98 protein-coding genes (1 of these 98 running past the window's edge) are annotated in these 114,686 nt (G+C 70.6%); 52 read left to right on the top strand and 46 right to left on the bottom strand.

All coding sequences use genetic code 11. The annotated features are described in order from the left end of the window. From AB0J69_RS27655 to AB0J69_RS27640, 4 genes are all read left to right on the top strand, one after another. On the top strand, positions 1–617 hold the 3' portion of the coding sequence (locus AB0J69_RS27655) for a sugar ABC transporter substrate-binding protein (protein WP_364122832.1). 451 nt of this gene lie to the left of the window's left edge; the window shows 617 of its 1,068 coding nt (coding positions 452–1,068); the start codon falls outside the window, past its left edge; its stop codon occupies positions 615–617. Beyond that, positions 607–2,124 carry a sugar ABC transporter ATP-binding protein gene (locus tag AB0J69_RS27650; RefSeq protein WP_364122830.1) on the top strand — a complete coding sequence of 506 codons (1,518 nt, stop codon included), beginning with the start codon at positions 607–609 and terminating at the stop codon, positions 2,122–2,124. The genes AB0J69_RS27655 and AB0J69_RS27650 overlap by 11 nt, the downstream gene beginning before the upstream one ends. Next, complete coding sequence (locus tag AB0J69_RS27645; protein WP_364122828.1) at positions 2,117–3,139, top strand: ABC transporter permease; 1,023 nt, start codon at positions 2,117–2,119, stop codon at positions 3,137–3,139. The genes AB0J69_RS27650 and AB0J69_RS27645 overlap by 8 nt, the downstream gene beginning before the upstream one ends. A gap of 83 nt (positions 3,140–3,222) precedes the next feature. Next, the gene (locus AB0J69_RS27640; RefSeq protein WP_364122826.1) at positions 3,223–6,003 is read left to right on the top strand and encodes a glycoside hydrolase N-terminal domain-containing protein; all 2,781 of its coding nucleotides are present in this window, start codon (positions 3,223–3,225) and stop codon (positions 6,001–6,003) included. Between the two features lie 121 nt (positions 6,004–6,124). Here AB0J69_RS27640 and AB0J69_RS27635 read toward each other — a convergent pair whose 3' ends face one another. After that, the gene (locus AB0J69_RS27635; RefSeq protein ID WP_364122824.1) at positions 6,125–7,408 is read right to left on the bottom strand and encodes a PHB depolymerase family esterase; all 1,284 of its coding nucleotides are present in this window, start codon (positions 7,406–7,408) and stop codon (positions 6,125–6,127) included. 238 nt (positions 7,409–7,646) lie between these two features. On the opposite strand from AB0J69_RS27635, the gene AB0J69_RS27630 reads away from it, so the two are divergent. After that, on the top strand, positions 7,647–8,105 hold the full coding sequence (locus AB0J69_RS27630) for a MarR family transcriptional regulator (RefSeq protein WP_364122822.1): 459 nt from the start codon (positions 7,647–7,649) through the stop codon (positions 8,103–8,105). A gap of 75 nt (positions 8,106–8,180) precedes the next feature. Here the strand turns inward: AB0J69_RS27630 and AB0J69_RS27625 are convergent, their stop codons facing one another. The 4 genes from AB0J69_RS27625 to AB0J69_RS27610 all read right to left on the bottom strand — a co-directional run bounded on the left by AB0J69_RS27625 (position 8,181) and on the right by AB0J69_RS27610 (position 13,167). After that, the gene (locus tag AB0J69_RS27625; protein WP_364122820.1) at positions 8,181–9,818 is read right to left on the bottom strand and encodes a beta-xylosidase; all 1,638 of its coding nucleotides are present in this window, start codon (positions 9,816–9,818) and stop codon (positions 8,181–8,183) included. Positions 9,819–9,890: 72 nt separating this feature from the next. Continuing rightward, entirely contained in the window at positions 9,891–10,811 is a 921-nt protein-coding gene (locus tag AB0J69_RS27620) for a carbohydrate ABC transporter permease (RefSeq protein WP_364122818.1), read from the bottom strand. Next, the gene (locus tag AB0J69_RS27615; RefSeq protein WP_364122816.1) at positions 10,795–11,748 is read right to left on the bottom strand and encodes a sugar ABC transporter permease; all 954 of its coding nucleotides are present in this window, start codon (positions 11,746–11,748) and stop codon (positions 10,795–10,797) included. Before AB0J69_RS27615 ends, AB0J69_RS27620 begins: the two co-directional genes overlap by 17 nt. Positions 11,749–11,856: 108 nt before the next feature. After that, entirely contained in the window at positions 11,857–13,167 is a 1,311-nt protein-coding gene (locus AB0J69_RS27610) for a sugar ABC transporter substrate-binding protein (protein WP_364122814.1), read from the bottom strand. A gap of 177 nt (positions 13,168–13,344) precedes the next feature. On the opposite strand from AB0J69_RS27610, the gene AB0J69_RS27605 reads away from it, so the two are divergent. The 6 genes from AB0J69_RS27605 to AB0J69_RS27580 all read left to right on the top strand — a co-directional run bounded on the left by AB0J69_RS27605 (position 13,345) and on the right by AB0J69_RS27580 (position 21,425). Then, complete coding sequence (locus AB0J69_RS27605) at positions 13,345–14,388, top strand: LacI family DNA-binding transcriptional regulator (protein ID WP_364122812.1); 1,044 nt, start codon at positions 13,345–13,347, stop codon at positions 14,386–14,388. Positions 14,389–14,618: 230 nt separating this feature from the next. Next, positions 14,619–15,632, top strand: a complete 1,014-nt coding sequence (locus AB0J69_RS27600; protein WP_364122810.1) for a LacI family DNA-binding transcriptional regulator — start codon at positions 14,619–14,621, stop codon at positions 15,630–15,632. A 278-nt stretch (positions 15,633–15,910) separates the two neighbouring features. Then, entirely contained in the window at positions 15,911–17,986 is a 2,076-nt protein-coding gene (locus tag AB0J69_RS27595; RefSeq protein ID WP_364122808.1) for an alpha/beta hydrolase-fold protein, read from the top strand. A gap of 173 nt (positions 17,987–18,159) precedes the next feature. Beyond that, complete coding sequence (locus tag AB0J69_RS27590) at positions 18,160–19,530, top strand: extracellular solute-binding protein (RefSeq protein ID WP_364122806.1); 1,371 nt, start codon at positions 18,160–18,162, stop codon at positions 19,528–19,530. An 81-nt stretch (positions 19,531–19,611) separates the two neighbouring features. Beyond that, the gene (locus AB0J69_RS27585; protein WP_364122804.1) at positions 19,612–20,544 is read left to right on the top strand and encodes a sugar ABC transporter permease; all 933 of its coding nucleotides are present in this window, start codon (positions 19,612–19,614) and stop codon (positions 20,542–20,544) included. Continuing rightward, positions 20,541–21,425, top strand: coding sequence for a carbohydrate ABC transporter permease (locus AB0J69_RS27580; protein ID WP_364122802.1), 885 nt, complete (start codon positions 20,541–20,543; stop codon positions 21,423–21,425). The genes AB0J69_RS27585 and AB0J69_RS27580 overlap by 4 nt, the downstream gene beginning before the upstream one ends. A gap of 234 nt (positions 21,426–21,659) precedes the next feature. On the opposite strand, the gene AB0J69_RS27575 is transcribed toward AB0J69_RS27580, so the two are convergent. Then, positions 21,660–23,261, bottom strand: a complete 1,602-nt coding sequence (locus AB0J69_RS27575; protein WP_364122800.1) for an FAD-binding protein — start codon at positions 23,259–23,261, stop codon at positions 21,660–21,662. Positions 23,262–23,646: 385 nt separating this feature from the next. On the opposite strand from AB0J69_RS27575, the gene AB0J69_RS27570 reads away from it, so the two are divergent. Both AB0J69_RS27570 and AB0J69_RS27565 read left to right on the top strand, forming a co-directional pair. Then, a complete protein-coding gene (locus AB0J69_RS27570; protein ID WP_364122798.1) occupies positions 23,647–23,988 on the top strand; it encodes a VOC family protein in 342 nt (113 codons plus the stop codon). Positions 23,989–24,242: 254 nt separating this feature from the next. Continuing rightward, a complete protein-coding gene (locus tag AB0J69_RS27565; protein WP_364122796.1) occupies positions 24,243–24,902 on the top strand; it encodes a DUF1707 domain-containing protein in 660 nt (219 codons plus the stop codon). A 356-nt stretch (positions 24,903–25,258) separates the two neighbouring features. Here AB0J69_RS27565 and AB0J69_RS27560 read toward each other — a convergent pair whose 3' ends face one another. After that, entirely contained in the window at positions 25,259–25,954 is a 696-nt protein-coding gene (locus AB0J69_RS27560) for an NAD(P)-dependent oxidoreductase (protein ID WP_364122872.1), read from the bottom strand. Positions 25,955–26,316: 362 nt separating this feature from the next. Between AB0J69_RS27560 and AB0J69_RS27555 the strand changes: the two genes are divergently transcribed. Continuing rightward, positions 26,317–26,925: a dihydrofolate reductase family protein gene (locus tag AB0J69_RS27555; RefSeq protein WP_364122794.1), complete on the top strand. Its 609-nt coding sequence runs from the start codon at positions 26,317–26,319 to the stop codon at positions 26,923–26,925. 75 nt (positions 26,926–27,000) lie between these two features. Here the strand turns inward: AB0J69_RS27555 and AB0J69_RS27550 are convergent, their stop codons facing one another. Both AB0J69_RS27550 and AB0J69_RS27545 read right to left on the bottom strand, forming a co-directional pair. Continuing rightward, positions 27,001–28,215, bottom strand: a complete 1,215-nt coding sequence (locus tag AB0J69_RS27550) for a cytochrome P450 (protein ID WP_364122792.1) — start codon at positions 28,213–28,215, stop codon at positions 27,001–27,003. Positions 28,216–28,393: 178 nt separating this feature from the next. Then, entirely contained in the window at positions 28,394–29,233 is an 840-nt protein-coding gene (locus tag AB0J69_RS27545) for a helix-turn-helix transcriptional regulator (RefSeq protein ID WP_364122790.1), read from the bottom strand. Positions 29,234–29,530: 297 nt separating this feature from the next. Here AB0J69_RS27545 and AB0J69_RS27540 point away from each other — a divergent pair, with 297 nt between their 5' ends. Then, positions 29,531–30,151, top strand: coding sequence for an NAD(P)H-dependent oxidoreductase (locus AB0J69_RS27540; RefSeq protein WP_364122788.1), 621 nt, complete (start codon positions 29,531–29,533; stop codon positions 30,149–30,151). Positions 30,152–30,185: 34 nt separating this feature from the next. Continuing rightward, entirely contained in the window at positions 30,186–30,818 is a 633-nt protein-coding gene (locus AB0J69_RS27535) for a DsbA family oxidoreductase (protein WP_364122786.1), read from the top strand. A 105-nt stretch (positions 30,819–30,923) separates the two neighbouring features. Here AB0J69_RS27535 and AB0J69_RS27530 read toward each other — a convergent pair whose 3' ends face one another. Further along, positions 30,924–31,859: a LysR family transcriptional regulator gene (locus AB0J69_RS27530; protein ID WP_364122784.1), complete on the bottom strand. Its 936-nt coding sequence runs from the start codon at positions 31,857–31,859 to the stop codon at positions 30,924–30,926. 132 nt (positions 31,860–31,991) lie between these two features. Between AB0J69_RS27530 and AB0J69_RS27525 the strand changes: the two genes are divergently transcribed. From AB0J69_RS27525 to AB0J69_RS27515, 3 genes are read left to right on the top strand one after another with little or no spacing between them, the layout of a single operon-like run. Then, positions 31,992–33,248, top strand: coding sequence for an MFS transporter (locus AB0J69_RS27525; protein WP_364122782.1), 1,257 nt, complete (start codon positions 31,992–31,994; stop codon positions 33,246–33,248). After that, positions 33,245–34,000: a cysteine hydrolase gene (locus AB0J69_RS27520; RefSeq protein WP_364122780.1), complete on the top strand. Its 756-nt coding sequence runs from the start codon at positions 33,245–33,247 to the stop codon at positions 33,998–34,000. Before AB0J69_RS27525 ends, AB0J69_RS27520 begins: the two co-directional genes overlap by 4 nt. 35 nt (positions 34,001–34,035) lie before the next feature. Then, the gene (locus AB0J69_RS27515; protein WP_364122778.1) at positions 34,036–35,115 is read left to right on the top strand and encodes a serine hydrolase domain-containing protein; all 1,080 of its coding nucleotides are present in this window, start codon (positions 34,036–34,038) and stop codon (positions 35,113–35,115) included. Positions 35,116–35,203: 88 nt separating this feature from the next. Here the strand turns inward: AB0J69_RS27515 and AB0J69_RS27510 are convergent, their stop codons facing one another. The 3 genes from AB0J69_RS27510 to AB0J69_RS27500 form a co-directional block, all read right to left on the bottom strand. After that, entirely contained in the window at positions 35,204–35,821 is a 618-nt protein-coding gene (locus AB0J69_RS27510) for a hypothetical protein (protein WP_364122777.1), read from the bottom strand. Positions 35,822–35,903: 82 nt separating this feature from the next. Further along, a complete protein-coding gene (locus tag AB0J69_RS27505) occupies positions 35,904–37,112 on the bottom strand; it encodes an RNA polymerase sigma factor (RefSeq protein ID WP_364122776.1) in 1,209 nt (402 codons plus the stop codon). Then, positions 37,103–37,459: a YciI family protein gene (locus AB0J69_RS27500; protein ID WP_364122774.1), complete on the bottom strand. Its 357-nt coding sequence runs from the start codon at positions 37,457–37,459 to the stop codon at positions 37,103–37,105. The genes AB0J69_RS27505 and AB0J69_RS27500 overlap by 10 nt, the downstream gene beginning before the upstream one ends. 525 nt (positions 37,460–37,984) lie before the next feature. Between AB0J69_RS27500 and AB0J69_RS27495 the strand changes: the two genes are divergently transcribed. Together AB0J69_RS27495 and AB0J69_RS27490 are read left to right on the top strand one after the other, a co-directional pair. Further along, positions 37,985–38,575: a hypothetical protein gene (locus AB0J69_RS27495; protein WP_364122772.1), complete on the top strand. Its 591-nt coding sequence runs from the start codon at positions 37,985–37,987 to the stop codon at positions 38,573–38,575. A gap of 21 nt (positions 38,576–38,596) precedes the next feature. Then, a complete protein-coding gene (locus AB0J69_RS27490) occupies positions 38,597–38,821 on the top strand; it encodes a hypothetical protein (protein WP_364122770.1) in 225 nt (74 codons plus the stop codon). A gap of 191 nt (positions 38,822–39,012) precedes the next feature. On the opposite strand, the gene AB0J69_RS27485 is transcribed toward AB0J69_RS27490, so the two are convergent. From AB0J69_RS27485 to AB0J69_RS27475, 3 genes are all read right to left on the bottom strand, one after another. Further along, complete coding sequence (locus AB0J69_RS27485) at positions 39,013–39,645, bottom strand: hypothetical protein (RefSeq protein WP_364122768.1); 633 nt, start codon at positions 39,643–39,645, stop codon at positions 39,013–39,015. 319 nt (positions 39,646–39,964) lie between these two features. Beyond that, positions 39,965–40,327, bottom strand: a complete 363-nt coding sequence (locus AB0J69_RS27480; RefSeq protein WP_364122766.1) for an STAS domain-containing protein — start codon at positions 40,325–40,327, stop codon at positions 39,965–39,967. Beyond that, entirely contained in the window at positions 40,324–40,695 is a 372-nt protein-coding gene (locus tag AB0J69_RS27475) for an STAS domain-containing protein (protein ID WP_364122764.1), read from the bottom strand. The genes AB0J69_RS27480 and AB0J69_RS27475 overlap by 4 nt, the downstream gene beginning before the upstream one ends. A gap of 249 nt (positions 40,696–40,944) precedes the next feature. Here AB0J69_RS27475 and AB0J69_RS27470 point away from each other — a divergent pair, with 249 nt between their 5' ends. Both AB0J69_RS27470 and AB0J69_RS27465 read left to right on the top strand, forming a co-directional pair. Continuing rightward, positions 40,945–41,754 (top strand): class I SAM-dependent methyltransferase, encoded by an 810-nt coding sequence (locus AB0J69_RS27470; RefSeq protein ID WP_364122762.1) that lies wholly within the window; start codon positions 40,945–40,947, stop codon positions 41,752–41,754. Between the two features lie 91 nt (positions 41,755–41,845). Then, complete coding sequence (locus AB0J69_RS27465) at positions 41,846–42,028, top strand: hypothetical protein (RefSeq protein ID WP_364122760.1); 183 nt, start codon at positions 41,846–41,848, stop codon at positions 42,026–42,028. 7 nt (positions 42,029–42,035) lie between these two features. On the opposite strand, the gene AB0J69_RS27460 is transcribed toward AB0J69_RS27465, so the two are convergent. The 4 genes from AB0J69_RS27460 to AB0J69_RS27445 all read right to left on the bottom strand — a co-directional run bounded on the left by AB0J69_RS27460 (position 42,036) and on the right by AB0J69_RS27445 (position 49,464). Further along, complete coding sequence (locus AB0J69_RS27460) at positions 42,036–44,210, bottom strand: tetratricopeptide repeat protein (RefSeq protein ID WP_364122758.1); 2,175 nt, start codon at positions 44,208–44,210, stop codon at positions 42,036–42,038. 296 nt (positions 44,211–44,506) lie between these two features. Beyond that, complete coding sequence (locus tag AB0J69_RS27455) at positions 44,507–45,493, bottom strand: hypothetical protein (protein WP_364122756.1); 987 nt, start codon at positions 45,491–45,493, stop codon at positions 44,507–44,509. Positions 45,494–45,771: 278 nt separating this feature from the next. Next, on the bottom strand, positions 45,772–48,447 hold the full coding sequence (locus tag AB0J69_RS27450; protein ID WP_364122754.1) for a hypothetical protein: 2,676 nt from the start codon (positions 48,445–48,447) through the stop codon (positions 45,772–45,774). Between the two features lie 177 nt (positions 48,448–48,624). Beyond that, entirely contained in the window at positions 48,625–49,464 is an 840-nt protein-coding gene (locus AB0J69_RS27445) for a prephenate dehydratase (RefSeq protein ID WP_364122752.1), read from the bottom strand. A 345-nt stretch (positions 49,465–49,809) separates the two neighbouring features. On the opposite strand from AB0J69_RS27445, the gene AB0J69_RS27440 reads away from it, so the two are divergent. The 4 genes from AB0J69_RS27440 (at position 49,810) to AB0J69_RS27425 (ending at position 55,437) form a co-directional block, all read left to right on the top strand. Beyond that, complete coding sequence (locus tag AB0J69_RS27440; protein ID WP_364122750.1) at positions 49,810–50,022, top strand: hypothetical protein; 213 nt, start codon at positions 49,810–49,812, stop codon at positions 50,020–50,022. 508 nt (positions 50,023–50,530) lie between these two features. After that, a complete protein-coding gene (locus AB0J69_RS27435) occupies positions 50,531–52,114 on the top strand; it encodes a right-handed parallel beta-helix repeat-containing protein (protein ID WP_364122748.1) in 1,584 nt (527 codons plus the stop codon). A 113-nt stretch (positions 52,115–52,227) separates the two neighbouring features. Further along, positions 52,228–53,778: a pectate lyase gene (locus AB0J69_RS27430; RefSeq protein WP_364122746.1), complete on the top strand. Its 1,551-nt coding sequence runs from the start codon at positions 52,228–52,230 to the stop codon at positions 53,776–53,778. Between the two features lie 144 nt (positions 53,779–53,922). Continuing rightward, positions 53,923–55,437 (top strand): beta-N-acetylhexosaminidase, encoded by a 1,515-nt coding sequence (locus AB0J69_RS27425; protein WP_364122744.1) that lies wholly within the window; start codon positions 53,923–53,925, stop codon positions 55,435–55,437. Between the two features lie 55 nt (positions 55,438–55,492). On the opposite strand, the gene AB0J69_RS27420 is transcribed toward AB0J69_RS27425, so the two are convergent. Both AB0J69_RS27420 and AB0J69_RS27415 read right to left on the bottom strand, forming a co-directional pair. Beyond that, positions 55,493–56,473, bottom strand: a complete 981-nt coding sequence (locus AB0J69_RS27420; RefSeq protein ID WP_364122742.1) for an MBL fold metallo-hydrolase — start codon at positions 56,471–56,473, stop codon at positions 55,493–55,495. A gap of 185 nt (positions 56,474–56,658) precedes the next feature. Further along, entirely contained in the window at positions 56,659–57,789 is a 1,131-nt protein-coding gene (locus AB0J69_RS27415) for a hypothetical protein (RefSeq protein ID WP_364122740.1), read from the bottom strand. Between the two features lie 267 nt (positions 57,790–58,056). Here AB0J69_RS27415 and AB0J69_RS27410 point away from each other — a divergent pair, with 267 nt between their 5' ends. Both AB0J69_RS27410 and AB0J69_RS27405 read left to right on the top strand, forming a co-directional pair. After that, the gene (locus AB0J69_RS27410; RefSeq protein ID WP_364122738.1) at positions 58,057–60,306 is read left to right on the top strand and encodes a BTAD domain-containing putative transcriptional regulator; all 2,250 of its coding nucleotides are present in this window, start codon (positions 58,057–58,059) and stop codon (positions 60,304–60,306) included. 95 nt (positions 60,307–60,401) lie between these two features. Next, positions 60,402–60,938 (top strand): GNAT family protein, encoded by a 537-nt coding sequence (locus AB0J69_RS27405; RefSeq protein ID WP_364122736.1) that lies wholly within the window; start codon positions 60,402–60,404, stop codon positions 60,936–60,938. 47 nt (positions 60,939–60,985) lie between these two features. Here AB0J69_RS27405 and AB0J69_RS27400 read toward each other — a convergent pair whose 3' ends face one another. After that, the gene (locus AB0J69_RS27400; RefSeq protein WP_364122734.1) at positions 60,986–61,759 is read right to left on the bottom strand and encodes an SDR family oxidoreductase; all 774 of its coding nucleotides are present in this window, start codon (positions 61,757–61,759) and stop codon (positions 60,986–60,988) included. 85 nt (positions 61,760–61,844) lie between these two features. On the opposite strand from AB0J69_RS27400, the gene AB0J69_RS27395 reads away from it, so the two are divergent. From AB0J69_RS27395 to AB0J69_RS27385, 3 genes are all read left to right on the top strand, one after another. Next, positions 61,845–62,474, top strand: a complete 630-nt coding sequence (locus AB0J69_RS27395) for a TetR/AcrR family transcriptional regulator (protein ID WP_364122732.1) — start codon at positions 61,845–61,847, stop codon at positions 62,472–62,474. A gap of 141 nt (positions 62,475–62,615) precedes the next feature. Continuing rightward, on the top strand, positions 62,616–62,759 hold the full coding sequence (locus tag AB0J69_RS27390) for a hypothetical protein (protein WP_364122730.1): 144 nt from the start codon (positions 62,616–62,618) through the stop codon (positions 62,757–62,759). A gap of 205 nt (positions 62,760–62,964) precedes the next feature. Beyond that, positions 62,965–63,939, top strand: a complete 975-nt coding sequence (locus AB0J69_RS27385; RefSeq protein WP_364122728.1) for an AAA family ATPase — start codon at positions 62,965–62,967, stop codon at positions 63,937–63,939. Between the two features lie 528 nt (positions 63,940–64,467). Here AB0J69_RS27385 and AB0J69_RS27380 read toward each other — a convergent pair. Then, on the bottom strand, positions 64,468–64,983 hold the full coding sequence (locus AB0J69_RS27380; protein ID WP_364122726.1) for a S26 family signal peptidase: 516 nt from the start codon (positions 64,981–64,983) through the stop codon (positions 64,468–64,470). Positions 64,984–65,189: 206 nt separating this feature from the next. Here AB0J69_RS27380 and AB0J69_RS27375 point away from each other — a divergent pair, with 206 nt between their 5' ends. Further along, complete coding sequence (locus AB0J69_RS27375; RefSeq protein WP_364122724.1) at positions 65,190–65,408, top strand: hypothetical protein; 219 nt, start codon at positions 65,190–65,192, stop codon at positions 65,406–65,408. Between the two features lie 524 nt (positions 65,409–65,932). Here AB0J69_RS27375 and AB0J69_RS27370 read toward each other — a convergent pair. Next, on the bottom strand, positions 65,933–66,130 hold the full coding sequence (locus tag AB0J69_RS27370; protein ID WP_364122722.1) for a hypothetical protein: 198 nt from the start codon (positions 66,128–66,130) through the stop codon (positions 65,933–65,935). 339 nt (positions 66,131–66,469) lie between these two features. Here AB0J69_RS27370 and AB0J69_RS27365 point away from each other — a divergent pair, with 339 nt between their 5' ends. Then, entirely contained in the window at positions 66,470–67,462 is a 993-nt protein-coding gene (locus AB0J69_RS27365; RefSeq protein WP_364122720.1) for an LLM class flavin-dependent oxidoreductase, read from the top strand. A gap of 206 nt (positions 67,463–67,668) precedes the next feature. Here AB0J69_RS27365 and AB0J69_RS27360 read toward each other — a convergent pair whose 3' ends face one another. From AB0J69_RS27360 to AB0J69_RS27335, 6 genes are all read right to left on the bottom strand, one after another. Further along, complete coding sequence (locus AB0J69_RS27360; protein WP_364122718.1) at positions 67,669–69,096, bottom strand: MFS transporter; 1,428 nt, start codon at positions 69,094–69,096, stop codon at positions 67,669–67,671. Between the two features lie 214 nt (positions 69,097–69,310). Next, positions 69,311–70,345, bottom strand: coding sequence for an aldehyde reductase (locus AB0J69_RS27355; protein ID WP_364122716.1), 1,035 nt, complete (start codon positions 70,343–70,345; stop codon positions 69,311–69,313). A gap of 14 nt (positions 70,346–70,359) precedes the next feature. Continuing rightward, positions 70,360–70,773: a MerR family transcriptional regulator gene (locus AB0J69_RS27350; RefSeq protein WP_364122714.1), complete on the bottom strand. Its 414-nt coding sequence runs from the start codon at positions 70,771–70,773 to the stop codon at positions 70,360–70,362. Between the two features lie 170 nt (positions 70,774–70,943). Next, complete coding sequence (locus tag AB0J69_RS27345; RefSeq protein WP_364122712.1) at positions 70,944–71,852, bottom strand: CAP domain-containing protein; 909 nt, start codon at positions 71,850–71,852, stop codon at positions 70,944–70,946. A 228-nt stretch (positions 71,853–72,080) separates the two neighbouring features. Then, positions 72,081–73,913: an ABC transporter ATP-binding protein gene (locus AB0J69_RS27340; protein WP_364122710.1), complete on the bottom strand. Its 1,833-nt coding sequence runs from the start codon at positions 73,911–73,913 to the stop codon at positions 72,081–72,083. Continuing rightward, complete coding sequence (locus AB0J69_RS27335) at positions 73,910–74,449, bottom strand: MauE/DoxX family redox-associated membrane protein (protein ID WP_364122709.1); 540 nt, start codon at positions 74,447–74,449, stop codon at positions 73,910–73,912. The genes AB0J69_RS27340 and AB0J69_RS27335 overlap by 4 nt, the downstream gene beginning before the upstream one ends. A 251-nt stretch (positions 74,450–74,700) precedes the next feature. Between AB0J69_RS27335 and AB0J69_RS27330 the strand changes: the two genes are divergently transcribed. From AB0J69_RS27330 to AB0J69_RS27275, 12 genes are all read left to right on the top strand, one after another. Beyond that, a complete protein-coding gene (locus AB0J69_RS27330; protein WP_364122707.1) occupies positions 74,701–75,324 on the top strand; it encodes a hypothetical protein in 624 nt (207 codons plus the stop codon). A gap of 151 nt (positions 75,325–75,475) precedes the next feature. Beyond that, the gene (locus tag AB0J69_RS27325; RefSeq protein WP_364122705.1) at positions 75,476–76,303 is read left to right on the top strand and encodes a class I SAM-dependent methyltransferase; all 828 of its coding nucleotides are present in this window, start codon (positions 75,476–75,478) and stop codon (positions 76,301–76,303) included. A gap of 19 nt (positions 76,304–76,322) precedes the next feature. Next, positions 76,323–76,451 carry a hypothetical protein gene (locus AB0J69_RS27320; RefSeq protein WP_364122703.1) on the top strand — a complete coding sequence of 43 codons (129 nt, stop codon included), beginning with the start codon at positions 76,323–76,325 and terminating at the stop codon, positions 76,449–76,451. Positions 76,452–76,495: 44 nt separating this feature from the next. Next, complete coding sequence (locus AB0J69_RS27315) at positions 76,496–77,071, top strand: TetR/AcrR family transcriptional regulator (RefSeq protein WP_364122701.1); 576 nt, start codon at positions 76,496–76,498, stop codon at positions 77,069–77,071. Then, complete coding sequence (locus AB0J69_RS27310; RefSeq protein WP_364122699.1) at positions 77,068–77,211, top strand: hypothetical protein; 144 nt, start codon at positions 77,068–77,070, stop codon at positions 77,209–77,211. The genes AB0J69_RS27315 and AB0J69_RS27310 overlap by 4 nt, the downstream gene beginning before the upstream one ends. A 46-nt stretch (positions 77,212–77,257) precedes the next feature. Next, the gene (locus AB0J69_RS27305; RefSeq protein WP_364122697.1) at positions 77,258–78,103 is read left to right on the top strand and encodes an NTP transferase domain-containing protein; all 846 of its coding nucleotides are present in this window, start codon (positions 77,258–77,260) and stop codon (positions 78,101–78,103) included. Between the two features lie 62 nt (positions 78,104–78,165). Continuing rightward, positions 78,166–79,968 (top strand): aldehyde ferredoxin oxidoreductase C-terminal domain-containing protein, encoded by a 1,803-nt coding sequence (locus AB0J69_RS27300; RefSeq protein ID WP_364122695.1) that lies wholly within the window; start codon positions 78,166–78,168, stop codon positions 79,966–79,968. A gap of 108 nt (positions 79,969–80,076) precedes the next feature. Next, positions 80,077–83,055 (top strand): formate dehydrogenase subunit alpha, encoded by a 2,979-nt coding sequence (gene fdhF / locus AB0J69_RS27295; protein ID WP_364122693.1) that lies wholly within the window; start codon positions 80,077–80,079, stop codon positions 83,053–83,055. Next, positions 83,052–84,797 (top strand): NAD(P)H-dependent oxidoreductase subunit E, encoded by a 1,746-nt coding sequence (locus AB0J69_RS27290; protein WP_364122691.1) that lies wholly within the window; start codon positions 83,052–83,054, stop codon positions 84,795–84,797. The genes fdhF and AB0J69_RS27290 overlap by 4 nt, the downstream gene beginning before the upstream one ends. Beyond that, entirely contained in the window at positions 84,794–86,014 is a 1,221-nt protein-coding gene (glp, locus tag AB0J69_RS27285) for a gephyrin-like molybdotransferase Glp (RefSeq protein WP_364122689.1), read from the top strand. Before AB0J69_RS27290 ends, glp begins: the two co-directional genes overlap by 4 nt. Next, positions 86,011–87,930 carry a molybdopterin biosynthesis protein gene (locus tag AB0J69_RS27280; RefSeq protein ID WP_364122687.1) on the top strand — a complete coding sequence of 640 codons (1,920 nt, stop codon included), beginning with the start codon at positions 86,011–86,013 and terminating at the stop codon, positions 87,928–87,930. Before glp ends, AB0J69_RS27280 begins: the two co-directional genes overlap by 4 nt. 49 nt (positions 87,931–87,979) lie before the next feature. Further along, complete coding sequence (locus tag AB0J69_RS27275; protein ID WP_364122685.1) at positions 87,980–88,207, top strand: hypothetical protein; 228 nt, start codon at positions 87,980–87,982, stop codon at positions 88,205–88,207. A 113-nt stretch (positions 88,208–88,320) separates the two neighbouring features. Here the strand turns inward: AB0J69_RS27275 and AB0J69_RS27270 are convergent, their stop codons facing one another. From AB0J69_RS27270 to AB0J69_RS27230, 9 genes are all read right to left on the bottom strand, one after another. Beyond that, positions 88,321–89,859 carry a long-chain fatty acid--CoA ligase gene (locus tag AB0J69_RS27270; RefSeq protein ID WP_364122683.1) on the bottom strand — a complete coding sequence of 513 codons (1,539 nt, stop codon included), beginning with the start codon at positions 89,857–89,859 and terminating at the stop codon, positions 88,321–88,323. A gap of 87 nt (positions 89,860–89,946) precedes the next feature. After that, positions 89,947–90,756 carry a helix-turn-helix transcriptional regulator gene (locus AB0J69_RS27265; protein ID WP_364122681.1) on the bottom strand — a complete coding sequence of 270 codons (810 nt, stop codon included), beginning with the start codon at positions 90,754–90,756 and terminating at the stop codon, positions 89,947–89,949. Positions 90,757–90,854: 98 nt separating this feature from the next. Continuing rightward, positions 90,855–91,703 (bottom strand): NAD(P)-dependent oxidoreductase, encoded by an 849-nt coding sequence (locus AB0J69_RS27260; RefSeq protein ID WP_364122679.1) that lies wholly within the window; start codon positions 91,701–91,703, stop codon positions 90,855–90,857. Beyond that, positions 91,700–93,937, bottom strand: coding sequence for an FAD-dependent oxidoreductase (locus AB0J69_RS27255; protein ID WP_364122677.1), 2,238 nt, complete (start codon positions 93,935–93,937; stop codon positions 91,700–91,702). The genes AB0J69_RS27260 and AB0J69_RS27255 overlap by 4 nt, the downstream gene beginning before the upstream one ends. After that, positions 93,934–96,189, bottom strand: coding sequence for a hypothetical protein (locus AB0J69_RS27250; protein WP_364122675.1), 2,256 nt, complete (start codon positions 96,187–96,189; stop codon positions 93,934–93,936). The genes AB0J69_RS27255 and AB0J69_RS27250 overlap by 4 nt, the downstream gene beginning before the upstream one ends. Before the next feature lie 22 nt (positions 96,190–96,211). Next, on the bottom strand, positions 96,212–97,063 hold the full coding sequence (locus AB0J69_RS27245) for a carbohydrate ABC transporter permease (protein WP_364122673.1): 852 nt from the start codon (positions 97,061–97,063) through the stop codon (positions 96,212–96,214). Next, positions 97,060–97,980, bottom strand: coding sequence for a sugar ABC transporter permease (locus AB0J69_RS27240; protein ID WP_364122671.1), 921 nt, complete (start codon positions 97,978–97,980; stop codon positions 97,060–97,062). Before AB0J69_RS27240 ends, AB0J69_RS27245 begins: the two co-directional genes overlap by 4 nt. Before the next feature lie 26 nt (positions 97,981–98,006). Then, a complete protein-coding gene (locus AB0J69_RS27235) occupies positions 98,007–99,368 on the bottom strand; it encodes an extracellular solute-binding protein (protein WP_364122669.1) in 1,362 nt (453 codons plus the stop codon). A gap of 93 nt (positions 99,369–99,461) precedes the next feature. Continuing rightward, the gene (locus tag AB0J69_RS27230) at positions 99,462–100,433 is read right to left on the bottom strand and encodes a LacI family DNA-binding transcriptional regulator (RefSeq protein ID WP_364122667.1); all 972 of its coding nucleotides are present in this window, start codon (positions 100,431–100,433) and stop codon (positions 99,462–99,464) included. Between the two features lie 162 nt (positions 100,434–100,595). On the opposite strand from AB0J69_RS27230, the gene AB0J69_RS27225 reads away from it, so the two are divergent. Together AB0J69_RS27225 and AB0J69_RS27220 are read left to right on the top strand one after the other, a co-directional pair. Continuing rightward, entirely contained in the window at positions 100,596–101,738 is a 1,143-nt protein-coding gene (locus AB0J69_RS27225; protein WP_364122665.1) for a mandelate racemase/muconate lactonizing enzyme family protein, read from the top strand. 83 nt (positions 101,739–101,821) lie between these two features. Further along, positions 101,822–102,001, top strand: a complete 180-nt coding sequence (locus tag AB0J69_RS27220) for a hypothetical protein (protein ID WP_364122664.1) — start codon at positions 101,822–101,824, stop codon at positions 101,999–102,001. Here the strand turns inward: AB0J69_RS27220 and AB0J69_RS27215 are convergent. Beyond that, positions 101,998–102,789: a phytanoyl-CoA dioxygenase family protein gene (locus AB0J69_RS27215; RefSeq protein ID WP_364122662.1), complete on the bottom strand. Its 792-nt coding sequence runs from the start codon at positions 102,787–102,789 to the stop codon at positions 101,998–102,000. The two genes, AB0J69_RS27220 and AB0J69_RS27215, sit on opposite strands and share 4 nt — an antisense overlap. A 101-nt stretch (positions 102,790–102,890) precedes the next feature. Here AB0J69_RS27215 and AB0J69_RS27210 point away from each other — a divergent pair, with 101 nt between their 5' ends. Beyond that, positions 102,891–103,772, top strand: a complete 882-nt coding sequence (locus AB0J69_RS27210) for an AraC family transcriptional regulator (protein ID WP_364122660.1) — start codon at positions 102,891–102,893, stop codon at positions 103,770–103,772. 62 nt (positions 103,773–103,834) lie between these two features. Here the strand turns inward: AB0J69_RS27210 and AB0J69_RS27205 are convergent, their stop codons facing one another. Continuing rightward, positions 103,835–104,383 carry a YciI family protein gene (locus AB0J69_RS27205; protein WP_364122658.1) on the bottom strand — a complete coding sequence of 183 codons (549 nt, stop codon included), beginning with the start codon at positions 104,381–104,383 and terminating at the stop codon, positions 103,835–103,837. A 96-nt stretch (positions 104,384–104,479) separates the two neighbouring features. Between AB0J69_RS27205 and AB0J69_RS27200 the strand changes: the two genes are divergently transcribed. Beyond that, positions 104,480–105,535, top strand: a complete 1,056-nt coding sequence (locus AB0J69_RS27200) for a LacI family DNA-binding transcriptional regulator (protein WP_364122656.1) — start codon at positions 104,480–104,482, stop codon at positions 105,533–105,535. 40 nt (positions 105,536–105,575) lie between these two features. Here AB0J69_RS27200 and AB0J69_RS27195 read toward each other — a convergent pair whose 3' ends face one another. From AB0J69_RS27195 to AB0J69_RS27180, 4 genes are all read right to left on the bottom strand, one after another. After that, positions 105,576–107,555, bottom strand: a complete 1,980-nt coding sequence (locus AB0J69_RS27195; protein WP_364122654.1) for a hypothetical protein — start codon at positions 107,553–107,555, stop codon at positions 105,576–105,578. 123 nt (positions 107,556–107,678) lie between these two features. Beyond that, positions 107,679–108,827 carry a BadF/BadG/BcrA/BcrD ATPase family protein gene (locus AB0J69_RS27190; protein ID WP_364122652.1) on the bottom strand — a complete coding sequence of 383 codons (1,149 nt, stop codon included), beginning with the start codon at positions 108,825–108,827 and terminating at the stop codon, positions 107,679–107,681. Next, positions 108,824–109,726: an N-acetylmuramic acid 6-phosphate etherase gene (locus AB0J69_RS27185; protein ID WP_364122871.1), complete on the bottom strand. Its 903-nt coding sequence runs from the start codon at positions 109,724–109,726 to the stop codon at positions 108,824–108,826. The genes AB0J69_RS27190 and AB0J69_RS27185 overlap by 4 nt, the downstream gene beginning before the upstream one ends. A gap of 8 nt (positions 109,727–109,734) precedes the next feature. Then, positions 109,735–111,918, bottom strand: a complete 2,184-nt coding sequence (locus AB0J69_RS27180; protein ID WP_364122650.1) for an alpha-N-acetylglucosaminidase TIM-barrel domain-containing protein — start codon at positions 111,916–111,918, stop codon at positions 109,735–109,737. A gap of 86 nt (positions 111,919–112,004) precedes the next feature. Here AB0J69_RS27180 and AB0J69_RS27175 point away from each other — a divergent pair, with 86 nt between their 5' ends. After that, positions 112,005–113,246 carry an ROK family transcriptional regulator gene (locus tag AB0J69_RS27175; RefSeq protein WP_364122648.1) on the top strand — a complete coding sequence of 414 codons (1,242 nt, stop codon included), beginning with the start codon at positions 112,005–112,007 and terminating at the stop codon, positions 113,244–113,246. An 80-nt stretch (positions 113,247–113,326) separates the two neighbouring features. Next, positions 113,327–114,640, top strand: coding sequence for an extracellular solute-binding protein (locus AB0J69_RS27170; RefSeq protein ID WP_364122646.1), 1,314 nt, complete (start codon positions 113,327–113,329; stop codon positions 114,638–114,640). Positions 114,641–114,686: the final 46 nt, after the last annotated feature.

Here is a 114,686-nt window from a genome sequence, read left to right as displayed (position 1 = left end):
TCGGCGAGAAGCTGTCCGGCAAGGGCAAGGTCGTGATGCTCCAGGGCGACCTGGCCTCCATCAACGGCCGCGACCGCACCGAGGCGTTCAACACCTGCATGAAGGCCAGTTACCCCGGTATCACGGTGTTCGGCGAGGCCACCAACTGGGACGGCGCGGTCGCCTCGCAGAAGCTGCAGACCCAGCTCACCGCCAATCCGGACATCAAGGGTGTCTACATGCAGTCGAGCTTCGCCCTGTCGGGCACCCTCCAGGTGCTGCAGCAGCGCGGCCTCCTGGTTCCGCCGGACGATCCCAAGCACGTCTTCGTCATCTCCAACGACGGCATCCCCCAGGAGCTCAAGGAGATCGCCGCCGGCAACATCGACGCCACCGTCTCCCAGCCGGCCGACCAGTACGCCAAGTACGCGCTGCAGTACACCAAGGCCGCCATCGACGGCAAGACGTTCAAGCCGGGACCGACCGACCACGACAGCACCATCATCCAGGTGCGCCCCGGCCTGATGGAGGACCAGCTCTCCGCGCCCCTGGTCACCGCCGACGGCGCCACCTACGCGGGCGTGGCGAGCGTCAAGCCGGGCGACTCCTCGCTGTGGGGCAACAACCTTGGCGGATGACCAGGCGGTGACACCCCTCGTCGAGGCGGTGGGTGTCACCAAGAGATACGGGGAGACCGTCGCGCTGGACCGTGCCGGGATCCGCGTCATGCCCGGCCAGACCCACGCGCTCGTCGGCCGCAACGGAGCCGGGAAGTCCACCCTTGTGTCGATCCTCACCGGGCTCCAGGCGCCCGACGAGGGCGAGGTGCGCTTCGGCGGCGAGCCCGCCCCGCGCCTGGCCGACCGCGATGCCTGGCGGCAGCGGGTGGCCTGCGTCTACCAGAAGTCCACGATCATCCCCGAGCTGACCGTGGCGGAGAACCTCTACCTGCACCGCCACGACCTGAACCGGCTCGGGCTGGTCCGCTGGGCGGCCCTGCGGCGCAAGGCGGCCGAGTTGCTCGCCACCTGGTCGGTGGACGTCGACGTGCGCCTGCCGGCCGGCGAACTGGACGTCGAGCAGCGGCAGTTCGTGGAGATCGCCCGTGCGCTGTCGTTCGGCGCCCGGTTCATCATCCTCGACGAGCCGACCGCCCAGCTCGACGCGGCCGCCATCGCCCGGCTGTTCACCCGTATCCGCACCCTGCAGGAGCAGGGGGTGACCTTCCTGTTCATCAGCCACCACCTGCAGGAGATCTACGAGATCTGCGACACGGTCACGGTCTTCCGCGACGCCCGGCACATCCTGACCACCACGGTGGCCGATCTGCCGCACGCGGAGCTGGTGGCGGCGATGGCGGGAGAGGCCGCCGGCCTGGCGGAGGCGTCCTCCCGGCCGGCCGTGCCGGGCGGCGCCGGTGTGGTGCTCGGCGTGCGCGGCCTGACGTACGGCGACGCCTACCGGGAGATCGACTTCGAGATCCGGTCCGGCGAGATCGTCGGCCTGGCCGGCGCGGCCGGCAGCGGCAGGACCGAGCTGGCCGAGACCGTCGTCGGGTTGCGCGCGGCCGACTCGGGCGCGATCGAGGTCGCCGGGCGCGCGCCCCGTCCCGGGAGCGTGCCCGACGCGCTCGCCGCAGGTGTCGGCTTCGTCCCCCGCGACCGGCACCACCAGGGGTTCGTCCCGATGATGTCGATCGCCGACAACGCCACCATGACCATTCCCGACCAGCTCGGCGAGGCCGGCCTGATCAGCAACCGGCGGCGCGACCGGCTGGCCAGGACGCTGATCGCCAACCTGGCGATCAAGACCCCCGGTCCCGGCCTGCCCGTGATGGGCCTGTCCGGCGGCAACCAGCAGAAGGTCGTCATGGCCAGGGCGCTGGCCTCCGATCCCCGGCTGCTCGTGCTGATCACTCCCACGGCCGGGGTGGACGTCAAGTCCAAGGAGTTCCTGCTCGGCAAGGTCGAGGAAACGGCCGCCAGGGGAACCGGCGTGCTGATCGCCTCCGACGAACTCGACGACCTGCGGCTGTGCGACCGGCTGCTGGTGATGTTCCAGGGCCGTGTCGTCGCCGAGATGGCCGCCGGATGGCACGACCACGACGTGGTGGCGGCCATGGAAGGAGTCCGGCTCGATGCCTGAGAGAACTCTCACGCCCGCCACCGAGAACGCCGCCCCCGAGCGGGAACGCCCGCGGATACGGCTGGCCCGGCTGCGCGACTTCGCCCTGATCCCCGCGATCATCGCGATCGCCGTCGTCGGCCAGATCGTCAACCCGATCTTCCTGCAGGGCGACAACCTGATCAACATCCTGCAGACCATGTCGGAGATCTCCCTGCTGGTCCTGGCCCAGACCATCGTGCTGGTCGCCGGCAAGATGGACCTGTCACTGGAGTCGACGTTCGGCCTCGCGCCGGGCGTGGCGGCGTGGCTGACCGTGGCCGCCGGTTCGGGTGCCGGGCTGGGCCTGCTGCCGGGCGCCTGGTCGATCCCCGTCACCCTGGCCGTCGGCGTGCTCATCGGCGTGATCAACGCGCTGCTGATCGTACGGTTCGGGCTCAACGGCTTCATCGTCACCCTCGGCATGCTCATCGTGCTGCGCGGCCTGCTCACCGGCATCTCCGGCGGCCAGACCTTCTTCAACCTGCCGGCGTCGATGCTCTATCTCGGCTCGGCCCTGTGGCTCGGCGTGCCCGCCTCGATCTGGCTCTGCCTGCTGCTGTTCGCCGCCGGAATCGTGCTGCTGGGCTTCACCAAGTACGGCCGGGCCCTGTACGCCATCGGCGGAAACGTGGACGCGGCCAAGGCGGCCGGCATCCGTACCGACCGGGTGTTGTGGACCGCCCTGGTGGGCGCCGGCGTGCTGGCCGCGCTCGGCGGCCTGCTGATGTCGGGGCACCTCGCCTCCGTGGCGGCCGCGCAGGGTGACGGCGCCATCTTCACCGTGTTCGCCGCGGCCGTCATCGGCGGCGTCGGCCTCAACGGCGGCAAGGGCACGGTGTTCGGCGCGTTCACCGGCATCCTCCTCCTCTACATGATCCAGAACGTCCTCACCCTGGCCGGCGTGCCCGCCCAGTGGATCCAGGCCCTCAACGGCGCGATCATCATCGTCGCCCTCGTCCTGTCCCGCCTCACCGGAGGCAAGGTCCAGGAATAGCCCGCCGCGCCGTCCCCGAGCACCGCACCCCCTACCGATTGGGAACAGCCATGTCCGAACACCACCTGACACGAAGGCAGCTGATGAGGATCGGTACAGCCGGGGCCGGCGCGCTCCTGCTGCCGATGCAATGGACGGCGGTCGCCCGGGCCGCTTCGACGCCGCCCCCCGAGGTGCGCGCCGCCAACGACCTGGCGCTCTGGTACGACGAGGCCGCCGGCACCGACTGGCTGCGAGCGCTCCCGATCGGCAACGGCCGCCTGGGCGCCATGGTGTTCGGCAACGTCGACACCGAGCGGTTGCAGCTCAACGAGGACACCGTCTGGGCGGGCGGACCGTACGACCAGAGCAACCCGAAGGGTGCGCAGGCGCTGCCGGAGATCCGGCGGCTGGTCTTCGAGAACCAGTGGACGCAGGCCCAGGACCTGATCAACCAGACGATGCTCGGCAAGCCCGCAGGCCAGCTGGCCTACCAGCCCGTCGGCAACCTACGGCTCGACTTCGGCGGCGCCGCCGGGGCGTCGGAGTACAACCGCCAACTGGATCTCACCACCGCCACGACCTCCGTGACCTACGTCCTGAACGGCGTGCGGTACCGGCGCGAGGTGTTCGCGAGCGCGCCGGACCAGGTGATCGCCATTCGCCTGACCGCCGACCGGCCCGGCTCGATCACGTTCTCCGCGACGTTCGACAGCCCGCAGCGGACGACCCGCTCCAGCCCGGACGCGACCACCGTGGCACTCGACGGCGTCTCGGGCGACATGGATGGAGTGGCCGGTTCGGTGCGCTTCCTGGCGCTGGCCCGGGCCGTCGCCGACGGCGGCAGCGTCACCAGCTCCGGCGGCACCCTGCAGGTGTCCGGCGCCGACAGCGTGACACTGCTGATCTCCATCGGCTCCAGCTACGTGAACTACCAGGATGTCGGCGGCGACTACCAGGGCATCGCGCGGAAGCACCTCGACGCCGCCCTCAAGCGGCCCTACGACAAGCTGCGCGGCCGGCACGTGGCCGACTACCAGCGGCTGTTCGGGCGTACGACGCTCGACCTCGGCCGTACCGCGGCGGCCGACCAGCCGACCGACGTTCGCATCGCGCAGCATGCGGGCACCGACGACCCGCAGTTCGCCGCGCTGCTGTTCCAGTTCGGCCGATACCTGCTGATCTCCTCCTCACGGCCCGGCACCCAGCCGGCCAACCTGCAGGGCATCTGGAACGACCAGATGCGCCCGCCGTGGGACTCGAAGTACACCATCAACGCCAACCTGCCGATGAACTACTGGCCCGCCGACTCGACGAACCTGTCCGAGTGTTACGCGCCGGTGTTCGACATGATCAAGGACCTCACCGTGACCGGCGCCCGCACCGCCGAGGCACAGTACGGGGCGGGCGGCTGGGTCACCCACCACAACACCGACGCGTGGCGGGCCACCTCGGTCGTCGACGGCGCGTTCTGGGGCATGTGGCAGACCGGCGGCGCCTGGCTGGCCGCCTTGATCTGGGACCACTACCTGTTCACCGGCGACGCCGGCTTCCTGCGCGCGAACTACCCGGCCATGAAGGGCGCCGCGCAGTTCTTCCTCGACACCCTGGTGCCGGAGCCGGAACTCGGCTGGCTGGTCACGAACCCGTCCAACTCACCCGAGCTCAGTCACCACCCGGATGCCAGCGTGGCCGCCGGCCCCACCATGGACATGCAGATCCTGCGGGACCTGTTCGACGGCTGCGCCGGGGCGAGCAAGGTGCTCGGCGTGGACGCGGACTTCCGGGCCGAGGTCGAGGCCGCCCGCGCGCGGCTGGCGCCGATGAAGATCGGCTCCCGCGGCAACATCCAGGAATGGCTCTACGACTGGGTGGAGACCGAGCGCACCCACCGGCACGTCTCACACCTGTACGGCCTGCATCCCAGCAACCAGATCACCAGGCGCGACACGCCCGAGCTGTTCGAGGCCGCGCGCCGGACGCTGGAGTTGCGCGGCGACGACGGGACGGGCTGGTCGCTGGCCTGGAAGATCAACTACTGGGCCAGGCTGGAGCAGGGTACGCGGGCGCACGACCTGGTCCGCGCCCTCGTCTCACCGGCCCGGCTCGCGCCGAACATGTTCGACCTGCACCCTCCGTTCCAGATCGACGGCAACTTCGGCGCCACGTCCGGCATCGCGGAGATGCTGCTGCACAGCCACAACAGTGAGCTGCACCTGCTGCCGGCCCTGCCGGCGGCCTGGCCGAAGGGACGGGTGACGGGCCTCCGGGGCCGCGGCGGTCACACCGTCGGCGCGGCGTGGAGCGAAGGGCAGGCCGACGAGTTCCTGATCACGCCCGATCGCGACGGCACCGTGAGAGTCCGCGCCGAGATGTTCACCGGGCGCTACAAGGTGGTCGACGCCATGCGCGGCGGCCAGGCCCGCACCAGGAAGGTCGGCCCCGACCTGATCGAGCTCACCGGGAAGGCCGGCCACACCTATCGCGCGTACAGCTTGCAGAAGGTCCGGCTCGGCGCACCGGCCGAGGTGATCCCGGGGCAGGAGGCCAAGGTCACCGTCACCGTCCGGGCGATCGAGATGCCGCTGGCCCCTTCGGCCACGGTGTCCGTCGAGGCTCCGGAGGGGTGGAGCGTGACGCCCGCCCAGGTCGTGCTGGGGCCCCTGAGGCCCGGCTCGGAGCGCACCGCCGAGTTCAAGGTCACCCCGGGCGCGGACGAGCCCCTGGGCACCGCGGTCCTGACCGGCAAGGCGGCCGGCCGTGACTGGACCTCGTCGGTGAAGGCAACGGTCCGGACCTCCGCCGGCCTCCCCGCCCAGGCGCCGGCCGGTTCCGCGGCCACCGCTGGCCCTGCCGTCAGCCAGGGCGGGGCGGACCTCCCGTAGCCCGAGCTCGAATCTGCTGATCGGTGCCAGGACCAGGCCCGCCGGGCCCGTTTCCTGCGCTGGGGTCGATCTCCGCCGCAGGGAACGGGCCCGGACGCGAAGGGCCGGCATGTGCCGCTAATTAGGCAGCGGGGGAACAGGCCGTGCCGTTGAGGGCGAACTGCGCGGGTGCCGTGTTCGTCCCGCTGTAGGTGGCCTGGAAGCCGAAAGTGACGGCGGCTCCGGCGGCGACGGTGGCGTTGTAGGGGGCGTTGCGCGCGGTCACCTGGGCGCCTTGCTGGGTGGCGGCGGCGTTCCAGGCGTTGGTGATCTGCTGGTTGCCCGGCCAGGCCCAGGTCAGCGTCCAGCCGTTGACGTCGGCCGGGCCGGTGTTGGCGATGGTGACGGCGGCGGTGAACCCGTTGTTCCAGGTGCTGGGTGTGTAGGTGACCCGGCAGGCGCCGGTCGGGGGAGTGGGCGTGCTGGTGGGACCGCTGTCGGTGAGGCCGAAGAACTGGATGGCGGCCGCGGCCATGCCGCTCGCGGGGAGGCTGTGCCCGGCACCCTGGATGCCGTACGCCTCGACCTTCACCGTCCCGGTGGAGTCGGCGTACCGGCGGCGGTTCCAGTTGGCCTGCGGCGTGTCGGTGCTGGTGGGCGTCTGGCTGAGGCCGAAGACGTTGGTCCACTGGTCGATCTGCTGCTGCAGCGTGGCGTAGTAGACGAGGGTGTCGTTCGTGCCGTGCCAGAGCTGCACGCGCGGCCGCGCACCGGTGTACCCGGGGTAGGCGGCGCGGACCAGGTCCCCCCACTGCTGCGGCGTCTTGCTGATGCGTCCGGAGGCGCAGTCGCTGGCGCCCGGTGAGGGGATGTAGTCGGCCTCGTTCGCGAAGCAGCTGTGCGGCACGCCCATGAACGCGGCGCCGGCCCTGAAGACGTCCGGGTAGTTGCCGAGCATGATGTTGGTCTCCATGCCGCCGGCCGAAGTGCCGGTGACGAACACGCGGCCGGCGTCGCCGCCGAAGCGCTCCAGCGTGTACGTGATCATGGACATGAGCGAGACCGGATCGCTGCCGCCCCCGCGCACATGCGACTCGGACGACCAGGAGTCGAAGCAGTTGCCCTTCTTGGAGGCCGACGGGTAGACGACGACGAAGCCGTACCGGTCGGCGAGGGAGGCGAACTCCGAGCCGGAGTAGAGACCGGGTCCGGAACCGCCGCAACCGTGCATGGCCAGCACGATCGCGGGGCGTGCCGGGCGGTTGTCCGGCGCGTACACGTGCATGCGGAGATTGCCCGGGTTGGCGCCGAACCCGGTCACCTCGGTCAAGGTGGCCGCGGCGGCCTGGTGGGGGAGTGCCGCGGTCAATGCGGCGCACAACACCGCGGCGCAGACACCGGCCACCCACGCGGTCAGTCGTTCCATTCGCCCTCCTCTGCTCGGTGCCCGAGGTGCGGCGGCGTCGGCACGCGGCCGCATCGACGTCGGTTGCTGGACCATAGGAGCGCCCCGATCGGCCGTCAACGTTGGGCCTTCGCGGGGTCATGGCGAGAAGATCGCGCGAAAGCGCATTTCCGCTGTGTATCAAGCAACTTGTTATCAAGCAGCTTGATATATGAGGCGAGAAACTTTCATCGCACTGGGCGAGCGATATCGTCTCCCCGTGACCGACCGCGAGATCTCCCCGGCCGCCTCGCCCGACTCCACGGCGCCGCGGGTGAGCTATCTGGTGTTCCGGCTGGAGCGCTACATCCGAGGCCGCCTGGACGAGGCCCTCGCCCGGCACGGCGTCACGACCACCGAGTACATGGCGCTGAGCGAGCTGCGACTGCGCGACGGGCCGTCCTCGGCAGATCTGGCCCGCATCGCCTTCGTCACCCCGCAGGCGATGAGCCTTGTCATCCGCGACCTCGAACGACGCGGTCTGATCCGTCGAGACCCGCAGCCCGGCGCGGGCCGCGTGCTGCGTGCCCGCCTCACCCGTGAGGGCCTGTCCACCTTGCGGCGCTGCGACCGGTCCGTGGACGAGATCGAGGCGCTCATGTTCGCCGAGGTCGACGACACCGCGCGCAAGACGCTGGCGGAGAGCCTTTCGGCCTGCGCGCGCAGCCTGCACCCCTGATTCGCCGAGGAACGACGCTGGTCGTCGACTCTGGCGCATGCCTTCGGCGCCAGGACCCGCGATACCGTGGCGCGGCTATGCCGACTGACGCAACGACATCACCGCCCAGGGCGCCAGCTCGACATCGAGCTCCAGCACGCCGTCGTCGGGCACGGTCAGCGTGAACCTGAGGAGCGAGTCGGCGACCTTGCTCAGGTGCACGCTCTCGGCCCGGGACGGGTTGACAGGCGACCCGAGCTGGTACCAGGCCTCGGCGACGTTCCCGTGCTCCCAGTCCAGGACCTCGACCAGGAACGTGGTGCCGGGCTCCAGGCCGCCGATCGAGTGGTGGATCCTCCGGCTCGGCCCCACCTCCGCCAGCGCGCGTGTCGCCGGGTACGCGTTCTCCGAGCCGAGGCCCCTCATGGCCATGTCGTCGGGGTAGTTGAAGAACACCGCGGACACGGCCGACGTCCGGCTGTCACGCGTCACGACCCCGTCGGACGTCGCGAGGAGCAGCCGGTCGCCGAGCCGTTCCAGCATCGCGAACGCGTGGAACGTGGGCTTGCGGATGCCCGCCTCGTTCACCAGCCCGAACCCGCCGTGGAACGGTCCGATCCCGGCGCCGCCCTCCTCGAACACGTCCGTGAAGGCCCAGTAGGCGATCGAGTCGGCGAGGGTGGCGCACTTGAGGTACGACCGGGTGATGTACGTCGCCGCGAACAGCGTGTCGTGGATGAAGTCGCGGGCCGACGGCGACGTCGACCACTCGGTGATGTGGATCTCCGCATCGGGATACGCGCTGTTCTGCACGAGCTTGCGAAGCAGGGTCAGGTCGTCGAACGTCGCGTCGGCGTACCGGGTGATCTGCACCGCCTCGCCGTCGGCGCCGAACGCGAAGTCGGTGGGGTACAGGTGGGTCGAGATGAAGTCGATCGGGAGCCCGCGCTCCGCGCACCAGGTGATGAAGTCCTCGATCCACACCGGGCGCCAGTCGAGCGCGTCCACGTCGGCCGCGGCGGCCGTCTCGCGCATCGCGGAGCGGTCCTCGACCTCGCCCTTGTAGCGGTCGTCGGGCACGAAGACGCTCGTCGCGGGCCCGCCCACCTTCAACGCGGGATCGATTTCCTTGATCGCTCGCACGGTCTGCTCGTAGAGCTCGAAGTACTCGGTTTTCGTGCCGGTCCAGAAGTGGGGGACCAGGTTCGGCTCGTTCCACACCTCGAAGCGCCACTCCCGCACCTCGGCGAGGCCGTACCGGTCGATCCAGTGCTCGACCGACCTCGTGACCAGCTCGACCCAGCGCGCCATGTCCTTGGGCGGGCTGCAGTGAGCGCCCCACCAGAACACCGTCTCGGTCTCCGTCGCCAGCTCGCGCGGCATGAAGCCCAGCTCGACGAAGGGACGGACACCGCTGTCCACAAGGAAGTCGAACACCTTGTCCACATAGCTGAAGGTGTACACGGGCGCGGCAAGGGGCGCGTTCGGCCCGAAACCGCCGCCGTAACTCTCCCTGTACACGAACATGTCGTCGTGAAAGACGCCGTGAAAGCGGATGTACTGGATTCCCGATGCGGCGACGACCTCGGCGAACTGCTGTCGCCAGTCCGCGCGCAGCGCCTCGTTCGCCCGTCCGGCGCCGACACACCTGCTCCAGACGTGCGGGAGCGCACTCTCGTCGCACCGCTTACCGTCGATCCGGAACCGAGCTCCGGGCACACTGTCGCTCGTCATGCTCTCACTTCTCCGCACAGAATCGTTTACGGGTGGGAAATGGCCGGCGGCAGTCGCGCCGGCATGTCGCCGCTAGCCCTTGACTGCGCCCAGCGACAAGCCTGACTGCCAATACCGCTGCAGGCTGAGGAACGCGATGATCAACGGGACGATCGTCAGCAGCGCGGACGTGATCACGAGATTCTGGATGAGGGCGCCGTTCCCGGCCGTCGAGCCCAGCTTGTTCCACTGATTGATGCCGACGGTCAGCGGATACCAGTCCGGGTTCTTGAGCATGATCAACGGCAGGAAATAGTTGTTCCAGATCGATACGAACGAGAAGAGCAGGACCGTCACGCTGGCCGGCGTGAGCAGCGGGAGCGCGATCTGCAGAAAGGTCCTGAACTCCCCGGCGCCGTCGATCTTGGCGGCCTCGAGCAGGCCTGTGGGCACGGCTTCGGCCGTGAACACCCACATCAGGTACAGCCCGAACGGGTTGATGAAGGACGGGATGAGGATCGCCCAGGGGGTGTCGGTCATGCCGAGCTGCGCGAACAGCAGGAACTGCGGGATCGCCAGGGCGATGCCGGGGACGGAGATCGACCCCAGGACGACGAGGAGGAACACCCGCTTGCCGGTGAAGTCGAGTTTCGCCAGGGCGTACCCGCCGAGAGCGGCCAGGAAGGTCGACACGGTCGCGCCCACGACCACGTAGAGAACGGTGTTGAGCAGCCACCGGGAGAAGATCCCGTCCTGATAGCTGAACACCTGCACGATGTTGTCCCACAGGGCGAACTCGCTACCGGGTGCGAGCCCGAACGACGACACGAAATCGGCCTGCGACTTGGTCGCGTTGATGACCAGCCACACGAGCGGCAGCAGGCAGTACAGGGTGAACAGGCCCGTCATCACGGTGAGAGTCGTGCTCTTCCTGGGATTGGCCACCGTGTGGAGCCGGCCCCCGCGGCCGGCGGACTTCCCGGCCTCGGCCGGCCGGCTAGTGGTCCGACGCATTGCGCAACCCCCTGATCTGGACGGCGTAGGCGACGGCGATCGTGATCGCTGCCATGACGAGTGCGAGTGCTGCCGCGTAGCCCTGCTGGGACCCGGTGAACGCCAGGTTGTAGGCGTACAGGTTGGGCGTGTAGAAGGTGGTGACGCCGCTGTTGGCCACCATCGAGGGCAGGATCTGCGGCTCGTTGAACATCTGGAACGTGCCGATGATCGAGAAGATGACCGTGACCACGAGGGATCCGCGCAGTGCCGGCAGCTTGATCGCGCGGACGACCTGGAACTCGTTCGCCCCGTCGATCGCCGCCGCCTCGTACAGCTCGCGCGGGACGGCCTTGAGCGAGGCGTAGAAGATGAGCATGTTGAAGCCGGTGAACGCCCACGTCACCATCACCCCGATGGAGATGAGCGTGGTGTCGGGGGAGAAGGGGTTGAAGTCCGTGCCCAGGGCCTCGTTGAGGCTGCCGAACAGGCCGTACTTGATGCCCAGCAGGAATCCCCACATGAGCGTCGACACGATCGCCGGCACCGCGTAGGGCAGGAAGATCGTCACCCGCAGGAACTTGGTGCCGTGCAGGCGCATGGAGTCCAGCGCGAGCGCCAGCGCCATGGCGAGGATCAGCATGATCGGCACCTGGACGAGCGTGAACCAGAAGACGCGTCCCACCCCGTCCCAGAACTGCGGATCCCGGAACAGCTTGCCGTAGTTGGCGAATCCGACGAACGTGTTGCCCCCGACGAGCTTGTCCTGGAAGAAGCTGAGGTAGGCGGCGTACCCGATGGGCACGATGAACACGAGCGCGAACAGCGCCGCGAACGGCGCGATGAACGCCAGTCCGATCTGTGGCTTGCGCCGCTTGCGCGCCGGCGCCGGATGCCGTGCCGCCTGCGGCGGTGCCATGGCCGAAGCGGTGACGTCAAGGTGACGTGCCTGGTCCATGTCTGTTCCTTCCGATCCATTGCGTTGCCCGGCTCGCTTCCGCACCGGTGGTGATGCGGCGGGGGCCGGTGCCGCAGGAGGGACGGCCCCCGCCCGGATGAGGAGCCGCTAGCTCACCTCGAAGCCCTGCTCGTTGCCGTACTGGATGCAGCGCTGCCGCCACTGTTCGAGGATCTCGGCGAGCGAGCCCTTGCCCGTGGTGTAGAACGGCGAGGCGAGGTCGCCGTAGATCGAGCGCGCCCATTCGAAGAACGGCGGGTACTGCCAGCCGCTGCCGACGATCTCCGAGGCCTCGGCCAGCACGGCGCCGACCTTCTGGTCGCCGAAGTACTTGTTGGCCTTGCTCTGGAACGCCTCGTTCTCCAGCACCGACATGTTCGGCACGAAGGCGCCCGCCTCGACGCGGGACGAGAGACCGCCGCCGTGCGTGAAGTACTCGAGGAACTTGAAGGCCGCTTCCTTGTGCTCGGCCGCGGCCGGGATGCCGAAGGAGCTTCCGCCGTTGGCCGCCCCGACCTTGGCTCCCTGCTGCCACTGCGGCATCAGGGCCACCCTGAAGTCACCGCCGGCCTGCGGCGCGCGCTCGGGCAGAGTCGAGGTCAGCCAGCCTCCCATGGTCTGGGTGGCGAGGGTCCCGTCGTTGAGGGTGCGGTTCCAGTCGTCGGACCACCCCGTGATCTTGGTGTTGATCAGGCCCTCGTCGAGCATCTTCTGCCAGAAGGCCACGGCCTTGGTCGTGCCCGCGTCGGTGAAGTCGATGTGCACCTTGTTGCCGTCCACCTTGAACGGGCGACCGCCGGCCTGCCAGATGAGCGAGAGCAGGAAGAAGATGTCTCCCGTGTCCTGGGCGATGTAGTAGTCGTCGCCGAGCGCGCGAACCTTTTTGGCGGCCTCGTAGTATTCGTCCCACGTGGCCGGTGGCTCGTCGATGCCCGCCTTCTTGAGCGTGGCCGCGTTGTAGAACAGCGCGGACGGCCCGTAGTCGGACGGCAGGGCGTAGACCTTGCCGTTGACCGTCACATCGCTCCACGCGGCCGGGACGTAGTCCTGCTTGAGCTTCTCGGCGCCGAGCTCCCCGAGATCGGCGAGCTTGCCAGGAACGGCGAAGTAGGGCACGGCGAAGTACTCGAACATCACCAGGTCAGGGACACCGGACCCGGCCTGGATGGCGTTGTCGAGCGCCTTGTACTCGTCCTGGGACGAGCCCGCGTTGACCACCTCGACCTTGATGTTCGGGTTCGCGGCCTGGAATCCGGGGACGGCCCGCTCGACGGTGCCGTCCCAGCTCCAGACCGTGAGCTTCACCTGCTCGGCACCGCCGCCGGTGCCGGATGCGCTGCCGCCGCCGGAGCATGCGGTCAGCGCGAGCATCGGCACGAGCACCGCGGAAAGGAGCCTGACCTTCTGGGAGAGCCGCATGGGCCTCTCCTCTCGTCCTGAGCTGGTTACGAAAATATTTCGCAACTTGTTCGTTGTTGCGAGGACATTAGGTGCCGCGTTCGTGCCGTGTCAACGGGTGCACACCCGTCGGCAACCCGGGGAACAGGGTTCGTGGTAGGTTCGAAACAGTTTCGTAGCGCCCGGAGAGGAGCCCTGATGCGACGGCAAGGTCGTTCCGAGCGAGCCACCTTGGCGGATGTCGCCCGGCTGGCCGGTGTCTCGCCGACGACCGCATCGAAGGTCCTCAACGGGCGCAGCGATGTGGGGGCGAAGACGCGCGAGCTGGTCCTCGGAGTCATGGCCGAGATCGGCTACAAGCCGACGGCGGCGCGATACGAGCAGACACGAGACCGCACCCTGGTCACCGTGCTCGACATCGTCGAGTCCCGCTATGCCGGGACGGTGCTGCAGGGGATCCTCGTGGCCGCGACCTCGGCGCAGGCCGAGCTCCTCCTTCGCCTGCCGCCCGACGAGCCGGTCAGCACGAGCCGCACGGCGGCCCGTGCCTGGCTGGAGGAGGAGAAGGTGTCCGGCGTGGTCGGCATCATCGCGCTCGCCGTCGCCGTGCCCGACCCGCTGCTCCTCGCCGCGGAGGACGTCGAGATGCCCGTCGTGACGATCGACCCGATCGACACGACCGAGTCACGCCTCGTCAGCATCGGCTCCACCAACTGGGCGGGCGGCCGCTCGGCGACCGAGCACGTCATCAGGTTCGGCCACCGCCGGATCGCCTGGATCGGCGGGCCGCTGGGCTCCGCCCCCTCGCTGGAACGCTTCCACGGCTACCAGGCCGCGCTCGACTCGGCCGGCATCGCGCCGGACCGCGCGCTGGTCCGCCACGAGGCGTTCTCCGTCGAGGCGGGGCAGCGCCACGGCCATGCCCTCCTCTCGCTCGACGAGCGGCCGACCGCGATCGTCGCGGGCAACGACGAGATCGCCGTCGGAGTCCTCGCGGCGGCCAAGGAGCTCGGCATCTCCGTCCCCGGCGAGCTGTCGGTCACCGGGTTCGACGACACGCCGCAGGCCCAGTGGACGACGCCCCGGCTCACGTCCGTCCGGCAGCCTCTCGTCGGCATGGGCAGGATGGCCGTCGAGACCGTCCTCGGCATGGCGGACGGCGTGCAGCCCGCCTCCCGGCACCTCCAGCTCGCGACGACCCTGAGCGTCCGCGACTCGACGGGTCCCGCGCCGTCGTCCTGAGCACACAGCAGCTCGACCGCCCTGCGAACCCGCAGCTCAGCAGTGATGCACGCCGTTCCGGCGCCGTACGGGCACCGCAGGCCGCCGGCGGGTCGGCTCCGGTCCGCGCAATCCGGTCACTGTTCTACCGGATGTACGGGCCGACCGAAAAGGTCTTGTTTCTGCCATCGTGATCGCTTACCTTGGCGCTGCAAACGTAACCGATAACGATTGCAACTTGTGAGGACGGCATGGCCAATGGCGGCGCGCCGGTGACGATGAGTGATGTCGCGCGATTAGCGGGCGTCTCGACCGCGACCGTGTCGCGAGTGGTCAACGGGCGTTACGGCGTCAGTGCGAGCACCATCGAGCAGGTCCGTTCGGCCATCGAGCAGCTCGGCTACGAGTCGAGCCTGGTGGCGACGAGCCTGCGGCGCAGCCGCACCAACGTGCTGGGTCTGGTCACCCACAGTTTCCAGTCCTATACGGCTGAGGTGCTCAAGGGGGTGATGGACGCGCTGAGCCAGTCGGGCTTCGACCTGATCATCTACGCCAACAGCGATCTCTACGGGACCTATTCCGAGGGCTGGGAGCAGCGGCATCTGGCCCGCCTGGCGGGCACGCTCACGGACGGGTGCATCGTCGTCACCCCCTCGGGCGAGGTGCGGAGCGGCACTCCGGTCGTGGTCATCGATCCGGCGAGGGGCTCGACGGTGCCGTCGGTGACGGCGGACAACCTCACGGGTGCCACCACAGTGGTCGAGCACCTGCTCGGCCTGGGACATCGGCGCATCGGATTCATCGCGGGCCGGTCCAGCCTGGCGGCCGCATGGTCGCGCGAGGAGGGTTACTGGAAGGCCCTGGCCGAAGCCGGTGTTCCCGTCGATCCGGAGTTGATCGCACGAGGGGACTTCAACCCCGAGTCCGCGGCACCGCTCGCGCGTGCGCTGCTGGACAGGGCGGACCGACCGACGGCGATCTTCGCGGCGAGCGACGGAATGGCCCTGAAGACGCTGGAGGTCGCGAAGGACCTGGGGCTCAGCGTCCCCGGCGACCTGTCGGTGGTCGGCTTCGACAACATTCCGGAATCAGCGCTGGCCGAGCCGGGGCTGACCACGGTGGACCAGTCGATGTACTGGCTCGGATATGAGGCCGCGCGCATGCTGAAGTCGCTGGTGCGCGGCAATTGGGAGGGCCCGAGCCAGATCGTGCTCCCGACCCGCTTGGTGGTGCGCGGCTCCACCGCGGCACCGAGAACTCCCTGAGACCAGGACACCACCCACGGGTACGGCGTCTCGACGCACCTGACGTTCGCGGCAACGAACATCAGGTGGGCACGCGAACCCATGACGGAAGGAGGTGCGGATACCAAACCCACAACAGATCCACCGCTGAATCAGGCCTGCCACTCGGGCATCAGACCGTGGTCAGGCCATTAAGGGAGTTTTGCATGCCTTCATTACTTTATCATGGCAGCTCACGCCCCCAGGGCGTGCGGCGACTCTCGGCGGCGCTCGCCGCCGGAGTCATGATGATCGCGGCAATGTTGCTCGCGCCGCGGCCGGCGGCGGCGGACACGCCGTGGCTGACCGTCTCCGAGGACGGTTACGCGTCGTTCAGCGTCCCGGCGAGCTACATCGAGGCCAATGCGGGCCAGGTGTCGCAGGTCGTCATCGAGGGGAACTTCGGCCCTTCTGCCACCTGGGCGGAGTTCGGGCTGACCCGCCGGGGCGACGTCTACTCGGGCGTCCTCGGCCCGCTCAGGGCGGGGCTGTACTACTACCAGGTCACGGGCGATGAGACCAAGGGTCTCAAGGACCCGACGAACAGCACCGGCGTGGCGTCCAAGCCTCTCTGGAGCACCTTCTTCGTGCCGGGCGACCCGGCGCGCCTGCTGGCGGACGCGCCTGAGGGGCAGGGCGGCAAGGTCGAGACCCTGACCTACCGGACCAGGAACGGGGAGCGGTCGGCTCAGGTCTGGACGCCGCCCGGGTACCCGGCCAAGGGCCCCCAGGCATACCCGGTGCTGTTCCTGCAGCCCGGCGCCGGCGGGAGTGCCACCGACTGGCTCGACCTCGGCCGGGCCAAGCAGATCCTCGACAATCTGTCGCTCCGGAAGGCCATGGAGCCGATGGTGGTCGTGATCAGCGACGGCAACGGGACGAACGACGACCTTCGGAAGGCGGTCGCGGGCCGCTACCGCGTCCATCGCGACCCGGCGCACCAGGCCATCGCCGGTGCGGCCGAGGGTGGGACGCGGGCGCTGCGGGCCGCTTTGACCCGCCCGGGTCAGTTCGCCTACGCCGGCTCGTTCTCGGGTCTCCAGGCCGACGGCGTCGGCCGGGCGGACGCGAACGCGATCAACCGCCACGTCAAGCTGCTGCGTCTGTACACGGGGAACGTGACGGATCCCGCGTACAACGCGACCTACCACCTGACGAAGGCGCTGGACCGCGCCCGGATCGCGTACGAGTTCGACGGGGTCAACCCCGACGCCGGAGCGAACTGGAACGCCTGGCAGGAGAACCTGATCGATTTCGTGCCGAGGCTGTTCCGCAGGGTGCCGGACCACGGTCCGAGCGCCGGTCACGGGCGGTTGACGGGCGAGTTCACCCCGCCCGCGCCCGGCACCACCCCGACGCCGTTCGTGACCGAGGACGGCTTCGTCACCTTCGAGACCACGACGGACTTCCAGAACGCCCAAGCCGTCAAGGTGTGGGCGAACTGGGCTCCCAACGGGAGCTGGCTGCGCATCCCGCTGACTCGTGCGGGCGACCGGTGGCGGGCGACCGTGGGCCCGCTCGACCCGTGGTTCTACTACTACCGGGTGATGGTGGACCGGGTCCCGGTCAAGGACGTGTCGAACCCGACGAAGGTGACCACCGAGCCGACCTGGAGCACCTTCCTCATCCGTGGGGAGAAGGCGCGCCTGCTCACTGACGTTCCCGCCGGCCAGGGCGGAAAGGTCGAGAGCATGACGTACCGGAGCGCCGTCGCGAACCAGGACCGGACCGCGCTGGTCTGGACCCCGCCCGGATACGACCCGGACCGCGCGCAGCCGTATCCCGTCTTCTACCTCCAGCACGGCGGCGGCCAGAGCTACACGGACTGGGTCGAGATGGGACGCGCCAAGCAGATCCTCGACCACCAGTTCCTCGACGGCGACCTGGTGCCGATGGTGGTCGTGATGGGCAACGGCAACGTGCCCGACTTCAACAAGGAACTGCTGGAGAACCTCGCTCCGGCGGCCCGAACCCGCTACAACATCTCCAGCGACCCGTCGCAGCAGGCCCTCGCCGGCCTGTCGATGGGAGGCGGACAGACGTTCGGCGTGCTCAAGGCCTTCCCGGGGCAGTTCGCCTACGTCGCGGCGTTCTCGGCCGGGTTCGGCAGCGCCGCCGGCGTCGACGCGGGGGCGATCAACAGCGGCACGAAGCTGTTGCGCCTGTACGTCGGCGACCAGACGGACTTCGTCTACCCGTCCTTCATGACGTCCCTGACCACCATGACCAACCTCGGTATCCGCTACGAGTTCGACGGGGTCACCCCCGGGCCGCACGGCTGGGACGTGTGGCAGAAGAACCTCATCGACCTGGCACCACGCCTGTTCAAGCGCTAGGCAGGCCCGTCCGGCCTTCGCCGCCGGACGCCGGGTTTGTTAGCGCTCACATGAGGATCGGCGCCAAGGACGGAGCACGGGTCGCGTCACCCGTGCTCCGTCCCGGCCGATCGCTCGTCTCGACGGCGACGCATGAACCCTCGTGCGCCGCGATCCCCAAGGGAAACATGCCAATGAACAAGAAATGGCTCTCCGCGGCGGCCAAGCTCGCCGCCGCGACCGTGCTCGCAAGCGTGCTCGCGGCCTGCTCCTCCGGCGGGGGAGGGGGCGCGAACACCGCGAGCGGCAGCGGCGCGAGCAACTGCACGAACACGATCCCCAAGAAGAACCTGCCGGTCGTGACGATGTGGGGCTGGTACCCCAACATGCAGTCCGTCGTCGACAACTTCAACAAGCAGAACGGCGAGGTGCAGGTCTGCTGGACCAACGTCGGCCAGGGCAGCGACGAGTACGACAAGTTCCAGACGGCCATCTCGGCGGGCACCGGCGCACCCGACGTGATCATGATCGAGATGGACCGGATCCCGACCTTCCAGATCCAGAAAGCGCTCGTCGACATCAAGAAGTACGGCTTCGACGCGGTCAAGGCCGACTACAGCGAGGGCGCGTGGAAGGACGTCTCGGTCGGTGACGCGGTCTACGGCGTGCCGGTCGACGGCGGCCCGATGGCGATGATCTACCGGAAGGACATCTTCAAGAAGTACGACATCACGCCGCCGAAGACGTGGGCCGAGTACGAGCAGGCGGCCCAGAAGATGAAGGACGCGGGCGGCCCGGTGTTCGGCGACTTCGCCGCGAACGTGTCGGCCCTCACCATGGCACTGCAGATCCAGAAGGGCGCGGCCCCGTTCACCTACGACCCGGCGCAGCAGAGCTCGATCGGCGTCAAGCTGAACGACCAGGCATCCAAGGACGTGCTCGACTACTGGGGGCGCCTCGCGCAGAAGGGGCTGGTCGGGACGCAGGACCAGTTCACCCCGGAGTACATCTCCGGTGTGATCAACGGTAAGTACGCGACGTACATCTCGGCGGCCTGGGCGCCCGGCTACCTCACCGGTGCCGGCGTCGGCAAGGGCGAGGACACCGGCAAGTTCGCGGTGGCGCCGCTGCCGCAGTGGGATGCCGACAACCCGGTGCAGGTCAACTGGGGCGGGTCAGCCTTCTCCGTGACGAGCCAGGCGAAGAACCCCGAACTCGCGGCGAAGGTGGCCTACGGCCTCTACGCCGACAAGGACTCGCTCACCCAAGGCTGGACCGACCAGATCATCTTCCCGCTGAACCTCAAGGCGCTCAACGACCCCGCATTCGTGAACCTGAAGGTCGCGTTCTTCGACGGCCAGCAGGCGAACAAGGAGGTCTACGTCCCCGCCGCGAACGCCTACCAGGGCGTCACCTACAGCCCGTTCGGCCAGTACTACTTCGACGCCATGACGAAGCAGGTCAGTGCGCTCATCGATGGCTCCGTCACCGGAGCGCAGGCCGCCGACCGGCTTCAGGAGGACGTGGCGAAGTACGCCAAAGAGCAAGGCTTCACCGTTCAGTGACGTCAAGGGTGGGCCGTCCTCGACCGGGGCGGCCCACCTGCAATCCCCGGCATAGAGAGCTCGGAGTCCAGGTTGACCATCATGATCGAGAAGAGTGCACGACGCACCCAGGAGAAAACGCACAAGATCCGCGGCAAGGTGCGCCTTCGTGAGCATCTGATGGGGTGGCTCTTCGTCGGGCCATTCGGGATCGTCTTCCTGGCGTTGCTCATCGCGCCGCTCGCGTACGCGCTGTATCTCAGCCTCTTCCAGAAGAAGCTGATCGGCGGCACCAGCTTCGTCTTCCTCGACAATTACGTGAAGGCGTTCACCGACCCGAGCTTTCTCTCCGGGTCGTGGTTCGTCATCCGCTTCTCGCTGGTCTCCATCCCGCTGCAGATCATCGTCGCCCTCGCGCTGGCCCTGATCCTGGATGCCGTGACCTCCATGTTCACCCGCTTCTCCCGCCTCATGATCTTTCTTCCCTACGCGATTCCCACGGTCATCGGGGCCGTCATGTGGGGGTTTCTCTACAGCAAGAGCTTCGGGCCGCTCTCCGACATCTTCGGCTGGCTCGGCACCACCCCGCCCGACTTCCTCAGCAGCAATCTCATCTTCTATGGCCTGGTCAACGTCGTCACCTGGCAGTGGGCCGGTTACTACATGATCATCCTGTACGCGGCGCTCCAGGGCATTGATCCGGCCCTTTACGAGGCCGCCCGCATGGACGGCGCCGGCAAATGGCAGATCGCGCTTCGGATCAAAATCCCGTTGATCGCCCCCGCGCTGCTCCTGATCCTGGTCTTCTCGCTCATCGGCACCCTGCAGTTCTTCAACGAACCGCAAATCCTGCGATCCCTCGCGGCCGGCACGATCGGACCGGACTTCACCCCCAACATGTACGCGTATCAGCAGGCATTCGCACTCGCGAACTTCAACTACGGATCGGCGATCTCCTTCGCGCTCGGCGGGATCGTCTTCGTCGGCGTCTACGCCTTCCTGTTCTTCACCCGCAAGCGGAGGAGCTTCCTGTGACAAACGACCGCGCCAAATCCGGCGCCCGCCGCCGGCCGCAACGCCACCTCCCCCTGCAGGTGCTCGTCGGCTTCCTGGTCGTGTACTTCCTCGTGCCGTTCTGGTGGGTCATCGTCAACAGCTCCAAGGACGCCCCCGGCCTGTTCGGCGGCGGCAACACCCTGTGGTTCGCCGAGCGGATCGACTACCTCGGCAACCTCCAGCAACTGTTCACCTATGACAATGGCATCTACGGCAGGTGGATCCTCAACTCCACGCTGTACGCATTCGCGGGCGGCGTCGGCGCCACGGTCCTGGCCGTGATGGCCGGCTACGGATTCGCCAAATACCGATTCGCCGCCAGGCGCTTCAGCTTCTCACTCGTGCTCGGCGCGTTGATGGTGCCGGCGACCGCCCTGGTGATCCCCACCTTCATGATGTTCTCCGAGTTCGGCCTGACCAACACGATCTGGGCGGTGATCCTCCCATCGCTGCTCAACCCGTTCGGCGTCTACCTGATGCACGTATACGCGCGGGACGCGGTGCCCGACGAGATCCTGGACGCGGCGCGGGCCGACGGCGCGGGTGAGATACGGACGTTCCTCCAGGTCGCGTTCCCCCTGATGCGACCGGCGGTGGTCACGGTGCTGCTGCTGTCCGCCGTGGCGTCCTGGAACAACTACTTCCTGCCTCTCGCCATGCTCTCCGACAACCGCCTCTTCCCCGTCACCGTCGGACTCGGCCTCTGGCAGGGCATCGCCTCGGCGAACAACGCGGGCAGCACCTCCCTCTGGAGCCTCATCATCATGGGCGCGCTCGTGTCGGTCATTCCCCTCGTCATCGCCTTCTTCACGCTGCAGCGGCACTGGCGCGGCGGGTTGTCCGTCGGTGGCCTGAGGTAGGCCGGGGCCGGTCTAGAGCCGTCAGCGCATCCTGGCCGATGCGGCTCTTCCATTTGCAGTACCGAGACTGCGGACACCCCGAGCGCTCGGGCAGGAAGTGGCACGGTCGATGCCGTGCTCGGTCTGCTGGGAGCTGATGAAGGCCGCCACGCTTACCGGCCCATCGCCTCTTTGACCCACAAGACCACAGAGCGCTTGAGCACTGTGAGACGGTCATCGGCGCGGTGCTGGTGGTCAGGCGGGCGGTTCGATCCCCAGGGCGTGCCGGAAGACGCCGCGCGGATCCCAGCGGGCCTTGGCCTGCTGGAGGCGGGGGTAGTTGTCCTTGTAGTACAGCGTGCGCCCCGGTACGCCGGAGGTGTTCCATTCCGGGTCGACCAGGTCGACGTCGGGATAGTTGATGTAGGAGCCGTCGTTCACCTCGTCGGGCACCGGCACGCCTCCGGTGCGGGCGTACACGTCGCGGTAGAAGGCGCGGACCCAGGTGAGGTTGGCCGCGTCGTCGGCCGCGTCGCTCCAGGTCGTGTAGTAGACCGCCTTCATGAGCACGTCGCGCTGCGCGACCGCGGTGGCCTCCGGCGCCACCGCGCGCACCTGGCCGCCATAGCCGATGAGCAGCATGCCGGAGCTCGCGTGACCGGTGGAGTCGGTCAGGTTGCGGTGGACGGTGGCGAGCTGCTCATCGGTCAGCGACCGGCGCAGGTACGCGGCCTTGTTCTTGTACCGGCGGGCGGTCGCGTCGCCGGCCTCGCCCGTGCCCGGCCAGGTCATCCTGTGCAGCCATGGCATGGTCCGCCGGGTGTTGACCAACGGTTCGACGCCGGTGTCGGCGGTCACCGCGGACACGAACTCGGTCACGAGGTCGTCCGCGCCGGGCAGGCCCGCGTCGATCTGCACGGCCAGCGAGAAGTACCCGGCGCCGCGGTGCGACAGGAGGAAGATCGCATACAGGCCGGCGGACCGCGAGCCGGGTGCGCTGTTGTGCTCGTGCCAGGTGCCGAAGTTGCGTACCAGCTTGGTGAAGGCCTGCTCGGTCATGCCGTCCCAGGACCAGGCGAGCACGCACTCGAGCATCTGCGCCGGCGAGGCCGGCAGCAGCTTGGCCGGGTCAGTGCCGGTGGCGCCGGGCGAGCGCAGCCAGTACTTGGTGACCACCCCGAAATTGCCGCCGCCACCGCCGGTGTGCGCCCACCACAGGTCGCGGTGCGGGTCGTCCTGCTCGCGGGTGGCGACCACCGCGCGGGCGGTGCCGTCCCGGTCGACCACCACGACCTCCACGCCGTACAGGTGGTCCACCACCGAGCCATACCGGCGCGACAGCGCCCCGTACCCGCCGCCCGCGAAGTGCCCGCCGGCGCCCACCGCCGGGCAGCTGCCCCCGGGGATGGTCACTCCCCAGCCTTTGAACAGCGTCCGGTACACCTGCCCGAGCGTGGCTCCCGGCTGCACCGCGAACGCCCTCCTGCCGGCGTCGTAGCCGACCGCGTCCATGGCGGACAGGTCGAGCAGCGTGCGCACCGCCGGGTCGGCGGTGAAGTTCTCGAAGCAGTGGCCGCCGCTGCGCACCGCGACCCGCCGCCCCGAGCGCGCCGCCTCCGTCACGGTACGCACCACCTGATCGGTCGAGCCGACCACGCGGATCTCGTCCGGCCGCCCCGCGAAGCGGAAGTTGTTGCCGCGCAGCAGGCTGTCGTAGCGCGGGTCGCCCGGACGGATCCGCACCGGCCCGAACACCTCCGGTCCGGCGTCCGCGCCCGCCGTGCCGGTTATCCCTGTCCCCAGCGTGCCGCCCGCCACGGCGGCCTCCGCACCGGCGAGCAGCCGCCGACGACTCACCTGGTTGCTCCCTGACTGACCCATCCGCCATCCTTCCTGCGCCGGTTCACTGCCTGACCGGGTGTCCTCACCGTCCCAGCGCCGCGACCGGGTGCACATCAGCCGATCTCCTGGTACGCCGGCTGAACCGCGGCCCCACCGGACGGCTGACCCGGACCCACCGATCGGCTGACCGTCCGGCGATCAGGGGCTGCGGTCGGAGGCCGTGAGGCGTTGCGGTTGTTCGAGGCCCGCGAACTCCCGGTGCGGGAAGATCGGTCGTCACCTTGTACGGTCGGTGGTGGCGATTCTCTCGGTGATGCGCCGGCGTGAGGCGGGCACCGATAAGTTTCCGGCACCACCGGAGTCAGTACCAGCGACACATCGACTACGAGTGGAGAACGACATGGCGCTGGATCTCTTCGCCGGTATCCCCGTCACCGACTACGCAGCAGCGTTGCCATGGTACGAGCGACTCCTCGGCAGGCAGCCCTCGTTCCTGCCGAACGACGTCGAGGCGGTGTGGGAGGTGGCCGAGAGCCGGTACGTCTACATCGTGCAGGAGCCGGAACGGGCAGGGAACGCCCTGGTGCTGTGGTTCGTCGACGACCTGGACGACTGGGTCACCGAGATCGCCCGGCGGGGCATCGAGCCTGACAAGCGCGAGACGTACGAAGGCGGCGTGACCAAGGTGACCTACCGGGACCCGGAAGGCAACGAGATCAGCTTCGGCGGTGGCAGCATGTGACGCCGCTTCGAGCGTCGACCAGTGCGCCTGGCGATTACCGCATCCGCTCAGGACAGTGCGAACTCGCCCCTGGGATGCGGTCGTTTTCGCGACCGGGCCTCGGCATGATGGCTGCCGCATGCCGCGAATCGACGCTGACCGTCGCCGCTCCGTGATGGGCCCAGCCGGGGTCCATGTCGCGATATGGCGTTAGTCTTCTACTCGCGCCGCTGCCTGCGTCGCGCGGAGAGGTTCGACAGGAGCGGGACGGAAGCATGTCGGGAGAGATTTCGCCCACCGGGAAGCGCTCCGGCTCCAGTCCGTCGCCCGAGCTGAGAGCTTCTCATGTGGACCGGGACCGGGTGGTGGATGTGCTGCGTATCGCGGCAGGGGACGGCCTGCTGACCGCGGAGGAGCTGGACGAGCGCCTGGAAGCCGCCCTGTCGGCACGGACCTTGAGCGAACTGACCGCGCTCACCGCTGACCTGCCGCCCGGACCGGCTACGGTCGGCGCGACTGGAGCAGAGGTCAAGGACATCGTTCGGATCGAACGAGTCCACAGCGGCCCGGTCGAGCGCGTGGGGCGCTGGGTGGTGCCGCGGAGGATGGAGCTCGCGGTGACGTTCTGCGAGGTGACGCTTGACTTCACTGACGCAGTGATCACGCACGACACCTTGCGGATCGACGTGGGCATGACGGGCAAGACGCTGACCCTGGTCACGAGGCCGGGCATCGTGGTCGATACCGATGGTCTGCAGATGGTGCACAGCAGGGTCAAGTACCGACAGAGTTCAACGGATCCTGATGCGCCGGTCATTCTGCGCGTGGAGCTGGCCGGTCAGAAGGTCCACGGCCGCGTGGTGGTGCGGCCTCCGCGTCGTACGTTCGGGCAGTGGCTGCTGCGCAGGCCCGCGTCCCGTTCCGCAGGCGATTGACTCCATCGTTGTGAACGGTCGGCGGGGTCGTCGCCGAGGTTTTCCATCCCGGCCCCGCCCGGTCAGGCGCACGCCGGCGCCGGCGCCGGCGTCGCGGCCGGGTTCGGCATCGGCGTGGCGGCCCGGCCTTCAAGCGGCTGACCAGCGGCGGTGCGGCTTGTAGACCGTGATCCACGGACCGAACCGCTCGGGCAGCGCGTACCGGGGCTGGTGAAGAAGACGGTTCGGTCGTCCTGGGTGCCGACGTGGACGGGAGTGGTCTGAGGCGAGCCGTCCGGGGGGACGGTGGCCGGGTGACCCGATCGAAGTGCCGTCGAGTACGCGGCGCACGCCGGTTCGAGCATGGGTGCGCTCCTTCAGCGGGGATTGTCGGCACGCCAGGCGACGTGGTCGGCGACGGCGCCGGCGATGTCGAAGGCTGGCGTGTAACGGGTGTCGTCAGTGAGCCGGGTGATGTCGAGGCAGGGGTCGTCGCCGGGGCAGTGCCGGCGTCCGGGCAACAGGTCGAGCCGAAGACCGGGGATGATCGCCTGCACGGCGTCGGCGAGCTCGCGGTCGGTGAACGGCCGGCCGCTGGAGACGTTGTAGGTGTCGTGCCGCAGCGTCTGCGCGGTCATCAGCAGGGCGATCGCGCGCCCGGCGTCTTGTGCGTAGCAGCTGTCGCCGCCGTCGTCGGCGTACAGCGGCTGCGGCTGCCGGTCGCGCAGTGCGGCACTGATGCACGGCGGGATGGGGTTGAACGGCGACTGCGGATCCATCAGCGGCCCCCAGATGCTCCCGATCCGCAGCACCACCGGCTGGACCCCGCTGCCCTGCAGACCGTGCGTGGTCAGCGGCTCGACGGTCTTCTTGAAGGCGACGATCAGGTGCGGCAGTCGCGCGGCGGGGAGCGCGAGCTCCTCATGCCAGACGGCCTCGCTGCGGCCGATGTAGACGCCGAGGCTGCTCGCGACGGCGAACCGGCGCATCCCCCAGGTACGGGCGGCCTCCAGCGCGTTGAGCAGCCCGGTCGTCTCGGTGCGGAAGAAGGGCGACCGGGTCCGGCCGGGAATGCTGCCGGCCAGGAACGAGGGGACACCTCGCTGCGGCGGTGGGCCGTGACGACCACCTGGTGTCCCTGGTCGAGGAGCGCGCGGGCGGTGTGGGCGCCGATCATGCCGAGCCCGCCGGTGACGAGGATCATCGGGCCACCTCGTAGCGGGGATGGGTGAAGAAAGACCACCCGCCTGATCTGCGGGAGGATGCCAATAGCCCCAGATGACGATGGGTTCGCCGATGCCGTCGGCTTGGACGCGGTCGAGACGAGTACGTCTTCTGATTTCTTTCTGCGGTGGTGTCGAAGGGCGGCGACCGCGTTCGTAGCCAGGATGAGAGGCCGGCAACGGGCCGGTCGCCACTCGAAGGAGCCACGATCATGAAGCTCACCACCATCACGATGGTCACCGTCGACGGAGTGATGCAGGGACTCGGCGCGCCGGACGAGGACCGCAGGGGCGGATTCGAGCGCGGCGGATGGGTCGCGCCGCTGTTCGACAACGAGGCCATGACGTCTCTCAACCAGGTCTACCAGCGCGCCGACGCGTTCCTGTTCGGCCGGCGGACGTACGAGATCTTCGCCGGCTCCTGGGGCGTCATGCCCGACCCGAGCGCCGACCCCATCGCAGAGGCGTTGAACACGCGGCCCAAGTACGTGGCATCGACCACACTCACCGACCCGCGCTGGGCGAACACGACCGTTCTCTCCGGTGACGTCGCGGCGGCCATCGGCGAGCTGAAAGCCGAGCAGGAAGGGGAGCTGCAGGTGCACGGGAGCGGCGCCCTGATCCGGTGGCTGCTCGAGAACCGGCTTGTGGACGAGATCACGCTGTTCGTCTGCCCCGTGGTCGTCGGCCAGGGCACGCGGCTGTTCCCCGACGCCGGCCCGGACACCGCGCTCGACCTGGTCGAATCCCGGACCACCCCGCGAGGCGTGATGATCCAGGTCTACCGGCCCACCGGCCGCCCGGAGGCGGTCGGGCTCTGACCGCCTTGATCGGCCTTGGCGAACCACCGACACCAAGCATCCTGACGATCACCACCGGGGGATCAGGGACACCCTCTAACGGCCGTCCGCAGTGACGCGGACGGGCAGCGAGGTCAGGCCGTGCATGAGCATGCCGGGACGCCATTCGAGCCGGTCCGCGGGCACCGCGAGCTCGATCGCGGGGAACCGCCGCAGCAGGTGGCTGAAGGCGACCTCGCCTTCCACGCGGGCCAGCGGCGCGCCCAGGCAGTAGTGGATGCCGTGGCCGAAGGCCAGATGCGGGCTCGGCGCCCTGCCGATGTCGAGCCGGTCCGGCTGCTCGTACTGGGCGGAGTCGCGGTTGGCGGACAGCAGGGAGACCAGGATCAGCTCCCCGGCGGGGATGTCCGTGCCGCCGATGGTCACGGGCCCGGTGGTGAAGCGGAGGGTGGAGGTGCTCAGCGGCCCGTCATAGCGCAGGAACTCCTCGACCGCGCCGGGGATCAGCGCGGGGTCGGCGCGCAGCAGGGCGAGCTGGTCGGGATGGGTGAGCAGCGCACGCATGCCGTTGCCGATCAGGTGGACCGTGGTCTCGTGGCCGGCCACGAGCAGCAGCCAGGCGGTGTCGACGAGCTCGGCCGCGCTCATCCTGCCACCTTCGTCGTGCACCCGCACCATGGCGCTGATGAGGTCGTCAGCCGCCGGGTCCGCCCGCTTGGCCGCGCACAGGTCACCCAGGTACGCCAGCGTCTCCTCGGCGGCCGCGACCACCTCGCGCGGATCGCCGGCGGAGCCTTCGATCGTGGTGCTGGACAGGCGGATCATCTTCGGCCAGTCGGCCTCCGGCACGCCGAGCAGCTCGCCGACCACCATGGCGGGCAGCGCCACGGCGTAGTCCTTGAGCAGATTGAACTCGGGCTCCAGCAGGTCGAGAAGCCCGGAGCTGATCTCCTCGATACGCGGGCGCAGGGCCCGGATCCGCCCCGCGGTGAAGGCCTTGACGACGATGCGGCGCAGTCGTTCGTGATCAGGTGGGTCGGAGAACAGCATGTTGTCGGGGGTGACCGCCGCGGCCCCGCTGCTGTCGCCGCCCGCCAGCTCGTTCGCCTTGATCACCTCCGGGTGGGAGGTGAAGTCCTTGCTGATGCGCGGGTCGGTCATCGCGGCCTTGACGTCCTCGTAGCGAGTGACCAGCCACACCTTGACCCCCTGGGGCGTGGCCGTCCGCGTGACCGGAGCCTCGCGGCGCAGCCTGGCGTAGACCTCGTGCGGGTCGCGCAGGTAGTCCTGATCGAACACGGTGTTGATCACAGCGCCTCCTCGGTCGGGCTCCCCGTACGAGTCAACCGGGTGGTCGCCGTTCTGTCACCAGCCCGAGCCGGCGTCAGACCGGGACCTGGAAGGCGTGCATGGGTCCGTGCCCGACGCCATGGGTGAGATGACCGCGGACGGAAGCGGACCGAGGGTGGGCGGCACGCCCGTCAACCTGTCAGGAGGCGGCGGGGTGATGGTCGGTGAGGCGGTCGAGGGCGGCCGTGGTGGCCTCGTCGGAGGCGAGGTAGACGACCAGCCGCTGCTCGTCGGGGTCGGGCAGCTCCAGGCTCTCGTACGCCAGCCGCAGCTCTCCCACCTCCGGGTGCGCCCACCGCTCGACGCCGGAGCGTGTGGGCAGCGCGGCCGAGCCCTCGAACCGGTCGCGGAAGCGGGCGGCGGCGGTGATCGTCAGCTCCTCGGCCAGCAGCGCCGCGTGCGGGTCGCCGAGCGCGGCCGCGGCCCGCAGCGCGGCGGCCCGCTCGCCGGCGACCGCGTCCCAGTCCGGGTGGGTATCGTGCGCCCGCGGGTCGGTGAACACGTACCGGACCAGGTTCGGCGGGTCGGCCTCCAGCAGCCCCGTCGGGCCGGCGAGCCGCGCGAACCCGGCCGTCCACGCGAGCAGGTCGCCGGGCGGGTTGGCGACCAGCGCCGGGGCGGGCTCGAGCCGGTCCAGCAGCGCCTGCACGGTCGCACGTACGGTCCGGACCCGCGTCGCGGCGGACCCGTCGCACGCGCCGCCGCCGGCGGTCTTCGCCAGGCGGTACAGGTGGATCCGCTCGTCTCGGGACAGACCCAACGTATCCGAGAGCGCGGCGAGCACCTGGGTGGACGGGCTGCGATCGCGCCCTTGCTCCAGCCGGGTGAGGTAGTCCACGCTGACGCCGGCGAGCGTGGCCAGCTCGGCCCGGCGCAGCCCGGGTGTGCGGCGCCGGTTCCCGTTCGGGAGCCCGACCGCGGCGGGCGGGACCGCCTCCCGGTGCGCGCGTAGGAACGCGCCCAGCTCTGTCTCCGTCATCAACCGCGATTGTATTCGCGGCGAGCCTGGCCCTGCCAGGGCTAGGAAAACCGCAGCCTGGCCCGGACACGTCCGGTGCCGGGATGCTCGCAGCATGAGCGCATTCCTGAAGCGGGGCCGCTGCGCGGGCTGCTCGGGCGGCCGTCGGCCCGGACGGTGCGCCGTACGTCGCTCCGGTCGGAGGGTGCTGCACGGCCCCGGTCACGAGGCGCTCGTCATCGGCGGCCACGCCGGCACCAACCGGGCGGCGAGCACACGTTCAGGCCCCGACCGAGACAGAACCCAAGGAGGAGGCCCATGATCCAGATCGCGATCATCCTGGGCAGCACCCGGCCCGGCCGCCGCGTGGAGGACGTGGCCCGATGGGTCGCCGAGGCCGCCGGCCGGCACCCCGCCGTCAAGGCGGGGGAGGCCGGCCTCGAACTCGTCGACATAGCCGACTACGGGCTGCCGTTGCTGGACGAGCCCGCGCCCGCAGTCATCGGCGCCTACCAGAAGGCGCACACCAAGCGGTGGGCGGCCACGATCGGCAGGTTCGACGGGTTCGTGTTCGTCACCCCGGAGTACAACAGCGCCGTCCCCGCCGCGCTGAAGAACGCCATCGACTACCTGTACGCGGAATGGAACGACAAGGCAGCCGGGATCGTCAGCTACGGGGTCTACGGCGGCACCCGCGCCGCCGAACAACTACGGCAGACCATGGGCGAGATCAAAGTCGCCGACGTGCACGCCCAGGTCGCGATCAACCCGTACTTCGACTTCGACTTCACCGACTCCCAGGCCGGCGTCTGCGCCCCCGGCGAACGCCAGGAAACCGCCCTGCTCTCCATGCTGGACGAGGTCCTCGCATGGTCCCGTGCCCTCCGAGTGCTGCGGGCACCCACCGCGAGCGCAGATCCCCGGCCCGGACCGGCATGATCCACCCGCTACCCCACACAGGAAGGGACCCAGGATGAAAGTAGAGGTGTACGGCGACATCGCGTGCCCGTGGTGCCGGCTCGGCACGCACCAGTTCCACCGCGCGGTGGCCGCGGCCGGTGCGGAGCCGGACGTCGAACTCGTCCATCGTCCGTACCAGCTCCTTCCCGACGCGTCCGAGGAGCCCCGGCCACTGATGGACACGGTGGTCGAGATGTTCGGTCCGGACCAGGCTGAGGCGATGGTCACGGAGATGGCACGGGTCGGTGCCGGCGAAGGGGTCGAGTACCGGTTCGACCGTGCGATGGCGGTCAACACCTTGACCGCGCACCGGCTGCTGTGGCTCGCCCTGAACGAGCGCGGTGCCGCGGTGCAGGCCGTGCTGGCGACCGCCCTCTTCGACGCGTACTTCCGCGACGGCGTGAACGTCGCCGACCACACGCGACTCACCGAGCTGGCCGAGCGGGCCGGCCTGGATGGCGATCGGGTGCGGGACTTTCTCGCCTCCGAGGAGGGGGTCGCCGAGGTGCGTGAGCAGGTGGCGGCAGCGCGGCGGGACGGCGTCACCACGGTGCCGAGGTTCGTCTTCGAGAACGGCCCGCTGATCGTCGGTGTGACCAGCACCGAGGCGCTCGGCGACGCGCTCCGCCAGGCTCGCGGCCGGTAACGCGCACACCGCCCCGGACGCCACCGGTGCCACGTCGCGCCGTCCCCCGGCGGCCAGGCCTGCGTGCCCGCGGAGAGCGACAAACCAGGACGGGCCCAGCAAGTTTCAGCGCGGAAGCACCCAGCTCGGCGTCCACGTCCCGGCGGCGTCGTGGCCGGCCGCGGCGGCGGCGAGGTGGGCGCGGAGGGTGGCCAGCGCTGGGTGGGGGTTGTCGCGGCGCCACAGGAGGGAGTGCGGGTAGACGGGCGTCGGGTCGGTCACCGGGATGCGGCGCAGGCCGTGGCCGGCGGGCCAGACCAGGCGGGTCTCCCTGCCCATGAACGTGGCCAGGGCCGGGGTGTCGGCGATGGTGTCGAGGAGCGCGTCGGAGCCGAAGTTGGGGCCCGTCGCCTCGATGGTGAGGCCGAACTCGGCGACCAGATCGTCGTAGTACGCGGCCCACTCGGTGCCGGGGACGATGCCGGGCATCCAGATCCGGTGCCCGGCGAGCTGAGCGACGCTCACCGACCGGGCGCCGGCCAGCGCGTGGGCGGGCCCGGTGAGGAGCTGGAGCGCCTCGTCGAGCACCCGGACGGACTCGATGTCCTCGGGAAGGGGCCGGCCGGGCACGCCGACGGCGCGGAAGGACACGTCGATCGCACCGGACCGGATGGCGGCGACGGCCGTCTCGACATCGAACAGCATCACCACGTCGAGCTCGATCTCGGGGTGCGCGCGGTGGAAGGCGCGCATCAGGCCGGAGGCCGCGCTGCGCGAGGCGATCACGTCGACGCGCAGCGGACGGCTGCCGGGGAGCACGGACGCGACCGCGCGCTCGGCGACGCGCAGCAGCTCGCGCGCGTGGGGCAGGAACGCCTGCCCGTCGATGGTGAGCCGGGCCCCGCGCGCCGTTCGGGTGAACAGCCGCACGGCGAGGTCCTTCTCCAGCCCGGCGATGCGCTTGGAGACGGCCTGCTGGGTGATCGACAGATCTGCGGCGGCGTCCTGGAACCGGCCGGTGTCCACGACGGCGACGAACGTACGCACAGCATCGAGATCCACACCGACCGACCTTAGGGCACAACTCACAGATGTGCACCGTCGGCCGATCGGTTGTTTGACCGGCGTATCGGTTGCGCGCTTTGATCTCCCAAATCAACGGATGGTTGTTTCGTGGAGATGGCGGGGTGTGCGTTGGGAAGGTCGCTGGGGCGGCAGTTCAGGTGGCTCTGGGCCGCATACGCGGTCAGCACGTTCGGCACGTGGCTCGCGTTCGACGCGTTCGCCCTGATCGCGATTCTGGCGCTGGACGCGGGGCCCGCCGAGGTGTCGGTTCTGGCCGCCGCGGGGCTCGCGGTCGGGGCGGTGGTCGCGGTGCCGCTCGGGCCGTGGGTGGAGTTCCGGCGCAAACGGCCGGTGATGATCGCGATGGACCTGATCCGGTTCGCGGCGCTGATGAGCGTTCCCGCCGCATACGTGCTCGGCCGGCTGAGCTTCGCCCAGCTCCTGGTCGTGGCGGTCGTGGTCGGCGCGGCCGACATCGCCTTCACCGCTGCGGGCGGAGCATGTCTGAAGGCGCTCGTACGGTCGGAGGACCTGCTCGTCGCGAACGGCCGGTTCGAGGCCACGACCTGGACCGCCACCGCGCTCGGGCCGCCGCTCGGTACCGCTGCGATCGGGCTGGTGGGCCCGGTGACGAGCGTGGCGGCCAACGCGGTCAGCTTCCTCCTCTCCGCCGTGGGGATCCGCGCCATCGGCGGCCGGGAGCCACGTCCCGCGCGAACCGCCACACGGTCCCGTTTCGAAGCCGGAGACCTGCTGGAGGGATGGCGGCACATCCTCGCCAGCCCGGCGCTGCGCCCGCTGTTCTTCAACACTGTCCTGGTCAGCGGCCTGATCATGGCAGCCTCGCCGTTGCTCGCCGTCCTCATGCTCGGCGACCTCGGGTTCGCGCCCTGGCAGTACGGCCTCGCCTTCGGCGTCCCCTGCATCGGCGGCCTGATCGGCTCGCGACTGGCCCGCCCGCTCCTCGCCCGGTTCGGACGGCACAAGGTCATGCTCACCGCCGGGACGCTGCGCGCGTGCTGGTCATTCGGATTGGCCTTCGTCCACCCCGGCCCCACCGGGCTCTTCCTCGTCATCGCCGTCGAACTCGGGCTGATCACCTGCATGGGCGTGTTCAACCCGGTTTTCGCTACCTACCGGCTCGAACAGCTCCCGCCGGACCGGGTCGCCCGCACGCTGTCTGCCTGGTCGATCACCAGCAAGGCCACCATCGCGGCCATGACCGGCGTGTGGGGCCTGCTGGCCGGCCTCACCGGTCCCCGCACCGCGATCGCGATCGCCGGTGTCCTCCTCCTGGCGACCTCGCTCCTCCTCCCTCGAAACGACCGTACGTCCCGACCCAAGAACGCCGACCAGGCGCCGCCGGAAAGGCAGCCACTCGCATGAGCACCGCCCCCGCGCTCGATCCCGCGCACACCGCCCTGCTCGTCATGGACTTTCAGCCCGCGATCCTCGCGCTGCTCCCCGAAAGCGACAGGGACGCCCTGCTGGGACGCATGGAAATGGTCATCTCCGACATCCGCGCCAGAGGCGGCACCGTCGCCTATGTCCGGGTCGGCTTCACCGAGGCCGACTGGGCCGCGATCCCGGCCACCAACAGGTCGTTCGCACCGATCGCCCAGCACCGTCTCCTGCACCACGCAGACCCTGACACCGCTGTCCACGAACGTCTCGCTCCCCAGGACGGCGACATCCTCGTACGTAAGATCCGTTACGGCGGCCTGTCCACCACCGACCTCGATCAGCGGCTGCGCGCACGCGGCATCTCCACTCTGATCATCGCGGGCATCAGCACCAGCGGCGTCGTCCTGTCCACCGTCCTCGACGCGGCCGACCGCGACTACCGGCTCTACGTCCTGGCCGACGCCGTCGCCGACCCTGACCCCGAAACGCACGACGTCCTGCTCCAGCAGGTCTTTCCCGCACGGGCCCACATCCTCGACACCGCCGGGTTGCACACCCTCCTGCGCGCTGACCGACGCCGGCCGGCGGCTCCCGAGGACGTCCCCAGCCCCGACCCGTTGCCACCGCCCGAGGCGACGATGAAGGGCGGCATCGCGCGCAAGGGGCACCCAGGAGGCCCCAGGGAATGCGCGGATGATAGGGAATACCCCACCCCAACAGGCAGGCAGGCGTGACTGATCCTGAGTGATCTCCCCGGGACATTGGAGGCATGACGAGATTGCTCGCTGCTGCTGTCGCCGGTTCCCTGGTCCTCGCCCCTGTCACCCCGGCCTTCGCCGCCGCCGTAACGCCCTCGCCACAGACCAGCCTTGACCTGCTCACCACCGAGGATGGCATGGCGGGCGCGTTGAGCCAGGTGCGGGGCCCGGGCGGCGCGAGCGTGACCCGGCGCTCCGGCACCGCGGAGCGGGGGACCGGGAAGCCGATGATCGGTCCCCAGGGCCGGTTCAGGATCGCCAGCGGCAGCAAGCCGATCATCGCCGCCACCGTGCTGCGGCTGGTCGATCAGGAGAAGGTCGACCTGGACGCCATGGTGGAGCGTTACCTGCCCGGGGTGCTGCGCGGCGCCGGCGCCGGCGCCGGGATCGACGGTCGAAAGATCACCGTCCGGATGCTGCTGCAGCAGACCAGCGGCCTGCCCGAGTTCCTCGACGCGATCGAGTGGAAGGAACCCTTCCCGGACTTCCTGCGGGTGGCGCTGACGCTCAAGCCCACGCCCCGCGGCTCCTTCGCCTACGCCAACACCAACTACCTGGTCCTCGGCATGATCGTGACCGCAGTGACCGGCAAGGACTTCCGCCAGGCGAGCCGGGACCTGATCCTGGAGCCGTACGGGATGCGGGACACGTACTGGCCGGCCAAGGGCGACTACGGCATCCGCGGCCCGCACGCCCACACCTACGGGGTGCACCCCGGCCGGCCGCAGGGCGGCGAGGTGGACCTGACCGACCAGCTGCCCACCTACGAGTTCGGTCCCAGCGGCGGCCTGGTCTCCACTCCCGAAGACCTCAACCGGTTCTGGCGTGAGGCCCCGCTGAGCAAGATGATGACCGGGTCGGTGAAGGTCGAGCAGGAAGGCTGGCCCGCGGGCGCCCGCTACGGCTACGGCGTGGCCCGGATGAAGTCGGGCTGCGGCTACGCCTACTTCGCCGCCGGCGACATGCCGGGGGCCGCGGTGTTCAGCGGGCGGGACCGGGCCGGGCGTGCCGCCACCGTCTACGTCACTGGCGTGCCCGGCAATCGGCAGCACCTGATCGACGCCTTCGTCGCCGCGATGTGCGATCGCTGAGTCCGGGCGGCCAGGCGGCGGTCTCGACCGCCTACGCCTGGTCGATGGCGTCATCCAGCCTGGTGGTCGATGTCCAGCCGCCGGGCGCTCAGGCCTGGGACGTCGGCGCGGCGAGCTCGGCCAGGTGGTGCAGCGAGTTGATGAGATGCTCGGGGCCGAACGGCGGGAACTGGATGTACTCCCGTCTGAACTGCGGCACCGCCGACCAGTCGTAGGTGAGCGTGACCTCGGTCTCGGACGGACCGAGCGGTGCCAGGTCGTACCGCCAGATCCAGCCGCCGAATTCCAGCTGACCGTCGTCCTTCTCGTATCCCGTCAGCCAGCCGATGGCGCGCGGCGGGTCGAGCACCTGGACCTTGTTGACCACCTGGTAGCCACGGTTCGGATGGTTGTCGTGATACATGTCCATCCGGAAGATCTGCCCCACCTCGGTGAGCGGTGCCTGGTTGACGGCTTCCTGAACCCAGCCGGTGCCATCGATCGCAGCATGGGTCGTCGGGTCCGCCAGCACCGCGAACACCCTGGCGATGGGCACGGCGACGGTCAGGGTGGCGCTCACGTTCTCCTGGTCCACGGTGTGCACGCTCCTTGTCATCTCATCTCGGGCTTCGCTTACGTGCGGGCTGATCCTCTCGCCGTCCGGAGGTTCCGCCTGGTGGCCGGGCATCGCGGTGATCGGGTCGTTCGTGATGGTGGTGAGCTTCATGATCTCGGTTCCTTTCTCGTCGTTCGGTTCGACCGGACCGCCGCACTCAGCACGAGAGGACGCAAGCTTTCCGGGGGTCCGGTCAGGTGTCCGGGGTCAGGCGTGCCCGCCGTGTCCGCAGGAAGGTTCGTTCGGTGTCGTTGGTGGCCAGGGTGATGGCCTCGTCGTAGGCGGCGATGGCATCGGCGCTGCGGCCGAGGCGGGCCAGCAGGTCCGCGCGGGTGGCGGGCAGCAGGTGGTAGCCCGGCAGGTCCAGCTCGTCGATGGCGGCCAGTGCCGGCGCCGGTCCGTGCACCTCGGCGACGGCGACCGCGCGGTTGAGCGCGATGATCGGGGTCGGGGTGTGCTGCAGCAGCTGGTCGTACAGCGCCAGCACCTGCGTCCAGTCGGTCGCCGGCCCGTCGGTGTGCACGGCGTTGATCGCGGCCTGCAGCTGGTACGGCCCCGGCTGATCACGGCGCAGGCACCGGCGTACCAGTTCGTGTCCTTCGGCGATCAGGTCCCGGTTCCACAGCGACCGGTCCTGCTCGGCGAGCACCACCAGCTCACCCGAAGGCCCCACCCGCGCGGGCCGGCGGGCTTCGGTGAGCAGGAGCAGCGCCAGCAGCCCGATCACCTCCGGCTCGTCAGGCATCAGCTCGGCCAGCGCCCTGGCCAGGCGGACCGCCTCCAGGCACAGGTCCGTCCGCAGCAGCTCCCCGGACGTGGAGGCGTATCCCTCGTTGAAGACCAGGTAGAGCACGGTGAGGACCGAGGTCAGCCGATCGGGGAGTTCGGCGGCGGCGGGCACCCGGTAGGGGACGCCGGCGTCGCGGATCTTCTTCTTCGCCCGGACGATCCGCTGGGAGACGGTCGCCTCCGGCACCAGGTAGGCCCGCGCGATCTCGGCCACCTCCAGGCCGCCGAGCAGGCGCAGGGTGAGCGCGGTCTGCGCGAGCGGCGACAGCGCCGGGTGGCAGCAGGTGAAGATCATGCGTAGCTGGTCGTCGCGCACCGGTCCCACCTCCTGCGGTTCGTCGGGTTGGTGCAGCAGCAGCGCCTGCGCGTGGCGGGCCTCGCGGGTGGATTCCCGGCGCAGCCGGTCGATCGCCCGGTTGCGGGCGGTGGTCACGATCCACCCGCCCGGATTGGGCGGCAGCTCCTCGTGCCACTTCCGCACGGCCACCGCGAACGCGTCCTGCACGGCCTCCTCGGCGAGCCCGATGTCACCCAGCAGGCGCGTCAGCGTGGCCACGCACCGGCCGTACTCGGCCCGGTAGACGCCGTCAAGATCCACCGGGCTCAGCCCCACTGCGCGTCCTCGAACGGGCGCACCTCGATCGGGGCCCCGCAGGCCAGCGCGCACTTCTCGGCCCAGGACAGCGCCTGGTCCAGGTCCTCGCACAGGATCACCCAGAATCCGCCGAGCTGCTCCTTCGTCTCGGCGAACGGGCCGTCGGTCATCGTGGTCGTGCCGTTGCCGGGGCGCACGACCGTACTGGCGTGCGAGGGCAGCAGGCCGCCGACGAACACCCACGAACCTGCGGCCTGCATGTCGGCGGTGACCTGGGCCGTCCGGGCCAGCTGCTGCTGCATCTCCCCCTCGGACGGCGCCGGCGCGCTTTCGTCGAACTGGACGGCGAGCAGGTACTTCTTCACGGCGAACTCCTTCTCATGGCGAACTCTTCGACAGGATCAGACGGACAGGCGGCGGGCGACCAGCCGAGCGGGCCGGCACCAGACCCACCACGGAGAAGATCATGGTCAGCCACCCCCGCGGCGGTCAGCCCACCGGTGATCAGTGGCTTCGCCGGGAGCGACGGTGATGACGGACATCGCGTACCTCCAGTGAGTGGCGACCGGCCCGTTGCCGGCCTCTCACCTTGGCTACGAACGCGCTCGACGCCATTCGACACCACCGCCGAAAGAAATCGGAAGACGTCCTCTTCCCGACCGCGTCCGAGGCGGCAAGGACCCACTCGCCACGAGCGATCCGACGGCATCACCGTCTCGAACGGCACCTTCACCGGCTCCACCACCCCCTGGGCCGCCCTCGGCAGACCGCGATCGCGGCCGCGGACGACCGCATTCGGGTCGAGGCCAAGGACGTCGTACCGCAACCTCGTCGCCACGGCCGGGCACTGCGTACTCGACATCGAGGGCGCCTCCGCCACGCAGAGCCAGGTGGTGTTCGTCCCCGGCTACTCCGAGGGCACGGCGCGCAAGGTCCTGTACGTCGGCAAGCGGGCCTTCGTCCACGAGGAGTTCTCCCTCTACGACGATTTGGAGCGCGACTACGCCTTCATGAACGTGTACAGCGGCGTCGTCGCCGATTCGGCCGGCGTGCTGAGCAACGTCGGGCGGCTGGTGGACAACACCGGCGCGCAGGGGTTCGCCTGGGGCCAGCCGCTGCCGCCCTCGGTCGACGTCTTCGGCTACCCGGCGGGCCCGCACCCCGACGGGACGTTGCCGTACACGGGCCAGACCCTTGAGCGGTCCACCGGAGCGGCGTCCGGGCTGGCGGCCCCCGAGCTGTCCGCCGAATGGCTCCTCGGCGTCGACTCCCCGTTCACCGGCGAGGGCTCCCTCGGCTCCGCGTGGCTGCCGCGCTACGACGCGGACAGGGGGCTCGGCCACCTCAACGGCATCACGATGAGCGTCTCCGACACCGATGCCGACAACCGCTACGACACCGGCGTCTCGCCGTACTTCGACTCCCAGACGGCCACGGTCGACAAGACCGCCGCGGCGGCTTGGACCGGCCGCATCGTCTAGAGGCCGTGTTTCAAGGTGTGGATGGATGTGCCGGTGATCGTGCAAAGAAGAGGTCTCCAGCGTGGCGGTGACGAGGCGGCACGACCTCGCCCACTGCCGGTCGGAAAGACGACCACCGGAGCGCAGGCCGACAGCCCGCTTCAGGTCCAGGCAGGTTTGACCATGGTGAACACCGTCTCTGCGCGGCGCATCGCCGTACACAACGGGCCGCCGCGCTTCCGGCCCACCGCGTTGCCCGGTGCCTGAGCCTTTCAGGGTCGCGGACCTACCGTGAGGCATGGCTCCGGCGCAGAGGCTCTGGCTTGTGCTGGGCTTGATCGCGTTGAGGTGACTGAGATCAGCACAGCGTGACGCCTGGCTGGATGGCTCAGCCGAGCGTCACGCGCGGCTTGACCGCCTCGAGACATCATGCCGGGGCCGGCAACCTCGGACGGCGCCTACGAACGCCTCCCGACTGGCGCTTCGGGAAGCTGCCCGACCACCTTGCCCTCGGAGTCCAGCACCTTGATCACCGGGTTGTCGTCGCCGTCGATCTCCAGCACGATCCTCGGGCGTCCTCGCGAGTCGCTGAGCACCAGGAAGGCTCCTTCTGGAGTGCTGTAGCCGAGCTGGACGCGAGGCGGCATAGCGGGCACCTGGTCGATCGGGAGCGCTGGATCAGGCATGTGCTTCATCTCCAGCAGCGCCGCGCCGTGGACGCCCTCCCAGCGGGTGGCCATCGTGATCGCCTGCGCGTTGGTGTAGTCGAGCGAGATGCTGGCCCCGACAGAGGAGGCAACGATTCCTCCCTTCTCGTTCCCGTCGCCATCATTGAAGATCAGATAGGTGCCTTCGGGCCCTTGGCGTTGGTCGGCCGGGTACGTCTTGCCCCCGATGATCACCGGAGGTTTGCTCGAGCTCGCCAGAAAACGCTGCCGGCCTCGGCGGTCCACCACCCGGAACGATTCCCGGGCCTGCTCCCCGGAGGACTCCGCTCGGGCGGGTCCGCTGCCCCCCATCACGGTCGCACCACTCGCCAACAGCGCGGCCGCCGCCGTTCCGATCGCTGCCCGCCGATCACACTGCTCCATCTCCTGTTTCCTTTCTCATCGGAGGGCAACCAGTGGATCATCTGAGCGCTGCCGTGTCCCTGCGGCAAGCATGAAGATCACGGGTAGGGACAGCCTCCCTGCGCTGATGGAGCCATCCACACGTCGTCACGACGTCGGAACGATCCGTTACGCCTGGCCCCGATAGGCAGGCTCCGGCGGTCGCCTGCGGCTCGTAGGGCCGTACGGAATCTCGCCCGTTCTCCTCGGCTCTCGCTGTTCGCGGACTTGGTCCTGCCCTTGGGATCATCCGTTCACCGGGCACCTGGCCACCCGGACCGGCCTTCCCCAGACCGAGTGGTTAAGGCTGTCGTTCGACGCCACCGGCTCGCTCTATCGCGGCCGTCGCCTGTTCCAGGTGGTCGTAGGTGTTCACCGCCGGCCAGGAGCCGGTGATCTCCAGGATCCGAGCTGTCCGTGGCTGTAGTCCGGCCAGGTGCATGGCGGCGCCGTGAGCTTGGGCAAGGGTCGCGGCGGCGAGCAGCACGGCCAGTCCGGAGCTGTCCAGGAAGGACAGCCGACCGGCGTCGATGATCAGATGTTCGTCCAGGCTGCGGCGTACCTGGTCGATGTAGGTCTCCAGCTCGCCCGAGGTGATGGCGTCCACCTCCCCGGTGATCGTGATCACGCTCGCGCCATGCAGGTACCGGTGCGTGAGGATCACGGTAGCCTCCGCAGGCGCGGCGCCGGGGCGGGCGAGCTGAGCAGGGTCGTGATCGCCGCCTCCGCGCTGGAATGGATGTTGAGGGCATCCCATACTTCGGTGATCTGCAGTACGCGGGCGGGCAGGTCCTGTACGGCGGCCAGGTGTAAGGCGCTGCCCTGCTTGCGCACGTCACCGTGGACGCGGAGCAGGACGTGCAGGCCGATGCTGTCCATGAAGGTGAGCCCGCCGAGATCGAGCACCACGGGCTGGCCCGGCCGTCGCATCCGGCCGATGTAGGACTCCAGGTCATCGGCGTTGGTCGCATCGAGTTCGCCGGCCACGCTGATCACCACAAAGGCCGTGAGTGAGCGGCAGTCAAGGCTCAAGGATGTCATGGTGGGCCTCGGCGGGTTCAGGCTACGGGAAGCTGAGCGATGGTGATCACGACCGTGTTGGAGTAGGCCCGGTTGGTACGGCGGCGTCATCGCCGTCACCGCACAGGCTATGAGTGAACGCTGGTGCAGGAAAGCCAGTTCGTCACATGATCTTCGGAGCGAGGTGCATCCGTTCCGCATTCCCGCTTCCGTCGGGGCATGTGCGTCAGTCTCGCGACCAAAGATCGCTAGGCTGCGACGATGGAACGCGTAACCGACGTGCCCGAGAGTCCCGCACCATTGAGGCCTGCCTGGGTTTCGACCGCAGCCCAGCCGGCGGATCCGACGGCCCAGGCGAATGACTACGACAGCTTCGCCGAGGCGTACTCGGCGGAGACCGAGAACAGCCTCATCAACGCGTACATTGCGCGGCCCGCGATCATGGCCCTCGCCGGAGACGTGGCCGGCCGCCGGATCCTGGACGCCGGCTGCGGCTCGGGCCCCCTGTCGGCCGCGCTGCGCGAGCGCGGTGCCGTCGTCACCGGCATCGACGCCAGCGCCGGGATGCTGGCGGTGGCCAGGCGGCGGCTCGGTGACGACGCGGACCTGCGCGTGGCCGACCTGCGTGATCCGCTGCCGTTCGCCGACGGAACGTTCGACGACGTGGTCGCGTCGCTGGTGCTGCACTACCTGGAGGACTGGGGGCCGACGCTGGCCGAGATGCGCCGCGTGCTCAGGCCCGGCGGCCGGCTGATCGCGTCGGTGCACCACCCGTTCGTGGACTACCTGATCCAGGAGCCTCGGCCCAGCTATCGCGCGACCACCAGCTACACCGACGAATGGACGTTCGACGGACAGGCGTTCCCGATGACCTTCTGGCGCCGGCCGTTGCAGGCGATGACCGATGCCTTCGCCGCCGCGGGCTTCCGCCTTGCCGTCATCAGCGAGCCGAAGGCCGACCCGGCCGCCCGTGAGCTGTTCCCCGACGACTTCGACGACTTTTCGAACAAACTCAGCTTCCTGTGTTTCGTCGTCGAGGTACCGCCGGCAGATGCCGGCTCGGACGGCTAGCTGAGCACGCCGACCAGCGAGCAGGTTCTGTGGCACAGGACAGCCTCCTGCGACGGCGATCTTCTCGGCGGTGCTGTCCAAGGAGCTCACGATGAGGGCGTCGCAGCCCGGCCACGCTGGTTCCTTTCCCGCGCTGGCGCGGGTACAGCACGAGATCGGCACGGCCGACAGGCTCGCCAGGTCCACCCTCTCGGAGGTCAGGAAGGCGTGGCGGCTCGATCCTCTGCCGCCGCTCGTCCCACCCCCGCTGACCACGCCGGCCGTGTTTCGGTAGCTGTGTCTCAACCCTGGCGGAGATTCCGGCGGGCGCGCTCCAGGTCGTCTCTGGCGGTCTTGGTCAGCGTCTGCTCGGGGCCCATGACGGCCTCGAATCGGTTCACGACCCATGCGTATTCGGCCAGCGCGTGGGTGGTCCGTCCGACCGCCTCGTAAGCCGCGGCCAGGCCATGCCGGGTGATCAGCGTGTCGGGATGGTCGGCGCCCAGCAGCCGCGCCTGGTGTCCGGCGACGTGCTCGTACAGCTGGACAGCCTCATCAGCCCGGTCCGCCGCCTTGTACGCGCGCGCCAGCTGCCCTCTGACGACCCAGGTGTCGGGATAGTCGCCATCGAAGATCCGCTCATGATCGGCTATCAGCTGCTGGAACAACCTGATGCCCCGCTCGGGCCGGCCTCCCTCGACGTTGGTGTAGGCCTGGAAAAAGCGCGCCGCGAGCAGGGTGGGATGGTCGGGTTCAAGCGCCCGCTCCTGGTCGGCCACAACCCGATCCAACAGCGGCACCGCCTCCGCCGCCCTGCCCGCCATCGTGTACGAGAAGGCCACCGAAGCCCGCGACCACAACGTATCCGGGTGATCATCGCCTAGGATCCGGGAGCGCTCGTCCGCGACCCGCTGGTAAAGTCCGGCGGCCTGCATGACCTGGCCCGCGTACTCGAAGGCATGCGCCAGCGTGTGCCGAGCCGTGAGGGTGTCCGGGTGCTCGGCTCCCAGGAGCTGCTCACGCCCCCTGACGACGGCTTCGGCGATCGGGACGGCCCGGCCGCCGTCGTTGAGATAGACCAGGTGGGACGCGACGCCATGGCGGGCCCGGAGTACGAGCCGGGCTGCCGGGCGCAGCTGCGCGGATTCCTCCTCGGGAACCTGCTCCACGGCCTCCCACAAGGCCGTTGCGTGCTCGGCCGCCGCCATGATCGTGGGGAACTTCCGCCAGGTATCCTGGTCGGAGATGTCCTCGACCGCCGCGCACAGCCGCTGCGCGGCCGTCTCGATCATCTCGGACAGGGTGCGGTCACGACCGGCCTGATCGCGTACGGCACGCCGGACGAGGCGGTGGACGAACGCGGTCGTGTCGCTCCGGCTGAACGTGACCAGCGATCGGGCACCTAATTCGGCCAGAGCCGTCTCCGCCTGCGGGCCGAGCAGGTCGAAACCGGCCCCGGAGGTCGACAGCACGGACAACTCGCCGAGCAGGTGCGCGGTGGCCGGGCTGGTCTGCCCGACCGACAGCAGGATCGCCTGCGCGACGCCGGTCGGGTACGGCTCGCCGCGAGGCCGCGCGAGAAGCACCTCGATGGGGGTGGCGTGCAGCCGTTGCAGGTAGGACTCGCAGGACAGGCGTGGCGGGCCGACCAGAGCGGCGGCGGCGATGCCCAGGGCGAGCGGCAAGCGGTCCAGCTCCTCGGCAAGCGACCGGAAGCCGCCATCGTCCCCGCTCACTCGCGCGCGAAGGTAGTCCACCGCCTCTGCCTCGGTGAACTGCTCCACCGGAACCAGCGTGGCGAGCCGCTCGAATGAGTGATCATTTGTGGTGATCAGCACGCGCGCCCGCCCGTGCGAGGGGAGCAGCGGCGCGAGCAGATCGGGGTCTGTCGCGTTGTCCATCATGACCAGGTACGGCTCACGCCGCTCCTGGAGCCACCCTCTGACCTTGCGAGCCACGGTCGCCGAGTCGTCGACGTCGCTGCGTAATCCGAGTTCGGCAGCCATCTGATCCACGGAACCGTGAAGTTGCTCGGCGGTCTCGGCGTGCAGCAAGGCCACCGGGATGCCCTGCTCGATACAGCGCCGGGCGTACGCCGCCGCCAGCTGGGTCTTGCCCACTCCACGGCCACCGACCAGTGCGCCCACCGCCGCCATGCGAGAGGCGGAGAACAGCTCGTCGATGCGCTCGCTCAGATCCGGACGCGGCTGAAAGGCCTTCGGCTCGCGGGGGACGTCACCGATCACCGCAGGCACCGGGCGCGGGTCGCTCTTCGGGGCATGTGGCGGGCCGGCGCTCGGCACCGGCTGCCCGGCCCATATGGCAAGCGGCGTTCCGGGGAGCAGGACGACCAGACCCACGACGATGCCTGTGGTGTCCAGTCCGAGCCCGTGCGCCACACAGATCCACCAGGCCAGAATCCCAGCCGTCGACGGCAGCAGCGCCGCGATCACGACCTTGAGCCAGCGCGGCAGCACTTCATCCCTCTCTGCGCAGAAAAGGTGTCTGTGATGAATCGGAAGGCCGTACCCGATGAGTGTCACATGCCGCCGGCCGATTACGGCAGAGGGCGCCAACCGCCGGCTCGCCGCTCACCCCCTGGACGTCGCCGGCCGCTAAGCTGGACGGCAGGCCGCCTCGGGGCCCATGGCCACCTGGGATTCACGGCCTCGACCGTGTGTAGGTCCTCCTTCAGGCATCACGGCCTGCTCGGATCGCGCGTCGTTCCGGGTGAAGCGTCACCCTCCGGGGGTCGTACCCCCCGGAGGCCGCCTCACTTCACGCCGAGCATGCCCTGGATGGCGGTGACCACGCCCGCCAGCGCGGTGCCCGCCGCGCCCGCGTTGGCGGCGACCTCGAAGATCGTGTTCAGCCTGGCCTTCAGCCCGCCCTTGCTGCGCTCGCCCGGCTCCTTGTCCAGTTCGCGCTCCACACCGCCGGCCGCGTCCTCGACCGCCACCGCCTGCTCCTCGGGCAGCTGCTCACGCAGCACGGCGACGGCGTCGAGCAGTTCCTCCACCAGCGCGCGCAGCTCGGCCGTGTCGTCGGCGGCCAGGTTGTGCACGGTGGCGTCCCCGCTGCCGGTGCTGATCGCGCTGTTGCTGAAGGTGTTGTGGTTGAACGTGGTCACGTTGACCTCCGGGGAGTAGTGGAAGGGCCGGTCACCCCCGGCGGCGGCCATGAGGAGGCGTAGTTGTTCGACGCGGGCGGCGATGACCGGGTTGGCCGAGGAGCCGGCGAGGAAGTCGAGGGTCTGCACGGTGTCGGCGTAGACCTCGCGGGTGCGGGCGAGCATCTGCGCCAGCATCTCGGCCGCGGCGAACCCGTGCCGCGAGGGCCGCAGCAGCAGATCGAGTGCCCGCATCAGGTAGTGCTCGACCTCCGGTCGCCCCACCTCCAGCCGGCCGTCCTCGCACAGCGCCAGCACCTGCTCGACAGCCGAGTACTCGGCGTGCAACCGCGACAGCAGCACCCGCATCCGTCGGAGCTCCTCGTCCGGCCTGTCCTGCTCGTGGGAGGGGATCACCTGCCACATCGACACCCGCTGCCCCGCCTCGCGCACCCAGGCGTGCTGGACGGACTTGTAGCGCCAGTTGTAGTTCTCCACGACCACCGACGGCGCGCCCGCGCGCACCCACCACTCCTCCGGCTCCGCCACCGCCGAGGTGCTGTCCAGCAGGTGCCGCGCGAAGCGCGGTCCGAACGCCACCAGCGGCACGGGCGCCTCGCGCTCGCCGCGCAGCCACGTCGGTGCTGCCATGGCCAGCCGTACGACACCCTGACCCACTTCGGCCACGAGGTACGCGCCGTCGGCGATGCCGCCGAACTGCTGGCCGCCGGCGCCCGACGACCACCGTCGCGTCCTGGCTGTGCTCGCCTACCTACGAGCCTGACGGGGTGAACGAGGATGGAACGATCGCAACTTCCGGGCCCGGGCACCGCCGACCCCTCGAACGGCCAGGTCGCAGGCAGGCGCTACTCCACCTTGCGAGCGACCCGGGCCCGTTCGGGAGGTCGGCGGGCTGCTGGGGCCGGCGGCTAGTGGTGCGGCACGTAGCCGAACATGAACACGTTCGGCGAGCCGCTCCCGGTCGTGTTGGCCCTGGCCCGCGCCGACGTCCGGATCCCCAGGGCGTCCAGTGCCTCGTTGGCGGCGACGCTGGTGCCCGCCGCGCCGTAGTAGACGGACATCTTGCCGATCAGCCCCTCCGCCGGGTCGAACGTCATCGGCATGTTGAGATCGAACAGGCTGCCCTGGTCGTACGGCCCGCCTTCGTTGATCTCGCCCTCGTTGACCAGCTTCGTCCGCCCGGCGGCGGGATCGGGCGAGGCGAAGCCGTCGTCGCTGACGTACTCCGTGCCGGGCGCAGCCGTGTCGGTGGTGAGGAACTCCTGGCGCGCCGTCGGCTCGACGTTCCAGTTCATCACCCGGCGGTAGGTGACGTGCGGCTGGTCGGCAGCCTCGCCCGCGGCCCGGACGGTCACCTTGACCTGGTACAGCTCGGGCCGCGCCGACGGCACGAACTCGTGCTCCACGATCAGGTCGCCCGTCGGATGCTCGACCTTGAGCACGGACTTGGCCGTGGAGTCCGTCGCGTCGAAGCTGACCACCTCGATGTTCCCGGTGCCGCTGCCCGGCAGCCCGGAGATGCCCCGCCCGGCGTGGGCCCAGGTGGAGTAGCCACCCGCGCCGACCGGCCAGGTGACCTGCGTGCCCCAGCCCTCGCACGGGCACTGGTGCGCCGGGTCGGGGTGAGCCAGCGCCTCGGCCCCCGTGGGCACGTAGCGCAGCCCGAGCGAGGTCACGCCCTCCCCGGTGGAGGGGCCGCAACCCTCCTCGATCAGCGTGCCGTACCTGCTGACGCCCAGCTGTACGGTGCCGTTGGTGATGCCGGCGCCGTCCAGCTTGCTCGCGCCGACCTCCCAGTGCACCTTCGCGGGCGGCTCGCGGTAGTCGACCTGCGCCGGGTTGTGGTGGGTGAACGCGAGGGTGATCTGCCGTACGTGGCCGCCGCACGGGCCCATCCGGACGCTCTGGTCGAAGTCGGGCAGCGGGGTGACGCTGTCGTCCTCGTACGCGCGGGTGGGGAAGTCCTTCCAGTGCATCGTGGAGATCGTGACGAAGCCGACCTGCTGCTCCACCTTCGCCTTGAGCGCGACGATCCAGGATCGCCACGTCTTGTCGGAGGTGGCCTTGGGCGCGGTGATGTCCAGGTAGGCACTGCCGCCGGGGTAGAGCGTGACGTCACCGCTCACGGTCCCGCTCTCCTGGAGGTTCACCACCTGGCGCGCCGGGCGGGGGATCGCGGGGAAGGGGTCGCCCTTGGTGGTCCGTGCGTCGGCGTCCAGGAGGTCGCACCACTTGGAGATGTCGGGGTCGGTCATGTGCCAGACGCCGCCCCACGGATCGCCCTGGTGCCCGCCCTTCGCCTCGCCGCAGAGCTGGTAGCTTGCCCGGGCGAACGCGATCGTCTCGTTGACGATGTGGCTGCCGAGCTGCTGCACCGTGTTGGCGAGCTGGATGCCGGGATCGCCCTCGTCGGAGGCGGCGATGTTCTCCCACGACTTACGGATCACATCGGCGTTGAAGCGCTCCTCCAGGAACTCCGCGAAGATGAACCCGCCGTACTGCCGTCCCCGCGCGAAGCCGTCCCAGTGGGTGAGCCGCAGGTCGGGACGGCCGAGAAACTCGACGATGTTCTTGGCGTAGTCGTAGCGCTCGGCATCGGGGAAGCCCGGAGCGGGCTCGTCGCGCACCGACTGATGCGTCGCCCACTCCGCCGTCGCCTCCATCCACGACTGGAGCGGGACGAAGTTGCCTACCTTGTTGATCACATCGGTCTTCATGTAGGCGTATTGGTGCACATGGAAGACCTCGTGCCGCGGCGTGGACCACTCGTCGGCCTTGTTGCCCATCCAGATCGTGTTCCGGGCACCGAGCAACGAGGTCGGCGGCGTGAACGCGTCGGTCTCCGTGCCCCGGCTCGACCCGTACAGCACGACGATCGGGTCGTCGTTGGGCCGCTTGTAGCCCAGGTTGGCGTAGTCGTAGAGCGCCACCTCCAGCTGGCCCGCGGCCCGCTGGATGTAGTTGGGGATGCCGTCTCCCTCGATCCCGTAGGTCCAATACGGCACCGGCCCGTCGTCGGTGTCCACCGGCCGGTCGCCGTCGACGTTGTACCAGATCTCGAAGTGCGGGGTGCTGTGCTTGCACTTCCACCGCCCCACCCAGGCGAGGTTCAGATCCTTGTCGCACTGCGGGAACCCGGGTACGAGCGCGGTCGTGGACGGCTCCGGCTCGGCCGGCGGGCTGTCGAAGGCACCCTTCGCGATGCGGTTGACGATGCCGTTGCGCACCCCGTGCGGGAGCTTCTGCAGCACGTCGTTGACCACCAGCGCCAGGTACGCGTGCTCCTGCTCCGTGAGCGACTCGTCCCGGTACCTCTTCGGCGGGTTGTTCCCCTGGAAGCCGAGCTTGGCGTATCCGTGGTTGACGAACGCCTGCTCGTTCAGGCTTCCGGAACGTACGTCCTCCAGCAGCGCCCGCAGACCGGGCGCGAGCTTGGAGTAGTCATCGCGCGGCCGCTGATCGGCGGCGACCTCGGCGAGCGCCGGTGCCGACCGCTGATCCGCCTGCGCGGGGGCGGCTACCGCCCCCAAGGCGACGATCACGAAGGTGATCGTCGCCACCCGTAACACGCCTGCCAACCCCATGTGATGCCTCCCCGTGGATGATTTCCCGGCCGACGGTGACAGACTTGACGGGCTGGCACAAGAGCGGTGCGCCGGACCATCAAGTCAGGATCAACGCCTGCGTGTACGGGAAGCACCGGCTGGAGGGCGCCGAACAGACGGTGGCCCACGAGGGCGCCCCGGCGGCCGTGCCGGGGCTCAGCCGGCGCGGGACGGGTCGGCCGGGTAGACCCCGAGGATCTTCACGTCCGTGGTGAAGAACGCCAGCTCCTCCAGCGCGTTCTTCAGGCCGGGGTCCTCGGGGTGCCCGTCGACCTCGGCGAGGAACTGGGTGGCCGCGAAGTGGCCGCCGACCATGTAGCTCTCCAGCTTGGTCATGTTGATGCCGTTGGTCGCGAACCCGCCCAGCGCCTTGTAGAGCGCGGCCGGCAGGTTGCGGACATTGAAGACGAACGAGGTGACCACCGGGCCCGCGCCGCGCGGTGCCTGGATGAAGTGCGGGCTGAGCACCACGAACCGGGTGGTGTTGTGCTCCTCGTCCTCGACATCGCGGGCGAGGATGCGCAGGCCGTAGATCTCCGCCGCGAGCGGCGGCGCGATCGCCGCCTGGGTCGGGTCGTCCGCCTCGGCCACCTCGCGCGCGGCGCCGGCGGTGTCACCGGCGATCACCGGCACCAGGCCGTGCTCGCGGATGATCCGGCGGCACTGGCCGAGGGCATGCACGTGGCTGTGCACGGCCCTGATCGTGTCCAGGGTCGCGCCCGGCGGCGCCATCAGGTTGAACTGGATGCGCAGGAAGTGCTCGCCGATGATGTACAGGTCCGAGGTCGGCAGGAAGTGGTGGATGTCGGCGACCCGGCCGGCGATCGAGTTGTCGATCGGGATCATCGCCAGCTCGGCCTCCCCGTTCTCCACCACCGCGAACACGTCCTCGAAGGACGCGCACGGCACCGTGTGCCAGTCGGGGTAGTGGCGCTTGCACACCATGTGGGAGTTCGAGCCGGGCTCGCCCTGGTAGGCGATACGTCGTGCGGTCACCGCAGCAGTTTCCCACGCGGCCGGGCACGGTTGCCCGGCGACGGCCCGGTCGCGGCCCAGGCGCCGTGAACACCGCCCTCTCGTCGTCGCCGGTGAGCTGATGAGAGCGGATGAGAGCGGATGCCGAGCAGGTCGCCGAGTTCGTCGTCCGCGGCCGGCACTCGGGCCCGCTCGGCTTTCGTCGTCCGGCGCCGGCACTCGGGTCTGCTCGGCTGCGGCGCTTTCGCAAGGTGAGTGGCCTGGTCACGACCAGGTCCCAGTCGTCCCAGCCTCCGAAGTCCATCCAGGCGATCACCGGCCGCCCGTGGCCGTCCACCGCCATGGCCAGGACGCGACCTCCGCTACGTGCCCCTGACCGCCCAGGCGTACGCGGACGAGCAGCGCGCGCAGGGCGTGCCGGGGGAGCGGGTGCAGCTGAGTGCCGACCTGTACGCGTACGTACGGTCCGGCGGCCTGGCCTCGCTGACCGGCGACGTCCGGACGGTGCTCGGCCGGCCTGCCCGTGACTTCACCGACTGTGCCCGCGCCACCGCCGCCCAAGGCACCTGGGACTTCTGACCTCCCCTCAGCAGCCGCGGCGTGCCGCGGATGAAAGTTTCAGCGGCCGCTGCAACTCGGGCAGCCGTCAGGCGGGCGGCTTGACCTGCCCGGATCGCGAGCCGGCAGGGTGTCCCGCCATCCGGCACTTCTCATCTCCGTCACCTTGTGCTTCACTCCAAACGCACCTGGGAAAGCGCTTACCAATCGAGGGTGGGCGCTTTCTCCGACGGTGTCCGGCAGGTCAGCCTGTCCGACGAAGGGAGCTTGATGAAGGCGGCGACGAACAGGGCGCGTGCGCGGTGGACGGGGGCGCCGCCTTCCGTGCCCACCGGGCCGGCCGGCCCATCGTCATCGCCGGGGCGGGCACCCGAAAGCTGACTTCCTGACGCGCTTCGACGCGCCAAGCGCTCACACCCCCTCAGCCGAACTGGAGTTTCACCGTGCGCAAAGACCGAAAATCGGCGGCCGTGCCGGCCACGTGGCCGGGTGGCGGCTGCTCGTCGCGTCCGTCGCTGGGAGACCATCGATGCGCCTGACGCCTTTCCTCACGTGCGCCGGCCTGTTGGCCGGCGTGCTCGTCGCGCTGTCCGGGAACCCGGCGCACGCCGCGCCCGTCCGGTATGAGGCCGAAACCTCTCCGGCGGTCTGCGTCGGCACGATCGACTCCAACTGGGCCGGCTACTCCGGCACCGGTTTCTGCAACGCCGACAACGCCACCGGCGCCTACGCCCAGTTCACCGTGAACTCCTCCACCGCCGGCACCGCGACGCTGGGCCTCCGCTTCGCCAACGGCACCACCACCGCCAGGACCGCCGGCCTGATCGTCAACGGAGCCACGGTGGCGACCCCGTCGTTCGAGGGCACCGGCGCATGGTCGGCCTGGGTCACCAAGACCATGACCGTCTCGCTGAACGCCGGCGCCAACACCATCCGGCTGAACCCGGCCACCGCCGCCGGCCTGCCCAACCTCGACCACCTCGACGTCGAGACCGGCGACCAGCCGCCGCCGGCGAACACGTTGTACGTCGCGACCGACGGCGACGACGGCAACCCGGGCACGCAGGCGTCGCCGCTGCGGACGATCCAGCGGGCCGTGGATCTGGCGCAACCGGGGCACACGATCGTCATCCGCGGCGGGACGTACGCGCCGAGCACGAACATCCAGCTGGTCAAGAGCGGCACGGCGAGCCGGCCGATCACGATGACCGCGCACGAGGGCGAGCGGGTGATCATCGACGGCGAGAACATGCCGTACACGCCCGGCGCGGTCGGCTCCACCATCCCGCGCCCCGAGCGCGGCGCCATCCACATCGAGGGCGAGCACTGGCGGCTGGTCGGGCTGGAGATCGTCAACGGCCCGTACGGGATCTTCGGCCTGGACACCAGCGACAACGTCTTCGATCTCCTGACCGTCAGGGACAACTACGAATCCGGCCTGCACCTGCAGGGCGCGTCCAGCAACAACCAGATCATCGACCTGGACGCCTACGGCAACCGCGACCCGCGCAAGAACGGCGAGAGCGCCGACGGGGTCGCCATCAAGGAGGGCTCGGGCAGCGGCAACGTGATCCGCGGCGCCCGGCTGTGGCACAACTCCGACGACGGCCTGGACTTCTGGATGTTCCTGTCCCCGGTCACTGTGGAGTCGTCGGTGGCCTGGGGCAACGGCTTCAACCGGTGGAACCTGCCCGGCTACACCGGCGACGGCAACGGCTTCAAGCTCGGCGGCGGCGACCCCGACCCGCCGGCCGACCACGTCATCCGCAACTCCATCGCCTTCGACAACGCCGTCGGCGGCTTCATCGACAACGGCAACCCCGGCCGGCTGGCCGCTGACCGCAACACCGCCTGGCGCAACGGCGGCACCGGTTTCGACTTCGCCGACTCCGACTCCACCCTCACCAAGAACCTGTCGGTGGCGAACCAGACCCAGGTCTCGCTCGGCTCGTCGTCGTCCGGCTCGGGCAACTCGTGGGACCTCGGCGGCTCATGGACGTTCACCAGCACCGACGCGAGCGTGATCAAGGGACCTCGGGCGGCAGACGGCTCGATCCCGTCCTCCGCCTTCCTGCTCCCGGCCAACGGCGCCGACGTCGGGGCGCGGATCTGACGTCGGCGGACCCACGTACCGCAGCACGGCTCCGCTCCCCGGCCGCTCCGGAGAGAGCACCGACCCGACAGAGAAGAACGCATCCAGCAATCGACGACGAAGGTGAGACGAGCATGAGACGAGCAGTCGCCTTGCGACTTCAGGCGGGGCTGGCCGCGGCGGCCATCGCGGCCGCGGTCGGCATGGCCCTACCGGCATTCCAGGCGTCGGCGGCGGCCGGCAGCGCCACGGGCTACGCGACCGCCAACGGCGGGACCACCGGCGGCGCGGGCGGGCAGACGGTGCGGGCCACGACGGGCACCGCGATCCATGCGGCCCTGTGCGGCCGGGCCAGCAGCAGCACCCCGATCACCATCGAGGTCGAGGGGACCGTCAATCACGGCAACACCAGCAAGGTGTCGGGCGAGAGCTGCAACACCGCCGCCGGCGTGATCGAGCTCAAGCAGATCAGCAACGTCACGATCATCGGGGTCGGCAGCGGGGCCGTCTTCGACCAGGTGGGCATCCACATCCGCGAGGCCGGCAACATCATCATCCAGAACGTGACCGTCCGGAACGTCAAGAAGTCGGGCTCGCCCACGTCCAACGGTGGTGACGCCATCTCCATGGAGAGCGACGTGCGCAACGTCTGGGTCGATCACGTCACCCTGGAGGCCTCGGGCGGGGAGTCGGAGGGGTTCGACGGCCTGTTCGACATGAAGGACAACACCCAGTACGTGACCCTGTCGTACAGCATCCTGCGCAACTCCGGCCGCGGCGGGCTCATCGGGTCCAGCGAGAGCGACCGCTCGAACGGCTTCATCACCTTCCACCACAACCTGTACGAGAACATCGACTCCCGCACGCCCCTGCTGCGCGGCGGCATAGCTCACATCTACAACAACTCCTACGTGAGCCTGCATGAGTCCGGCATCAACTCCCGGGCCGGGGCTCGCGCCAAGGTGGAGAACAACCACTTCAAGGACTCCAAGGACGTCCTCGGCACCTTCTACACCAGCGAGGCCGGCTACTGGCAGGTCGCCGGCAACATCTTCGACAACGTGACCTGGTCCAGCCCCGGCAGCGAGAACAACCCCGCCGGCCCCGACCCGCAGTCCAACACCTCCGTCAGCGTCCCGTACTCCTACAGCCTCGACGGGGCCGGTTGCGTGCCGGGCATCGTCCGGCAGACGGCGGGCGCCAACAAGGGGCTGCAGGTGTCGAACGGCAACTGCTCGCCGCAGACACCGACGGCGACGCCGACACCTACCGGCCCCACGCCGACGGTCACCCCCACGCCGACGATCAGCCCCACGCCCGGCGGGAACAACCTCAGCATCGGGGCCGGCTCCGACGGCTCCAGCAAGGCCGACGGAACGAGCTACGGCAACGTGCGGGACGGCAACCTGAGCACCTACTGGTCACCGGCCGGCTCGACCGGCGACATCTCCATCAAGTGGAGCTCGGCCCAGACGGTGTCCAGGATCGTCATCCGTGAGGCGTCAGGCGCCGCGGCCATCGGGTCCTGGCAGGTCCTCAACGGCACCAACGGTGCCGTCCTGAAGTCCGGCAGCGGTGCGGGCAGCATCACCTTCGCCCCGACCTCGCTGAGCAAGGTCACCTTCAGGATCGCCGGCTCGACCGGCACGCCGCGGGTCGCCGAGTTCGAGACCTACGCCGGGTAGACCGTCAGGTTCGGTGCCCGGCCGGCCGGTGCCACCCGGCCGGCCGGGCACCGATGCCGAGATCATGGTGCTCCATCATGAGGTGGCGGAGCCGCCTGGCGGATGACCCGTTTCTGTGGTGAGACTGGGCGTATGGCGTCCGAGGTGAACGTGATACCTGCCCCGCGTCGGCTCGAACGGGCCGGCGGCTCAGGGTCGTTCGGCGGGGATGCGCGTACCGGTGTCGATCCGTCGCTGGGGCCGGAGGCGTACCGGCTGACCGTGTCGGCCGACGGCGTCGAGATCGTGGGCGGCGACGAGGCCGGTGTCTTCTGGGGGCGCCAGACCCTGCGGCAGATGCTGGGCCCGGACGCCTTCCGCCGGGCCCCCATCACGCGAGGGCCGGTCACGGTGCCGTACGTGACCATCGAGGACATGCCGCGTTTCGCCTGGCGGGGCTTCATGCTCGACGTCGCGCGGCACTTTCTGCCCAAGGACGACGTGCTGCGCTATGTCGACCTGCTGGCCGCCCACAAACTGAACGTCCTGCACCTGCATCTCACTGACGACCAGGGCTGGCGGGTGGAGATCCGACGCTACCCCCGGCTGACCGAGGTCGGCTCCTGGCGGCGGCGGACTCGCATGGGCTGGGGCGAGCCGCCGCTCTGGGATGAGCGGCCGCACGGCGGCTTCTACACTCAGGACGATCTACGGGAGATCGTCGCGTACGCGGCGGAGCGGCATGTCACGGTCCTCCCCGAGATCGACCTTCCGGGCCATTCGCAGGCCGCCATCGCCGCCTACCCCGAACTGGGAAACGCCGACGTCGTCGACACCGCCGCGCTGGAGGTGTGGACCGACTGGGGGTTCAACCGCAACGTGCTGGCTCCTACCGACGGCGTGCTGCGTTTCTACGAGGGCGTCCTGGAGGAGGTGCTGGAGATCTTTCCCAGCCGGTACGTCCATATCGGCGGTGACGAGTGCTTCAAGGATCAGTGGCGCAAGTCGCCCACGGCCCAGGCGCGCATCGGTGAACTGGGGCTCCGGGGTGAGGACGAGCTGCAGGCCTGGATGATCCGTCACTTCGACCGATGGCTCGCCGCGCGGGGACGGCGCCTCATCGGCTGGGACGAGATCCTGGACGGCGGCCTGGCGGAGGACGCAGCCGTCATGTGCTGGCGGTGGTACGCGGGCGGGATCGCCGCCGCGGAGGCCGGGCACAGCGTGGTGATGTGTCCGCAACAGGAGGTCTACCTCGACCATGCGCAGGCCCATGGCGACGAGGAGCCCGTACCGTTCGGATGGGTGCACACGCTGGAGGACGTCTACCGCTTCGAACCCGTGCCGCCCCGCCTGGCCGGCACACCCCACGCGGCCAACATCATCGGCACCCAGGCGAACCTGTGGACCGAGGTTGCCGAGAACCGCAGCCGGGTCGACTACCAGGCGTTCCCCCGCCTCGTCGCGTTCGCCGAAGTGGCCTGGTCGGACCTGCCGGACCCGGACGAACGCGATTTCGAGGACTTCGAGCGCCGGATGAGCATGGCGCACTACGCCCGCTTGGACGCGCTGGGCGTCGGATACCGCCCGCCCACCGGGCCGCACCCATGGCAGCAACGCCCCGGCGTTCCCGGACGGATGCACAACAAACCCCGGAAAACCTGGCGGATGGCGACCTGACCGTTTGCCCTGCCCCGCACAGGTGCGGGGCAGGGGGACGGCCCGCCGCGGCCGCTCACGATCCGCTGTGCTGGTGCTGCTCGGGCAGGCGGCTTGCCGGGTGCACCCACAACAGCACGTTGTCCAGCCGCCCGTCCTTCGCCTCCTCCCGCTCCCGCCGGAAGAACGCAAGGATCTCTCGGTCCGAGTGGCGCAGGCTGAAGTGCACCAGGACGAACAAGGTCTGGGGGTGGGCCTCGACCAGGGGTCTGAGCCGGCTCCACACCGTGTGCCCGACCCGATTCGCGCGCTCCGCCTCGGCGTCGTCCAGGAAGGTGCACTCGGTGATGACGACCGGATACTCGAAGAGCCACGGGTTCCGCTCGAACACGTTCACATGAGTGTCGCCGAGAAAGGCGAACAGCGGCCGGCTGACCTCGGCGTCGACCTCGGCCCCCTCCTTGCGGCGCCGGGCCATGATCCGGCCGAACTCCTCGCCCCGCCCCTCCCTCACCAGGGACCGCCGCAGCTCCTCGAACTCCGGCCGCAGCGCCTTGCGCCGCTCCGAGAAGGCGTATCCCACGCAGGGCACCTTGTGTTCGCACTCCACCACCCGCACGTGGTGTCCGCGGCGTCCGAAGACGAACTCGTCGTCCTGCCGCACGCCATGCAGGCGGTGACCCCCCGCCAGCGCGGGGTCGAAGCCCGCCCCGTGATTGAGCTCGGCGGACGCGCGCAGGTAGGACTCCGCGTACGGCACTGACTCAGCGGGCAGGTAGACGTCCGCGCCGGAGGAAGCCAGGAAATCGAGATCCTTGGAGTGATCGTGGTGGGTGTGGGTCAGGAAGACCGTGTCCACCTGCCGCCCCTCACACAGCCCCGCGTCGAGGCTGCACCGTAGCTCGGGGATGTGGAAGAAGGTCTTGTCGTTCGCGCGGGAGTAGCCGGTGAGCGTCAGCTCGGTTCCGTGGATCCGCCAGGTCTTCCACTGCCGGAAGGGATGCCCCCGCTCCAGCAGCTCGGGATGGTCAAGCCGTTGCTCCGGAACCTGCATCATCGAGGGGGCCTTTCCTGAGCGGTCGTGGACAGCGCTTCCCGCCGCCGGTGATCAAGCGTCCGCGATCGTAGCGCCCGATCTTCCCCCGGGCACACCGATTTTCCAGGCCGGCGGTGTGCTCCGCAGCTCCGGGGAACCCGGGGCCCGCGCGTCCAGGATCGCGTGGTCCCGGGAGCGGCCTGACCTCAGCGGCGGCGGTAGGTGACGATCGACTCGGAGTCACCGTTCACGATCGAGGTCGCCAGCCACAGCTGGGACGTGCCCGGGATGCGCTCGACCACCGCCCGGGTCACCTCGCCGGGCGACGGCGAGCGCTCGCGCGTCCACGTCCGGCCGTCCCAGTGCAGCAGCACGACGTGCCGTGGAGTGGTCCCGGTGCGCAGGCTCGCGATCCACACGTCGCTGGGGCCGAAGGCCGTCACGCTGGTCAGCTCGCCTCGCCAGTCCGGCGGCAGCGCGACCCGCGTCCAGGAGGCGCCGTCCCACCGCAGGACGAGGGGGCTTTCCCCGGCCCGTCCCACCGCCCACACGTCGGACGGGCTGTTCTGCCAGACGGCGCCCAGAGTGCCGCCGCCCGGCACCACGGGCATCTCGGACTGCTCGAACCCGCGGGCCGAGCCGTGCCAGACCATCGGCTGCTCCATGCGTGATCCGGCGATCCAGGTGTGCCCCGCGCCCGCGCTCACCGCGCGCAGCTCGTCGGCCGGCGGGTTGACGGTGAGCTTCCGGCTGAAGCGGGCGCCGTACCCCTGCATCACCTGCGAGGACGAGATGAGGACGACGCGACCGCCGTCCACCGCGACGTCCCGCGACGTCATCGGCGACCGATGGCGTCGCCAGGAGCGGCCGTCCCACTGCAGGGCGACGGGCTCGTCGAAGGCACCGCCGCCCACCGCCCAGGCGTTGGCCGGCCCGTCGGCGTCGACCGCCGCCAAGCTGCCGGTATGGTCCGCCGGCAGACGCCGCCAGTGGGAGCCGTCCCAGTGGCGCAGGGTCATCTCCACGCCGTCCTCCCAGCCCTTGTAGCCGGCGGCCCAGGCGAGGTCGGGGGAGGCGGCGCTCACGTCGTACAGGCCCCGCTCCCAGGAGTGGTCGTCGGGCAGGCCGGGGACGAGCTCCCACCGCGCCGACAGCGGAACATCCTCGTCGGCCGGCGTCGGCGTGGGCTCGGGCGTGGGCTCGGGCGTGGGAACGGGCGCGAACTCGGACGCGGGAACGGGCACGGGCGGCGGCTCGGATCCGGCCGCCGGGGTGGGCGCGGCGGCGCAGCCCTGCACGACCAGGCAGGCCACGACGGCCGGCAACCATGCTCTCATCGGCGCCTCCGCGACGGACTATAACAGCGCGCCCGCGAACACGGCTGCGCCCGTTGCAGCCTGCTCTCCGCCCTCCGCAAGACCGGCGTGTCCATCCCCTCATCCCAGCGTCGGCCCGGTCCCTGGAACGACCGTCGGGGTCGCGGCCCCGGACGAAATGACCGCACGATGTCTGGTTGCTGCCCTGTTTTGCTTCCGCCGGGTGGTGCACAGTCTGAACTGCCGGGGGCGCGTGACGGGGCGCGTCAACGCAGGAGTGGGGGTGTCATGGCCGCTTTGCGGTTTTCGCTGCTCGGCCCATTGGCAGTGACGTGTGACGGGACGCATCTGTCGGTGCCGGTCGGCAAGATCCGGGTGCTGCTCGCCGCCCTCCTGCTCCGGCCCAACCAGGTGGTCCCCCTCGACCAGCTCACCGAGCGTATGTGGGGTCAGCGGCCTCCGCGAAACCCGCGTCGGGTCGTGCAGACCAACATCGTGCGCCTGCGGCAGATCCTGGGCCTGAGCGAAGTGATCCAGACAGAGCCGGGTGGCTATCTTGCCCGCCTCGAACCCGGCCAACTCGACCTGCTCGAGTTCCAGCAGTCGATGCGGCTGGCAGCCGACGCGGCGACACCGGTGCTGGAAAACCGTTTCCTGCACGAGGCGCTCGCTCTGTGGCGCGGTCCGGCCTGCGCCGACATCGAATCCGACGCCCTCCACCAGATCGATGTCCCGCCCCTCACCGAGCAGCGCCTTTATGGGCTCGAACGCCGTATCGACCTCGATATTCAGCTGGGAGAAGACGCCGCGCTCATCGCGGAGTTGCGTGGGTTGACCGCCGAACATCCCCTGCGGGAGCGATTGTGGGTCCAGCTCATGACCACCCTGTGCCGGACCGGACGGCAGGCCGAAGCCCTGGAGGCCTACCGCACCGTTACCCACCTCCTCAAGGAGGAGCTCGGCATCGACCCCGGCGCCGAACTGCGACGGCTGCATCAGGCCGTCCTCACCCAGGAGCATGCGCACCAGGCGCGCCCCCTATCGCCCGCGCCGTCAAAGGCACGGAACGGGAGGCAGCCGATCCTCCGTAAGGAGGATCCGGCACTGGGTGAGTTGCTGCGCACCTGGCGGGAGCGGGTCTCGCTGACGCAGGAGCACCTCGCGGCGCGGGCGTGCCGCAACGTCCATGCCGCGCCCCGGCAACTGCCCACCGATGTGGGTTCGTTCGTCGGCCGGGAGCCGGAGCTCGTCGTCCTGGTGCGGGCCGGTGACACGACGACGGTGCCGATCATCGCCATCGACGGTATGGCGGGAGCCGGCAAGACCGCGCTGGCCGTCCACGCCGCCCACGAGCTGGCTCCCCGCTTCCCCGACGGGAACCTGTTCATCGACCTGCACGGCTATACCTGCGGCGCGGCTCCGGCCGACCCGGCCGACACGCTCGCCCGGGTGCTCGGTGTGCTGGGCGTCCCCGGAGAGTCGATCCCGCGGCACCTCGACGACCGGGCGGCCTTGTACCGCAGCGTGCTGGCCGACAAGAAGCTGCTGATCGTGCTCGACAACGCCGCCGACGAGGCACAGGTCCGGCCGCTGTTGCCGGGGGAGGGCAGCTGCCTCGTCCTGATCACGAGCCGGCGGCGGCTGGTCGGCCTGGACGGTGCGCGTACGGTGACCGTGGACGTCATGCCGCTCACGGACGCGGTCGCGCTGTTCGCCGCCACCGCGGCACGACAACGCCTCGTGGACACGCCGGCGGAGGCGCTGACCGAGGTGGTGCGGTGGTGCGGGCTGCTGCCGCTGGCGATCCGGCTGGCGGCGGCCCGGCTGAACGCCCATCCCGCCTGGAGCGTGAGCCATCTCCTGGAACGACTGCGACGGCGTCAGCACCGGCTGAGCGAGCTGCACGCCGGGCAACGCAGCGTCACCGCCGCCCTCGACGTCTCCTACCGCACGCTCACCACCGCCGAGCGGCGCGCCTACCGCCTGCTGGGGTTGCACGCCGGCGTGGACATCACCCCTGACGCGGCCGCGGCCCTGCTGGCCACCACCGTCACGCGGGCCTCGGTGCTGCTGGACAGGCTGCTGGAGAGCCATCTGCTGCAGGAGCACGTTCCCGCCCGCTACCGCTTTCACGACCTGATCAGTGCCCATGCCGCCGAGGAGGCCGTCGCGGAGGAGTCCGAGGCCGAGCAGCGTGCCGCGTTGAGCCGCCTGCTGGACTATTACAGCCGGGGCGCTTCGGCGGCCATCGACCGGCTCTATCCGTACGAGGTCGACACGCGCCCGCGCATAGACCCGAGCAGGATTCCCACGCCTCCGATGGCCGATGCCGCCGGCTGGCTGAAGGCGGAGCTGCCCAACCTGCTCGCCCTCGCCCGGCACGGCTTCCCCGACCGGTTCCCTTCCCTCGGCCCGGGCCTGGCCGCCCAGCTCCCGATCCGTCGAGTCGTCCGGCTTCTTGCCCGCCACCGCGGCGTCCTCCAGGGCGATCTCGCCACCGCATGCACTTCGGACAACGCCGCGCCGGCCGACTTGTGAGCGTTCCTCCGCGTCTCCTGACGCCGGAGCGCGACGGAGGTGGTCAGGATCGGCTTGGTTTGCCGCCGGACAGCCCGGTCGGATAGGAAGTCGGCATGCTGAGAGGTAACAAGGTCGGGCTCAGGGCCCGGTACGAGGACGACATTCCGATCCTCCGGACCGAGCTCTACGACGACGTGGTCAACTCCTCGCGGGCCGAAGGCGGGCCGTGGCGGCCGATCACCCCCGGCTCGAAGGATCCGCGGCTCGTGGTGGACGACAAGGAGCAGGGGCACGTCCCGTTCTCGGTCGTGGAGCTGGACGGCGGCACGCTGGTCGGCACCGCGACGTTCTGGGGCATCGACACCCACAACCGGTCCGCGCACATCGGGCTGGGGCTGCTGCCGTCGGCCCGTGGCAAGGGCTACGGCACCGACGTGGTCGCGGTGCTGTGCCACTACGGTTTCGTCGTGCGCAGCCTGCACCGGCTGCAGATCGAGACGCTGTCGGACAACGTCGCGATGCTGCGCGCCGCGGAGCGCAACGGCTTCGTCCGCGAGGGCGTGCTGCGCTCCGCGGCCTGGGTGATGGGCGAGTTCCTGGACGAGGTGCTGCTCGGGCTCCTCGTCCAGGACTGGAAGCCGGCGCTGTGACTGCTTCTCGGGCGGGAATGGCGCGGCGGCCCCACTCGAGAAGAGGGTCACAATCCGGCGCCGCCGGTCGCGTCGACCACCCTGCCGGTCACCCAGCGGGCGTCGTCGGAGGCGAGGAAGGCCACGATGCCGGCGATGTCCTCGGGCTGCCCGACGCGGCCGAGGGCGGCCAGTGACGCGGCGTGGGCCTCGGCCTCCGGGTTGCCGCGCAGCCATCCCGCGTTGATGTCGGTGTCGACGATCCCGGGGGCCACCGAGTTCGCCGTGATGCCCCGCGGGCCCAGTTGCGCGGCCAGGTTGAGGGTGAAGGTGTCCAGGGCGCCCTTGGTGGCGGCGTAGGCGATGATCTCGGGCATGGCCAGGCGGGCGGCGCCGCTGGAGATGTTGATGACGCGCCCGCCGTCGCGCAGCCGGCTGAGCCCGTGCCGCACGACGAAGAAGGGCGCCCGGACGTTCACCGCGAAGACCTCGTCGAACTGCTCCTCGGTGAGCGAGGCCAGGTCGGAGCTGCGGCCGATGCCGGCGTTGTTGACGATGATGTCGACGCCCGGCCGGAGCGAGTGCGGTTGGACCTGGGCGTCGAAGGCGGCCCACAGCGCGGCCGCGTCGCCGTGCCTGCCCAGCTCCGCCCGGATCGCGAACGCCCGGCCGCCGTCCTTGCCGACTCTCTCGACGACCTCGTCGGCCGCGGCCTGATCGCGGGCGAAGGTGACGGCCACGACGGCGCCGTCCCGGCCGAGCCGCTCGGCGATGGCCCGCCCGATCCCCCTGCTGCCGCCGGTGACCAGCGCCACCTTGCCCTCCAGCATGCGTCCGCCCATGGTGTTCCCGCCTCCCATTTATTGAGTGATTGCTCAACAAGTACGCTAGCACGATTTCTTGAGTGGACGCTCTAGAATGTGGGGCATGGGTCAAGCAGGCACGGCACGGGGTCGCCCGCGCACGTTCGACCGTGACGCGGCACTCGCCGCGGCCACGCGGCTGTTCTGGGAGCGCGGTTACGAGGCCACCTCGCTCAACGAGCTCACCGAGGCGATGGGCATCCGCCCGGGCAGCCTGTACGCCGCCTTCAGGGACAAGAAGGCGCTGTTCAAGGAGGTCGTGCACGCATACGCCCGCTCGCCCGTCGGCGCGTTCGTCGGCGTCGCCCTCCGCGAGGAGCCGGGGGCGTACCACGCCTTCGCCCGAGTCCTGCGCGAGGCCGCGGCGATCTACCCCGACCCCTCCCACCCCGCCGGCTGCCTCACCATCAGTGCCGCCACCAACGTCACCGTCCAGGACGCCGAGATCGCGGCGTTCCTGCGCGACCTGCGCAACGCCAACCTCGAGATCTTCCACGACCGCCTGCGCGCCGCTCAGCAGGGCGGCGAGCTACCCGCCGACGCCAACCCCCGCGCCCTGGCCGGTTACTTCGCCGCCGTCATCCAAGGGATGTCGCAGCGCGCCCGGGACGGAGCTGATGCGGCCGAGCTCACCGAGATCGCCGAACTGGCCCTGGCCGCGTGGCCGCGACACGAGCCGGATCCGCCAGGCTGACGCACAGCCCTCGATCGGCCGAGCGTGCGCCGACCTCGGCCGCGCGTCGGGCGCGACATCTCGGCTGTGCGCAGGATGAGGCGGTTCTGAGGACGGCCGGACCTTAACTGAAGCGAACAGCTCGTCAAAGTCAGGAGTGCCATGAGATCTTTCTCGCGGTTTCTCGCCATCGCCGCTCTCGCCGGAGTCGCGGTCATGAGCGCGGGCTACCTGAATTCGGCCGGCGCGTCGTCCGGAACCGCCGTGACGTACCGCATTTTCGATCAGGACTGCTGCAACCACTGACGGATCGGGCGCCGCCGCGCCGCCTCGCCGCCTCGCCGAGCGAGCGTGGGCGAGTGCGGGCGAGTGCGGGCGAGCGGCGCCCGGTCTCCGCGGCCGCTCATCCGCAACCCCTCCACATCTGTGCTGAGCCACCTCGGGCCCTTGGGCGATGAGCAGGTGAAGCTGCTCTGGATGCCGTCTGAAGGTGCTGGTTGTTTGACTGGAGGTGTCACTGACCAGGGGCGGACGGTGGGGGGAAGTTGTCACAGGGGTTGTCGGTCGGGGTGCTGGGACCGCTGGAGGTTTCGGTTGGGGGCGGCCGATCCGGCTGACCGCCAACCGGTTGCGGACGCTGCTGGCCGCCCTGGCGATGTCCGCGGGGAAGACGGTGTCCATGGAACGGCTCACCGAGATGGTGTGGTCGGACGGATGCCCCGCGAACAGCCGCCGGAGTCTGCAGAACTACGCGGCGCGGCTGCGGAGCGCCCTGGGCGGCGGGTGGGTCGAGACACGGCCGAACGGATTCCTCCTGCGGGTCGATGCCGACGACGTGGACGCGTTGCGCTTCGGGCGCATCCTCGACCGGGCAGCGCGGGCCCAGGATTCCGATCTGGAACGCGGGCTGCTCGACGAGGCGTTGGCGCTGTCGAGAGGTGAGCCGTTCGAGGACGTGGCCTCCCCCTGGCTGCAGGAGGCGGAGGCGCCGCGCCTGGCCGAACGATATCTGGCCGCGCTGGAGCGGTACGAGGAACTCCGGATCCGCCTTGCGGAGGATCTCGGCGTGGATCCCAACGCCGAATTACAGCAGTTGTACGCGGAACTGCTCGTCGACCCGCCTGCGACCGCGCTCCTCGCGCCACGCCTCCGCGTGATCCCCCGAACGATCCCCGCCGCGTCCGGAGAAGTCGTCGGCCGCAGCGCGGAGCTCGCCGCGTTGAGCGATCTGGCACGGTCCGGATCGGCAGCCGTCGCGCTGGTCACAGGTCCCGCGGGCACCGGGAAGACGGCCATGGCCGTTCACTGGGCCCACTCGATCGCTGACCGGTTCGCGGACGGGCAGCTCTACCTCGACCTGCGCGGGTCGCACGACGCGCCGGTCGAACCGGTCACGGCATTGCGGACCTTGCTGCGGGCGCTCGGCGTTCCCCCGAAGACCTTCCCTCCGACCTGGCCACGCTGGCCGGTTCGTACCGGACCCTGACCGCCGACCGTCGCCTGCTGGTGCTGCTGGACGACGCACGGGATGCCGATCAGGTCCGCCCTCTGCTACCGGCGGGCCAGACCTGCACGACGGTGATCACCAGCCGGTGTGGAGCCGCAGGCTGGGACGCCACGGACGCCGTCCGGCTCATCACCTTGGAGGAGCCGCCGGAAGCACGGGAGCCCGGCCCCACCCTGCCGCGGCCGGCACCGGCCGATCCTGGCGGCGAACCGTCCGCACCCGGGCCCATGCTCGGCACCAGGCTTCGACCGCGGCGGAAGCGGGCTCCGTTCACGCGAGAAGAGCCCGCCGAACAGGCGGCGCCCGGCAGTGGGTACGAGCTCCTGAACGCGTAGGGCGACGCCGCCCACTGCTCGAAGGGGTCTTCCCGCTGCGGAAGTCGCCGACCGGCAGCACGCCACCGTTCGCCTTCGGCCAGGCACGCACCTTGTCGAGCAGCTGCCCCGCGAACTCGTGACCTGCGTCGCCCGCAGGGGCGCCACTTGCGGCTGAGCGTCGTCACGTCGATCACGACGGCGAGCTCGGCGACGACCCGAGCCGCGATCCCCGGGTACGCCGAATGGCGATCCCAGAATCGAGCCATGGACCGAACAGAACCACGCCGACCACGCCGCCTGCCGGATACGGACCCCACACGCGCGAGTCGAGGCCCTGACGAAGGTTGTCGCTGAGCACCAGCACCGTCTCCGCAGGCACCCGGTCCGACTTCACGGCCGCGCGCATCTGGGGAGGCACCGGCTGACCTGGCAGGCCCACGAGCCGCTTGACCTGGAGCCCGGCCGAGGGTGAGCGCTGTACGGCGCCGGCCTCCACGACCGTGCCGGGCGGGTCGAGCACTACGATGTCCGCCAGTTTGAGCTGAGTCAGCTTGCGGCGCCGGACGAGGACGCGGTCGCCGTCGCGGAGAGTCGGCTCCATGCTGTGTCCCGCGACCGTTACCAGCACCGTGTTGCGCCGCACCCATCGCAGGGCGCAGAACGCGGCGGCGGCGATCACCACCAGCAGCACCGTGGTCAGCAGCAAAGCACGGCCTCCCGCGTGTCGTCGGCGAGCGCGACGGATGTGGCTCGCGCGTCTCCAGTAAACGTCTCTGCGGCTTCGTTCCGGCTTCACGCGCGAGCGCGGGTGTGTTCGTCGTCCGGACCGTGGTGGAGCACTTTGAGGCTGGTATGACGCAGCCCCCGCCTACATTTCCACCGAAGCTGTCCAGCAGGAAGAGGAGGCAGAACGTGGATAAGATCATCCGTCTAGTTGTGAATGCCGGGGATCGGCTGGTCGAGCAGCTCGTCCCCAGCGTCGGTGTCGCCCAGGCAGCTGATTGCTGGACGGAACGACGCTGCGACCGGGACCAGTTCGGTTCGTACCTGTACCTCCGCACCTGTTGTCGCTGGCAGTCGGGTCTCGTCACCTGCGACGGCTGGCAGTACCAGTGCTTCCAGTGCTGCTGACGGTCACAGATCCGTCCGCCACGGCGGCAGCCGGCTGACCTCGTGGATGCGGTGTAGAGGGGGAGCGGGCGTGGGTTGCCATGGTGAACCTTACGAAGTTCGCACGGCAGGAAGACCTACGCCCGTGTCCCGCGTAGCGCCGAGACCATCGACCCGTATGGCCCGGGGCCACGCCTCCCAGGTGATCGCGCCGCCGCTGAACCGCGCGGCCGCGGGAACCGGCTGACCGGGCGCGCCCTCTCGACCGTCACCAGCACCGTGTCGCGCCGCACCCTCGCACGGCGAGCAACGCCGCGGCGCCCGCCCCGAGCAGTACGGCGGTCAGCAGAAAAGTACGGCCTCCAGCAGGCGGACGTCTCGACGGCGTCCGTCAGACCTCACGGCCGGGGAGGGCAGCTCCGGACAGGACCGCGGTGACGGAGGCGAGGCGGAGGCGGCAGGCCGGTCGCGCTGCTCGTCCCCAGCGCCGGTCGCCACCCCCGTCCCATCCCGCCCTTCCGCCGGCGATGGCGAACATGCGCTCCTCAGCACTGAGCCCACGTCTTGGGAAGGCAATGCTCCACGCTGCAGGCACAGGTGGCCTGGCAGGTGAACCAGGAGCAGCTGAAACCGGCCTCGGGAAGCGCCACGTCGGCTCCGACGGCGACGCGGATGTCCAGGTCGAAGTCCTCGTCGAGGCCGGCGGTCACCAGCGCCACGTCATCGATCGGTTGTACGGTCATGATCGTCCTCGCATTCTCGGGCTGCTCCCGATGGACCGTTCTCGCCGGCACCTCTGCCGGAGCCGGCTTGGACGACGGGAGCAGCGGGGGATCACCCGGTAATCTGCAAGGCTCCTGCATCAGATCCGCCTCACCCCGGAACGGCCGGTCAGGCTCACGCTGCGCGCGTACGCGCACCAGGCGGCCGAGCCACGGGAGCGGAGCGACTGACGCCGGCACGTCCGGCCCCGCCTCGTGCGGCCACGACTCGTCGCGGCGAAGGTGCAGAGGTGAGGCCGAAGTGAAGCAGGGTGCTGGCAGCGTGTCCGGCGTTCGGCTCGCTCAGGAGGAAATCGGCTGATGGAAACGGTTGCGTGGGATGGCACGGCGACTCCCCGGCCGGAGGTGCACGCCGTCCGCGGCGCGGCCCGTGGCGGTGTGCCGGTCCCGCTGTCCATCCTGGATCTGGTGACGGTGAGCGCGGGCAGCACCGCGGTGGAAGCCGTCCGTACCAGCACCGAACTGGCCGGCTTGGCCGAGCACCTGGGCTACCACCGCATGTGGGTCGCCGAACACCACTCCACGCCCGACATCGGCAGCTCCTCGCCCGCCGTGCTGCTGGCGCACCTCGCGGCCCGCACCACGACCAGCCGGCTCGGCGCGGGCGGGGTGATGCTGCCCAACCACCCGCCGCTGGTCGTCGCCGAACAGTTCGGCACGCTCGAAGCGCTCCATCCGGGCCGGTTCGACCTCGGCATCGGGCGGGCGCCCGGGACCGGCCCGGCGGCCATGGCGGCGCTGCGGCGCAGCCCGGCGGAGTTCGACCAGCAGCTGGACGAGCTCCTCGGCTTCCTGGACGGCGACCCGTTCGCCGGCGTGCACGCCGTCCCGGGACCGATCCAGGCCGGTGCGGCAGGGGGAACCGGAGAGGTCTCCCGGCCTCCCGTGTGGATCCTCGGGTCGAGCGAGCGAGGGGCTCGGCTGGCCGGGCGGCGCGGGCTCCCGTTCGCTCTCGCCTACCACCTCGAACCCGGCAACCTCGCGACCGCCCTGCGGGCCTACCGCGACGCGTTCCGCCCGTCCGCGACGCTCGCCGAGCCGTACGCGATCGTCTCGGTGTGGGTCGTGGCGGCCGAGACGCGGCGGCAGGCGGAGCGGCTCATGCGGCCGGTCGGCCTGGGCGTGCTGCGGATGACGCAGGGAGTGCCGTCCCTGGTGCCCTCGCCGGAGGAGGCCGAGCGGTACCCGTACACCGATTCGCTCCGCGGCTCACCTGGATCTGGACACCGTCCCTACCGCGTCCGCTGCTTCACGCGCTGGCGGATGCCGGTTTGCTGGAGGCGTGGTTGCTGATGGACCTCGCGGCCGGCTCGGGGCTGCTGGGCACCTCAACTACGGGGTCGCGTACGCTGCAGCGCCGCTCGTCCTCCTGATTTCCTCGCGCAGACGTCTCCGGGTGGAGTGAGGCGCTCAGACAACCCCCCGAAGCGCCGCAGATCGGGCGCCGGGCCGAAGGGACACCCCGTCGCCCGGGTCGTCGGAAAACGACGGCAACTCGGTCATGACCTAGCCTCGTATCCGCTCGTGCGGTTGGCCGCGTGTGCGGTCAGCGCGCCGATGGCGCAGATGAGCGAGAGGCCGAACAGCACGTACCGTGCCGAGTGCAGCATCGATCCGCCGCCCAGGTTGACCAGGACGCCCGCGACAGCCGTACCGAACGCGATCGACAGGCTGGTCACGGTGGCGATCGCCGCCGCCGCCCGGTGTCCCTCCTCCGGATCCCGTGTGCTCGACATCGCGGCCACCGACAGGTGCGGGTAGGCCAGTCCGATGCCGGCGCCCGCGGCGAACAGCACAGGCACCCACACGATCACCAGCCAGACCGGCGTGTCCTCACGCTGCAACAGCCCATGAACGATGAGGCCGAGCGCCAGCAGCCCGGGGCCGAGCACGCGTAGCCTGCGCACCGCACGCCGGCCCGTCACCGACGCGCTGCCGATCTGGGTCAGCGACCAGCCGAGCGAGATGGCGGCGGCGAAGAACCCGGCCGCCAGCGGTGGCAGCCCGGCCAGCCGCTGGCCGAACAGCGGCAGGAACGACTCGACGGCGACGCCGAAGGCCAGCAGCCCCAGCGTCAGGTAGACCCACTTCAGCGACGAACCCCGCTGGTAGGTCATGCGGGGGAAGACCCGTACCTCGTTGCGCCGCTCATGGACGACGAACCCGGCCACCAGGAGCAGCGCCACCGCGATGCCCGCCGCTCTGGCGAACGTACCGGTCACGACCCCGGCCACGCTCACCGCGCCCGCGGCGGCCGTGACCAGCAGCAGTGACCCGGCAGGGATCGGGACCCGCGCGGTGCTGCGTTCGCTGCGCGGCAGAACGCGTGGCACGATCGCGCCGCACACGGCGCCGATCGCCGCCATCGCCGCGAACGCCGGCCGCCACGACCCGAGCTGAGCGAACAGGCCGCCGACCGCGGGGCCGGCGACGTTGCCCACGCCGTACATCGCCGACATCAGCGCGGTGCCGCGCGTCCACAGCCGGGCGGGCAGCGCCGACCGGATCACGGCGAACCCCAGCCCGGACAGCAGCCCCGCGCCGAGCCCATGCGCGCCGCGAGACGCCAGCAGCACCGGCATCGCCGGGCTCAGCGCGCAGGCCAGCGAGCCGGCCGTGAACGTGGCGAAGCCGGCCAGGTACGCGCCGACATTCCCCCACCGGGCCAGGAACCGGCCGGTGAGCATCGTCGCGATCACCATGGCGACGAGATAGATCGTCATGTTCCACGCGTAGAAACTCGCGCCGCCGAGCTCGGCCACCGCGGTCGGCAGCAGGCTCGCGGCGAGGTAGATGTTGATCGCACCGACGAGCACGCCGCCGGCCAGCACGATGGCCGCGCCGAGATGATCCCGCCCCAGCAACTCCCGCCACGCGGGTGGGACACGTGTCTCGACGGCGAGCTGTTCGTGGTCGTAAGCAGTCATGGCTTCAAGGCTGTCGTTGAACTCGCCCCGGAGACTTTTCGCCGGCCGCCGACCACGGTGCTGGACCACGAAGGACAAAGCCTCAAAGCGCGGTGGAGCCTTCCGCCCAGCGGCGCCGCGGCCCGCGTCGGCAAACCTGCGCACGGGTAAGCCGACGCGGCCGCAGGGGTACGCGAAGCGGACGATCACCCACGCGTTGTCCGCGGTGAGCGGTTCAGGTTGTCACGAGCTTCAGGCGGATGAGGCTTTCCGCCGTGTCGACGATCGTGGTCTCCGGATCGCGGGGCGCCCACCCGAGCACCTCGCGGGCCTTGCCGGTACGCAGGACAGGGATCCGGCCCAGCCGGCTGACCGTCTCCCGCAATGCGGGGTTGGACCGGGCCGCCTCGCGTACCTCGTCGGGGGTGAACTCCCGCGTTGGCACCTGGGCCGCGGCCGGGCCCAGATGCTCGGCCAGTATCCGGGCCAACCGGAGGAAGCTGATCGCCTCGCCGCTGCCGGCCAGGAACCGCTGGCCGGCGGCGGCTGGATGCCTCATGGCCCGCACGTGGATGTCGGCGACGTCGCGTACGTCCACCACGCCGAAGTACACCGGGGGCACGATCGGCATGGCGCCCTCCAGCATCGCCTTGATGAGGCCGGTCGAGGCGGACAGGTACGGTCCGAGCAAGGGGCCGAAGATCCCGCTGGGGTTGATCACCGCGAGTTCCAGGCCGCCGCCTTCCGCGTCGACGAAGTCCCACGCCGCCCGTTCGGCGATGGCCTTCGACCTGACGTACGGGGTGTTGTCGTCGGCGGGATCGGTCCAGTCGTTCTCGTCGTACTCGTTGCCGGGTTTGCGGCTGTAGCCCACGGCGGCGAACGACGAGGTGAGCACCACACGCTTCACTCCGGCATCGCGTGCCGCCCGCAGGACGCGCAGCGCGCCGTCGCGCGCGGGAACGATGACCTCGTCAGGGTTGTCGGGCTGGGCGGCCGGAAACGGCGAGGCGACGTGCAGCACGTGGGTGCACCCCGTCACGGCCTCGGCCCAGCCACGGTCGGCGGACAGATCGGCGCTGACGATCTCCAGCCGGTCGCCGGGCTCGTCCACCATGGCCCGCACGCCGGCCGCCCGGCTGAGCGAGCGGACGGTCGTCCGCACCCGGTGCCCGTCCGCGAGCAGGCGACGGATCACGTGCGAGCCCACGTAGCCGCTGCCACCCGTCACCAGCACAAGACCGTCGTCCGCGGTTGATCGCTGTGTCATGTCGTTTCCCCTCGTCAATGCAGGTCAGCGATGACCGGCATGATGTCCGTGATGGCGCGGCGCTCGGCCTCGGCGTCTCCGCGCTCCCGCGCGCTCCAGAGGTCGGCCTTGAGCTCCAGGTAACGCAGCCGCACCCGCATGCGCTCGATCTCCCCGGCGAGGCGCTCGGCATTGCGCTGGAACAACTCGCGCAGCCGGGCCGCGTCGCTCGTGTCCAGATGCCGGAGGTACACGCGCATGTCCTGCACGCTCATCCCGGTCGACCGCAGGCAGCTGAGCGCCTCGATCGTCTCCACGACGGCCGGGCCGTAACGCCGGTGGCCACTGCTCCGGTCGCGCTCGACCGCGCTGATCAGCCCGATCTTCTCGTAGTACCGCAGGGTCGGCTCCGACAGCCCACTCAGCCTGGACACCTCCTGAATCGTCATTCGGGAGGTGTCGTCAATCTTGTCCGTCGCCGCCATGGGTCCAGTCTCCGGAACTTGAAGCGCTTCAAGTCAAGGCGCGCGGCAACGAGGCGGATCTCACCGCTGGTCCGCCCTGCCCGGTAAGGGGGATGCCCCGTAGGGCGGTGTGGTGCGACGCGGCGCCCGCGGGGTCAGCGGGCGGCGAAGTCCTGCGTCCAGTAGATCTGTCCCTGCGCGTCCTTGGCCGCGCCCACCCCGATGAAGGTGTACGAGCAGTTCATGATGTTCTGCCGGTGGCCGTCGCTGTTCATCCAGCCGCGGACCACCTCGGCCGCCGACCGCTGACCCATGGCGATGTTCTCGGCCCAGGCCGAGCCGGTGAAGCCGGTTGCGCGCATGCGGTCGACCATGTCGCGGCCATCCCGGGAGTCGTGGTCGAAGTAGTCGTTCTTCGCCATGTCGGCCGAGTGCCCGAACGCGGCCTTGCGCAGCCGCGCGTCGTGCTTGAGCGGGTCGCAGCCGCCCTTGGCCCGCTCGGCGTTGGTCAGCCGGACGACCTCGTTCTCCATGGTCGTGCCGACGGACGTGACGGGCGCCTTCGACTTGGGAGCCGGCGGCGCCTCCGTCTCCCGTGTCGTGGGGGTGGGGCTAGGGGTGGCGCAGGTCAGCCGTACGGCCTTGGATTTGGCTGTGCCGCCCCGGTAGTCGGTGGCGACCGCGTAGTACGTACCCGGCTCGCAGGGCAGTCGCAGGGCGATGCCGCCCTTCCTGGTGGCGCCACTCTTGATGACCGGATCGGTGCCGGGGACGGCGCGCTTGACCCGGATGCGCAGCAGCGCCGGGTGCACGCAGCCACGGCGGGCGGCCGAGGTCCGGATCTCGAGTGCGGAGACGCCCGGCCTGATCACGCTCACGCGGCACTCGTCCGATTCAGGGGTCGTCCGGGGGGTCGGCTCCCCGGTCTGTGCCGGCGCCGCGCCGTCCGCCGGCGCGGTCACCTCGGGCCCCGCTCCGGCCGCTCCGGCCGGCGGCCGGTCGGCGGCCGGAGCGCAGGCGGCGAGGCCGGCGACGGCGGCGAGTACACCCAGGGATCTGCGCATGGGTTCCTCCAGGGGCGGGAGAGGCTGGTGGTCCCGCATTCTGTCGCCCCCATTACCGACTTGTCACGCAAAACGGACATTTCGCTCTGTGATTAATGTCAACCGAGCGCCCCGGGAGACGTCCAGGGCCCTTCGGCGTCCTGCGTGATGGCGCTGCGCGGAAGGCGCCGCGCTCTCCCCCGGGAGTGCGTGGAAGGCGCCGCGCACTCCCGGGGGAGGGCATGCGGCTCACCGGTGGGCGGCGGCGCCCTCCGCGGGGGTGCCCTCGGCTTGGTAGCCGCTGGCCTGGATGGTGAAGAGCCGGGCGTAGTGGCCGTCCAGGGCCATCAGCTCCGCGTGGTTCCCCCGTTCGGCGACCCCGCCGTCGGCCAGGACGACGATCTCGTCCGCCTCGCGCACCGCGCCGAGCCGGTGCGAGATGAGCAGGCTGGTACGGCCCGCGCGGTGGAGCCGCAGCCGGGTGTGCACCCGGTGCTCGGCCTCGGCGTCCAGGCCGGCGCTCGGCTCGTCGAGGATGAGCAGGTCGCGGTCGCCGCGCATGAGCGTCCTGGCCAGGGCCAGCCGTTGCCACTGGCCGCCGGACAGGACGACGCCGGCGTCGGGGTCGTCCTCGCCCGATTCGGTGAAGAAGATCCGGCTCAGCATGGTCCGGTAGCCGTGCGGCAGGGCTTCCACCTCGGCGTGCACCATGGCGTCGCGAGCGGCCCGCTCGATCCGGGGTGCGTCGTGCCGGGCGGGGAGGTCGCCGACACCGATGTTCTCGGCGGCGGTCAGCTCGTAGGACATGAAGTCCTGGAACAGCACGCCCAGGCGCTGCCGCAGCTCGGCGGGGTCCAGGTCGCGGAGGTCGACGCCGTCCCACAGGATGGCGCCCCGGGTGGGATCGTAGAAGCGGCACAGCAGCTTCACGATCGTGCTCTTGCCGGCGCCGTTCAGCCCGACCAGCGCCACGGAGCGCCCGTGGGGGATGGTCAGGCTGACGCCCCGCAGGACCCAGGGGTGCCCCTCGTGATAGCGGAACCAGACATCGCGCAGCTCGATGCCGCGCCGCAGCGGCTCCGGTGAGAGCGGGGCGGCAGAGGCGGCTGCCAGCGCGTCGGGCAGGCCCGTCACGTGGCGGTAGTGCGCGAACGTCAGCAGCGACTGGTACGCGTTGGCGATCGCGTTGACCAGGGACACCAGTGCCTGCTGCGCGCCGGCGACCGCCGCGACGAACGCCGAGACGTCGCCGACGGTCAGCCGGCCGGCCGCGGCGTTCTGGATGGCCCAGACCAGCCCGGCGCCGGCGATCAGGCTGCCCAGCACCGACAGCAGGAACTGGATCCTGAGCCTCTGCCGGTCCATGAGCCGTTCCCCCGCCTGCACCTTGACCAGCTCGCCGAGCAGCCGCCGCTTGAAGAAGGCGCCGAGGCCGAGCAGCCTGATCTCCTTGGCGGCCGATACGTCGGTGATGAGCGAGCAGTAGAAGAGGTGCCGGCGGTTGGCCGGGGTGATGTCGAGCATGACCCCGGCCCAGCGCCTGCGCAGCCAGATCTGGGCCATCAGGGCGGGAACGGCGGCCAGCGCGACGATGCCGGCCATGACCGGGCTCAGGACGGCCAGCGTGGCCAGCAGGCTGACCAGGGTGATGACGCTCCCGCCCATGGTGAACAGCCCGGTGGTGGCCGGTGCCAGCAGGCCGCCGCCGGCGCGCGTGGCGAGCTGGAGCCGGTCACGGAAGCGGGGGTCCTCGAACCTGGACAGTCCTTGGAAGGTGCAGACCGCGGTGTAGAGGCGGTCCTGGACCAGCCGGTCGACGCTGCGGCCGAGCTGGCTGTCGAGATACTGGCTGAGCTGGGGGAGCGCGGCGGCGGCGGTGCCCGCGACGGCCAGCCCGACCGACCAGCCGAGGAGCAGGGCGCCCGGGTGGCCCGCGACGATGCCGTCCAGCAGCAGCTTGGTCAGCCACACCGTGCTCGCCGGGATGAGCCCGCCGACGATCGCGCAGGCCAGCAGTCCCATGGCGGGCAGCGGGCCCGCCTGCCAGGTCAGCCGCCAGGCCGTGCCGAGGTCGCGGATCACCGGGCTCCCTCCGGGCGGAACAGCGCGAGGAGGTCGTCGAAGCGCGACACGAGCAGCACCACCGCCGCGGCGGCGATGACGGAAGCCAGGACGCCTTCCCCCGCGAGCCGTACGGTGGCGGCCCCGGCGGCCCCGGCCAGGCCGGTCGCCGAGACCACCAGGAGGGTCAGGTTACGGATCACGTGCGGGCGGCCCAGCGGGGTCGCCGCAGCGCCGAAGCAGCGGCACGGGGCCGTGGAACCCCGGCGCAGCGCGACGAGGATCACGCCCGTGAAGGCGGTCAGCAGGCTGACGGCCAGGACGAATCCGGCGAACGACGCCGGCGGCGGCAAGGCGACGAGCAGCGCGGTGCACGCCTCCGCGGCGACCACGGCGGCCGCGGCGGCTCCGGCCAGCGGCCGCGGCACCACGTTCAGCGCCTCGACGGACGCCACGAATTCGCGATAGGCCGTCCGGCCCCGTATTTTGCCGGCGAACGACAGCAGGAACACGCCGGACACGGCGATTCGGCAGCTCAGCAGTAAATAGGCAAGCATTCGCATCCTCATGACCGGTCAAGTCCGTCGGTGGCTTTCTCCGAGTTTGCCGACGGCCGACAGGCATTTCAACGGTGAAAAGCCCGTCGAAGCTGCGATGAAGCCCTCGTGAAGCCGCGAGGAAACAGCCGCGTGGCACCGTGGTCGAGTGGCCTGAGCAGGCTGAAAAGAAGTCGACTACGTCATCGGTGGCAAGTGTGGAGCCGGGCGCGTACCGGCGGACTATTCTCGACTGGAGAACAGGAAAAACGATGGAATTCCTGGTCGGAGCGCTCATCCTGTTGGTGCTCGTCGATCTGCTGCTGACCTTCGGAGTTATTCGCAGATTGCGTGAGCACACCACCAAATTGGCCACGCTCAGAGACGGCCTCGAGGGCCCGAGACCTGGATTGCGGCCGGGAGCCCCGGTCGGTGCGTTTCCCGCCACGGCGACGACCCGGGGCGCCACCTTCTCGCCCGCCGCGTTGCGGAACGGGACCGGCATCGTCGCGTTCCACTCGCTCGGTTGCCATTCCTGCGAGGAAGACGTTTCCTCGCTGGCCGAGCGCATGGCCGAGGCGGCCGGGCGCGGCTGGTCGGGTCACGCCGTGCTGGCCGGCTCCGCCGAGGAGGTGGCGGCCCATCCGCACGTGGCCGAGTTGGCCGACCGGATCGGAGAGGCCGGCGAGGTGATCGTCGAGGCTTTCCAGGGGCCGCTCCAGACGGCCTTCGACGTCAGCGTCTACCCGGCGTACTTCGTCGTGGAGGGCGGGCGGGTGACGGCGGTGTCCCACCGGGCCGCCGACCTGCCGACGACGGCCGAGACGGTGTCCGGCTGGTCCTCCGCTGGGGCGCCAGGTGCTCGGGAACCGGCCCGAAGCCGCCCGGCGCGGTGATCGTGCCACCACGATGGAGCTCGCCGGGGCGGGCCGCCAGATCGCGTGGGCGTACCCGTGGCCGATGACTGTGATCGGTGGTTGACGCTTCCTTGCTCGTGCTCCACTATGAACACATGTTCATGAACGTACGTTCACAGACTGGAGCGCGATGCGATCAATCGTCAACACCGCACAGGCGGAGGCGTGGAACGGGTACGAGGGCGAGCACTGGGCGGCGCATCACGACCGGTACGACGCGGTGAACAGCGGGTTCAACGGGGTTCTGCTGGACGCGGCGGAGATCGGCGATGGCGATCGGGTGCTCGATATCGGCTGCGGAAACGGGCAGATCGCCAGGCTCGCCGCCCGCAGGGCCCGGCATGCCGTGGGAGTGGACCTGTCAGAGCCGATGCTGGCACGGGCTCGATCGACGGCCGCCGCCGAGGGCATCCGGAATGTCACGTTCGAGTCCGGTGATGTCGAGGTTTATCCGTTCTCGGCGGGTTCGTTCGATGTGGCGGTCAGCAGGTTCGCCGTGATGTTCTTCGGCGAGCCGGTCGCCGCCTTCGGCAACGTCGCAAGGGCGCTTCGGCCCGGAGGCCGCCTCGCCTTCGTGACGATGAAGGAGCTGGACGGCACGGAGCTGGGCACGATCATGGCGGCGCTCGCCGGGCACCTGCCCGGCCGGCAGCCGGCGTCCGCACCGGATCGGCCGGGCCCGCTCTCCCTCGCCGACCCTGACCGGATCCGTGAGGTGCTCGCGCGGGCGGGCTTCCGGAACATCACGGTGACGCACGTGGAGGGAGTCGGGGACTGGGGGCCGAGCGCCGCGGCCGCGGCCGAGTTCTTCAGCGGTTGGGGCCCGGTCCGGCACCACCTCGGCGGTGGCGATCCGGCGCCGGTCCGTACGGTCCTGGAGGCGGCGTTCCGGGACTTCGAAAGCGACGGCGCCGTCCGTCTCCGGAGCACCGCCTGGCTGGTGCGCGCCGACCGGTGAAGTGGATCGTGACGCGACGATGACGTTGCTGACCTGGACGCACGCCGGCGGTGATGGGTTGGTGACGATCCCCTCCGGGGCGGCGTCGGCCTCGTCCATCGGGCCGGCGGCCTACGGCTTCGGGCTCGGCCTCGGTACGGTGCCCTAGTGTCACCGAGAAAAGCACCGGTACTCCGTGGGACCGACCTCAGCATGCGGGAGCATCTGATCACGACGGCCGAACGCCTGATCGCCGAACGTGGAACCGCCGACCTGGCCGTCCGGGTCATAGCCCGGGAGGCGGGCGTCGCCGACGGGGTGCTCTACAACCATTTCGCCGACAAGGAGGAACTGCTGGCGCTCGCCCTGCGCGCACATGTCGGTGCGGTGGAGCGGGATCTGGGCGAGTTGCCCAGCCCGGGCCACGGTGGCGTCCGGGAGAACCTGCGAGCCTACATCGCGTACGGAATCGCGTTCCACAAGGCGGTGCTGCCGGCGTCCGCCGGTCTGATCTCTCAGCCGAAGGTGCTCGCCGCGTTCGCCGGGCTCGGTGTGCCCGGTGAGGATTGGCGCGATCGGCTTCGCGGATACCTGCATGCCGAGGTCGACCTGGGGCGACTTGCCCCGGGTGCCAAGGTGGACGCGGCCGCGGCGATGATCGTCGGAATCTGTCACGAGATGGTCCTCGCCGGGCTCCTCCCCAACGGCTCCGCCCCCCAGGAAGCGACCGGCGAGTTCGTCGATGATCTGGCCGGTGCCGTACTGGACGGCATCGGCCCGCGGACGTGACGGTCACCGAGGATCGCCGCATCAAGGTCGAGCTCGCGCGTCACGCGGGCCGGATGCACTGGCTCGGCTTCGACACGCGACGCACCACCTCCGTCCGCGAACAGGCTCCGGCAGCCGACGATCACGCTGCGCCGTCGTAGCGCCCCCGGAGCCGGTTCGGGCCACGACGTGCCCTAACATGCGGGCATGCAGACTGCTGCGGGCGTGGTGCTTGCGGGTGGGCGATCCTCGCGGATGGGGCAGCCGAAGGCCTGGCTGGAATGGCATGGTTCGACGTTGCTGTACCGGGCCGCCGCCGTGCTCGCCAGGGCCGTCGACGGTCCGGTCGTCGTGGTGGCCGCGCCTGGGCAGGAGCTCCCGCAGCTGCCCTCGGGGGTCGCGGTGGTCGAGGATCCCGTGGAGGGGCTGGGGCCCATGCAGGGGCTGGCCGTGGGGCTGGACGCGGTGGCCGATCGGGCTGAGACGGCGTTCGTGTGCTCCACCGACCTGCCGTTCCTCCACCCTGCCTTCGTCCGCCGCGTCCTGCGCGCCATGGTCCCGGGAACGGACGTCGCGTTGCCGGTCGCCCGCGGGTTCCGGCAGCCGCTGGCCGCGGGATACCGGACCGCCCTGGCCGGGCTGGTCACCGACCTCCTGGCGGCGGGTGACCTGCGGCCGGGCATGCTCTTCAAGCACTGCGAGGCGGTCCAGCTGAGCGACGCGGAATTGCTGGCCGACGCCGCGCTCGCGCGGCACGACCCGACGCTGGAGTCCGTGGTGAACGTCAACTCTCCGGAGGACTACGCCGCGGCTCGGGACCGGCAGCCGCCGGAGGTCGTGGTGGAGAGCTTCGGCGCGCTCGCGAGGAACGGCGGCCACCGGCCGCGCGCCGTCCGGGCCGCCACGCTCGGGGCCGCGGCCACCGCGGCCGGGCTGGTCCTGGACCGTCACGTGGTGGCCGCGCTCAACGGCGATCAGGTCACCCGGGACGGGTCGCTGCCCCTCGTGGCCGGGGACACCGTCACCTTTCTGTCCGCGGACGCCGGCGGTTGAGGAGCGCGGCGTCCGCCGGTCGCCCGTCCGGGGCTCGGCCTGTCCCGTCGTAGAGTCGGGACATGGTGACTGGCGGTTTCTTCGGACGAGCGTTGCTGATCGACGTCGCCGCCGGGGAGGCGAGCGGCACCCCCTACGAGCTGAACGAGCGGGTGCTGCGTGCCTACCTGGGCGGGGTGGGCCTCGGCACGTGGCTGCTGCATCGGCTGGCGCCCGCCGGGGTCGATCCGCTGGCTCCGGAGGCGCCGCTGGCCTTCGTCTTCTCCTCGCTGGTCGGCACCCCGCTGACGACCAGCGCGAAGTTCGCGGTGGTGGCCAAGTCGCCGTTGACCGGGCTGCTGACCGATGCCCTCGCCTCCAGCCGGTTCGCCATCGCGGGCAAGCTGACCGGGCATGACGCGATCGTGATCCGCGGCCGGGCCGAGGAGCTGTCGGTGCTGCTGATCGAGGGCGACGGCGTGCGGCTCGTGCCTGCTCCCGAACTCGCCGGGTTGACCGCGGCGCAGGCGGAGACGGAGGCCCGGGCGCGCTTCGGCCGCAATTGGCAGACCGCGGCCATCGGCCCGGCGGGGGAGCGGCAGGTGAGGTACGCGACCATCAGCCACGACGGCCGCCACGCCGGCCGGGGTGGCCTGGGCGCGGTGATGGGCGCGAAGAACATCAAGGCGGTGCTGGTCAGAGCGGCGGCCAAGGTGCCGGTGGCGGATCCGGCAGGAGTCCTCGCCGCCGCCCGCGACCTGCGCCGGCGCAGTTTCGGCCCGGCCACCGCGAAATACCGCGAGCTGGGCACGCTGGCCAATCTCCTGGCCTTCAACGCCGTCAGCACCCTGCCCACGCGCAACTTCACCGCGGCGACCTTCGAGGGCGCGCCCCGGCTGGCCGCCGAGGAGTTGCACGAGCTGCGCGGGGTGGCGCGCAACAGCTGCGCGTCGTGCTCCATCGGCTGCGAGCACATCTACTCGCGCAAGGGCGGCGGCAGCCAGCGGATGGAGTACGAGAACGTCTTCGCGCTCGGCCCGCTGTGCGGCGTGTCCGACCCCGATGAGGTGTTCGCCGCCAGCGCGCGCTGTGACGAGCTGGGCATCGACACGATCTCGGCGGGTGGCACGATCGCGTGGGCCATGGAGTGTGTCGAGCGTGGCCTGCTCGACGAGCCGTGGCTGCGGTTCGGCGACGGCGCGGCGCTGCTGCGCGCGCTGGACGCGATCGGGGAGCGGTCGCCGGGCCTGGGGGAGCTGCTCGCGCAGGGCTCACGCCGGGCCGCCGGTGTGGTCGGGCAGTCCTCGATCGACTTCGCGCCGCAGGTCAAGGGGCTGGAGCTGCCCGGTTACGAGCCTCGCAGCCTGCAGGCGATGGCGCTCGGGCTCGCGGTGAACTCCAGGGGAGCCGATCACAACCGGTCCGGTGCCTACGAGGCCGACCTGTCGGGTGAGCTCGACCGGCTGGCCGGCGGCGCGGCCCATGTCGCCGCCGCGGTCGACACCGAGGACCGCGCCGCGGTCATGGACTCGATGATCCTGTGCAAGTTCCTGCGCGGCGTCTTCGACGACCCCTTCACGGAGTGGGCGAAACTGCTCGCGCTGGTCACCGGATGGCGGCTGGACGCCGCCGAGCTGCGGGAGACCGCCCGGCGGATCGTCCGGGCCAAGCGCGCCTTCAACGTGCGCGAGGGGGCCACCGCGGCCGACGACACGCTGCCGGCGCGGATGCTGGAAACGCCGCTGGAGCTCCCGTCCGGCCGTCGGGCGGCACTGGACGCGGGCCGCCTGCAGTCGATGGTGGCCGGATACTACGCCGCGCGTGGTCTGGACGAGGAGGGGCGCGTCATGGCGGCCGACCTCGCAGATCTCCTGCTGGACGAGTAGAAGATCGTGTGTCACGGAACGGGCGAGGGGGGTAGAAGATCGGGTGCCCGCAGGGGTAAATTACCGGCATAGCGTATGCCGTATTCCGTATACCAGCTTGAGGTAGACATGACGACGCTCGAGGAACCGGCGACCGCCGTACGGACCGTGACAGTCGAGATCGATGGCCGTGTTGTGACCGTGCCGGAGGGCGCGAGTATTTACGATGCCGCGAAGCTGCTGGACATCGACATCCCGGTGTTGTGCCACAACGAGCGTTATGACCCCGTCGGGGTGTGCCGCATGTGCGTCGTGGACACGGGCGGGCGGGCCTTCGCCGCCGCGTGCGTACGCCCCTGCGAGGACGGCATGCAGGTCAAGACCAGCACCCCCGAGCTGGAGCGCAACCGCGCCACCCTGACCGAGTTGCTGCTCTCCGACCAGCCGCCGCGCGCGGAGGACCCGAAACAGACGACCACCGGCGACAACCTGCTCCTCGACCTCGCCGACCGGTTCGACGTGGCCAAGGAGACGACCGACCTGCCGTGCGGCTCGGGCCGGGGGCTGGACACCTCCAACCCGGTGATCGCGGTCGACCACGACGCGTGCATCCTGTGCGACCGCTGCGTCCGCGCGTGCGACGACATCCAGGGCAACGACGTCATCGGCCGCTCGGGCAAGGGCTACTCGACCAGGATCGCCTTCGACCTCAACGATCCGATGGGCGCCAGCTCGTGCGTGACCTGCGGCGAGTGCGTGCAGGCCTGCCCCACCGGCGCCCTGACCAACAAGGCGATCAACAACATCCCCATCCGGCCGCGCGAGGAGCTGGACGCGGTCGACACCGTGTGCCCGTACTGCGGCGTCGGCTGTGCCCTCACCTACTACGTCGACCGGTCGCGCGGCGCGATCTCCTTCGCGGAGGGCCGCGACCAGCCGGGCTCGAAGAGCCGGCTGTGCGTCAAGGGCCGGTACGGCTGGGACTACGCGGCGTCGCCGCAGCGCCTGACCATGCCCCTGATCCGGATGGATTCGGCCTATCCCAAGGGCCCGCTGTCGGCGGACGTGCGCGGTGACGCCCACAACGACCGCGGGCGGGCGGGCGGCGGAGGCGACCGCAGCGGCGGGGGACGCGGTGGCCGGCTGAGCAAGAACGGCAAGGACGGCCGGCGCAAGCCCGGCGGCCTGGTCGACTACGACGAGGTGCTGCCGCACTTCCGCGAGGCCACCTGGGAGGAGGCTCTCGACCTCGTCGCCCGGCGGCTGAAGGAGATCCACGCGGAGCTGGGCGCCGGCGCCATCGCGGGGTTCGGCTCGGCAAAGTGCTCCAACGAGGAGGCCTACCTCTTCCAGAAGCTGATCCGGGCCGGGTTCGGCACCAACAACGTCGATCACTGCACCCGGCTGTGCCACGCCTCGTCGGTGGCCGCGCTGTTCGAGGGCGTCGGCTCCGGCGCGGTCTCGACCACGTACGGCGACGTCGCCAACGCTGAGGTCGTCATCATCACCGGATCGAACCCGACGGCGAACCACCCCGTCGCCAGCTCCTTCTTCAAGCAGGCCCGCCGGCGCGGCACGAAGATCATCTATGTCGACCCGCGCGCCAGCACCGTGGCCGAGCACGCCGACTACTACTGCCAGGTCAAGCCCGGCACCGACGTGGCGTTCTACAACGCGGTCATGCACGAGGTGATCCGGCTCGGCCTGATCGACATGGAGTTCGTCAAGGCCCGCGTCTCCGGCTTCGAGGAGCTGGTGCGCACGGTCAACGAATACCCGCCGGAGCGCGCCGCGCAGATCACCGGCGTCGACGCGGACCTCATCCGCACGGTCGCGCGGGTCTGGGGCGAGGCCAAGGCCGGGGTCATCTACTGGGGGATGGGCATCTCCCAGCACACCACCGGCACCGACAACGCCCGCTGCCTGATCGCGCTCTGCTCGATCACCGGCAACGTGGGCAGGCCGGGGACGGGGCTGCACCCCCTGCGCGGGCAGAACAACGTGCAGGGCGCCTCCGACGCGGGGCTGATCCCCATGTTCTTCCCCGACTACCAGGGCGTCGACCTGGACGGCACCCGCCGGCGGTTCGAGGAGGCATGGGGCGTCGATCTCGACCCCAACCGAGGTCTCACCGTCACCGAGATCATCGGATCGGTGTTGAAGCCGGGCGGCGTGCGCGGCATGTACATGCTCGGCGAGAACCCGTTCCTGTCCGACCCCAACATCAACAAGGTGCGCAAGGCGCTGTCCCAGCTCGACTTCCTGGTGGTGCAGGACATCTTCCTGACCGAGACCGCGGAGTTCGCCGACGTGATCCTGCCGGCGTCGTCCTACCTGGAGAAGGACGGCAGCTACACCAACACCGACCGGCGCGTGCAGCTGGGCCGCAAGGTGATGGACCCGCCGGGCCAGGCCCGGGTGGACTGGGAGATCATCCAGGACATCGCCCAGCGGATCGGGCTGGACTGGTCCTACTCCTCGCCCAGCGAGGTGTTCGACGAGATGGTCGCGCTCATGCCGTCGTACGCGAACCTGCGATACGACAACCTGGGGCTGACCGGAAAGCTCTACCCCAACGCCGACCCCGAGCACTCCGACGGGACCGTGGTCCTGTTCGACGAGCGGTTCAACACCGACGACGGCCTCGCCCACCTCGTCCCGGCGCAGTGGCTGCCGGCCAAGGAGTTGCCGGACGCCGAATACCCGCTGGTGCTCAACACCGGCCGGCTGCTCGAACACTGGCACACCGGGTCCATGACGCGGCGCTCGTACGCGCTGGACACGATCTCGCCGATCGCCGAGGTGTACATGCATCCCAAGGACGCCGCCGACCGCGGGCTGACGCACGGCCAGATGGCCCGCGTGCGCTCCCGGCGCGGCTCCATCGAGCTGCAGGTCCGCATCTCCCACCGGGAGCAGCTCGGCAACTGCTTCATCCCGTTCCACTTCCGGGAGGCGGCGGCGAACCTGCTGACGATCGACGAGATCGACCCCTACGGCAAGATCCCCGAGTTCAAGTTCTGCGCGATCCAGATCGAGGCGCTGAGCGTCGATGGCACGGAGGCCCTCGACATGCGCCCCTCAGTAATAGGGGAAGTGTCTGAATGACCCTGAGTTTCGAGTCGGTGCGCGGGCGGCTTCCGGGCGTCGAGGCGCGAGCCGGCAAGTTCCCCGGGCCGTCGCTGATCCCGGCGCTCAACGCCATCCAGGCGCGGCTGGGCTGGCTGCCGCGTGAGGAGCTGGAGGAGCTGGGCCGCACCATGCGGCGGCCGCTGTACGAGATCGAGGGCCTCGTCTCGTTCTACCCGCACTTCCGCACGACCCCGCCCGCCAAGGTGGCCGTCAACGTGTGCCACGACCTGTCGTGCTGGCTGCGCTCGGCCGACGACCGGATCGCCGAGGTGCGCGAGCGTTACGGCGACGAGGCCGAGATCGAGCTCGTCGAGGTGTCCTGCCTGGGCCGGTGCGACAGCGCCCCCGCGCTGGCCGTCAACGAGCACCCGGCCCCGGTCGCCGACGTCGACGCGCTCGTGGCCGCCGCGCGGGAGGAGGAGCTCGCCGAGGCCACCGTGACGGGACGCGCCGATCCTTGGCCGAACGACCCGTACCCGGCCGGCTCGGACGTCTCGACCCGGTACGCGAGCCTGCGCGCGCTGCTGGCCGGCGAGGTGAGCGCCGGGAGCGTGGTGGCCACGCTGGAGGCCTCCGGGCTGCGCGGCATGGGCGGCGCCGGGTTCCCCACGGGCCGCAAGTGGGGCCTGGTCGCCTCCGCGGAGCCGGGCGGCGTCAAATACGTGATCTGCAACGCCGACGAGTCCGAGCCGGGCACGTTCAAGGACCGGCAGATCCTGACCGATCAGCCGCATCTGGTGATCGAGGGGCTCCTGCTCGGCATGGCCGTGGTCGGGGCCGAGCAAGGCTGGATCTTCATCCGGCACGAGTACGGCCCCGAGGAGCGCGTGCTGCACGCGGAGATCGCCGCACTGCGCGAGGCCGGCGTGATCGGCGAGAACGCCTGCGGCAGCGGCCGCCGCCTCGACCTCGACATCTTCGTCTCGCCCGGCGGCTACATCCTCGGCGAGGAGACCGCGCTGCTGGAGTGCATGGAGGGCCACCGCGGCGAGCCGCGCAACAAGCCGCCGTTCCCGGGCAACTACGGCCTGCACGGCCGCCCCACCCTGATCAACTCGGTGGAGACCTTCGCCGACGTGCCGGTGATCCTGCAACGCGGCGCCGCATGGTGGGCCGAGCAGGGCGAGGGCGACAGCGTCGGCTGGAAGTTCTTCGCCGTGTCCGGGCACGTCGAGAACCCCGGCGTGTACTGCGTGCCAATGGGCACCACGGTGCGCCGGCTGATCGACCTGGCCGGCGGCGTGCTCGGCGGCGCCCGGGTCGCAGCCGTCCAGCCGGGCGGCGCGTCCTCGAACTTCATCGGCCCCGACCAGCTGGACCTGGCGCTGGACTTCGGAACGCTCGCCGAGGCCGGGACCATGCTCGGCTCCGGCGCCCTGGTGGTGCTCGCCGAGGGCACCGATCTGCTGGCCGCCTCCACCAACGTGCTGCGCTTCTTCCGTAACGAGTCGTGCGGCAAGTGCGTGCCCTGCCGGGTCGGCTCCACCAAGGCCCACGAGCTGCTGCGCGAAGTGCTGGACTCCGGATCCGCCACCCTCGACGACGCGCGGAAGGGCCGGATCCTGCAATTGGAGGAGACCATGCGCAAGACGTCGATCTGCGGGCTCGGGCAGGTGGCGCTGGGCCCGGTGGTGTCCGTGCTCGGGCTGGACAAGGGCGGGGCGGCGGCGCGCCCGCAGCCCCGGCCGGAAGGATCGAGGGAGCAGCCGGACCGGTGAGCGGCAGAGAGTTCTTCACCGCCCGTACCCTCGCCGAGGTCCGCTCCGGGTTCCGGCCCTCGCATCGCACGCCCGCCGAGCGCGTCCCGCTGTCCGAGGCGCTGCGCCGGGTGCCCGCCGCGGACGTCACGGCCCCCGCCGCGCTGCCCGGCTTCGCCCGGTCCACCGTGGACGGCTTCGCGGTGCGGGCGATGGACACCTACGGCGCCTCCGACGGGCTCCCGTCCTACCTCGACCTGCTGGGCGCGGTGCGGATGGGCGCCGAGCCGACCGTGGCGGTCCGGGCCGGCGGATGCGTCGCGATGCCGACCGGGGGAGTGCTTCCGGCCGGCGCCGACGCGGTGGTCATGGTGGAGTACACCGCGGAGACCATGCCGGGCACGATCGAGGTGACCCGGCCCGTCGCACCGGGCGGCGGCGTCGTGCGCGCCGACGAGGACGTCGCGGCGGGTGGCGTCCTGGCGCCCGGGGGCCGGCCGTTGCGCGCCCCGGATCTCGGCTTCCTCGCCGCGGCGGGGGTGACCACGGTCACCGTGCACCGCCGCCCGCGCGTGGCGATCATCTCCACCGGCGACGAGGTGGTGCCGCCCGCCACCGCGCGGCTCACATCCGGGCAGGTACGCGACGCCACCGCCTCCGCGCTGGCGGGGCTGGTCGCCGACGCGGGCGGCGAGCCGGTGATCGCCGGCATCGTCCCGGACGAGCCCGGCGCGCTCAAGGAGCGGCTGACCGCGGTCCTGGCCGATTCCGACCTGGTGGTCGTGTCGGCGGGTTCGTCGGTCGGCGCGAGGGACGAGACGGCGGGCGCCGTGGCCGCCATCGGCGAGGTCTGGTGTCACGGGATCGCCATCAAGCCGGGCAAGCCCACGCTGCTGGCCGAGTGCTCCGGGATCCCGCTCATCGGGCTGCCCGGCAACCCCCTGTCCGCGCTGGTCGTGTTCGGGCAGGTCGGAGTGCCGTTGCTGTGGCGCATCGCCGGCTGCGAGACCCCGCCGCCGCAGCCGAGCACGCGGGCTCGACTGTCGCGCGACCTGGCATCGGCGGCCGGCCGGCTTGACGTGGTCCAGGTCGGGGTACGGAACGGCGTGGCCGAGCCGATCTTCGGTCCGTCGGCGCTGCTGTCGGTGCTCACCCGCGCCGACGGCTATGTGATCGTGCCCGAACCAGCCACCGGGCTGGACGCGGGCACCGAGGTAGAGGTCATCCTGTATCGATGAACGCGGAAAGTCCCTTCGTCTCCGACGTCCCCGCGGCGCAGGCCCGGTCCGTCTGGCGCGAGGCGCGCGCCGCGGCCGGCTGTCCCGCCCGGGTCGACCTGGTCCGGACGCCGGTCGGCGCCGCCGTCGGGCGGGTGACGGCCGAACCGGTGTGGGCGCTGCGGTCCTCGCCCGCCTTCGACTCCGCGGCGATGGACGGCATCGCCGTACGCGCCGCCGACACCGTGGGCGCGGCCGAGACCAGCCCGGTGCTCCTCGCTCCAGGCGACTTCGCCGTCGTGGACACCGGCGACCCGCTGCCCGACGGTTACGACGCCGTGGTCATGCGGGAGCACGTGCACCGCACCGCGGAGGGCGAGGCCGAGCTCCAGGCGGCCGTCCCGCCCTACCAGCACGTCCGCTCCATCGGGGAGGACATCAGCGCCGGCGAGCTGCTGCTCCCGGAGGGCCACCGGCTGCGCCCCGTGGACGTCGCGGCCTGCGCCGCGGCGGGAGTCGTCGAGGTCGGCGTCCGCCGCGCACCGCGCGTGGTGATCGTGCCGACCGGCGACGAGATCCGCCCGATCGGCGTCGAGCTGGCCCCCGGTGACATCCTCGACACGAACTCGATGATGCTGGCGGCGCAGGCTCGGGAGGCGGGCTGCGCGGCGCGGGTCACGGAGATCGTCCCCGACGACCCCGAAGCCATCACCGCCGTGCTCCTGGAGGCCACCCGCGACGCCGACCTGGTCCTGCTCATCGCGGGCTCCAGTGCCGGGCGGGACGACTACACCGCGCGCGTGGTCGCCGGGGCCGGCGTCGTCGCGGTCCACGGGGTCGCCGTGCGTCCCGGCCATCCCGTCGTCCTCGGCGCGGTCGCGGAGACGCCGGTGATCGGCGTTCCCGGCTATCCGGTGTCGGCGGCGCTGACCTTCGAGATCTTCGCGGCTCCGCTGCTCGCCGAGCTGGAGGGCGCGGCCCCGCGGGAACGCCCGTCGGCCACGGCGCAGCTGGCCAGGAAGCTGCCGTCCGCCATCGGCATGGACGACTGGGTACGGGTGCGGCTTGGGCGGGTGCAGGACCGGCTCGTGGCCACCCCGCTGCCCCGGGGAGCCGGGGTGCTCACCTCGCTCGTACGCGCCGACGGCCTGCTCGTCGTGCCCTCCGGCGTGGAGGGTCACCACGCCGGGGAACGGGTCCGGGTCGAACTGCTGCGCGGGCTGTCCGAGATCGGCCGGACCATCGTCGCGATCGGCTCGCACGACATGGTGCTCGACCTCGCGGCCTCCGCCCTGCGCGCCGCCGACCCGCTGATCACCCTGGCGTCGTCGAACGTCGGGTCGCTGGGCGGCCTCGTGGCGCTGCGCGACGGCCTGTGCCATCTGGCCGGGTCACATCTGCTGGACCCGGCCACCGGCGAGTACACGCTGCCCTACGTGGACCGGCTGCTCGGAGCGGACGCCGACATCGCCGTGGTCCGGCTGGTCCACCGCGAGCAAGGGCTGATCGTCGCCCCCGGCAACCCGCTCGGCCTGACCGGGCTCAAGGACCTGACCAGGCCCGACCTGCGCTACGTGAACCGGCAGCGCGGCGCCGGCACCCGGGCGCTGCTGGACCACGAGCTGGCGGGCCTCGGCATCGACGCGAGCGAGGTTTCCGGCTACTCCCGCGAGGAGCACACGCACCTGGCGGTGGCCGCGGCGGTGGCCGCGGGGCGCGCGGACGCCGGCCTGGGGATCCTCGCCGCCGCCCGTGCCTTCGGGCTCGACTTCGTCCCGGTGGCCGAGGAGCCCTACGACCTGGTGCTGCGGACAAGCACGCTGTCGGAGGAGCTGCTGGCTCCGCTGTGGGCGCTGCTGGAGCTGCCGGACTTCCGCGCCGAGGTGGAGGCGCTGGGCGGGTACTCCTGCGCCGAGACGGGACGTCGCATCCGCTGACGCGCGCTCGGCGGCGGAGGCCCCCGCCGTACCGGTTCAGGCCGCGCTCGTGGTCAAGGTCCTTGTCTCGAAGCCTCGTGCGATCAGCCATCAGGGCGACATGGTTGACCAGGTCGCGTCCCGTCCGCAGCATCTCACCCAGGACCCCGAGGTGAGCCGCGCCCGAAGCACCGGCCTCAGCCTGCTCAGCGCACCGGCGATCATGCCCACGATGACCAGTGCGCCGGCAATGGCGGTCGCTCGCCTGCTGGTATTCATGACACTTCCCCGTATGTGACGGCGCGGGACGGCCGCAGCTCTCCTTACACCTGTAAGGACGTCGCCGACATTACCCTTACATCTGTAAGTCTGCAAGGGTTCTGCCGTCCTGGCCGCCGCCGCGCGGGCGCGCTACTCGCGCAGCTCGCGTTTGAGGATCTTGCCGGTCGCCGTCATCGGCAGGCGCTCGCGGAACTCGATGATCCGCGGGTACTTGTAGGCCGCCATGTTCTCCTTGGACCAGGCGACGAGCTCGTCCTCGCTCGCCGTCGCGCCGGGCGCCGGGATGACGTAGGCCTTGACCTCCTCGCCGTACGAGTCGTGGGGCACACCGACCACCGCCGCCAGCGAGACCGCCGGGTGCGTCATCAGCACCTCCTCCAGCTCGCGCGGATAGACGTTGAAGCCGCCCCGGATGATCATGTCCTTCGTGCGTTCGATGACGGCGTAGTAGCCGTCCTCGTCACGCGTGGCGATGTCGCCGGTGCGGAACCAGCCGTCCCGCATGACCTCCTCGGTGGCCTCGGGCCGCCCGTAGTAGCCCTTCATGACGTTGTGCCCGCGAATGGCGATCTCGCCGGGGCCCCCGCCCTCGACGGTGTTCCAGTCGTCGTCCACCAGCCTCATCTGCACGCCCCAGATGGGGAAGCCGATGGTGCCGGGCTTGATGGGCCGTCCGGGCTGGTTGAAGCTGGCCACCGGGGAGGTCTCCGACAGGCCGTACCCTTCCAGGATCGGGATGCCGAAGGTGCCCTCGAAGTCCTTGAGCACCTCGACCGGGCAGGAGGCCCCGCCCGCCACCGCCAGCCGCAGCGTCGAGGGCACCTCGGCGCCGTCGGCGTGGATCTTCGACAGCAGCGCCCAGAACATCGTCGGCACCCCGGCGAACATGGTCACCTTCTCCCTGCGCATGAGCTCCAGCGCCTCGCCGGGCTCGAACCGCGGCTGGAGCACGAGGGTGGCGCGACGGCGCACGCTCACGTTCATGCCCGCGATCTGGCCGAAGGAGTGGAAGAGCGGCAGCACGGTGAGTGAGACGTCGCCGTCGGGGTCGGCGGGGAACATCTCGTCGCTGACGATGGTGTTGGTCAGGATGTTCATGTGGGTCAGCTCGGCGCCCTTGGGCTGCCCGGTGGTGCCGGAGGTGTAGAGGATGGCCGCGGTGTCGTCCGGCTCCGTCTGCACCGTCTCGAACTCCCCGGACATGCCGCCCAGCGCCGCCCAGAACGATTCGCCGTGCTCCGACTCGGTGGCCAGCGGCGTGGCGGGCAGGACGAAGAAGTGCTCGCAGCCCTCGACGCCGTCGAACGCCTGCCGCCCGCGCGCGCCCATGGGCAGCTCGGGAGAGCCCTCGAAGCAGAAGAGCGCCTTGGCGTCGCTGTCGGTCAGGTGGTAGGCGATCTCGCGCGGCTGCAGCAGCACGTTGAGCGGGACCACGGTCGCCCCGGCCTTGAGGATGCCGAAGTAGACGAAGGGGAAGTAGGGCAGGTTCGGGCAGAGCAGCGCGACCTTGTCGCCCCTGCCGATCCCCCTGGCCACCAGGAGGTTGGCCACCTGGTTCGCGACGGAATCCACCATGGAGTACGGCAGGCGCAGGTCGCCGAAGACCAGGGCGGTGCGGTCCGGGACATTGCGGGCGCTGTCTTCCAGAATGATCGACAGATTGAGCATCGCGGGCCTTCCCTCGGGCTTCGAATACCTGCGTCCGTGGCAAGGATGCGGCGTCGATGCGGTCAGCGCTTGTACGAACGTGTCGAATCAGGGCAGCCAGTCGATGGCGGCGGCCAGCGTGGAGGGCGCGGTGCCGAAGTTGTGCCGGAAGACCCGGGTGAAGTGTGACCCGTCGGTGAATCCGGCACCGTGGGCGGCCACCGTCAACGACTCTCCCGCGGCCACCAGCCTGATCGCATGCTGAAGGCGCTGCCAGCGCACATAGGGCCGCAGCGGGATCCCCACGTGTGCGCTGAACAGATGCGCCAACCGGCTGGGAGACAGGTACACCGCGGCCGCGAGCACGCCCAGACGCACCGGCCCCCCGGCCAGGAGAGCGGGGATCACGGCTATCGCCATCTCCACCGCCGGGTGAATCGGGATCTCCGCGGCACGACGCTGACCCGTCCAGTCCTCGACGATCTTCAGTGCCGCCGCGGCCTCGGCAGAGTGTTCGTGGCCGTCCGAGGGTCTCGCGAACGTGAGCGGTGCCGCCACCTGGTGGGGTCCCGGGCCCGTGCCGGCGTGCGTCAGACGGGGGAGGGGCGGGCTCCAGGTCGAGGCGCCGGCTCCCGCCCCCGAAGCGGCGAGCAGGGAACGGCCTGGCGAGCTGCCGGGTTCGAGTTGGGCCAGCAGCGCCCCGCGAGCTCCCGTGAGGATGGCGTGGCCGGTGTCGGGCGGGATGACCGCGGTCCGGGTGGTCAGCCGCCGGCCCTGGGCGTCGGCCACGGTGAAGGGCTCCGCGGAGACGATCAGGTGGACCGCATGGTGTGCGTGCAGCTGGTTCGTGCCGATGGTTCCGCCGTACAGCAGGACGCCGGGGCGGAGCAGACACCAGCCGCGCCAGTGATGCGACATCACGCCTCCTTCTCCGGATGAGGTTGCCTCCACCTCTGATCGTCGTGGCGGAAACCCTTTCCGGGAAGGTGCGGCCCCCAAGCGTTCCGCCGGCGGCCCTACAGGACGAAGCAGGCGGTGAAGCCCAGCAGCCCGGCCGACCGGCTGAGGTCGATCGGCACCGTGCGGTCGGGCAGCGGGGCGCGCAGCTCGGTCGTCGGATGGTAGCGGCGCATCAGGTCCTCGGTCGGATGGGGGACGAGCGTCGTAGGGGCGGCGACCAGCACCGTCCGCGCGCCGGGCCCCGGCACGCCGAGCGCCAGCAGGCACGCGCGGGCCGCGTCGCGCACCTCCAGGTACGCCCACAGCCCGCGCGCGTGCAGGCCGGGGTCGGCCGCGCACGCGGCGGCGAAGTCGCGCAGCCGCTCGTCCACGCCCCCGACGTACGGCAGGCGCAGCGCGACCACGCTCATCCCGTGCCTGCGCGCCATCGTCTCCGCCGTGAGCTCGTCGACCAGCTTCGACAGCGCGTACGGGTCCTCGGCCTGCGACGGCAGGGCGTGGTCGACCGGCGCGTAGGCGGGGTGCAGCTCCTTCGAGGCGAACGCCAGACCGCCGGCCGCCTGCGAGCTCGCCACGCACACCTGCCGGACCCCCGCCAGCCCCGCCTGTTCGAGCACGGTGAAGGTGGACTGGGTGTTGACCGCGAACACCTTCTCGGCCGGCTCCCGCTCCGGGGTCGGGATGGCGGCGAGGTGGATGACGGCGTCGGCTCCCTTCAGCGCGGCGCGTACGGCGGCGGGGTCGGTCGCGTCTCCCACGACCACCAGGTCGGCGGGCAGGTCGCCGGGGTCGTCCAGGACGAGCGCACCGGCCGCGACCCCCCGGTCGGCCAGCAGGTCGAGGACGGCCCGCCCGATGCGGCCCGCCGCGCCCGTCACCAGCACCCGCCGCACGCCGCCGCTCACCGCTCGCCTACCGTCCGTCCGCCGCGCGGACCGTCCGCAGGAGGGTACGCGCGGACCGCGACCACGTGCGCCGACGGCGCGCCGTTCGTGGCCTCGACCACGATCCGCAGCGCGTCGGTCGGCACCGGCTCGTCGAGGACGTGCACGTTGCGCCGCCGGCGGTTCTCGCGGGTCTCGGCGACCACGTGCCAGGCGCCGCCCCGCCGCACCTCGACCCGGTAGTCGCGGACGAGCGTGGGCAGCACCTCGAACGGGGTGCGGTGGTGGTGCAGGTTGATCAGATCCTCGTTCACGTCGTCGTCGGCGATCACCTCGACGCGCGCGATCGTCACGGGCCCCGCCCACTCCAGGTCCAGGGTGGCGGGCAGCGTGCCGGAGACCCACATGTGCGGCCCGGCGTAGGGGCGCTGATAGCCGTCCAGAGCCCTGCCCGGCGCGAACGCCTCTGTGCCGCCCGTCTCCAGGCAGAACGTCCGGCGCAGCAGACCCGTGTCCACCCACTCGCGGAGCGGCTGGGGGCTCTCGTCCTGGGGGCGCAGCGGCACCTTGGTGAAGCAGAGCACGCCGGGCGTCGGCTGGTCGGCGACGTGCAGGCGGACCAGCGGGTTGGCCCTGACGACGAGAAAGGCGTTGCGCGGCGTGCCGGGCCGCCAGTCCAGGCCCAGGTCGACCCACTGCTTCTCGCCCGCGGACAGGGGGATCGCGCGGGTCGTGACGAGCTCGCGCGGCACGTAGTTCTGCCCGAGCACAGGGTCGTGCAGCTCGACGGTCAGCGTGGTGTCACCGGCCGCGTCGACCAGCAGCCGCACGCCGCCGAGGACGGGGTCGGCGGGCAGCACCAGCCCCGCGTCCGCGTCGAGCGGCCACACGCCCGCCGGGGCGTCCACCACCAGGCGGGACAGCGTGCTCGACGCCGACGCGGTGGCGGCGCCCGCCAGGTCGGCCGGGTCGTCGAGCGGCAGCCCGACGACGGAGGCGTCCTCACGCAGCAGGGTTCGCTGCAGGTCGGCGGCCGGCAGGTCGCGCGGGCGCGTGCCGCGCTCGGCGCAGAGCGCCGCGGCCGTGCCCGCGGCCTGGCCGATCGTGGCGCAGGTGGCCATCACCCTGGTCGAGCCGAACGCCACGTGAGAGGCGGAGATGTTGCGCCCGGCCATGAGCAGGTTGGGCACGTTGACCGAGTAGAGCGAGCGGTAGGGGATGTGGTAGACGCCGTCGGCGTAGCGCTGCTTGGCCCCGGCCTCGGTGGCGTACATGCCCTGCGGCGGGTGCAGGTCGATCGACCAGCCGCCGAACGCCACCCGATCGTCGAACGGCGTCTGGCCGAGGACGTCGTGCTGGGTGAGCACGTAGTCGCCGAGCAGGCGGCGGTACTCCCGCTTGCCCGGCAGCGCGCCCACCCATTCGAGCGTCATCGTGTCGGCGTCGAACTTGCCGGAGTTCTTGATGTAGTCCCAGATGCCGTAGACGACCGACCACAGCTCGTCCCTGATGCGGTCGTTGTCGTGCACGGTGTCCAGCTCGCCGCCGAACTCGATCCACCAGTACGCGCAGCCGTTGTCACCGGCCTTGATGATGCGCCGCTCGGGGATCGAGGTGGTGGTGATGTCCTTGGCGAAGCTCGGCGGGACGTAGCGGACCGGCTCTCCCGCGTCCTTCGTGTAGAACAGCAGCGTGCTGCCCAGCGTGATGTCGTCGGGCTCGTCCGGCGCCCACGGCTCGCCGTACTCCGCCCGGCCCTCGCGGCCGATGCGGTGGCGGGCGCCCGCCAGGTGGCCCACCAGGCCGTCGCCGGTGCAGTCGAGGAAGAGCGCCGACTCGAACGTGATGAGCCGCTCAGAGCCCATCATCCAGCCCGTGACCGAGGAGATCCCGCTCTCGTCGGCGTCCACGAGGCGGACGTCGGTGTTGAGGTAGAGCGAGACGTTCGGCTCGGCGCGGACCGCGTCCAGCACCGTGGTGTCCCAGAGGTAGGGGTTGCCGAGCGGGTTGCGATACTGGTTCTCGACCAGCAGCTCGCCCATGATGCCGCCCTCGCGGGCGTGGTGGTTCTTGCCGTGGCCGGTCGCGCCGCACACCCAGACGCGCACCTCGCTGCTGGAGTTGCCGCCCAGCACCGGCCGGTTGCCGACCAGCGCCACCGTACGCCCGAGCCGGGCGGCGGCGACGGCCGCGCACACTCCGGCCAGGCCGCCACCCACGACGGTGATGTCATGACTTACGGTTTCTTGTCTCATTCGCTCAATCCGTAGTAGACGCGGGGCGCGCCGTCCAGGACCACCCGCACCTTGCCGTTGTGCACAGGCAGGGTGCGCTCGCGGCCGATGCAGTCCACCTCGCGGACCGTGGCGCCCGTGGCGGGCAGGAGCAGGGGGGTCTTGGTGGGCCAGTGGTCGGCCCAGGCCTCCTTGTGCGGATACCACTGGTCGGTGCCGTGGTCCGCGTGTTGGAGATAGCCGTCCTTGCGGCTCCACAGGATCGAGAACCCGTCGAACAGCAGGCCCTTGAGCTCCGGGTCGGCGAACGTCAGCCAGCGGACGAACCTCGCTCCCTCCAGGGTCCGCGTGGCCGTGGCGTAGGCCAGCAGCGCGGCCTTGACGCTGGTGTCGCGGTTCATCAGCCCGAAATGGTATTCGGGGTTGGCGGGGTCGGCCTCCTGCGGATGGTGGATCGTGCTGTCGTGGGGCTGGTACCAGTTCACCCCGTCCACGCCCTCCGAGACCGCCAGCGCCAGGGTGAGCAGCACGTTCTCCGCCGCCTGCCGGTGGTTGTCGTTCCACCACCGGTTCGGCCTGGTGCAGGCGTACGCCTCGGTGAGCCACAGCTCCTTGCCGCCGCCCTGCTCGTCGATGGTCCTGCGGGCCTCCCGCAGCGCGCCGAGGAAGTTCCAGTACGTGCCGTTCTCGCCCTGCTCCCACTCTTCGGGCGGTGGCGCGTAGTCGGGGGTGAAGTTGCCGCGCCCCGGATGGATGGCGAACCCGTCGATCAGGTCCCAGCCGCCCGCCTCGATGAACTTCGCCGTCCACACCGTGTCCATGCCGCCGAGGCCGCAGTTCATCAGCTTGATGCCGGAGCCCTTGAGCCGGTCGTGGATCGGCTTGAGCCCGTCGCGGACGTACTCGGGCACCCGCTTGCCCTGCATCCACGGGTTGTTCAGCTCGTTGGCCACCTCGAAGTAGCGGGCGCCCGACGCCCTGGCGATCGCCGCCCGGTCGTCGGCCCAGGCGGCGATCTGCTCGGGCGTGCCGTTGAAGATGACGCCGCCGAGCTGCACGTTGTGCGGGACACCGAGCGCGTCCAGCTCGGCGGGTGAGTGGCCGGGCGCGCCGTCGTAGGCGATGCGGACCGACTTCACGCCGATCCTGCGCATCAGGGCGCCGACCGACTCCTTGTCCGGCACCAGCATCCAGAAGTAGTTGGCGACGCCGAACCTCCCCTCGGCCTGGTAGCCGTACGGCTTGAGCGTGGCCAGGTTCGTCCGGGCGAACGCCTCGTCGGTGTCGCCGGCGACGGCCTTGACCTCGGCGAACAGAATGCCCTGCGCGGAGCCCCCGACCGTGAACGTCTCGTCCCAGACCGCGCCGGGCGCGAGCGTCCTGGTCAGCGCGCCGTGCGCGGCCTTCCTGCCGTCGAAGTCGCGGGCGCACCAGGTCAGCCGCACGCTGCGCTCGGTGGCCGAGCCGTTGACGACCTGGGCCCTGAGCCGCATGCTCGCGTTCGGCTCGTACAGGCCGAACGGCTGGTCGCACCAGGCGTCCACGCTCAGCGGGAGCCCGGTGGCGATCCCGTTGGCGGCCGACGGGCGCATCGCCCCGAGCACCAGTTCGGCCTCGGTCACGGTCCCGGTGGTGGCGGGGGCGTGGATCCAGGTGGCGTTGGTGAAGCCGGGCGTGGTCTTGTCCAGGCGGAAGAACGCGGCGGTGTCCGTCCAGGTCTCCTGGTAGAGGGCCCCGGCGTTGACCTCGTACGGGACGCCGCCGCGCGGGTCGCGGGTCCACCTGGTGACGGGCACGTACCGCTCGGGCGCCGACGGGCCGAGCACGGTCCTGGCGAACATGAAGCCGGACGGCGTCAGGGTGGCGCTGCCGCTCACCTCCCAGCGCAGGTGCGCCCTGCGGGCGGAGACGGTGAACAGGCCACGCACCTTGACCTGCTGGGCCGACGCCGACATCACGTAGTCGACCTGGATGGCGGGCTTGCCGTCCACCGTCACCAGCGAGGGCGTGCCGCCGAACGTGCGCTGCTGTCCGAGCACGCTGTCCTTGATCATGAAGTGGCTCAGCCGGAGGCGGTCGGCGTCGTCGCGCACCAGGATCGAGCCGCCCTCCTCGGCGATCAGCGTGATGCCGTCGGCCTGGATGGAGATCGGCTCGGCGACGGCGGCGCCGCCGGTCCCGGTGCCGGCCGACGCGGCGGGTGTGGCGACGAAGGTGGCGCCGGCCGCGGCCGGAAGGGCCTGGAAGAGGATACGACGGGAAATTTCGGCCATGGGGGGTGCCTTTCGTTAAATGTCAGCCCTTGATGCCGGTGAAGCCGAGCCCGGCCACGATGTGCTTCTGGAAGACCAGGAACACCAGCACCGGAGGCGCCAGTGCCATCGCCATGGCGGCGATCAGCTCGTCCTGCGGCGCCTGCTCCGCCAGGTTGGCCAGGGCCACGCTGATCGGTTGCTTCTCGGGATCGGTGATGGCCACGAGCGGCCAGATGAAGTCCTTCCAGCTGTGCATGACGGCCAGCAGGCTGATCACGGCCAGGATCGGCCGGCTCATCGGCAGCACGATCCTGGTCAGCAACTGCCACGTGTTCGCCCCGTCCACCCGCGCCGCCGCGAACAGCTCGGGCGGCAGCGCGTCGAAGAACCGCTTGGCCAGCAGCACGTTGAACGCATAGGCCCCGGAGGGCAGCCAGATCGACCAGTACGAGTCCACCAGCCCCAGATCGATGACCGTCAGGAACAGGCTGGTCATCGAGACCGTGTAGGGCACGAACATCGTGGCCAGGATCGCGCCGTAGACGTATTTGCCGAACCAGGGCCGCAGCACCGAGAGAGCGAAGCCCGCGGTGATCGCCACGACGAGTTGCACCGCCCACGAACCGCCCACCACCTGCACGGTGTTGAGGAGGTAGTGGCCGATGCCGAGGTCGTCCCAGGCGGTGGCGAAGTTCTCCGGGCGCGGGTCGGCGGGCCACAGGTCGAGTGGCCTGGAGATCAGGTCGGCGCTCGGCGACACGGCGCCCTTGACCGTCATGTAGAGCGGGCCGAGGCCGATCAGGACCAGGAAGGCCAGCGTGAGCGCCTGGATCGTGCGCAGTCCCGCCCTGATCGCCGGGCGGCGCTCCTCGACAGGTGAGATCAGGCTCATGACGCGCTCCAGTTCCTGGTGGCCCGCAGGTAGACGGCCGACAGCAGGCCGAGGACGATCGCCAGCAGGAACGACAGCGCCGCCGCCTGACCGTAGGCGCCGTCCTGGAAGGCGTACCTGAAGATCAGCAACAGGACGGTGAGCGTGGCGTTCTCCGGGCCGCCGCCGGTGAAGACGTACGGTTCGGTGAAGACCTGCATGGTGTTGATGAGCTGCATGAGCAGCAGCAGGCCGATCACCGGGCGGAGCTGGGGCAGCGTGATGTGCCACACGCGCGTCCAGATGGAGGCCCCGTCCATCTGGGCGGCCTCGTACAGCTCGGACGGGACGCCGACGATCGCGGCCAGGTAGATCAGCACGGCGCCGCCCATGCCCGCCCAGGTGGACTGCAGGACCAGGCTGACCATCGCCGTGTCCGGCGAGTCCAGCCACGGGTAGGGCCCCAGCCCCACGAGGCCGAGCAGCCCGTTGAACAGGCCGTGCCCCGGGTCGTAGAACCACTTCCAGAGCAGGATCGCCACCACGGGCGGCACCACCACGGGCAGGTAGACGAGGAAGCGGTAGACGCCCGCGCTCCTGCGCACGGTGGACAGCACCACGGCCAGCACCAGCGGCGCGGGGAAGCCGATGAGCAGTGCCAGCCCGACGAACACCAGCGTGTTGCCGACGGCCGTGCCCAGCAGCGGGTCGGCGAACAGGGCGCGGAAGTTGTCCAGGCCCACCCAGGCGGCGGGGTCGACCAGGTTCGTCTCCTGGAAGCTGATGAGCAGGCCTCTGACGATCGGCCACCAGGAGAACACCCCGAACACCACCAGCGCCGGGACGAGGAACACCAGCGCGGTCAGCGTGTGACGGCCCTTCCTGACCGCCGGTCTCGTGGGCTCCGCCCGGACGGCGGACGCGGCGGGCAGGGACACGGTGGGCGTCCCGGTGCGGCCGGCACTCACTGCCTGGCCGCCGCGAGCTTGGCGTTGACGTCCGTCTCCGCCTTGGCCAGCAGGTCGTCCACGGACGCGTTCTTGTCGGTGAGCACCGCCTGGACCACCGTGTCGAGCACCGCGTACACCTGCTGGGCCTGGACGGCGGGCTCGGGGCGCAGGGTGAGCGACGGGGTGCCCTCCAGCCACGGGCGGAAGTGCTCGAGCTTGACGTTCACGTACGGCTTGACGGCCTCGTCGATCCTGGCCTGCTGCGCGGCGTCGAACATCGGCAGCGTGGGCACCCCGACCGCGGACTCGGGGTCGGCGGCCAGCTGCTTGGCCCTGGAGGCGGCCACGGCCGGGTCGTACTGCGGCTCGGCGTAGGCGAACAGCAGCCACTTCACCGCCGCGGCGGCCTTCTCCGCCGTCACGGACTTGGGCACCAGGTAGACGTCGCCGCCGGTCAGCGTGGCGTTCCCGCCGGCCTGGGGGAGCGGGCCGACGCCGAACGCGTCGGTGTTCTCCATCCCGTACGTCATCTTGGCCAGCCGGTAGGTGCCCGGCGTGCCCATGTACATGCCGATCTCACCCGCGGCGAACCGCTTGATCACATCGTTCTGGTCGTTGAGCTGCGAGTCGCCCATGGAGTCGTCCGTCCAGCGCATCTCCTTGAGCAGGCCCAGCGCCTTCTTCACCGGGTCGGCGTTGAAGGCGGCCACGTGCTTGCCGCCCTCTTCCCGCTCGATCTCGCCGCCGTGCGTGTAGGCGAGCATGGTGAGCTGCCAGCCGCCCTGGTTGCTCTTCGACTCGTGGACGAAGCCCGCCTTGCCGGTCTTGTCGGCGATGGCCTTGGCCGCGGTCCGGACCTCGTCCCACGTCTTCGGCGGCTTGTCGGGGTCGAGCCCGGCCTTGCTGAACAGGTCGCGGTTGTAGACCAGGCCCTGGGCGAAGGGCGCCTGCGGGACGCCGTACACCTCGCCGGCCGCGTCGCTGAGCGGGCGCAGGACCTGGGGGTTGAACTCCTTGTAGTGGGCCCACCCCGACAGCTCCTTGGTGAGCGGCCTGACCTGCTTGCGGGCGATGAGGCCCTGCGGCTCGGTCAGCGGAACCTTGATCACCTCTTCGACCTTGCCGCCCGCCAGCTTGGCGGAGAACGTGAGCGGGTCGAACGCCGTGGTCGAGCCCTGCACCTTGATCCCGGGATTCTGCCTCTCGAACTCCGCCACCATCTTCTTGAACTGCTCCAGACCCGGTTTGTCCGTGGCGGGAGGCATGCCCTGGACCCGGATCACGACGGTTCCGGGCTCGCCGGAGGAGGGGGACCCGCATCCGGCCAGCGCCGTGGTGAGTACGGCGCAGCCGAGGAGGCCGGCGGTCAGCTTCATGATGACTCCTGTGGTGGAGGTGGCGCAGGTCGAGATGGCGGCAGGGCGCGCCGGCCGTGCCGAAATTGGGTTTTCGCTGAATGGAGAGAGGGCTCAGCCGGGGGCCGGGCCCGTGGAGGCTCGGGGGATCAGGCGCGAGCCGATCTCGACGGTCCGCGCTTCGCCCCTGCCCGTGATGGTGTTGATGAGCAGGTCGGCGGCCCGGGTGGCGACCTCGTCGGCCGAGATCCGGATCGTGGTGAGCGACGGGGTGGAGGTGGCGGCGAGCAGCGTGTCGTCTATTCCGATCACGCTCACCCGGTCGGGCACGCTGATGCCGAGCTTGGCGAACTGGTGCAGCACTCCGAGCGCCACCAGGTCGTTGTGCGCGAGCACCGCCGTCGCCTCGCCCGCCGCGACGAGCGTCGCCGCGTGCACGCCGGTCTCGAAGCGGGGGTCGTACGGGCCGAGCTCGGTCAGCGTCAGGTCGTGGGCCTCGAAGACCTCCCTGATGGACTTGCCGCGGCCGTGCTCGCCGTGCTCGGCGTTGACGAAGACGCACCGGGTGTGCCCGTACGCCTTGAGGTGCTCGGCGGCCTGCGCGATCCCCTGCGACAGGGAGATGCGCAGCTCGGGCAGCCCTTCGACGTGCCGGTTCACCAGGACGGTGGGCATCTCGGCGCCGAGCTCGCGCAGCCGTTCCTCCGGCAGGGTGGACGCCCACAGGATCAGGCCGTCCACCTGCTTGGACACCGCGGCGATGGTCTCCAGCTCGTCGTACTCGCGCTCGTCGGTGTCGGCGGCCAGCACGGTGTAGCCGAGCCGCCTGGCGCGGGCCTGCATCGCCTTGAAGATCGGCGGGAAGAACGGGTTCGCTATGTCGGGGATGATCAGACCGATCGACCCCGTCCTGCCGCCGCGCAGTGAGCGGGCGGCGGGGTTGGGCGAGTAGCCCAGATCGGCCGCCGCCTCCCGGACGCGCTGCAGGGTCTGCGGCTGCACCTGCTCCGGCGCGGTGAACGCGCGGGAGACCGTCGAGACGGACACCCCGGCCGCGCTCGCCACCTGCTTGATCGTTACCGCCACCGCGTCCGTCCTCCCGTGCCACTGGTTGGGAGGATCGTTGCAAACGTTCCCGGAATGCGTCAAGAGTGTTTCATCCAGGAAAATCCCTGACCTGTTCAACTCTGTGGTGCTCTGTCATGATGCATCTCTGAATGTTTGCGGGATCGTTTTCAAGGGAGTCAGATGAAGATCACCGGCTGGGAACTGCTCACCCTGCCCGATCACGGCGACAGCATGATGCTGCTGGTCATCGACACCGACGAGGGCCTGCACGGCCTGGGCGAGGTCGGCATCAGGTCGAGGCAGAAGGCCGTGGCCGGGGGCATCGAGCACCTGGGCGAGCTGCTGATCGGCGAGGACCCCACCAGGATCGAGCACTTGTGGCAGGTGCTGTTCCGGCGCGGGTTCTTCCCCGCCGACCGGTTCCTGTCGGCCGCGATCGCCGCCGTGGACGTGGCCCTGTGGGACATCCGCGGCAAAGCCCTCGGCGTGCCGGTGTACGAGCTGTTCGGCGGGCGGGTGCGCGACCACGTGCCGGCCTACACGCACCTGGGCGACGACTACCACGACGTGGAGGCGTTCCTGGACAAGGCGCGCGGCCTGGTCGCCGACGGCTGGCGGCACCTTCGCTTCGCGGTGCCGCACGCGCCGGACGGGGTGCTCGACCAGCGGGCCTCGATGCGGGCGGGGATCGCGCTGTTCCACCGGATGCGGGAGGTGGTGGGCGAGGAGGTGGAGCTGATCCTCGACGTGCACACCAGGTTCGACCCGCCGGAGGCGGTCACGCTGTGCAGGGAGATCGAGGCGGCGCGGCCGTACTTCGTGGAGGACCCGCTGCGCAGCGAGGGTCTGGACGCCTACCGCATGCTCAGGGCCCGTACGGCGGTGCCGCTGGCGGCGGGCGAGCAGTTCGGCTCGAAGTGGGAGTTCCAGCGCCTGGTGGAGCCGGACCTGATCGACTACGCCCGCGTGGACGTGGGCGTGGCGGCCGGGCTCACCGAGGCCAGGAAGATCGCGGCCATGTGCGAGACCCACTACATCAGGCTCGCCACCCACAACCCCCTCGGCCCGGTGACCGCGGCCTCCTCGCTGCACCTGAACCTCGCGACCCCGAACGCCGCGGTCCAGGAGCACCAGGCCCAGCCCGAGCCCGCGATCGACGCGCTGTTCACGGCCCGGCCCACGATCAGGGCCGGGCGCGTGGAGCTGCCGGAGCTGCCCGGGCTCGGCGTGGACCTCGACCGGGCCGAGGCCCGCCGCTACCAGGCCGTCGCCGCCGAGCGCCCGCACCTGCGCACTCCGGACGGGGCCTTCACCAACTGGTGAGCCGGGCCACGCCGCGCGTGCCTCACCCCCCGTCACGTGGCGCACCGGTGGCAGCGGGTGAGAAACACCGCAAATGATCCGCGATGGGCGTCGCCATGGCCGCCGTCGGGTTCGCACCCTCCCCGGCCGCGGTGGCACCGCCGTACGGGCTGCTCAAGCTGGTCTTCAACTGCTCGCGGGTGGGCCCGGTGACGGTCACCGTCAAGGGTCCGGGCGTTCTCGACCCGCACCATCCGGGTCTGCTCGAACAAGTGGTGAGCTAGGCCCAGGGGCGGGGGAAGGCGTCGCCGTCCAGCCCAGCACCCACGGCGAGTCCGAGGGGATCTGTCACGATGTGCTCGGTCCCGCTGTAGCGGGTCGCCTCGTCCATGTAGATGACGACGTGCGCGAACCGGGCCTGATCGGTGCGGTTGGGCAGTGCCATGTGGCCGGTGTAGCCGCTGTGGAAGGTGCAGTCGCCGGCGCGGAGCGGCACGGTGACCCGGGGGATCCAGCGCAGGGACGGGTCCATCTCGAACAGGTCCTCCTCGCGGTGGAGGTCCTGCGGGCGCAGGCCGGTCCGATGCTGGGTGCCGGGCAGGAAGGTCATGCACCCCCGCTCCGGGGGAACGTCGACCAGCGCTATCCACGCCGACAGCGGGAGCCGGTCGCCCGCGTGCGGCCAGTACGGGCGGTCCTGGTGGAACTCGGTGGCGGCGTTGTTGTGCGGCTCCTTGACCAGCATCTGGTCGTGCCAGAGCCGCAGCGGGAACCCGGCGAGCTGTTCGGCGATCCGGCCGAGCCGCCGGTCGAGCGTGAGCTCCCGCAGCGTCCGGTCCTGTCGCCAGACGTTGACCAGCTGGCTGAAGACGCCTCGCGTCTCCAGGCTCTCCGCGCGATGCGCCCGCAGGAACGCCTCGGCGCCGGTCCGGAAGCGGTCGATCCGGCCGGGCTCGAGAACGCCGCGCACTCGGACGAAACCGTGTTCGCGGTACGCCGCCACAAGCTCGTCCGGCACCCGGCCGTCGGGGCCGACATCGCTGCCGGGCTGCCGGGTCGTGGTCGTCGCCATCACTGACCTCCGAGGTTCTTGCCGTTGGGATACTCCAAGCGTCGTCGTAGCGTGCCGCCAGGGGCTAGGCCGATCCCGGCGTGTGGTCGTACGATCCCGGCATGCCTGCCACGCTGCACGAGCACGCGCTGTTCGCCGGGGACCCGGTCCTGGCAGGTGTCCACCACCTGGACCTCGACATCGAGCCGCACGCGCACGACTTCCTCGAGATCGCCGTGATCGGAGCCGGTCACGGCCGGCACGTGACCAGCCAGGGCGAGCATCCGCTGCGGCGCGGGCAGGTCATCGTGCTCCGCCCCGGTGCCTGGCACGGGTTCCGCGACTGCGCCGGCCTGACCGTCGCCAACTGCTGCCTGTCCGCCCAGGCGCTACGGGCCGAGCTGGCGGCGCTGCACGACCTCCCGATGCTGCGCCGGATGTTGTGGACCGACCCGGTGGCCTCCGGTACGCACGGCGTGGCGGTCACGACCGCCGATCCGGCCGCCGCCGAGGAGGCCATCGCGGAGATCACCCTGCTCGAACGGGACCTCCGGGCCGAGCCGAGCCGACCGGGCCGCGTGCTGGGCCGGCTGGTCACCGTCCTCGGCATCCTGGCCGACGGCCGTGACCCCGGACAGGAGGCGCTGGAGCCCGCCGTCCACCCCGCCGTCGCCGCCACCATCGCCCGGCTCGAGGCGGCGCCCGCCCACCCGTGGCGGCTGGACGAGCTCGCCCGATCGATCAACCTGGATCCCACCCATCTCGGCCGGCTGTTCAGGCGGCACGTGGGGTTGACGCCACTGGGCTTCCTGGCCCGGCTGCGGGCCGAGCGCGCCGCCACGTTGCTGGCGCAGTCGACCCTGCCGGCCGCCCGGGTCGGCGCCGCCGTCGGCTGGGACGACCCGACCTACTTCGCCCGCCGCTTCCGCACGCTGGTCGGGCTGACCCCTACCGAATACCGGCGACGCAGCCGATCAGCCGCCCGTCCTCAGCAGGGATCCTGATTCGCTCCGCAGGCTTACGGGTCCGCGCCGGACCCGAGCACGACGGCACGGTCAAAGGCTCGTCACCGCCGCCCGCCGAACTCCCAGTCGTGGACCTCGATGCCGGCGTACCGGTCAAGGGTCAGGACGGCGCGCGCCGCGTCCGGGTCCGGCGCCCGGACCAGGGCCGCCGTACCCAGCCAGGCGGTGCCGTCGTCGGACAGCAGCGGCCCGTACGCGATCAGCTCGTCCCGGTCGGGCGGCGGGACGAGGTCCGCGGCCTGCCCGGAGCCGAGGCCCAGCACGAGATACCGGTGGCCGCCTTCCCGGCCGCCGGGGAAGTCCCACATGGTGCGCCCCAGCACGTTGCGCCAGCGACGCAACACCACATCCCGGTACACCCCGGCCTGGTAGTTGGGCTCGTCGAAGGCGAACGCGCGCGCGGTGGCGGGGTCCGGCACGTCGACGATGTGCACGCTGCCGGTGGCCGTTTCGCCGCCGCGGGCGAAGGTCGGGCCCCGGGCGATCAGCTCCGCCGTGTATCGGTCCATGTAGGACCAGTGCGCTTCCAGCAGCTCGTCGCGCAGCGCCGCGGAGTCAGGCCGATCCCGGTGATAACAGAAGAACTCCATGGCAAGAGTACTTACCACGGCAGGGAAGTCCCCGCCTGACTACGTAATCAGGCATACGGTCCTGTTTGACTACGTAGTCAAACAGGAGGAGCCGTGATGCCGGAAGCCAAGCGCCGCGCCCCCCGCAGCACCGATGTCGCCCGGCTGGCGAACGTGTCCCAGAAGACGGTCTCCCGCGTGCTGAACGGCGAGCCGTACGTGAGCGACGAGGTCCGCGGGCGGGTGCTGGCGGCGGCGCGCGAGCTCGGATACCGGCGCAACACCGCGGCCAGGGCGCTGCATCTGGGCCGGTTCCACCGCGTCGGCGTCGTCTCGCTCGGCAGCTCGCTGTACGGCCCGTCCTCCCTGCTGATCGCCCTGGAGCGGCGGGCCAGGGAGATCGGATATGCCTTCAGCGTCGTCAACACCCTCGAAGGCGAGGACGGCGGTGTTTTGAGGGCCGTCGAAACCCTGTTGGAGCAGGGTGTGGACGGCATCGTGCTGTCCGAGCCGATCGACGAGGGCCAGGTGCTGGGGATCGACCCGGGCGTCCCCGTGCTCAGCTTCGGTGCGCTGCCCGGCCTGGACGGCCCCCGGGTGGTGATCACCGGCGCGTCCGGCGTGGGCATGGGCAGGCTGGCCACCGAGCACCTGCTCGGCCTGGGCCATGCCACCGTCTGGCACGTCGCCGGGCCGGAGCGGTGGTTCGCCGCGCGCGACCGCGCGCGGGGCTGGCGGGAGGCGCTGGCCGGCGCGGGGATCGAGGCGCCGCCCCCGCCGGCCGGTGACTGGTCTCCGGCCTCCGGGTACGCGGCGGGGCGCGTCCTTGCCGCGAACCCGGAGGTCACAGCCGTGTTCGTGGCCAACGACGACATGGCGATCGGCGTGCTGCGCGCCCTGGCCGAGGCCGGTCGAGCGGTGCCCGAGGAGGTCAGCGTGGTGGGGGTGGACGACATCCCGTCCGCGGCCTACCTGTCACCGCCCCTGACCACGGTCCGCCAGGACTTCCACGAGATCGCCGCGTACGGACTGGACCTGCTGGTCGAGCAGATGGAGAACGAGCCCGGCTCGGCGACCCACGACGACCTGCCCGCGCACCTCGTGGTGCGCCGGTCGACCGCACCTCCCAAGGATCGGACACGACAACGCCACGAACCCGGTGGGTCGTCCTGACCACCGGCATCCCCGCACGGAAGCCCGAGAGCGTCCCGGGCTACTGGCGGGAGAGCGCGCGGGTGAGGCCTGCCAGGGTGGTCGTCGCGAGGATCCACCCCGCGGCGATCATCGCGGCGGCGAGCCACTGCTGTGTGCCGCGCGCGCCGAAGGCGCCCTCCTGGCCGAAGCTGATGATCGGGAGCAGCAGGTCCAGGGTGTAGAGGAAGGCGTTGAAGGGGGGCGCCTCGGCCGGCTTGAAGGCCACCGGGTGGTGGGCGGTGAAGACGAGCGTGCCCATGAGGAGAAGGGCCGCGAGCCAGAGCGCGGCACGGAACGGGCGGTAGCCGTACCCGACGGTCCAGTCCTGCAGATACCCCCAGAGCCGCGCACCGAGCCGTTGCCCCGCCCGACGGTGCCGCTGTTTGGCCAGCAGCACGTCCCGGGCGGCCTCGTCGTGACCGTGCGTTCGGTAGACGGTGGCCAACTGCTCGTACGGTTGGGGCAGGTAACCCTCCTTGGCCAGCCAGTCGAGGCGCTCCTGGACAGGCAGGAGAGCCTCCAGGTTGTCGTAGGTGAAGCCGTTCAGCCGGAGCCGATCGGGCCACCGGCCGGGAACGTCGTCGAGCACGCCGACCCGGGTGTGGCGAAGGTCGACGGCGCCGAGCAGGACGGTCTCCGGCCCGATCTTCAGCGAAGCCGCCTGGACGCCACGCAGGTGAAGGTCACCGTCGACGGTGGTCTCCGCGAAGCACAGGGTGGTGGCGATCCGGGAGTCTCTGATCGAGAGGGTTCCCTTGGCCGTGAAGCCTTCGCAGCAGTCGACGCCACCGCCCGCGATCACCTGCCACAGGGTCAGGGCCCTCCCGCCAGGATTGCTGAGGACAGCGCCGTGGAACGCCACGCCGCCCTCGACCCTGGCGTCTATGAGCACGATCTCCCCATCGGCGCTGAAGGCCTCGCTGCAGCTGAGCCTGCCGGTCACCCCCAGCCGCCGCAGTGAGAGCGCCGTCGCACCCGGGTTGGACAGCTTCCCGCCGTCGACGTTGACCGATCCGCGGACCTGCGTCGAGTCCAGGAAGACCTCCCCGGTCGCCACGAAGCCCGGTGTGGCGCGCAGCCCGCTGCCGAGCTCCATCAGCGGCGCGTTCAGCGCGCGTTCTCCCGGATTGACGAGGGTCGCATGAGCGAGTGAGAGCGAACCGGTCACGCGGGCCCCCCGCAGGAGGACCTCGCCCTCGGCGGTGAAGCTCTCATTCAGCAGCAGCCCACCCTCGACGGTGAGCCTCTCCGCGTTGAGGGCGATGCCGGAGGGGTTGGACAGCCGAGCTCCGCTGAACGCGCACGTGCGTCCCATCCGGGCGTCCTGCACGCTCAGCTCGCCGTACGAGCGGAAGCCGTGGCCGCACGACAACCCGCCGTCGATGACGATCCCGTCGGCGGTGAGGCTGCCGCCGCCCGACCGCCCGACCTGCGCGCCGTCGAGGATCATCGTCCCGGCGATCCGGGCGCCCGCCATGCGGATCTCACCGTCGATGACGGCGTTCGCGCACAGCAGATCCCGGTCGACGATCAGGCCGGCGGCGTGGACGGCCAGATCGGCGTTGATCGCCGTACCGCTGAGGTCCAGCGTCCCGGACACGTGCGCTCCGCCGACCTGAACCGGGCCGTCCATCCGGCACCCTTCCAGGCGCAGGCCCCCGCCGATCACGGCGTCTCCGGCCCGCAGCCCGGGTAACCGGGAAACCGAGAGGTCGACCAGGCCGGTGCGGGCTCCGGTGAGGACCGGCGCTTCCTCGAAATCGCAGCCCGTCAAGATCAGCGGGTGCTGGACCTCGGCGTACGACAGGTCCAGCCGGCCGGCGATCCTGGCTCCGGACAGGCGCACGCCGGGCGTCTGCCCTGGAAGGCACTCCTGGGTGCCGAGCAGCAGCCCCGCGATGACCGCGGCCCGAACGGGGAAGCCGGGCAGATCTACCGGACGCGCCGCGGGGAACGCCTCCCAGAGAGCGCGTTCCGGCTCGGAAAGATCCTCGATCATCACAGGGGCACTCCCGGAAACGTCGCACGCGTCGGTAAGGAGATGCTCCAAGGTCATCACCGGCTTGGCAACCGTGCGGCCCTGATCGTCCGTTGCGTGACCCCCGAGGCGGTCCACGCATGATCAGCGAGTGAGGGGAGACGGTGGCGCGGCTGCGGCGCCCGTCCGGCCCCGATCAGCGGAGAAGACATAAAGGTAGGGGTGCCGCGCCCGGACCTCGCCGCCGGCGGCGGCCCTGGCCAGGGCGAGCGCGCCATCCGCCGAGGTGCCCTGCGGCGGCGTGAAACGGGCCGCGGGCAGCAGGGCGCGCACGGTGCTCTGGAACGGCTTCATCAGCAGGTCGGCCGCGTCGAAGAGGCGTCCTCCCCAGGAGAAGACCGGTTCGAGCCCGGTCGCGGCGGCGACGGCGGTCTGGCCGAGCTGCCGTCCGGCTTCGTCCCAGATGCCACGCGCGAGCGGATCCCCGGCGCGGGCCGCGTCGGCGACGGACGGCGCGAACGACGCCAGGTGGTGCGCGGGCGAGGTCGATTCGTAGACGAGTGCCACCAGGTCCAGGGGGTGGCCGAAGCGGGCGGTCAGCCGTTCCAGCAGGGCGGGCGACCCACCGGTCCGGCCGTCGTGGGCGCGCAGGGCGGCCTGGAGGCCGTGCATGCCGATCCACGCGCCGCTGCCGTGGTCGCCGAGCAGGTGGCCCCAGCCGTCGGACTGGTTCCATACGCGGTCCAGGTCGGTGCCCAGCGTGATGACGCCGGTCCCGGCGGCGACGACCACCCCGGGCCGGAACCCGAGCGCGCCGACGTGCGTGGTCACCGTGTCCCCCGCGACCGCGAGCGCGTCGAGCCCGAACCGCTCGCGCAACGCCCGCCACAACGTCTCCGGGTCCCTGACCAGCCCCGGCAGCCCGGTCACCCCGACGGCCATCGCGGCGAACCGCTCGGGGATCGCCACCGCCGTGGCGCCCCTGTCCGAGACAGGTGCCGCGCCGCCGGCATGAGCGTCCCGGGCCCGGACGGCGCTCTCGGCATGAGCGTCCCGGGCGGCGCTCCCGGCGTGCCCCTCCTGGGCGCCCGCGGCGTCGCCCAACTGGCCGTCAGGGGTCCAGGTGGCGCGCTCGACGACCGTGGCGATCCCGGTGGCGAGCCGGTCGAGATCGACCCGGCCCCCGGTGCGGGGCACCGGTGCCGAGTCCTCGCCGTACGCGATCCACCCCCCGCTCTCGATGCGGACCCTGATGCCTCCGCCGCCGACGTCCACACCCACCACGCCGCTCATCCGGCGTGCCCGCCCAGCGCGGCGACGGCCGCGCGGACGCCGGGATGCGCGGCGAGCGCGGCCCTGGCCCGCTCCGGCGGGCAGCCCGTGAGCAGCCGCACGAGCGCCTCCGGGATCCGCCCGTCCGCCTCGGCCAGCGCGGCGCGGCAGGCCGCGGCGTCCTCCCCGGTCGCCTCCACGAGCAGGCTCACGGCCCGCGCCTCCAGCTTGGCGTTGGTGGCGACCAGCCCGACCATGAGATTCGAGTACGTCCGCCCGGCCTTGATCATGAGCGCCGTCGAGAACGCGTTCAGCAGCACCTTGGTCGCCGTGCCCGCCTTGAGCCGGGTGGACCCGGTGAGCGCCTCCGGGCCGGTGTCCGCGACGACGAGGATCTCGGCCAGCTCGCGCAGCGGTGCGGCGGGATTGCAGGTGATCAGCACGGTGAGCGCGCCCGCCGCCCGGGCCGCGCGCAGCGCACCGGCCACGTACGGGGTGGACCCGGAGGCCGTGATCCCGATCGCCACGCTGCTCTCGCCGAGCGTCGCGGCGTCGGCGGCGCCGAGCTCCTCCGCGTCCTCCCGGTCGACGGACGAGTCGGTGAGCGCGCCCGGCCCGCCGGCGAAGTGCGCCGAGAACAGCTCGCGCGCCACCCCGAACGTCGGCGTGATCTCGGTGGCGTCCAGCACCGCCAGACGCCCCGACGCGCCGGCGCCGAAGTAGTGCACGCCGCCGCCGCGGCCCAGCCGGAGGTGCGCCTCGTCGACCGCCCGGGCGAGCGGCCCGGTGGCGGCGCGGGCGGCCTCGACCGCCCTGGCGTCCTCGTCCAGCAGCAGCCGGAGGGCGTCCGCCGACTCCAGCGTGTCGATGCCGGCGGTGCGCGGGTTGCGGCGTTCGGTCGGTGGTGCCACCTGGGGCATCGTGCTCCTCATCGATCGTGTTCGTACGGCTGGGCGAGCGGGCCGGTCTGACCCGCGTAGGAGGTGAACAGCCGGCGTGACTCCGTGGCCAGGTCGCCCAGGTCGCGCGGCGCCGGCGGCGCGCCGTCCCGCAGGAAGAGCTCGGCGCGTTCGCGGAGCCGTTCCTGCAGTTCGGCTTCCGAGTCGCCGGGCGTGGCGAGCGCGCGGTCGAGGCCGTCCGCCCACAGCGCCCAGCGGTCGCGGTAGTAGCCGCCGACGAGCCCGCTCCAGTGCCGGCCGGCGTAGTCGTCGAGCAGCGGGCTGTCCGAGGTGCCCCACACCGTGATGATGCGGCGGGCGTTGTCGGCCAGGAGGTCGCGGTCCGCCGGGTCGCCAGCGTGCGACAGCGCCTTCGACTCCCAGTGCCGGAAGGTGTACTCGGGCCGGCAGGCCAGCATCCGGTCCAGGTCATCGAAGACCCGTAGGAACCGGTCGATCTCCGGCGCGCTCGCCGCGCCCAGCAGGACCGACCGCTCCACGGCGTCGAGGTGGCAGCGGTCGGCGACCCTGGCCATGAAGGCCACGCCCACCTCGACGAGATCGTGCCCGAGCGGACCGGCCAGCAGGTCGCGATCGTGCTCGGCCACCTCGATCATCCGTTCCCAGGCCGCCGCCAGCACGCCCGGCTCGTACCAGAGGACGCGGGCGGCGTCGGCGCGGAGCCCGGCCAGGTCGCCGGGGATCCGCGCGTAGGAGGGGCCGGCGGTCAGGACACCCTTGAACTGGTCGGGGGCGATCCGCACGCCCTGGGCGCCGTAGACGGTGCCGAGGAGCCCGCGCCAGGCGGCCCGCAGCTCGGCCGTCCACCGGTCGCCGGTGCCGTAGCGGCGGCTCACGAAGGCGTCGAGCCAGGCGTCGAGGTCGGGGACCCGGTTCCAGATCTGGTCGGCGACGAGCTCGAAGAAGACGGGGTTGTTGCGGGTGGCCTCCATGGACAGGCCGAGGCCGGCGGGCGGGCTCGGCGCCGCCAGGGCCGCGTCGATCCCGGCCGGTACGCCGCGCAGGTCGGCACCCGGATCGGTGCGGCCGCCGAAGTTCAGCAGCGCGCACCAGAGCCAGGGTTTCCCGGAGAACTCCTGGAAGCGGTCCCACAGCGGATCGTGCTCTGCCCACAGGTCCGCCACGAGCATCCGGTCGTCCGGGATCGCGGTGAGGAAGGCGTTGACGCGATCCTCGGTCCAGAACTCCCGCTGGTAGGAGAACGGCCAGGCCTGCATGAGCCAGACCGCGTCCGGGTCGGCGGCCCGCAGGCCGGCCAGCGTGGCCGCCGCCACGGCCCCGGGAAAGGCGGGGTCGGCGTCGATGGGGATCATCTCGATGAACGGGTCGGCGGCGTACAGGTGGTCGGTGCCGAAGAGTTTGATCTGCGCGCGGGCGATCTCGGCGCCGATCCGCTCGTACAGCGGGTCGGCCGGATCGAGGACCCAGCTCTCGAACCCCTGCCAGTGGCGGCGGCCCGCGCGCGCCGCCGAGGCGATCTCGCGCGGGACGTGCCCGGTGAAGGCCGGCAGCACGGGGGTCATGCCGAAGGCGCGCTCACGGTCGAGGATGCGCGCCCCGAGCTCGCGATGGCTCTCGATCCAGGACGAGGGGAGCGGGCCGGCGAAGTTGTCCAGGCAGCCCATGAACTGGAACGGCAGATAGCCCGGACCGCCCAGGAAGCTCCGGATCTGCCGGTCGTCGAGACCGAGCAGGGAATAGGCGGCGTGGAGCGCGGCCTCGTGACCGGTGACGGCGAGCGGCATGGTGATGCCGTGCAGGGCCATCCAGTCGATCTCGCGTTCCCAGTCGGCCCAGTCCCAGTAGGGCATCGTGTAGCTGAAGGTGCAGAAGTTGAAGTAGTAGCCCTCCCGGACCCGCGCCGCGCCCTGGCGGAGCGGGACGTCGGGCAGGGACGTCAACCCCAGGGGCAGCACCGTGTCCCAGCCCACGGAGGTGCCGCAGCGTTCCCGGAGGTAGTGGTGGAGCGCCACCGAGGCGCTCACCCCGTCCGTCGCCGCGATGCTGAGCACACCGCCGGCCGCCTCGTAGGCGTACTCGCGCCCGTCGCCGTCGCGGGCGGCGAACCGTACCGACTCCGCCACGGGCCCCAGCACACGATGGGCCAGGCCGCGGACAGTTTCCGCCCACGGCGGGCCGTCACCGGACAACATCGCAGGTCACACCCCTCGACTAATTAGTTCCGTACGGTCCATAATTAATATGCTAGCGTACCGGCAACCGATCGCAGGGAGAGAGCATGGAGCAGGTCGTGGCCGCGGGCACCCAGTTCATGCGCGAGGTCAACGCCGCCGCCGTGCTGCGGAAGCTGCGGGCCGAGGCCAGCATGAGCGTCTCCGCGCTGGCCAAGGCCGTGGGGCTGTCCCGCCAGGCGGTCTCCCGCTCGCTCAACGCGCTCGTCACCGAGGGCCTGGTCGAGTTCGGCCCCCTCGATCGCGACTCCACCCGGGCGGGGCGGCCGGCCCAGCTCGTGCGGTTCAAGGCGGAGGCGGGCCACGTGCTGGGCCTGTCGATCAGCCCGCAGGACGTTCGCGTCGCGGTGGCGGACCTGGCCGGCACGGTCACGGCGGCCGAAGCGGTGCAGCTCGGCTCCGGTCCCGGCGGCGACCAGGTGGTGGAGACGCTCCTGTCCACGGTGGACCGGGCGCTGCGCGCAGCGGGGATCACGACCGGCGACCTCTGGTTCGCCTCGGTCGGCACCCCCGGCATCGTCGACCCGGCGGCCGGGATCATCAAGCTCATCCCGAGCATGCCCGGCCTGGCCGGCGACCTCCTCGTACGCCGGCTGACGGAGACGCTCGGCTGCCCCGTCTACCTGGACAACGACGTCAAGCTGGCCACACACGGCGAGCGGCGGCGCGACGCGGAGCAGCGCGAGGACTCCCTGGTGATGATCCACTGGGGCGAGCGGGTCGGCGCCGGGATCGTGCTGAACGGCGAGCTCTACCGAGGCGCCTCCAACGACTCCGGCGACGTCGGCTTCCTCGATCTGTTCACCGACGGACACGCCACGTCCCGGCATCCGCGGGGCCTGGGCCCGTTCGAGGATCGGGTCGGCGGCGCGGAGATCGTGCGCCAGGCCGCGGCGGCCGCCGGACGCGCCGGCGACGACGCGCTCCTGGCCCGGATCGAGGCCGGGGGAGAGCACGCGATCGAGGCCGTGCTGGACGCCGTCGTCGACGGCAGCCCGGCCGCGCTGGAGGCGATCGACGTGGTGGCCCGCCGCTTCGCCAAGGGCATCGCCGTGATCCGGGCGATCCTCAACCCGCGGCTCGTGGTCATCGGCGGGCCGCTGGCCAGATGCGGCGAGACGTTGCTCGCCGCGCTGCGGCGGCACCTGTCCGGCGAGCCGCTGGACCAACCGGCGCTGGAGGTCTCGACGCTCCAGGAAGACGCCGTCGTCCACGGGGCCCTGCTCCACTCCCTGGACGAGATCGAGCGGACCAGGTTCGGCCTGGTCAGACCAGGCTCGGCCTGGTGAGGAACAGTCGTCATGAGGGCCGTTGCGGAACCGACGCGCCAGCCGACGCCACCACCCGATTGAGGAGAAAGGTCATGCGTATGACGAGACCAGCCCGGCGCGCGGCGGTCGTGGCGCTCGGCGTCACGACGGCGTTCGCGCTGACGGCCTGCGCGGGCGCCAGCAGCTCGGGCGGGAATACGGCGACCAAGGTCGACGTATCGACCACCATTCCCAGCGACCCGGTGACGCTCACCCTCGCCTACACCAACGACCCGCCCACCAAGGCGCTCATCGACGGCTTCACCAAGAAGCACCCGAACGTCACCGTCAAGCCCCAGATGACGCCGTTCAACGACTACATCAAGTCCATCAAACTGGCGATGTCGTCCGACGCCGCGCCGGACATCGCCCAGTACAACCCGGGCGCGATGAACTCCCTGGTCCCGGCCGGTCTCATCCTCGACCTGAGCCCGTGGGCCAAGGCGTACGGCTGGACCACCAAGTTCCCGCCGGCCAGCCTCGAGGTCCTCAGCTCCGACAAGTCGGCCAAGCAGTTCGGCACCGGCAACCTGTACGCCGTGCCCGGCGGGCTGTCCGTGCTCGGCGTCTTCTACAACAAGAAGATCGTGAAAGAGGCGCCGAAGACGCTGGCCGACTTCGAGGCCGCGATGCAGCAGGCCAAGGCCGCCGGCCAGACCCCGCTGAGCAACGGCGCGCTCCAGGTCGGCGGCTTCCACCTGTGGAACGCGCTGCTCAACGTGACCGGCGACATCAACGACTACCGGTCGTGGGTGTACGGCAAGCCGGGCGCGACGATCGAGAACCCGGCCGCGCTGAAGGCCACCCAGACGCTGACCGACTGGGCGAAGAAGGGATACGTCTCCAGCGGGGCGAGCGCCACGGCGGACGCCGACGCCCTGGCGAGCTTCGCCAAGGGCGACAGCGCGTTCCTGATCACCGGCAACTGGGCCGCCTCCACCCTGGAGACCGAGATGAAGGACGACGTGGGCTTCTTCCTGATGCCCACGGAGTCGGCGGACAAGCCGGCGAACGTCGCCTCCGGGGCGAGCGTGGCGTACGCCATCTCGTCGAAGTCGAAGCACCCGAACGTCGCCGCGGCGTTCCTCGACTACCTGAGCTCGCCGGAGGCGGCGAAGATCGAGTTCGACGGCGGGTTCCTGCCGGTCGACACCAAGGCCGAGCTGGGCGCGACGGGGCTGCGCGGCGACATCGCGAGTGTCTTCGCTCCCGTGGCGCAGGGCAACGGGATCGTCCCGTTCCCCGACTTCGCCTCGCCCGGCATGATCGACAAGCTGACTCCCGGCATCCAGGGCCTGATCAGCGACAAGATGACCCCCGACGCCTTCCTGAAGTCCCTGCAGGAGTCGTGGGACGCCCACCATGGCTCGTGAGCTGAGCCCGGCCGTCTCCTCGCCGCGGGCAGTTCCCGCCCGCGGC

The organism is Nonomuraea sp. NPDC049709 (assembly GCF_040674815.1).
GTDB lineage: Bacteria > Actinomycetota > Actinomycetes > Streptosporangiales > Streptosporangiaceae > Nonomuraea.
Note: the sequence above shows the minus strand (reverse complement) of the source record. Positions and strands in the feature narration are given on the sequence as shown.

Bases quoted from the DNA above. Each gene is read 5' to 3' on its own strand.
- AB0J69_RS27540 (WP_364122788.1), top strand. From the start codon at position 29,531: ATGATCCAGATCGCGATCATCCTGGGCAGCACCCGGCCCGGCCGCCGC.
- AB0J69_RS27570 (WP_364122798.1), top strand. From the start codon at position 23,647: ATGGCGCTGGATCTCTTCGCCGGTATCCCCGTCACCGACTACGCAGCA.
- AB0J69_RS27255 (WP_364122677.1), bottom strand. From the start codon at position 93,937: ATGAGACAAGAAACCGTAAGTCATGACATCACCGTCGTGGGTGGCGGC.
- AB0J69_RS27225 (WP_364122665.1), top strand. From the start codon at position 100,596: ATGAAGATCACCGGCTGGGAACTGCTCACCCTGCCCGATCACGGCGAC.
- AB0J69_RS27250 (WP_364122675.1), bottom strand. From the start codon at position 96,189: ATGGCCGAAATTTCCCGTCGTATCCTCTTCCAGGCCCTTCCGGCCGCG.
- AB0J69_RS27410 (WP_364122738.1), top strand. From the start codon at position 58,057: ATGGCCGCTTTGCGGTTTTCGCTGCTCGGCCCATTGGCAGTGACGTGT.
- AB0J69_RS27185 (WP_364122871.1), bottom strand. From the start codon at position 109,726: ATGCCCCAGGTGGCACCACCGACCGAACGCCGCAACCCGCGCACCGCC.
- AB0J69_RS27290 (WP_364122691.1), top strand. From the start codon at position 83,052: ATGACCCTGAGTTTCGAGTCGGTGCGCGGGCGGCTTCCGGGCGTCGAG.
- AB0J69_RS27360 (WP_364122718.1), bottom strand. From the start codon at position 69,096: ATGACTGCTTACGACCACGAACAGCTCGCCGTCGAGACACGTGTCCCA.
- AB0J69_RS27420 (WP_364122742.1), bottom strand. From the start codon at position 56,473: ATGATGCAGGTTCCGGAGCAACGGCTTGACCATCCCGAGCTGCTGGAG.
- AB0J69_RS27595 (WP_364122808.1), top strand. From the start codon at position 15,911: ATGTTGCTCGCGCCGCGGCCGGCGGCGGCGGACACGCCGTGGCTGACC.
- AB0J69_RS27485 (WP_364122768.1), bottom strand. From the start codon at position 39,645: ATGGAGCAGTGTGATCGGCGGGCAGCGATCGGAACGGCGGCGGCCGCG.
- AB0J69_RS27305 (WP_364122697.1), top strand. From the start codon at position 77,258: ATGCAGACTGCTGCGGGCGTGGTGCTTGCGGGTGGGCGATCCTCGCGG.
- AB0J69_RS27390 (WP_364122730.1), top strand. From the start codon at position 62,616: ATGAGATCTTTCTCGCGGTTTCTCGCCATCGCCGCTCTCGCCGGAGTC.
- AB0J69_RS27405 (WP_364122736.1), top strand. From the start codon at position 60,402: ATGCTGAGAGGTAACAAGGTCGGGCTCAGGGCCCGGTACGAGGACGAC.
- AB0J69_RS27175 (WP_364122648.1), top strand. From the start codon at position 112,005: ATGGAGCAGGTCGTGGCCGCGGGCACCCAGTTCATGCGCGAGGTCAAC.
- AB0J69_RS27605 (WP_364122812.1), top strand. From the start codon at position 13,345: ATGCGACGGCAAGGTCGTTCCGAGCGAGCCACCTTGGCGGATGTCGCC.
- AB0J69_RS27245 (WP_364122673.1), bottom strand. From the start codon at position 97,063: ATGAGCCTGATCTCACCTGTCGAGGAGCGCCGCCCGGCGATCAGGGCG.
- AB0J69_RS27270 (WP_364122683.1), bottom strand. From the start codon at position 89,859: ATGCTCAATCTGTCGATCATTCTGGAAGACAGCGCCCGCAATGTCCCG.
- AB0J69_RS27265 (WP_364122681.1), bottom strand. From the start codon at position 90,756: ATGTCGCATCACTGGCGCGGCTGGTGTCTGCTCCGCCCCGGCGTCCTG.
- AB0J69_RS27220 (WP_364122664.1), top strand. From the start codon at position 101,822: ATGGGCGTCGCCATGGCCGCCGTCGGGTTCGCACCCTCCCCGGCCGCG.
- AB0J69_RS27545 (WP_364122790.1), bottom strand. From the start codon at position 29,233: ATGACGGAGACAGAGCTGGGCGCGTTCCTACGCGCGCACCGGGAGGCG.
- AB0J69_RS27365 (WP_364122720.1), top strand. From the start codon at position 66,470: ATGGAAACGGTTGCGTGGGATGGCACGGCGACTCCCCGGCCGGAGGTG.
- AB0J69_RS27335 (WP_364122709.1), bottom strand. From the start codon at position 74,449: ATGCTTGCCTATTTACTGCTGAGCTGCCGAATCGCCGTGTCCGGCGTG.
- AB0J69_RS27645 (WP_364122828.1), top strand. From the start codon at position 2,117: ATGCCTGAGAGAACTCTCACGCCCGCCACCGAGAACGCCGCCCCCGAG.
- AB0J69_RS27635 (WP_364122824.1), bottom strand. From the start codon at position 7,408: ATGGAACGACTGACCGCGTGGGTGGCCGGTGTCTGCGCCGCGGTGTTG.
- AB0J69_RS27320 (WP_364122703.1), top strand. From the start codon at position 76,323: ATGACGTTGCTGACCTGGACGCACGCCGGCGGTGATGGGTTGGTGACG.
- AB0J69_RS27565 (WP_364122796.1), top strand. From the start codon at position 24,243: ATGTCGGGAGAGATTTCGCCCACCGGGAAGCGCTCCGGCTCCAGTCCG.
- AB0J69_RS27430 (WP_364122746.1), top strand. From the start codon at position 52,228: ATGAGACGAGCAGTCGCCTTGCGACTTCAGGCGGGGCTGGCCGCGGCG.
- AB0J69_RS27400 (WP_364122734.1), bottom strand. From the start codon at position 61,759: ATGGGCGGACGCATGCTGGAGGGCAAGGTGGCGCTGGTCACCGGCGGC.
- AB0J69_RS27345 (WP_364122712.1), bottom strand. From the start codon at position 71,852: ATGCGCAGATCCCTGGGTGTACTCGCCGCCGTCGCCGGCCTCGCCGCC.
- AB0J69_RS27640 (WP_364122826.1), top strand. From the start codon at position 3,223: ATGAGGATCGGTACAGCCGGGGCCGGCGCGCTCCTGCTGCCGATGCAA.
- AB0J69_RS27435 (WP_364122748.1), top strand. From the start codon at position 50,531: ATGCGCCTGACGCCTTTCCTCACGTGCGCCGGCCTGTTGGCCGGCGTG.
- AB0J69_RS27395 (WP_364122732.1), top strand. From the start codon at position 61,845: ATGGGTCAAGCAGGCACGGCACGGGGTCGCCCGCGCACGTTCGACCGT.
- AB0J69_RS27370 (WP_364122722.1), bottom strand. From the start codon at position 66,130: ATGACCGTACAACCGATCGATGACGTGGCGCTGGTGACCGCCGGCCTC.
- AB0J69_RS27330 (WP_364122707.1), top strand. From the start codon at position 74,701: ATGGAATTCCTGGTCGGAGCGCTCATCCTGTTGGTGCTCGTCGATCTG.
- AB0J69_RS27515 (WP_364122778.1), top strand. From the start codon at position 34,036: ATGACGAGATTGCTCGCTGCTGCTGTCGCCGGTTCCCTGGTCCTCGCC.
- AB0J69_RS27600 (WP_364122810.1), top strand. From the start codon at position 14,619: ATGGCCAATGGCGGCGCGCCGGTGACGATGAGTGATGTCGCGCGATTA.
- AB0J69_RS27415 (WP_364122740.1), bottom strand. From the start codon at position 57,789: ATGAGAGCATGGTTGCCGGCCGTCGTGGCCTGCCTGGTCGTGCAGGGC.
- AB0J69_RS27620 (WP_364122818.1), bottom strand. From the start codon at position 10,811: ATGCGTCGGACCACTAGCCGGCCGGCCGAGGCCGGGAAGTCCGCCGGC.
- AB0J69_RS27590 (WP_364122806.1), top strand. From the start codon at position 18,160: ATGAACAAGAAATGGCTCTCCGCGGCGGCCAAGCTCGCCGCCGCGACC.
- AB0J69_RS27280 (WP_364122687.1), top strand. From the start codon at position 86,011: ATGAACGCGGAAAGTCCCTTCGTCTCCGACGTCCCCGCGGCGCAGGCC.
- AB0J69_RS27490 (WP_364122770.1), top strand. From the start codon at position 38,597: ATGGATGTGCCGGTGATCGTGCAAAGAAGAGGTCTCCAGCGTGGCGGT.
- AB0J69_RS27200 (WP_364122656.1), top strand. From the start codon at position 104,480: ATGCCGGAAGCCAAGCGCCGCGCCCCCCGCAGCACCGATGTCGCCCGG.
- AB0J69_RS27170 (WP_364122646.1), top strand. From the start codon at position 113,327: ATGACGAGACCAGCCCGGCGCGCGGCGGTCGTGGCGCTCGGCGTCACG.
- AB0J69_RS27350 (WP_364122714.1), bottom strand. From the start codon at position 70,773: ATGACGATTCAGGAGGTGTCCAGGCTGAGTGGGCTGTCGGAGCCGACC.
- AB0J69_RS27510 (WP_364122777.1), bottom strand. From the start codon at position 35,821: ATGAAGCTCACCACCATCACGAACGACCCGATCACCGCGATGCCCGGC.
- AB0J69_RS27610 (WP_364122814.1), bottom strand. From the start codon at position 13,167: ATGCGGCTCTCCCAGAAGGTCAGGCTCCTTTCCGCGGTGCTCGTGCCG.
- AB0J69_RS27355 (WP_364122716.1), bottom strand. From the start codon at position 70,345: ATGACACAGCGATCAACCGCGGACGACGGTCTTGTGCTGGTGACGGGT.
- AB0J69_RS27315 (WP_364122701.1), top strand. From the start codon at position 76,496: ATGCGGGAGCATCTGATCACGACGGCCGAACGCCTGATCGCCGAACGT.
- AB0J69_RS27325 (WP_364122705.1), top strand. From the start codon at position 75,476: ATGCGATCAATCGTCAACACCGCACAGGCGGAGGCGTGGAACGGGTAC.
- AB0J69_RS27180 (WP_364122650.1), bottom strand. From the start codon at position 111,918: ATGTTGTCCGGTGACGGCCCGCCGTGGGCGGAAACTGTCCGCGGCCTG.
- AB0J69_RS27205 (WP_364122658.1), bottom strand. From the start codon at position 104,383: ATGGAGTTCTTCTGTTATCACCGGGATCGGCCTGACTCCGCGGCGCTG.
- AB0J69_RS27190 (WP_364122652.1), bottom strand. From the start codon at position 108,827: ATGAGCGGCGTGGTGGGTGTGGACGTCGGCGGCGGAGGCATCAGGGTC.
- AB0J69_RS27195 (WP_364122654.1), bottom strand. From the start codon at position 107,555: ATGATCGAGGATCTTTCCGAGCCGGAACGCGCTCTCTGGGAGGCGTTC.
- AB0J69_RS27215 (WP_364122662.1), bottom strand. From the start codon at position 102,789: ATGGCGACGACCACGACCCGGCAGCCCGGCAGCGATGTCGGCCCCGAC.
- AB0J69_RS27450 (WP_364122754.1), bottom strand. From the start codon at position 48,447: ATGGGGTTGGCAGGCGTGTTACGGGTGGCGACGATCACCTTCGTGATC.
- AB0J69_RS27210 (WP_364122660.1), top strand. From the start codon at position 102,891: ATGCCTGCCACGCTGCACGAGCACGCGCTGTTCGCCGGGGACCCGGTC.
- AB0J69_RS27300 (WP_364122695.1), top strand. From the start codon at position 78,166: ATGGTGACTGGCGGTTTCTTCGGACGAGCGTTGCTGATCGACGTCGCC.
- AB0J69_RS27555 (WP_364122794.1), top strand. From the start codon at position 26,317: ATGAAGCTCACCACCATCACGATGGTCACCGTCGACGGAGTGATGCAG.
- AB0J69_RS27520 (WP_364122780.1), top strand. From the start codon at position 33,245: ATGAGCACCGCCCCCGCGCTCGATCCCGCGCACACCGCCCTGCTCGTC.
- AB0J69_RS27455 (WP_364122756.1), bottom strand. From the start codon at position 45,493: ATGGCAGCACCGACGTGGCTGCGCGGCGAGCGCGAGGCGCCCGTGCCG.
- AB0J69_RS27470 (WP_364122762.1), top strand. From the start codon at position 40,945: ATGGAACGCGTAACCGACGTGCCCGAGAGTCCCGCACCATTGAGGCCT.
- AB0J69_RS27465 (WP_364122760.1), top strand. From the start codon at position 41,846: ATGAGGGCGTCGCAGCCCGGCCACGCTGGTTCCTTTCCCGCGCTGGCG.
- AB0J69_RS27535 (WP_364122786.1), top strand. From the start codon at position 30,186: ATGAAAGTAGAGGTGTACGGCGACATCGCGTGCCCGTGGTGCCGGCTC.
- AB0J69_RS27625 (WP_364122820.1), bottom strand. From the start codon at position 9,818: ATGACGAGCGACAGTGTGCCCGGAGCTCGGTTCCGGATCGACGGTAAG.
- AB0J69_RS27615 (WP_364122816.1), bottom strand. From the start codon at position 11,748: ATGGACCAGGCACGTCACCTTGACGTCACCGCTTCGGCCATGGCACCG.
- fdhF (WP_364122693.1), top strand. From the start codon at position 80,077: ATGACGACGCTCGAGGAACCGGCGACCGCCGTACGGACCGTGACAGTC.
- AB0J69_RS27235 (WP_364122669.1), bottom strand. From the start codon at position 99,368: ATGAAGCTGACCGCCGGCCTCCTCGGCTGCGCCGTACTCACCACGGCG.
- AB0J69_RS27585 (WP_364122804.1), top strand. From the start codon at position 19,612: ATGATCGAGAAGAGTGCACGACGCACCCAGGAGAAAACGCACAAGATC.